Origin of the sequence: Mitsuaria chitosanitabida ATCC BAA-476 = NBRC 102408 (assembly GCF_001598255.1) — a bacterium.
GTDB classification, from domain to species: domain Bacteria; phylum Pseudomonadota; class Gammaproteobacteria; order Burkholderiales; family Burkholderiaceae_C; genus Roseateles; species Roseateles chitosanitabidus.
Window position 1 is genome coordinate 1 of sequence record NZ_BCYP01000007.1, and the last position, 112,825, is coordinate 112,825.

General features: G+C 69.3%; 96 protein-coding genes, 1 tRNA gene and 2 pseudogenes (1 of these 99 cut by a window edge). 57 read left to right on the plus strand and 42 right to left on the minus strand.

Annotated elements, in window-relative coordinates; translation table 11 throughout:
• Positions 1-455: 455 nt before the first annotated feature.
• The 6 genes from MCHT01_RS04790 (at position 456) to upp (ending at position 8,859) form a co-directional block, all read left to right on the plus strand.
• The gene (locus tag MCHT01_RS04790) at positions 456-1,781 is read left to right on the plus strand and encodes an efflux RND transporter periplasmic adaptor subunit (RefSeq protein WP_084451884.1); all 1,326 of its coding nucleotides are present in this window, start codon (positions 456-458) and stop codon (positions 1,779-1,781) included.
• The gene (locus MCHT01_RS04795; RefSeq protein WP_084451886.1) at positions 1,781-4,984 is read left to right on the plus strand and encodes an efflux RND transporter permease subunit; all 3,204 of its coding nucleotides are present in this window, start codon (positions 1,781-1,783) and stop codon (positions 4,982-4,984) included. The genes MCHT01_RS04790 and MCHT01_RS04795 overlap by 1 nt, the downstream gene beginning before the upstream one ends.
• Positions 4,981-6,477: an efflux transporter outer membrane subunit gene (locus MCHT01_RS04800; protein ID WP_067063119.1), complete on the plus strand. Its 1,497-nt coding sequence runs from the start codon at positions 4,981-4,983 to the stop codon at positions 6,475-6,477. Before MCHT01_RS04795 ends, MCHT01_RS04800 begins: the two co-directional genes overlap by 4 nt.
• Positions 6,478-6,573: 96 nt before the next feature.
• On the plus strand, positions 6,574-7,293 hold the full coding sequence (locus MCHT01_RS04805) for an acetyltransferase domain-containing protein (protein WP_067063121.1): 720 nt from the start codon (positions 6,574-6,576) through the stop codon (positions 7,291-7,293).
• A gap of 21 nt (positions 7,294-7,314) precedes the next feature.
• Entirely contained in the window at positions 7,315-8,073 is a 759-nt protein-coding gene (gene rlmB / locus MCHT01_RS04810; RefSeq protein WP_067063123.1) for a 23S rRNA (guanosine(2251)-2'-O)-methyltransferase RlmB, read from the plus strand.
• A 153-nt stretch (positions 8,074-8,226) separates the two neighbouring features.
• Positions 8,227-8,859: a uracil phosphoribosyltransferase gene (gene upp, locus MCHT01_RS04815; protein ID WP_067063125.1), complete on the plus strand. Its 633-nt coding sequence runs from the start codon at positions 8,227-8,229 to the stop codon at positions 8,857-8,859.
• A 67-nt stretch (positions 8,860-8,926) separates the two neighbouring features.
• On the opposite strand, the gene MCHT01_RS04820 is transcribed toward upp, so the two are convergent.
• On the minus strand, positions 8,927-10,126 hold the full coding sequence (locus tag MCHT01_RS04820; RefSeq protein ID WP_245643168.1) for a glycosyltransferase: 1,200 nt from the start codon (positions 10,124-10,126) through the stop codon (positions 8,927-8,929).
• Positions 10,127-10,494: 368 nt separating this feature from the next.
• Between MCHT01_RS04820 and MCHT01_RS04825 the strand changes: the two genes are divergently transcribed.
• The 6 genes from MCHT01_RS04825 to MCHT01_RS04850 all read left to right on the plus strand — a co-directional run bounded on the left by MCHT01_RS04825 (position 10,495) and on the right by MCHT01_RS04850 (position 16,339).
• Positions 10,495-11,754: a TIGR02270 family protein gene (locus MCHT01_RS04825; RefSeq protein WP_169806092.1), complete on the plus strand. Its 1,260-nt coding sequence runs from the start codon at positions 10,495-10,497 to the stop codon at positions 11,752-11,754.
• A complete protein-coding gene (locus MCHT01_RS04830; protein WP_067063133.1) occupies positions 11,742-12,827 on the plus strand; it encodes a DUF2169 family type VI secretion system accessory protein in 1,086 nt (361 codons plus the stop codon). The genes MCHT01_RS04825 and MCHT01_RS04830 overlap by 13 nt, the downstream gene beginning before the upstream one ends.
• Positions 12,824-13,909, plus strand: a complete 1,086-nt coding sequence (locus MCHT01_RS04835; RefSeq protein ID WP_067063135.1) for a hypothetical protein — start codon at positions 12,824-12,826, stop codon at positions 13,907-13,909. The genes MCHT01_RS04830 and MCHT01_RS04835 overlap by 4 nt, the downstream gene beginning before the upstream one ends.
• Positions 13,906-14,892: a DUF4150 domain-containing protein gene (locus MCHT01_RS04840; protein WP_067063138.1), complete on the plus strand. Its 987-nt coding sequence runs from the start codon at positions 13,906-13,908 to the stop codon at positions 14,890-14,892. The genes MCHT01_RS04835 and MCHT01_RS04840 overlap by 4 nt, the downstream gene beginning before the upstream one ends.
• A gap of 128 nt (positions 14,893-15,020) precedes the next feature.
• Complete coding sequence (locus tag MCHT01_RS04845) at positions 15,021-15,611, plus strand: hypothetical protein (RefSeq protein WP_218017859.1); 591 nt, start codon at positions 15,021-15,023, stop codon at positions 15,609-15,611.
• A complete protein-coding gene (locus tag MCHT01_RS04850; RefSeq protein ID WP_067063143.1) occupies positions 15,581-16,339 on the plus strand; it encodes a hypothetical protein in 759 nt (252 codons plus the stop codon). Before MCHT01_RS04845 ends, MCHT01_RS04850 begins: the two co-directional genes overlap by 31 nt.
• Positions 16,340-16,371: 32 nt before the next feature.
• Here the strand turns inward: MCHT01_RS04850 and MCHT01_RS04855 are convergent, their stop codons facing one another.
• Entirely contained in the window at positions 16,372-16,851 is a 480-nt protein-coding gene (locus MCHT01_RS04855; protein ID WP_067063146.1) for a DUF6484 domain-containing protein, read from the minus strand.
• 225 nt (positions 16,852-17,076) lie between these two features.
• Between MCHT01_RS04855 and MCHT01_RS04860 the strand changes: the two genes are divergently transcribed.
• The gene (locus MCHT01_RS04860) at positions 17,077-17,853 is read left to right on the plus strand and encodes a hypothetical protein (protein ID WP_148661386.1); all 777 of its coding nucleotides are present in this window, start codon (positions 17,077-17,079) and stop codon (positions 17,851-17,853) included.
• Positions 17,850-18,605, plus strand: coding sequence for a hypothetical protein (locus MCHT01_RS04865; protein WP_067063151.1), 756 nt, complete (start codon positions 17,850-17,852; stop codon positions 18,603-18,605). Before MCHT01_RS04860 ends, MCHT01_RS04865 begins: the two co-directional genes overlap by 4 nt.
• Before the next feature lie 73 nt (positions 18,606-18,678).
• On the opposite strand, the gene MCHT01_RS04870 is transcribed toward MCHT01_RS04865, so the two are convergent.
• The 3 genes from MCHT01_RS04870 to MCHT01_RS04880 all read right to left on the minus strand — a co-directional run bounded on the left by MCHT01_RS04870 (position 18,679) and on the right by MCHT01_RS04880 (position 20,929).
• Positions 18,679-19,239: a chromate transporter gene (locus MCHT01_RS04870; protein WP_218017860.1), complete on the minus strand. Its 561-nt coding sequence runs from the start codon at positions 19,237-19,239 to the stop codon at positions 18,679-18,681.
• Entirely contained in the window at positions 19,236-19,829 is a 594-nt protein-coding gene (locus MCHT01_RS04875; protein WP_067063154.1) for a chromate transporter, read from the minus strand. The genes MCHT01_RS04870 and MCHT01_RS04875 overlap by 4 nt, the downstream gene beginning before the upstream one ends.
• 92 nt (positions 19,830-19,921) lie before the next feature.
• The gene (locus MCHT01_RS04880; protein WP_067063157.1) at positions 19,922-20,929 is read right to left on the minus strand and encodes a D-2-hydroxyacid dehydrogenase family protein; all 1,008 of its coding nucleotides are present in this window, start codon (positions 20,927-20,929) and stop codon (positions 19,922-19,924) included.
• Between the two features lie 182 nt (positions 20,930-21,111).
• Between MCHT01_RS04880 and MCHT01_RS04885 the strand changes: the two genes are divergently transcribed.
• Positions 21,112-21,618, plus strand: coding sequence for a DUF1993 domain-containing protein (locus MCHT01_RS04885; protein WP_067063159.1), 507 nt, complete (start codon positions 21,112-21,114; stop codon positions 21,616-21,618).
• Between the two features lie 9 nt (positions 21,619-21,627).
• Here the strand turns inward: MCHT01_RS04885 and MCHT01_RS04890 are convergent, their stop codons facing one another.
• A complete protein-coding gene (locus MCHT01_RS04890; RefSeq protein ID WP_148661387.1) occupies positions 21,628-22,230 on the minus strand; it encodes a hypothetical protein in 603 nt (200 codons plus the stop codon).
• Positions 22,231-22,348: 118 nt separating this feature from the next.
• The gene (locus tag MCHT01_RS04895) at positions 22,349-22,882 is read right to left on the minus strand and encodes a hypothetical protein (protein ID WP_148661388.1); all 534 of its coding nucleotides are present in this window, start codon (positions 22,880-22,882) and stop codon (positions 22,349-22,351) included.
• Between the two features lie 417 nt (positions 22,883-23,299).
• Here MCHT01_RS04895 and MCHT01_RS04900 point away from each other — a divergent pair, with 417 nt between their 5' ends.
• The 5 genes from MCHT01_RS04900 to MCHT01_RS04920 all read left to right on the plus strand — a co-directional run bounded on the left by MCHT01_RS04900 (position 23,300) and on the right by MCHT01_RS04920 (position 31,443).
• On the plus strand, positions 23,300-25,156 hold the full coding sequence (locus MCHT01_RS04900; RefSeq protein ID WP_245643164.1) for an O-linked N-acetylglucosamine transferase, SPINDLY family protein: 1,857 nt from the start codon (positions 23,300-23,302) through the stop codon (positions 25,154-25,156).
• Between the two features lie 35 nt (positions 25,157-25,191).
• Entirely contained in the window at positions 25,192-27,588 is a 2,397-nt protein-coding gene (locus MCHT01_RS04905) for a type I secretion system permease/ATPase (RefSeq protein ID WP_067063167.1), read from the plus strand.
• A 33-nt stretch (positions 27,589-27,621) separates the two neighbouring features.
• The gene (locus MCHT01_RS04910; protein ID WP_067063169.1) at positions 27,622-28,830 is read left to right on the plus strand and encodes an HlyD family type I secretion periplasmic adaptor subunit; all 1,209 of its coding nucleotides are present in this window, start codon (positions 27,622-27,624) and stop codon (positions 28,828-28,830) included.
• 95 nt (positions 28,831-28,925) lie between these two features.
• A complete protein-coding gene (locus tag MCHT01_RS04915; protein WP_067063171.1) occupies positions 28,926-30,329 on the plus strand; it encodes a TolC family protein in 1,404 nt (467 codons plus the stop codon).
• Positions 30,330-30,585: 256 nt separating this feature from the next.
• The gene (locus MCHT01_RS04920) at positions 30,586-31,443 is read left to right on the plus strand and encodes a PEP-CTERM sorting domain-containing protein (RefSeq protein ID WP_067063174.1); all 858 of its coding nucleotides are present in this window, start codon (positions 30,586-30,588) and stop codon (positions 31,441-31,443) included.
• A 134-nt stretch (positions 31,444-31,577) separates the two neighbouring features.
• Here MCHT01_RS04920 and MCHT01_RS04925 read toward each other — a convergent pair whose 3' ends face one another.
• Entirely contained in the window at positions 31,578-32,534 is a 957-nt protein-coding gene (locus MCHT01_RS04925; protein WP_084451925.1) for a ThiF family adenylyltransferase, read from the minus strand.
• 262 nt (positions 32,535-32,796) lie between these two features.
• Here MCHT01_RS04925 and MCHT01_RS04930 point away from each other — a divergent pair, with 262 nt between their 5' ends.
• From MCHT01_RS04930 to MCHT01_RS26000, 19 genes are all read left to right on the plus strand, one after another.
• Positions 32,797-33,435: an XrtA/PEP-CTERM system exopolysaccharide export protein gene (locus MCHT01_RS04930; protein WP_169806093.1), complete on the plus strand. Its 639-nt coding sequence runs from the start codon at positions 32,797-32,799 to the stop codon at positions 33,433-33,435.
• Between the two features lie 178 nt (positions 33,436-33,613).
• Positions 33,614-35,206: an XrtA system polysaccharide chain length determinant gene (locus MCHT01_RS04935; RefSeq protein ID WP_067063177.1), complete on the plus strand. Its 1,593-nt coding sequence runs from the start codon at positions 33,614-33,616 to the stop codon at positions 35,204-35,206.
• A gap of 13 nt (positions 35,207-35,219) precedes the next feature.
• The gene (locus MCHT01_RS04940; protein WP_067063179.1) at positions 35,220-36,194 is read left to right on the plus strand and encodes an XrtA-associated tyrosine autokinase; all 975 of its coding nucleotides are present in this window, start codon (positions 35,220-35,222) and stop codon (positions 36,192-36,194) included.
• Between the two features lie 4 nt (positions 36,195-36,198).
• On the plus strand, positions 36,199-37,845 hold the full coding sequence (locus MCHT01_RS04945; protein WP_067063182.1) for a TIGR03016 family PEP-CTERM system-associated outer membrane protein: 1,647 nt from the start codon (positions 36,199-36,201) through the stop codon (positions 37,843-37,845).
• A 14-nt stretch (positions 37,846-37,859) separates the two neighbouring features.
• The gene (locus MCHT01_RS04950) at positions 37,860-38,966 is read left to right on the plus strand and encodes an XrtA/PEP-CTERM system-associated ATPase (protein WP_067063184.1); all 1,107 of its coding nucleotides are present in this window, start codon (positions 37,860-37,862) and stop codon (positions 38,964-38,966) included.
• Positions 38,967-39,007: 41 nt separating this feature from the next.
• The gene (locus tag MCHT01_RS04955) at positions 39,008-39,853 is read left to right on the plus strand and encodes an XrtA system polysaccharide deacetylase (protein WP_084451927.1); all 846 of its coding nucleotides are present in this window, start codon (positions 39,008-39,010) and stop codon (positions 39,851-39,853) included.
• Complete coding sequence (locus MCHT01_RS04960) at positions 39,850-40,968, plus strand: FemAB family XrtA/PEP-CTERM system-associated protein (protein WP_084451903.1); 1,119 nt, start codon at positions 39,850-39,852, stop codon at positions 40,966-40,968. Before MCHT01_RS04955 ends, MCHT01_RS04960 begins: the two co-directional genes overlap by 4 nt.
• Before the next feature lie 10 nt (positions 40,969-40,978).
• Entirely contained in the window at positions 40,979-42,202 is a 1,224-nt protein-coding gene (locus MCHT01_RS04965; protein WP_067063187.1) for a TIGR03087 family PEP-CTERM/XrtA system glycosyltransferase, read from the plus strand.
• Complete coding sequence (xrtA, locus tag MCHT01_RS04970; RefSeq protein ID WP_067063190.1) at positions 42,199-43,839, plus strand: exosortase A; 1,641 nt, start codon at positions 42,199-42,201, stop codon at positions 43,837-43,839. Before MCHT01_RS04965 ends, xrtA begins: the two co-directional genes overlap by 4 nt.
• Positions 43,836-45,047: a TIGR03088 family PEP-CTERM/XrtA system glycosyltransferase gene (locus MCHT01_RS04975; protein ID WP_084451905.1), complete on the plus strand. Its 1,212-nt coding sequence runs from the start codon at positions 43,836-43,838 to the stop codon at positions 45,045-45,047. Before xrtA ends, MCHT01_RS04975 begins: the two co-directional genes overlap by 4 nt.
• Positions 45,048-45,085: 38 nt before the next feature.
• Positions 45,086-47,005: an XrtA/PEP-CTERM system amidotransferase gene (locus MCHT01_RS04980; protein ID WP_067063192.1), complete on the plus strand. Its 1,920-nt coding sequence runs from the start codon at positions 45,086-45,088 to the stop codon at positions 47,003-47,005.
• Between the two features lie 38 nt (positions 47,006-47,043).
• Positions 47,044-48,342 (plus strand): glycosyltransferase family 4 protein, encoded by a 1,299-nt coding sequence (locus MCHT01_RS04985; RefSeq protein ID WP_084451907.1) that lies wholly within the window; start codon positions 47,044-47,046, stop codon positions 48,340-48,342.
• 47 nt (positions 48,343-48,389) lie between these two features.
• Positions 48,390-49,550 carry a glycosyltransferase family 4 protein gene (locus MCHT01_RS04990; protein WP_067063398.1) on the plus strand — a complete coding sequence of 387 codons (1,161 nt, stop codon included), beginning with the start codon at positions 48,390-48,392 and terminating at the stop codon, positions 49,548-49,550.
• Positions 49,543-50,859 (plus strand): putative O-glycosylation ligase, exosortase A system-associated, encoded by a 1,317-nt coding sequence (locus MCHT01_RS04995; protein WP_067063195.1) that lies wholly within the window; start codon positions 49,543-49,545, stop codon positions 50,857-50,859. Before MCHT01_RS04990 ends, MCHT01_RS04995 begins: the two co-directional genes overlap by 8 nt.
• Positions 50,859-51,821 carry a polysaccharide deacetylase family protein gene (locus MCHT01_RS05000; protein ID WP_245643165.1) on the plus strand — a complete coding sequence of 321 codons (963 nt, stop codon included), beginning with the start codon at positions 50,859-50,861 and terminating at the stop codon, positions 51,819-51,821. Before MCHT01_RS04995 ends, MCHT01_RS05000 begins: the two co-directional genes overlap by 1 nt.
• Before the next feature lie 67 nt (positions 51,822-51,888).
• A complete protein-coding gene (locus MCHT01_RS05005) occupies positions 51,889-52,290 on the plus strand; it encodes a hypothetical protein (protein ID WP_148661390.1) in 402 nt (133 codons plus the stop codon).
• Between the two features lie 85 nt (positions 52,291-52,375).
• Entirely contained in the window at positions 52,376-52,876 is a 501-nt protein-coding gene (locus MCHT01_RS05010; RefSeq protein ID WP_067063203.1) for an SMI1/KNR4 family protein, read from the plus strand.
• 100 nt (positions 52,877-52,976) lie between these two features.
• Positions 52,977-53,678, plus strand: coding sequence for a DUF2711 family protein (locus MCHT01_RS25435; protein WP_084451911.1), 702 nt, complete (start codon positions 52,977-52,979; stop codon positions 53,676-53,678).
• 153 nt (positions 53,679-53,831) lie between these two features.
• Positions 53,832-54,287, plus strand: coding sequence for a hypothetical protein (locus tag MCHT01_RS26000; RefSeq protein WP_148661391.1), 456 nt, complete (start codon positions 53,832-53,834; stop codon positions 54,285-54,287).
• 62 nt (positions 54,288-54,349) lie between these two features.
• On the opposite strand, the gene MCHT01_RS26005 is transcribed toward MCHT01_RS26000, so the two are convergent.
• The 8 genes from MCHT01_RS26005 to MCHT01_RS05050 all read right to left on the minus strand — a co-directional run bounded on the left by MCHT01_RS26005 (position 54,350) and on the right by MCHT01_RS05050 (position 62,175).
• Positions 54,350-54,574: a hypothetical protein gene (locus MCHT01_RS26005; RefSeq protein WP_148661392.1), complete on the minus strand. Its 225-nt coding sequence runs from the start codon at positions 54,572-54,574 to the stop codon at positions 54,350-54,352.
• 525 nt (positions 54,575-55,099) lie between these two features.
• Positions 55,100-55,810, minus strand: a complete 711-nt coding sequence (locus MCHT01_RS05020; RefSeq protein WP_067063209.1) for a hypothetical protein — start codon at positions 55,808-55,810, stop codon at positions 55,100-55,102.
• A gap of 411 nt (positions 55,811-56,221) precedes the next feature.
• On the minus strand, positions 56,222-57,661 hold the full coding sequence (locus MCHT01_RS05025; protein ID WP_067063211.1) for an amidase family protein: 1,440 nt from the start codon (positions 57,659-57,661) through the stop codon (positions 56,222-56,224).
• Between the two features lie 41 nt (positions 57,662-57,702).
• Complete coding sequence (gene poxB, locus MCHT01_RS05030; RefSeq protein ID WP_067063214.1) at positions 57,703-59,433, minus strand: ubiquinone-dependent pyruvate dehydrogenase; 1,731 nt, start codon at positions 59,431-59,433, stop codon at positions 57,703-57,705.
• Positions 59,434-59,464: 31 nt separating this feature from the next.
• Positions 59,465-59,845, minus strand: coding sequence for a Rid family detoxifying hydrolase (locus MCHT01_RS05035; protein ID WP_067063217.1), 381 nt, complete (start codon positions 59,843-59,845; stop codon positions 59,465-59,467).
• 100 nt (positions 59,846-59,945) lie between these two features.
• Positions 59,946-60,533: a DUF308 domain-containing protein gene (locus MCHT01_RS05040; RefSeq protein WP_148661393.1), complete on the minus strand. Its 588-nt coding sequence runs from the start codon at positions 60,531-60,533 to the stop codon at positions 59,946-59,948.
• 332 nt (positions 60,534-60,865) lie between these two features.
• Positions 60,866-61,753 carry a hypothetical protein gene (locus MCHT01_RS05045; protein ID WP_067063222.1) on the minus strand — a complete coding sequence of 296 codons (888 nt, stop codon included), beginning with the start codon at positions 61,751-61,753 and terminating at the stop codon, positions 60,866-60,868.
• Positions 61,754-61,950: 197 nt separating this feature from the next.
• Positions 61,951-62,175 (minus strand): hypothetical protein, encoded by a 225-nt coding sequence (locus tag MCHT01_RS05050; protein ID WP_067063225.1) that lies wholly within the window; start codon positions 62,173-62,175, stop codon positions 61,951-61,953.
• Positions 62,176-62,434: 259 nt separating this feature from the next.
• Between MCHT01_RS05050 and MCHT01_RS05055 the strand changes: the two genes are divergently transcribed.
• Positions 62,435-63,079: a hypothetical protein gene (locus MCHT01_RS05055; protein WP_067063227.1), complete on the plus strand. Its 645-nt coding sequence runs from the start codon at positions 62,435-62,437 to the stop codon at positions 63,077-63,079.
• 353 nt (positions 63,080-63,432) lie between these two features.
• On the opposite strand, the gene MCHT01_RS05060 is transcribed toward MCHT01_RS05055, so the two are convergent.
• The gene (locus MCHT01_RS05060; protein ID WP_067063230.1) at positions 63,433-64,365 is read right to left on the minus strand and encodes a LysR family transcriptional regulator; all 933 of its coding nucleotides are present in this window, start codon (positions 64,363-64,365) and stop codon (positions 63,433-63,435) included.
• Positions 64,366-64,447: 82 nt separating this feature from the next.
• On the opposite strand from MCHT01_RS05060, the gene MCHT01_RS05065 reads away from it, so the two are divergent.
• The 4 genes from MCHT01_RS05065 to MCHT01_RS05080 are packed head-to-tail and all read left to right on the plus strand — an operon-like array spanning position 64,448 to position 66,577.
• Positions 64,448-65,086, plus strand: a complete 639-nt coding sequence (locus tag MCHT01_RS05065) for a DsbA family protein (protein ID WP_067063233.1) — start codon at positions 64,448-64,450, stop codon at positions 65,084-65,086.
• Between the two features lie 48 nt (positions 65,087-65,134).
• Entirely contained in the window at positions 65,135-66,031 is an 897-nt protein-coding gene (locus MCHT01_RS05070) for an MBL fold metallo-hydrolase (protein ID WP_067063235.1), read from the plus strand.
• 16 nt (positions 66,032-66,047) lie between these two features.
• Positions 66,048-66,308, plus strand: a complete 261-nt coding sequence (locus MCHT01_RS05075; protein ID WP_067063238.1) for a nuclear transport factor 2 family protein — start codon at positions 66,048-66,050, stop codon at positions 66,306-66,308.
• Between the two features lie 17 nt (positions 66,309-66,325).
• Positions 66,326-66,577: a hypothetical protein gene (locus MCHT01_RS05080; protein ID WP_067063240.1), complete on the plus strand. Its 252-nt coding sequence runs from the start codon at positions 66,326-66,328 to the stop codon at positions 66,575-66,577.
• Positions 66,578-66,631: 54 nt separating this feature from the next.
• On the opposite strand, the gene MCHT01_RS05085 is transcribed toward MCHT01_RS05080, so the two are convergent.
• A complete protein-coding gene (locus MCHT01_RS05085; protein ID WP_067063243.1) occupies positions 66,632-66,928 on the minus strand; it encodes a hypothetical protein in 297 nt (98 codons plus the stop codon).
• Positions 66,929-67,162: 234 nt separating this feature from the next.
• Entirely contained in the window at positions 67,163-67,651 is a 489-nt protein-coding gene (locus tag MCHT01_RS26010; RefSeq protein ID WP_148661394.1) for a hypothetical protein, read from the minus strand.
• Positions 67,652-67,849: 198 nt separating this feature from the next.
• On the opposite strand from MCHT01_RS26010, the gene MCHT01_RS05090 reads away from it, so the two are divergent.
• Both MCHT01_RS05090 and MCHT01_RS25445 read left to right on the plus strand, forming a co-directional pair.
• Positions 67,850-68,098: a hypothetical protein gene (locus tag MCHT01_RS05090; protein WP_067063246.1), complete on the plus strand. Its 249-nt coding sequence runs from the start codon at positions 67,850-67,852 to the stop codon at positions 68,096-68,098.
• A gap of 458 nt (positions 68,099-68,556) precedes the next feature.
• Positions 68,557-69,387: pseudogene (locus MCHT01_RS25445) on the plus strand (IS30 family transposase); the annotation flags it as partial.
• 51 nt (positions 69,388-69,438) lie between these two features.
• On the opposite strand, the pseudogene MCHT01_RS27290 reads toward MCHT01_RS25445, so the two are convergent.
• The 13 genes and pseudogenes from MCHT01_RS27290 to MCHT01_RS05155 form a co-directional block, all read right to left on the minus strand.
• Positions 69,439-69,888, minus strand: a pseudogene (locus MCHT01_RS27290) (AAA family ATPase); the annotation flags it as partial.
• Positions 69,889-69,893: 5 nt separating this feature from the next.
• A complete protein-coding gene (locus tag MCHT01_RS05100; protein ID WP_067063252.1) occupies positions 69,894-70,229 on the minus strand; it encodes a DMT family transporter in 336 nt (111 codons plus the stop codon).
• A 250-nt stretch (positions 70,230-70,479) separates the two neighbouring features.
• The gene (locus tag MCHT01_RS05105; RefSeq protein WP_067063254.1) at positions 70,480-72,141 is read right to left on the minus strand and encodes an asparagine synthetase B family protein; all 1,662 of its coding nucleotides are present in this window, start codon (positions 72,139-72,141) and stop codon (positions 70,480-70,482) included.
• Positions 72,138-73,253, minus strand: a complete 1,116-nt coding sequence (locus MCHT01_RS05110; protein WP_067063256.1) for a glycosyltransferase family 2 protein — start codon at positions 73,251-73,253, stop codon at positions 72,138-72,140. The genes MCHT01_RS05105 and MCHT01_RS05110 overlap by 4 nt, the downstream gene beginning before the upstream one ends.
• Entirely contained in the window at positions 73,250-74,701 is a 1,452-nt protein-coding gene (locus tag MCHT01_RS05115; RefSeq protein WP_067063259.1) for a lipopolysaccharide biosynthesis protein, read from the minus strand. The genes MCHT01_RS05110 and MCHT01_RS05115 overlap by 4 nt, the downstream gene beginning before the upstream one ends.
• Positions 74,702-74,711: 10 nt before the next feature.
• Complete coding sequence (locus tag MCHT01_RS05120) at positions 74,712-75,749, minus strand: glycosyltransferase family 2 protein (RefSeq protein ID WP_067063262.1); 1,038 nt, start codon at positions 75,747-75,749, stop codon at positions 74,712-74,714.
• A complete protein-coding gene (locus tag MCHT01_RS05125; RefSeq protein WP_148661396.1) occupies positions 75,746-76,939 on the minus strand; it encodes a GNAT family N-acetyltransferase in 1,194 nt (397 codons plus the stop codon). Before MCHT01_RS05125 ends, MCHT01_RS05120 begins: the two co-directional genes overlap by 4 nt.
• Positions 76,936-78,225, minus strand: a complete 1,290-nt coding sequence (locus MCHT01_RS05130) for a glycosyltransferase (RefSeq protein WP_067063265.1) — start codon at positions 78,223-78,225, stop codon at positions 76,936-76,938. Before MCHT01_RS05130 ends, MCHT01_RS05125 begins: the two co-directional genes overlap by 4 nt.
• Before the next feature lie 16 nt (positions 78,226-78,241).
• On the minus strand, positions 78,242-79,492 hold the full coding sequence (locus tag MCHT01_RS05135) for a DegT/DnrJ/EryC1/StrS family aminotransferase (RefSeq protein ID WP_067063267.1): 1,251 nt from the start codon (positions 79,490-79,492) through the stop codon (positions 78,242-78,244).
• Entirely contained in the window at positions 79,489-80,286 is a 798-nt protein-coding gene (locus MCHT01_RS05140) for a hypothetical protein (protein WP_067063270.1), read from the minus strand. Before MCHT01_RS05140 ends, MCHT01_RS05135 begins: the two co-directional genes overlap by 4 nt.
• A gap of 14 nt (positions 80,287-80,300) precedes the next feature.
• The gene (locus MCHT01_RS05145) at positions 80,301-81,323 is read right to left on the minus strand and encodes a hydrolase 1, exosortase A system-associated (protein WP_218017861.1); all 1,023 of its coding nucleotides are present in this window, start codon (positions 81,321-81,323) and stop codon (positions 80,301-80,303) included.
• On the minus strand, positions 81,320-82,336 hold the full coding sequence (locus MCHT01_RS05150; RefSeq protein WP_067063273.1) for an alpha/beta hydrolase family protein: 1,017 nt from the start codon (positions 82,334-82,336) through the stop codon (positions 81,320-81,322). The genes MCHT01_RS05145 and MCHT01_RS05150 overlap by 4 nt, the downstream gene beginning before the upstream one ends.
• A 38-nt stretch (positions 82,337-82,374) precedes the next feature.
• Complete coding sequence (locus MCHT01_RS05155) at positions 82,375-82,626, minus strand: acyl carrier protein (protein WP_067063276.1); 252 nt, start codon at positions 82,624-82,626, stop codon at positions 82,375-82,377.
• Positions 82,627-82,770: 144 nt separating this feature from the next.
• On the opposite strand from MCHT01_RS05155, the gene MCHT01_RS05160 reads away from it, so the two are divergent.
• The 5 genes from MCHT01_RS05160 to MCHT01_RS05180 all read left to right on the plus strand — a co-directional run bounded on the left by MCHT01_RS05160 (position 82,771) and on the right by MCHT01_RS05180 (position 89,718).
• A complete protein-coding gene (locus MCHT01_RS05160; protein WP_067063278.1) occupies positions 82,771-84,399 on the plus strand; it encodes an acyl-CoA ligase (AMP-forming), exosortase A system-associated in 1,629 nt (542 codons plus the stop codon).
• A 29-nt stretch (positions 84,400-84,428) separates the two neighbouring features.
• On the plus strand, positions 84,429-85,682 hold the full coding sequence (locus MCHT01_RS05165) for a pyridoxal-dependent decarboxylase, exosortase A system-associated (RefSeq protein WP_067063280.1): 1,254 nt from the start codon (positions 84,429-84,431) through the stop codon (positions 85,680-85,682).
• Positions 85,679-86,719, plus strand: a complete 1,041-nt coding sequence (locus tag MCHT01_RS05170; protein WP_067063281.1) for an acyltransferase family protein — start codon at positions 85,679-85,681, stop codon at positions 86,717-86,719. The genes MCHT01_RS05165 and MCHT01_RS05170 overlap by 4 nt, the downstream gene beginning before the upstream one ends.
• A 111-nt stretch (positions 86,720-86,830) precedes the next feature.
• Positions 86,831-87,796 carry a sialate O-acetylesterase gene (locus MCHT01_RS05175; protein WP_148661397.1) on the plus strand — a complete coding sequence of 322 codons (966 nt, stop codon included), beginning with the start codon at positions 86,831-86,833 and terminating at the stop codon, positions 87,794-87,796.
• A gap of 128 nt (positions 87,797-87,924) precedes the next feature.
• Positions 87,925-89,718: an aspartyl protease family protein gene (locus MCHT01_RS05180; protein ID WP_067063284.1), complete on the plus strand. Its 1,794-nt coding sequence runs from the start codon at positions 87,925-87,927 to the stop codon at positions 89,716-89,718.
• Positions 89,719-89,768: 50 nt separating this feature from the next.
• Here MCHT01_RS05180 and MCHT01_RS05185 read toward each other — a convergent pair whose 3' ends face one another.
• From MCHT01_RS05185 to MCHT01_RS05225, 9 genes are all read right to left on the minus strand, one after another.
• Positions 89,769-90,257 (minus strand): DUF1203 domain-containing protein, encoded by a 489-nt coding sequence (locus tag MCHT01_RS05185; RefSeq protein WP_067063287.1) that lies wholly within the window; start codon positions 90,255-90,257, stop codon positions 89,769-89,771.
• 137 nt (positions 90,258-90,394) lie between these two features.
• Positions 90,395-90,952 (minus strand): nucleotidyltransferase family protein, encoded by a 558-nt coding sequence (locus MCHT01_RS05190; RefSeq protein WP_067063404.1) that lies wholly within the window; start codon positions 90,950-90,952, stop codon positions 90,395-90,397.
• A gap of 74 nt (positions 90,953-91,026) precedes the next feature.
• Positions 91,027-99,921 carry a GH36-type glycosyl hydrolase domain-containing protein gene (locus MCHT01_RS05195; RefSeq protein WP_067063291.1) on the minus strand — a complete coding sequence of 2,965 codons (8,895 nt, stop codon included), beginning with the start codon at positions 99,919-99,921 and terminating at the stop codon, positions 91,027-91,029.
• Positions 99,918-100,160 (minus strand): hypothetical protein, encoded by a 243-nt coding sequence (locus MCHT01_RS05200; protein WP_067063293.1) that lies wholly within the window; start codon positions 100,158-100,160, stop codon positions 99,918-99,920. Before MCHT01_RS05200 ends, MCHT01_RS05195 begins: the two co-directional genes overlap by 4 nt.
• Before the next feature lie 171 nt (positions 100,161-100,331).
• Positions 100,332-100,865, minus strand: a complete 534-nt coding sequence (gene sodC, locus MCHT01_RS05205; protein ID WP_067063296.1) for a superoxide dismutase family protein — start codon at positions 100,863-100,865, stop codon at positions 100,332-100,334.
• Positions 100,866-100,999: 134 nt separating this feature from the next.
• Positions 101,000-101,629, minus strand: a complete 630-nt coding sequence (locus MCHT01_RS05210; RefSeq protein ID WP_067063299.1) for a LysE family translocator — start codon at positions 101,627-101,629, stop codon at positions 101,000-101,002.
• Between the two features lie 68 nt (positions 101,630-101,697).
• Positions 101,698-101,788, minus strand: a tRNA-Ser gene (locus MCHT01_RS05215).
• A 72-nt stretch (positions 101,789-101,860) separates the two neighbouring features.
• A complete protein-coding gene (locus tag MCHT01_RS05220; protein WP_067063302.1) occupies positions 101,861-102,787 on the minus strand; it encodes an SPFH domain-containing protein in 927 nt (308 codons plus the stop codon).
• A gap of 77 nt (positions 102,788-102,864) precedes the next feature.
• Complete coding sequence (locus tag MCHT01_RS05225; RefSeq protein ID WP_067063406.1) at positions 102,865-103,296, minus strand: NfeD family protein; 432 nt, start codon at positions 103,294-103,296, stop codon at positions 102,865-102,867.
• A 323-nt stretch (positions 103,297-103,619) separates the two neighbouring features.
• Between MCHT01_RS05225 and MCHT01_RS05230 the strand changes: the two genes are divergently transcribed.
• Complete coding sequence (locus MCHT01_RS05230) at positions 103,620-105,926, plus strand: arginine/lysine/ornithine decarboxylase (protein ID WP_067063304.1); 2,307 nt, start codon at positions 103,620-103,622, stop codon at positions 105,924-105,926.
• A 99-nt stretch (positions 105,927-106,025) separates the two neighbouring features.
• On the opposite strand, the gene fabI is transcribed toward MCHT01_RS05230, so the two are convergent.
• On the minus strand, positions 106,026-106,808 hold the full coding sequence (gene fabI / locus MCHT01_RS05235; protein WP_067063307.1) for an enoyl-ACP reductase FabI: 783 nt from the start codon (positions 106,806-106,808) through the stop codon (positions 106,026-106,028).
• Between the two features lie 189 nt (positions 106,809-106,997).
• On the opposite strand from fabI, the gene rimP reads away from it, so the two are divergent.
• The 5 genes from rimP to truB all read left to right on the plus strand — a co-directional run.
• On the plus strand, positions 106,998-107,684 hold the full coding sequence (rimP, locus tag MCHT01_RS05240; RefSeq protein WP_337958190.1) for a ribosome maturation factor RimP: 687 nt from the start codon (positions 106,998-107,000) through the stop codon (positions 107,682-107,684).
• Entirely contained in the window at positions 107,681-109,159 is a 1,479-nt protein-coding gene (gene nusA, locus MCHT01_RS05245) for a transcription termination factor NusA (protein WP_067063309.1), read from the plus strand. The genes rimP and nusA overlap by 4 nt, the downstream gene beginning before the upstream one ends.
• Before the next feature lie 77 nt (positions 109,160-109,236).
• A complete protein-coding gene (gene infB / locus MCHT01_RS05250; RefSeq protein ID WP_067063312.1) occupies positions 109,237-112,200 on the plus strand; it encodes a translation initiation factor IF-2 in 2,964 nt (987 codons plus the stop codon).
• 78 nt (positions 112,201-112,278) lie between these two features.
• Entirely contained in the window at positions 112,279-112,659 is a 381-nt protein-coding gene (gene rbfA / locus MCHT01_RS05255) for a 30S ribosome-binding factor RbfA (protein WP_067063314.1), read from the plus strand.
• A 60-nt stretch (positions 112,660-112,719) separates the two neighbouring features.
• Positions 112,720-112,825, plus strand: partial view of a tRNA pseudouridine(55) synthase TruB gene (gene truB, locus MCHT01_RS05260; RefSeq protein ID WP_067063316.1) — the beginning only. 854 nt of this gene lie beyond the right edge of the window; only the first 106 of its 960 coding nucleotides appear in the window; it begins with the start codon at positions 112,720-112,722; its stop codon lies off the right edge, out of view.

Below are 112,825 nucleotides of genomic sequence, written 5' to 3' on the forward strand. Positions count from 1 at the left end.
CGCCGATGCCGATGCCGATGCCGATGCCGATGCCGATGCCGATGCCGAGGCCGAGGCCGAGGCCGAGGCCGAGGTCGAGGTCGAGGTCGAGGTCGAGGTCGACGAGGTCGGCGACGTGGCAGCGGTCGCGGCCGGCGAGCCGGGCAGGACGGGCGAGGGGGACGACGAGGACGGATGAACCATGCGCGGGCGGGACGAGGGGCCTCGAGGAAGCGGCACGCGGGACGCGGCGCGCGGAAACGAAAGTCATGGGGCGACGGCGTCCGGAGGGCGCTCGTCGCGCGCGAAGGGCGCATGATGGCCGCGCCGCGGGCCGCGCATCAAGCATCTCCGCGAGCGTGGACGGACCTTCAAGGTCTCTCCACATTCCGCGCGCAGCATGCGCCGCCATGCCCAGGATTCTCACACTCCGCGCGCGCGCGGCTGCCCGCCTCGCCGGCCTCGCGTCCGCGACGATGACTTCCGTCACCCCCGAGCGCGCGCTCGACGCCCGTCCCTCGCGACGCGCGATCGCCGCGTTGCCGGCTCTGCTGCCCGTGGTGCTCGCGCTCGGCCTGAGCGCCTGCAAGAGCGACAGCGACGCCGCCGGCAAGGGCGCGCCGACGCCGCCCGAGGTGGGCGTGGTCATCGTCGCCCAGCAGGACGCGCCGCTGGCGCTGGAGCTGCCCGGCCGGCTGTCCGCCAGCCAGGTCGCCGAGATCCGGCCGCAGGTCAGCGGCATCGTGCGCCAGCGCCTCTTCGTCGAGGGCTCGACCGTGCGCGCGGGCCAGCCGCTCTATCAGCTGGACGCCGCCACCTACGAGGCCGAGCGCGCCCGCACCGCCGCCGCGCTGCAGAAGGCCGAGGCCCAGGCCGGCGTCGCCCGCACCCGCGCCGAGCGCGATGCCGAACTGCTCAAGGCCGACGCGCTGAGCCGCCAGGCCGCCGACGACAGCGCCAGCACCGCGCGCCAGATGCAGGCCGAGGTCGCCGTGGCCCGCGCCGCGCTGGACGCCGCGCGCGTGCAGCTGGAGCGCACCCGGATCGCCGCCCCGATCGCCGGCCGCATCGAGGTCTCCACCGTGACGGCCGGCGCGTTGGTCACCGCCAACCAGACGCAGGCGTTGACCACCGTCCAGCAGCTCGACCCCATGCACGTCGACATCGTGCAGAGCAGCGCCGAGATCCTGCAGCTGCGCCGCCAGCTGGGCGGCGAGGGGCAGGGCGATCAGGGGCCGAGCCGCCAGATCCGTCTGCTGCTGGAAGACGGCAGCGAGCATCCGCAGGCCGGCACGCTGCAGGTCAGCGGCGTGACCGTGGACCGCGGCACTGGCGCCGTGACGCTGCGCGCGACCGTGCCCAATCCCAAGGGCACGCTGCTGCCCGGCATGGTGGTGCGCGCCAGGCTGGTCGCGGGCGTCGACAACGACGCCATCGTCGTGCCGCAGCAGGGCGTGAGCCGCTCGCCGACCGGCGAGGCCACCGCGCTCGTCGTCGGCGAGGGCAACAAGCTCGAGCTGCGCCGCCTCAAGCTCAAGCGCGCGGTCGGCAACCAGTGGGTGGTCGGCTCGGGCCTGAACGCCGGCGACAAGCTGGTCGTCGAGGGCCTGCAGCGCGTGCGCGCGAACCAGGTCGTCACGCCGGTCCCGGCGGGCTCCACCAGGAACGGCAAGAAGAAGGGCGGCGCGGAGAGCGCGGCCAAGCCCGCCTCGGCGCCGGCATCGGCCGGCTCGGGCGTGGCCTCGGCGACCGCGGCGATCACCACCGCGGCGGCGGCGACGACGGCGCGCGGGAACGTCTGATGGCCTCGTTCTTCATCGACCGGCCCATCTTCGCGTGGGTCATCGCGATCGTGATCATGCTGGCCGGCGGCGCGGCGGTGATGGTGCTGCCCTTGGAGCGCTATCCCGACATCGCCCCGACCCGCATCTCGATCAACACCAGCTACCCCGGCGCGGCCGCCAAGGCCATCGAGGACTCGGTCACCCAGGTGATCGAGCAGAACCTCAAGGGCATCGACGGGCTGTTCTCCATGGAGTCCTCGAGCAACGCCTCGGGCGGCGCCAGCACGGTGCTGAGCTTCGTCGCCGGCACCGATCCGGACCTGGCGCAGATGCAGGTCCAGAACAAGGTCTCGCAGTCGCTGTCGCGGCTGCCGCAGGCGGTGCAGGCGCAGGGCGTGCGGGTCACCAAGGCCGGCACCGAGCCGCTGATGGTGGCCATGCTCACCAGCGAGGACCCGGGCGTGAGTTCCGCCGACCTGGGCGACTACCTGTCCAGCACGCTGCAGGACATCATCAGCCGCGTCGAGGGCGTGGGCGACATCAACGTCTTCGGCTCCGGCTACGCGATGCGCATCTGGCTGGACCCGACCAAGCTGCAGCGCTACGCGCTCGTGCCCGGCGACATCCGCAACGCGCTGCTGGCGCAGAACACCGAGGTCTCGGCCGGCCAACTGGGCGCGCAGCCCGCGCCGGAGGGCCAGCGCCTGACGGCCATCATCACCGCGCGCGCCAAGCTGCAGACGCCGGAGCAGTTCCGCAAGATCGTGCTGCGCGTGCAGCCCGACGGCTCCGCGCTGCGCCTGGGCGACGTGGCCCGCGTCGAGCTGGGCCGCGACAGCTACACCACCAACGTGCGCAGCAGCGGCACGGTGGCGGCCGGCATGGCCATCCTGCCGGCCTCGGGCGCCAACGCGCTCAAGACGGCCGAGCTGGTCAAGGCCAAGTTCCATGAGCTCGAACCCTTCTTCCCGCACGGGATGAAGATCACCTTCACCTACGACACCACGCCGTTCATCAGCGTGTCCATCGAGGGCGTGATCCACACGCTGATCGAGGCCATGGTGCTGGTGGTCGCGATCATGTACCTGTTCATGCAGAACCTGCGCGCGACGCTGGTCCCGGCGATCGCCGTGCCGGTGGTGCTGCTCGGGACCTTCGGCGTGCTGGCGCTGGCGGGCTACTCGATCAACTCGCTGACCATGTTCGGCCTGGTGCTGGCGATCGGTCTGCTGGTCGACGACGCGATCGTCGTCGTCGAGAACGTCGAGCGCCTGATGCGCGAGGAGGGCCTGAGCCCCCGCGACGCGACCCGCGCCAGCATGAAGGAGATCAGCGGCGCCCTGGTGGGCATCGCGGTCGTGCTGTCGGCGGTGTTCATCCCGATGGCCTTCTTCGGCGGCTCCACCGGCATGATCTATCGCCAGTTCTCGATCACGGTCGTGAGCGCGATGGTGCTGTCGGTGTTCGTCGCGATGAGCCTCTCGCCCGCGCTGTGCGCGACCGTGCTCAAGCCGGTCCACAAGGGCGAGCATGCGGCCCACGGCGGCCCCTTCGGCCAGCAGCTGGACTGGTTCTTCGGCGGCTTCAACCGCCAGTTCGACCGCTTCACCGACCGCTACGTGACTCGCGTGCGCTGGCTGACGGCCCGCGGCGTGCGCAGCTTCCTGGTGTACCTGCTGCTGATCGCGGGCCTGGCGGCGCTGTACCGGACGCTGCCGACCTCCTTCCTGCCGGACGAGGACCAGGGCAGCCTGCAGATCCAGGTCCGGATGGCGCCGGGCGCGACCTCCGAGCGCATGGAGGCGGTGGCCCAGAGCATCGAGGCCTACCTGGGCCAGCAGCAGGAAGTGCAGTTCTACAACCTCGTGCGTGGCGCCAACGGCGACCAGGGCTCGGGACAGGGCTTCATCCGCCTGAAGGACTGGGGCGACCGACCCGCGGCGGCCCAGTCGGCCGGCGCGCTGGCCGAGCGCTTCAGCCGCGAGCTGGGCAAGAAGGTGCGCGACGCCAACATCTACGTCGTGCAGCCGCCGACGGTGCGCGGCCTGGGCGGCAGCGCGGGCATCCAGCTCTTCCTGCAGGACCTGGGCGGCGTGGGCTCGGAGGCGCTGATCGAGGCGCGCGACCGCCTGATCGACCTGGCCAACGCGCGGCCCGAGTTGACCCGCGCGCGCACCAACAGCCTGACCGAGACCCCGCAGCTGCAGATCGACATCGACGACCACAAGGCCGGCACGCTGGGCGTGACGACCACGACGATCAACGACACGCTGTCGATCGCGCTGGGCAGCAGCTACGTCAACGACTTCATCGACCGCGGCCGCGTCAAGCGGGTGCTGGTGCAGGGGGAGGGCGCCTACCGCGCCGATCCCGACGCGCTGCGCCATTGGTACGTGCGCAATGCCAGCGGGGAGATGGTGTCCTTCGCCGCCTTCGCCACCGCCGGCTGGACCAACGGGCCGCGCCAGCTGGTGCGCTACAACGGCAGCGCCGCCTACGAGATCCAGGCCGACGTGCAGCCGGGCGTGAGCTCGGGCGCGGCGATGCGCGCGATGGAGCAGATCCTGCGCGAGATGCCGCCCGGCGTGGGCTTCGAGTGGTCCGGCCGCAGCTACCAGGAGCGGCTCTCTGGCGACCAGGCGCCGCTGCTGTACGCGGTGTCGGTGCTGTTCATCTTCCTGTGCCTGGCCGCCTTGTACGAGAGCTGGTCCGTGCCCTTCAGCGTGATGCTGGTGGTGCCGCTGGGCATCATCGGCGCGCTCGCGGCCAGCCACCTCGGCGGGCAGATGAACGACGTCTTCTTCCAGGTGGGCCTGCTCACGACGGTGGGCTTGTCGGCGAAGAACGCGATCCTGATCGTGGAGTTCGCCGAGACCTTGCTGGGACAGGGCATGTCGCTGCTCGAGGCCACGCTCAAGGCCTGCAAGCAGCGTCTGCGACCGATCCTGATGACCTCGCTCGCCTTCATGATGGGCGTGCTCCCGCTGGCGCTGGCGCGCGGCGCGGGCTCCGGCTCGCAACGCGCGATCGGCGTGGGCGTGCTTGGCGGCATGGGTTCGGCGACGCTGCTGGGCATCTTCTTCGTGCCGCTGTTCTACCTGTGGGTGAAGCAACGGTTCAGCAGGGCGGGCAAGCCGTCGCCCGCGCATGGCGCGCAGGACGCCTCGGCCATCGCGGCCGACGGCAAGGACCATGGCATCGACGACGCGGAGGTGGCATGAAGCGCGCGATCGCCCTGATCCCCGTCGTCATCGGGCTTGGCGGCCTGACGGCCTGCGGCAGCCTGGCCCCCGCGGACGGCGGGGCCAAGCCGCCGATGCGGGAGGATTTCCGCGTCGTGACGCCGGCGGCGAGCGCCGCCTCGGCGCTCGCGCCGATCGCCGCGGCCACCGGCGCGAGCGCGCCGGCCTCATCGTCGTCCGCGTCGTCGCTGGCTGCGTCGACTTCCACGTCGGCGTCGACGGCGACCGCCGACGCCGCCAACGAGTGGTACGGCTTCTTCGCGGACGAGCGCATCGACCGCGTGGTCGCCATCGCGCTCGACCAGAGCCGCAGCCTGCGTGCCAGCACGGCGGCGGTGGCGCGCGTCCGCGCGCAGTACCGCATCGCGGAGTCCGATCGACTGCCGCAGCTGTCGGCGGGCGTGTCGGCGACGCGCCAGCGCACGGCGACCAGCGGCGCGGCCACGACCTACGCGGCCAACCTCGGCCTGGCGGCCTACGAGATCGATCTCTTCGATCGCCTCGGCAGCCTGGAGGGGGCGGCGCTGTCGCGCTTCCTGGCCGAGGAGGAGAACCAGCGCAGCGCGCGGCTGAGCCTGGTGGCCGAGGTCACCAACGCCTGGCTGACGCTGGCGGCGGAGCGGCAACGCCTGCTGCTGGCCGAGCAACTGCGCGACAGCCAGCGCCGCACGCTGGACCTGACCGAGCGCCAGTACCAGCTGGGCGCGACCTCGGGCCTGGACCGCGCGCGGGCGCGCACCGCCTTCGAGTCGGCACGCGGCGACGCGGCACGCAGCGCGGGCGCGGTGGAACAGGCGCGGTTGCGGCTGGAGCTGCTCGCCGGCCAGCCGCTCCCCGACGCGCTGCTGCCCACCGGCCAGGACACGCGCGCCGCGACGGCATTGCCGGAGCTCCCCGGCGGCCTGCCCGCCGACGTGCTGCTGCGGCGGCCTGACCTGCGCGCGGCCGAGCAGCGCCTGCGCGCCGCGTCCTTCGACGTCGGCGCCGCGCGCGCGGCGCGCTTCCCGCGCCTGACGCTGACCGCCAGCGCCGGCACCCGCAGCAGCGACCTGGACGAGCTGTTCAAGTCCGGCAGCGGCGTGTGGAGCCTGATGCCCTCGATCGACCTGCCGATCTTCGACGGCGGTGCCCGCAAGGCCCGGGTCGAGGTCAGCGAGGCCACGCGCCAGGAGGCGATCGCGGGGTACGAGCTGGCGCTGCAATCGGCCTTCCGCGAGGTGGCCGACGCGCTGGCGGTGCGGGATCGCCTGGCCGAGCGGCTCGATGCGCAGCAGGCGCAGGTCGCGGCCGCGGAGCAGACCCTGCGGCTGGCCGAGCAGAGCTATCGGCTGGGCAGCATCAGCCAGCTGGAGCTGCTGGACGCGCAGCGGCAGCTGGCCGCGGCGCGCCAGCAGCTCGTGACGCTGCGGCAGACCGAGCAGGCCAATCGCGTGGAACTGATGCGGGTGCTGGGCGGTCGCTGGCAGGGCTGAGTTTTGTAGACTGCCGCCTTGATGAACGCACCGGATCGCCTTTCCCCCGCCCGTCCCGACCCCATCCCGGGGGACGACGCCGTCAGGCCGGCGCCCATGCCACCCACGCCGCGCTTCGATCGACTCGACGCGCTGCGCGGGCTGGCGATGGTGTGGATGACCGCCTTCCACTTCTGCTTCGACCTGAGCTACTTCCGGGTCATCGCGCAGGACTTCTACCGCGATCCGTTCTGGACCTGGCAGCGCAGCGCCATCGTCAGCCTCTTCCTGCTGTGCGCGGGAGCGGGTCAGGCGGTCGCGGTGGGGCAGGGGCAGACCTCCTTCCGCTTCTGGCGGCGCTGGGGCCAGATCATGGGCTGCGCTCTGCTGGTGTCCATCGGCTCCTACGGGATGTTCCCGCGCTCGTTCATCAGCTTCGGCGTGCTGCACGGCATGGCGCTGATGCTCATCCTCACCCGCTTCGGCTTCTCGCGGCTGCCCGACATCGCGCTGTGGGCCCTGGGCGCGGTCGCGATCGCGCTGCCCTTCCTGGTCCAGCATCCCTTCTTCGACACCCGCACCACGAATTGGGTCGGGCTGGTCACGCACAAGCCGCTGACCGAGGACTACGTCCCGCTGCTGCCCTGGCTGGGCCCGATGCTGTGGGGCTTCGCGCTGGCGCGCACCGAGGCGGTCCGCGACTGGATGCGGCGTCCGCTGCCGGGCCTGACACGGCCGCTGGCGGGGCTCGGGCGCTGGTCGCTGTCCTACTACATGGTCCACCAGCCGGTGCTGATCGGTGCCCTGATGGGCGCGCGGCAGCTGGGGTGGATCTGAGAGCGGCGACAATCGCGCCCCATGAACGCTCCTTCCAAGACCCAGATCCTGTTCGGCTTCCACGCCGTCACCGTGCGGCTCAAGACCGCCCCCGAGTCGGTGCAGGAGATCCATTTCGACGGCACGCGCAAGGACCAGCGCATGCGCACGTTCCTGGACAAGGCCCAGGCGGCCGGGGCCAAGCTGGTCGAGAGCGACGACGACCGGCTGCAGAAGCTGGGCGGCTCGCACCGTCACCAGGGCGTGGTGGCGCGGGTCAAGGCCGTGGCGCAGTCGCACTCGCTGGACGAGGTGCTGGACGACGTCGAGGGCCCCCCGCTGGTGCTGGTGCTGGACGGCGTGACCGATCCGCACAACCTGGGCGCCTGCCTGCGGGTGGCCGACGGCGCCGGCGCGCACGCGGTGGTCGCCCCGAAGGACCATTCGGTCGGCCTGAACGCCACGGTGGCCAAGGTGGCCAGCGGCGCGGCCGAGACCGTCCCCTATCTCATGATCACCAACCTGGCGCGCACGCTCAACGAGCTCAAGGAGCGCGACATCTGGGTGATCGGCACCTCGGACCAGGCGGAGAAGACCCTGTACGACCTGGACCTGACCGGTCCGGTGGCGCTGGTGCTGGGCGCCGAGGGCGACGGCATGCGCCAGCTCACCGCCAAGACCTGCGACGAACTGGTGCGCATCCCCATGCAGGGCGCGGTGGAGAGCCTGAACGTCTCCGTCGCGGCCGGTGTCAGCCTGTACGAGGCGCTGCGCCAGCGTCAGGCCAAGGCCAAGGGCTGACCGCCGATCGCGCCGCGCCGGGCCCGTGAGGGCGCCGACCGGGCACGCGACTTGCGACGCGAGATAATCGCGCCACTGCGGCCCCTCGGGGCCGCTCCAACATCCGAAGGGCCCCGCGCGGGGCCGCTTCCCCTTACCGGATCGCACATCGCCATGGCCGTCATCGAAGTCACGCACCCCCTCGTCAAGCACAAGATCGGCCTGATGCGGGAGGGCGACATGTCCACCAAGAAGTTCCGCGAGCTGACCAACGAGGTCGCCCGCCTGCTGGCCTACGAGGCGACGGCGGACTTCCCGCTCGAGAAGACCACCATCGAGGGCTGGTGTGGCCAGGTCGAGATCGACCAGATCGCCGGCCGCAAGGTCACCGTGGTGCCCATCCTGCGCGCGGGCCTGGGCATGCTGGACGGCGTGCTGGACATGATGCCCAACGCCAAGGTCAGCGTCGTCGGCCTGGCCCGCGACCACGAGACCCTGCAACCGGTGAACTACTTCGAGAAGTTCGTCGGTCAGCTGGACCAGCGCACGGCGCTGATCATCGACCCGATGCTGGCCACGGCCGGCTCGATGATCGCCACGGTGGACCTGCTGAAGAAGCGCGGCTGCAAGGACATCCGCGCGCTGGTGCTGGTGGCGGCCCCCGAGGGCGTGGCCGCGCTGACGAAGGCCCATCCGGACGTCCGCTGCTGGACCGCCGCGATCGACTCCCACCTCAACGAGGACGGCTACATCATCCCGGGCCTGGGCGACGCCGGCGACAAGATCTTCGGCACCAAGGACGTCTGAGTCCTACCGAACTTCCATGCGAACGGGACGCCGAGGCGTCCCGTTTCTCATGGGCGGCGAGGCGGGCTCAGGGGCGCACGTCGCCGACGACGGCGCTGGCCGGCGGCGTGGTGACCCCGGCGGCTCGGCGCGCGTACAGCGCCTCGAGCTGACGTCCGCAGACGCGGATGTCGAAGCGCTCCATGGCGAGCGCGCGGGCCTCGCGGCCCATGTCGTCGCGCAGGGCGTTGTCGCCCAGGAGCCGGCACAGGTGCCCGGCCAGGGCCTCGTGGTCGCGCTCGGCGAAGCCGAAGCCGGTGCGGCCGTCGACGATGCCCTCGTCGCGTCCGCCCACCGCCGAGGTCACGACCGGCACCCCGGCCGCCTGCGCCTCGAGGATGGAGATCGGCAGGCCCTCCGCGTCCCCGGTCGCGCTGACGACGCTGGGCAGGCAGAAGAGGGCGCACGCGTCCATCAGGCGGCGGACCTGCTCGGAGGAGCGCGCGCCGAGGAAGTCGACCGGCGCGGCCAGCTCGGCGGCCAGCGCCTCGTTGCGCGCGCGCAGCGGGCCGTCGCCGACCACCTTCACGCGGGCCTCGGGGAAGCGCTCGCGCACGCGGGTCATGGCGCGGATCAGCACCTCCAGGCCCTTCTTCTCGACCTGGCGTCCGACGAAGAGGATGTGGGGCGGCCGCGCCCCCGGCGTGATCGGGCCGGGCCGGAAGGTGGTCACGTCCACGCCGATGAAGACCTTCTCGATCTTGTCGGCCGGCAGCTGGTAGCCGGTGATCGCGCGCTGGCGCACGGCCTCGGACACGGCGATGAAGCTGACGCGGGGATCGGCCGCCATCTCGCGCAGGCGGCGCGGGTAGTCGCGCAGGTGCTGCCCGCCCTGGCCGGACTCCCAGGACTCGGGATGGGTGTGGATGTCGTAGCCGTGCAGGGTCACGACGACGGGCAGGCCCAGACGGCGCAGCCAGGGCCAGGCGGTGACGGCGTCGACGCCGAAATGCGCGTGGATCAGCTCCGGTCGGATGCCGTCGGCGGGCGCCATCAGCGCGCGCAGCGAGGCCGGCATCGGCCAGCCGAGGCGGCGGAACAGCCGCCAGCGCCAGCGGTCGGCGAGGGTCTCGGGGGCGGTCAGATGGATCTGCAGGCCGTCCAGGGGGAGCCCCTTGGGCGTGAGCCGCTGGCCCACGAGCGTCGCCTGCCAGGTCTTGAGCTTCAAGGCCTGCTGTTTCACGAAGGTCTCGGACAACGGCAGCAAGGCGTTGCGGACCACAAGCACACGTCTCAACGCGCCCTCCGGATGAGCCCCCGTTCCAGAGGAGGCTTCTTGTCGATGGAAAGCATCATCATCGAGAGCGGTTACAGGGCTGTAAACACTCGACGCGGGGGAAGGCGCGGAGGAATGGGCAGAAGTGCCGGCCCGAGGGGAAAAGGTGCTCATCCGGATCGTGCCGATCCGCGGCGGCGGGCGGCGCGGGTTCGTGACTTTGTTCACTGGCTGCCACCCGCCGTGGTCACCTACCGTGCCTGTCAGACACAGCCAACACGCCTGGGCCGTCGACGGTCGACACGTCGAGCACCGGGTGATCAGGGGAATCACTGCGGATGGACAGGGCCATTGGATTCAGGCCATGGGAAGTCACGGCCATGACCAACGAGGCCGTGCTGGCGATGCACGCCGAGGAGGCTCCCTTCCTCTGGGCGTCGCGCGATCACGCCGTCCAGGCCGCCCACTACACGCTCGACGCGCTCGTGCGACTGGATGACCGCGTGCAGGCGCATCTGGAGGGGCTGCAGGTGGATGCCGACGCTGGCGCGCGACATGCCCGCAGGGCCCTGGCGACGCTGGACGTCGGGACTGTCTTCATGGGGGGCGCATTGGCGTTCCAAGGCGATGAACCGGATCGGGTTCGTGACGCGTTCGCGGCCGCCAGCGGTGTGCCGGACGGTCACCGGCCATTGGCGAGCGCTCTGGCATGGCAGGACGACGGCGCTTCGCGGCGCTGGCGAGAGCGCCTGCTGAAATCGTCCTCCCCTCAAGCCCGCCGCGTCGCCGTTGATGCGTCGCGCCTGTGCCGCAGCACGACCGTCGCCGAGGTGCTCGAGGCCCTCGACGACCGGGACCCGCAGGTCCGTGCCGCCGGCGCCCGGGCGGCGGGCGAGTGCCGTCTTGCAGGCGCGATCGGGCCGCTGCGCGCGCGCCTTCAGGACGGCGACGATCGCTGCCGTTTCTGGACTGCCTGGTCGCTGACCTTGCTCGACGATGCCGATGGTCTCGCCGCGCTGATTCCCTTTTGCGAGCACCCGCCGGTGGCCTGGCGGGCAATCGAGCTGAGCCTGCGCGTGCTGTCCCTCGAACGGGGTCGCGAGCTCACGCGCCGCCTGGCCGGCGCGCCGTTCGGACGAGCGCTGATGATCGGCGCCACCGGCGTCGTCGGCGACCCGCAGGCGCTGCCGTGGTTGCTGGGCCAGATGAACGATCCGGTCGTGGCGCGCATCGCCGGCGAGGCGTTCAGCGGGATCACCGGCGTCGACCTCGAGCGCGATGACCTGTCGAAGGACGCCCCGGACCTCGAGGACGCCGACGAGGCGCCGACATCGGACACGGTGGACGCCGACGGCGCGGGGATGCCTCCTCGTCATCAGGACAGCCTCTCCTGGCCCGACGTCGACAAGCTCAAGGCCTGGTGGGACCGGCACCGGGACGAGTTTCGTCCCGGCCAACGTCACCTGTGCGGGCAGCCGGTGTCGGTGGCCCAAGCCCTGCATGTACTGAAACACGGCCGGCAGCGTGAGCGGGCCGCCGCGGCACTTGAGCTGTCGCTGCTGGAGCCGTCCACGGTGCTGTTCGACGTCCGCGCCCGCGGACGCCTGCAAAGGAAGCGGATGGCGCCATGGAGTTCGTGAACGAGACCGGCGTGCAGGCCGGATGGACCCTGGGTTTCGATCGCGAGGGTCGCGAGCTGGTCGTGGTCGCGATCAAGGCGACCTTCGACATTCCGCGCGCCGGCGAGACGCCGATGCTCTCCGAGGTCCAGGTGCCGCTGATCGAAGCCGACGAGTTCAGTGGCGATCCCGGCTGGAGCGCGCCGGTGAGGGAAGTGGACTTCGCGCATCACAAGCCCCAGTGCGATGTGCTGATCCATGGCAGCGCCTACGCGGCGGGGCCGGGCCATTCGCGCGTCATCGTCGGTGTCGGCGTGTCGACGATGCGCAAGGCTTTCGTCGTGACCGGGCCGCGGCAATGGCGCCGGGGCGTGCTCGGCATCACGCCGGGCCAGCCGGAAGCGTTCACCCGCGCAGCGATCAGCTACGACAACGCCTATGGCGGAACCGATTCCGCCGATGACGCCAGACCGGTCAAGGCCTACCGGACCAACCCCGTGGGTCTGGGCTATCGGCCCTACCAGCACGGCATCGACGGCGCGCCGATGCCGATCACCGAGGAGCTCGACGCCCCCGTGACCGAGACCGATGGCGGCTACCGGCCGATGTCCTTCGGTCCGATCGGCCGGAGCTGGTCGCCCAGGGCCGCGCTGGCGGGCACCTATGACGATGCCTGGCGTGATCGTCGCGCCCCGTTCTGGCCCGCCGATTTCGACGATCGCTACTTCCAGTCGGCGCCGCAGGACCAGCAGATCGCTCATCCCGTTGGCGGCGAGGTGGTGACGCTACGCCACCTCACGCCGGACGGCCATGTCGCCTTTGCGTTGCCGAGGATGCCGATGCCGGTGCGATTCGTGCCGCACAAGGGGCGGGAGCAACTCACGGCCGCCACGATCGATACGATCGTCATCGAGCCGGACGAAGGCCGCTTCACGATGACCTATCGGGCCAGCCAGGCGATGCGCCGCAGCTGCTTCGACCTGCGCCAGGTCATCGCGGGCGAGCCCTCGGCCGCGTGGTTCCGCGCGCGCCGTCTCGGCAACAAGCCTTACTACAGGAGCCTGGCCGAACTGGTCAGGAACCGCCGGCCATGAGCGCGTCGACCCTGCCAACGCTCTCCGTCCTGGCCAGCGGCCTGGTGACCTGCCTCGGCTTCAACGGCCCGGCGAGCCTCGCGGCCATGCGGGCTGGCGTCCGTCACGTGCGGCTCACCAACCTCTGGGATCCCTTCGCTGGCGATTACGTGGCAGCCGGCAAGGTCGACCTGCCGCAGTGGTCGCCCGGCGCAGGCAAGCTGGCCGACCTGGTGGCGCCCGCCATCGGCGAATGCTTCAAGGCCGCGATGGCCGCCACGCAGACCGATGCTCGGCGCATTCCGTTGTTCCTGGTCTTGCCGCGCCCCGATCGTCCCCATCTTCAGGCGCGGCTGGACGAGCGGCTGCTGGGCGAGATCGGCTTCAAGCTGAACCTGCCTGTGCATGCCGCCAGCCGCCTCTTTCCGGCGGATCGGGCGGCCACCGTCTCCGCGTTGGCCGCCGCCCAGCAATGGCTGGTGGGCAACGCGGAGCCGTACTGCGTGGTCGCCGGGGTCGACAGCCTCATCGAGCCGAAGCTGGTCGACGAGCTGTTGCACCGCCGGCGCATCCTCAGCGGCGGCAACTCCAACGGGTTCTCGCCAGGCGAGGCCGCCTCGGCCGTGCTCATCGGCCGCGATGGCCACGGCTTCGACAGCGAGCTCCAGATCCTCGGTTGGGGCTCCGGCCACGAACCTGCGACGCCGGAATCGGACGTGCCCCTGCGCGGCGACGGGCTGATCGAGGCGATCGGACAGGCCCTCCGGGTCAGCGGCCTGTCGATGCAGGAGACGCACTTCCGCATCGCCGACCTGAATGGCGAGCACGACCGCTTCAAGGAGATGACCTTCGCGATGCTGCGCTACGAGCGTCAACCGCGGCCCTTGCTCAACGAACTGTGGCATCCGGTCGAGCATGTCGGCGAGGTCGGGGCCGCGATCGGCCCGCTGCTGCTGGCCGTGGCGCTTCATGCGGGGCAGCGGGACTATGGCGTCGGGTCGACCGCGTTGTGCACCCTGTCCAACGATGACGGCGCCAGGGCCTGCGTCGTCACGCGTTTTCGCCAACCAGCGGGCCAGCCGTCGACCGGAAGTGCGCGATGAGCAGGAAGGTCTACGCCAACGGCCGCGAGATCTCGGCGAAAAAGGACGACAACAAGGCGATCTGCTCGATGCCGGACGTCTGCCTGTCTCCACCCGGCCCGCCGGCCGGGCCGATTCCCATCCCGTATCCCAACACCGCGCAGGCGAGCGACACCGACGGGGGATCCCGCAGCGTGAAGATCGGCGGCGGCGAAGTCGGGTTGAAGAACGTTTCCACCTACAAGAAGAGCACGGGCGACGAGGCCGCGACCAAGTCGTTCGGCATGAGCGTGATCAGCCACAACATCCAGGGCCCGCTCAAGCATGCGGCCTGGTCCATGGACGTGCGCATCGAGGGTCAGAACGTGATCCGGCACATGGACATGACCACGCAGAACCACTCCAACCCGGGTTCGGTGCCTGGCATCGACATCGCGAGCATGGCCGCGCCCGGCGGCGATCCCGAGTGCGTCGAACTGGAAAAGATGGCACGGCAGGCGGTCACCGACGACTTCGTTGGCAAGGAGATCCCCGGCAACGTCGCGCTGGTGAACAGCAAGACCTCCGGAGGCGCGTTCTACAAGGCGGTGCAGCCGGACAATGCGCAGATCATCCATTCCGGCAAGGCCGCCGGTTACGCCAAGCCGCATGGGGAAGCCAGCCATCCCTGCGACGGCAAGGCGCACAACTCCAATTCGCAGGGAAATCGCGATCATTGCGAATGCAAGATCCTGCACAAGGCCAGCGCCGAGGGCATGAGCGGCGGCGGATCGATCACCATGCGCATCAACTGGAACACCGATGGCGCCTTGTCGGACAGCCCGTGCGGCGCCTGCATGGGATCGTTGTGCGATGCCGCCGCCAACTGCGACGTCGAGATCTACCTGTGCAACGGGCCGCCTGACAACATGAAGAAGCAGAAGGCTCCGTGCCATACCGTCAACCACAAGGACGGCTCCCAATCCCACAAGTGGCAGTCCAAGCGCTGGACCAAACACAAATGAATCGTCGACCCCCTCCCCATATCGCAGAAGCCGGCGTGCCGTCCACGCGGCCGGATTACCTCTGGACGCATCAGACCAGCGAGGAAGTCCTCTTCCATCAGCCGCGCATCGCGCACCGGATCGGCGAGATGTCGGCTCGCGCGGCGTTGGCGTTCTCCCTCGGCGCGCTGGAATGGACGCTGTGGCGCTTGCGCGAGGGGCTCCCCGACGACCGGACGTTCCAGTTCCTGGACGCTGCCTGGGCCGGTCTGGTCGACTGGCGCTATCTCGACGCCTTCATCGACTTTCCCTGGGAGGAGACCTTCGACCGCGAGATCGCCGGGCCGCTCGCCGCGTCGTTCTTCTGCCTCGAGGAGGCCTTCGCCGATGCCCGGGACGACAAGCCCTTCATCCACCACCCGGTCTCGATCTCGGAGGTGGCGCTTCGCGTCTGCGGCGTGCCGGACGCGTTCAAGGCCTGGCGCCGGGTCACCATCGACCGGCTGATCGAACGGGATCCCAAGGACTACTCGGCACGGCTTGGCCACGAACTGCCGCGCGACATCGTCGATCCGGCCTATGCCAGTTCCGGGCCGCGGGACGACGAACGGATTGCCGCCTACCTGGCGTCGCTGGACTGGCAAGCCAATCCGTACTTGGGCAAACCCGAGGAGATGAAGGCCGACGGCTTCGAGGGCGAGCCCTATCGGTGGCCCGCGACCGGCTCGCCGACACCATGACGCTCCCTATTCCTTCGTATGTCCGGATCGAAGGCATCCGCAATCCGGAGATTCGCTTCCGATGGGATGACTGGGACGTCGAGGCGGTGGACATGCCGGTCGACGAGGCGCTGCAGGCACGTCTGGCCGCGATGTCGCAGCGCGCGGTGGCCGCCTTCACGATCGGCGCGAGCGAGTGGCTGATCCACCGGTTCTCCGGCCTGACGAGCGAGCTCTTGCCGCGCCAGTATCTGGAAGCCGCCTGGGCTCAGCTCTGCGACTTCCATTACTCGACGCATTTCGACGTCGATACCGACCAGTGGCGCGGACCGGTCCGGGGGCCGATGGGAACGGCGATTCGTCGGGTCAAGTTCGCCTTGCGGCAGGCCGACGTCGAAGGCAACCCGGAGTGGAGCGCCTGCCGGCTGTCGAAGCTGATCGAGCACGTGCTGCCCGATGCCACGCCCTACCTGGACTGGCGAGACCGGATCATCGACCGGTTCGTTGCGCTTTATCCGTTCAAGAAGGACGACTCGCTGGGGGATCCCGTGCCCTGGCAGTTCGCCGATCCGGCGCATGTCGTGCGACCGGACGACGCCGAGGCGCTGCTCGACGAGTTCATCCGCGGTCTGGAGGGTAGCCAGAACCCGTTCATGAACCCGCCGGAGGTCATGGTGGCGCAGGGCTTCAAGCGGACGCCCTATCGATTCAGCCTGGCGGAGGATCGACAGGCCCGGTGGGAGTGGTAGGCGCGCCGGCGGCGGAGACGCCGGTCGACGGGTCAGTTCAACTGCACCGACCCACCGCGGATGCGGTTCACGCCGGTCGAGCGCGTCGAGACGTAGCTGCCTTCGATGAACACTTCACCGGTCCGGGTCAGCGTGATGCTGGCCTTGCCGCAGCGCAGGACCATCTCCTTCTGCGCGCTGACGACCAGACGTTGGCCATCGGCATCCACCTGCACCTGATCCGGCCGTTCCCTGAGCGGCCAGACCTCCTGGCCCCGCAGGACGCCGATCACGATGGGCTTGGCAGGGTCACCCCCTTCGAAGACCAGAAGCACCTGCGTGCCGATGTGGTCGGCGTGCAGGTCGACGATGCTCCGGGCTCGCAAGGCCGATCCCAGCGGCAGGCTGGGGTCGATCACCATGGGCGTGGCACCTTGATCCGCCAGGGCGACGAGTTGGCCCACCTGAACGGCCAGGCCGGAGACCGCTGCCGCCGGGGTCCAACCCGTTTCGAAAGGCTCTCTGCCGCTCATATGCTTGCCTTTGGTAGTAGCGGGTCACGGTACTGGCAGCGGCCCGAGGGCAATAGCGACCAAAGTCACGCGGCGGTGGCACACCGCTGGCTCGTCAACTGCCTCTCCGCCCGTCACGAATCGTGCCTCGGACTGCGCTGCCACGCCACCCCATGCATGGATGTCTTCATCTGCGCTCAGGACGGCTACGTCTGAGCGTCGAGGCGTGACCGACACCTGATGACGATGACACCGACTTTCATTCCCGCCGGTCTCGCCGCCTCACCCCCGACCTTCGTCTGGTGGGGGCGGGACGAGCACACCGGTTCGACGCGCTTCCCGACGCCGCTGCTGCAGCGCTTGGACCTCAAGACCAGCAACGGCTTCATCACCCTGTGCGCCGGCACGGTGATCTGGGGCGCGTACCGGCTCCAGGGCTATGACGGGCACGTGCGCACGGCGCTGCAGCTGGCCGAGGCGGCCTTCGCCTACCAGGTGGACTGGCGCTACGTCGACCGGGACGCGGTGGACCTGCGCATTCCGCCTGACGTGTCGCCGACCTCGGGCGCCTTGCTGGAGCTGTGCTTGTTCCTGTGGCGCTGCCTGGATCACGAGAAGTATTGGGAGAACTATTACTCGCCGATCCTGGAGACCTTCCACGCGGCGCATCTCGCGCGTCACATGCTGCCCCGGGATGTCCGGCCGGCGTTTGGCCGCTGGGTCGAGGAGATCATCACCCGGCTGGACCTCTTCGCGAGGAAGCCCGACCAGGCGGTGGCACGGGCCGAGGACTTCCCCACGGTCGAGGACTGGAAGCGCTTCGCCGCCGGCCATCGCGGCCGACCCTTGCCGCCGGAGTTCCTGGGCGGACCGCAGCCCCGTCAGCCCTTGGATCGCGCGGTGGACCGTCACTTGCGCCAGCTCGACTGGAGCGGCAACCCGTTCCTTCGCACGCCCGACGAGATGCGGGCACTGGGCTTCGTCGGCGAGCCTTACGTTCACGAGCAGGGGGACGCGCCATGAACCCGCTTCCGCGCCACTACATGCCGGCGTCCATCCGGGCGGAGCAGCGGGCGGACTACGACTGGGACGAGTGGAACGCCAATGCCTATTTCCGCTACACCACCGCCGCGCGGTTCGAGCGCCTGAACCGCCTGACCAACAAGGCTTCATTGGGCCTGACGATCGCGACGCTGGAGTGGGTCGTCGCCAGCCTGTCCTCGCTCACCGACGTATCGATCGAGTGCCGCTTCCTGACCGCGGCCTGGGCCGGCGCGGTGCACCACCGCTATCTCAACTACACAGAGTTCGATCCGGACGAGTGGTCCAGCCCCGAGCGCGGCCCGCTCTATCTCAGCCTGCTGATCCTCAACGACGCCGTGCACGAGCTGCGCAGCGATCCCCGGATCGCGACGCGCGCCTGCTGGGCCTACAACCTCGCCACGCACGTCCTGCCGGAGCAGGAGGCCTTCCTGGCCTGGTGGGAAGCCTGCGTCCAAGGTCTGGAGCAGTCCCACCTCGAGGCCGAGGAACTGGCCGGAGCGCCGCGTCCGGACATCTTCGACGACTTCCCGCTGCAGGGCCTGCCGCTGCCACCACCGGTCTTCGACCCGATCAACCCGACCGAGGTCCTTCCGGTCGCGCAGATCCCGGCGCGGTGGGACGACTTCCTGCGCAGGCTGGATCCAGGCACGAACGAGTTCCTCGCCGCGCCGAAGGACCTGGAGGACGTCGACTTCCTGCCGGGCCCCCCCTATCGCTTCGAGGCGCGCTGAACCCGTGGATGGCATGACCCGTGACGCCGACGAGCTGCCTCGCCAATGGGGCCAGCCCTCGCCGCGCGCCCGATCACACGATCCCCATCGCCCCCAGCACCCCGCCGCCGACCACCATCCAGACGATCCCCAGCCGGGTCCGCATCGTGAGGAACAGCGTGGCCAGGATCAGCGCCAGCGTCGCCCAGCGGTGATGTTCGTCGACGAGGTAGGGCGCGGCCAGCAGCCAGCCGGTCGCCAGCATCAGCCCCAGGGTCAGCGGCGCCATGCCGACGGTGAAGGCGCGCACGCCCAGGTGCTCGCGATTGCGGCGCGCCCAGCGCGTGGCCGCCAGCACCAGCGTGGTCGAGGGCAGCATGATGCCCAGCATCGCCGCCATCGCGCCGACCAGGCCCGACACGTTGAAGCCCAGCACCGCCACGAACAGGATGTTGGGTCCCGGCGCCGCCTGCGCCAGCGCGATCGAGCTGGTGAAGCTCTGGTCCGTCAGCCAGTGCCGCTCGTCGACCAGGAAGCGGTGCATGTCCGGCGCGGTCGTGATCGCGCCGCCGATGGACAGCAGCGACAGCACCAGGAAGTGCAGCAGCAGCGCGCCCAGCTCGGGCCAGCTCAGCGTGCCCATCAGCAGGCTCATGCGCGGCTCCGCTTCAGCGCCAGCAGCGCCAGCGTCATGCCCAGGCCGCCCACGCTCAGCACGATCCAGAACAGCGGCAGCTTCAGCCACACCGTCGCGCCGAAGACCAGGGCCGCCAGCGCCAGACCCGGCCACAGGCCGACCGGGTTCTTGTTCAGCGAGGGCAGCAGCTTGAGGCCGGTGGCCAGGATCAGTCCGGCCGACACCGCGCCCATGCCGCGCAGCGCGCCGCTCATGCGCGGGGAGGCCAGCCAGGTCGTCGACAGCGCCGCCAGGACCAGCACGATCACCGCGGGGAAGACCATCATCCCGGCCAGCGCCACCATCGCGCCGCGCAGGCCGAAGAAGCGGTCGCCGATCATGAGCGAGATGTTCACGATGTTGGGGCCCGGCAGGACCTGGGCCACGGCCAGGGTCTCGACGAACTCCTCGCGCGACATCCAGCCCAGGCGCTCGACCAGCTCGCGCTGCGCCACGGCCAGCACGCCGCCGAAGCCTTGCAGCGCGAGACGGCTGAAGGCCCAGAAGAGGTGGCTCAGGGAATCGGGCCGCGCGAGCGCTGGTTCCGCGCCGGACGCGTCGACCGTCAACGCGGCGTCAGCGCCGGGGCGCTTGGCGTCATCGGTGGAGGAGGGGGCGCCGCCCGCCGCGGGCTCGGGGTCCGGGCGGGGCGCCCCGGGGCTCAACGCAGCACCTTCAGCGCGTCGGGGTTGACGATGTGGCTGGGCTTGCCGGCCATGAAGTTCAGGACGTTGTCGAAGGCCGCGTCGAAATACATCTGGTAGCTGTCCAGCTCCACGTAGCCGATGTGCGGCGTGCACACGGCGTTCTCCAGACGCAGCAGGGGGTGGCCCTGCAGGATGGGCTCGGACTCGAACACGTCGATCGCGGCCATGCCGGGGCGGCCGCGGTTCAGGCCCGAGACCAGCGCGCCGTCGGCGACCAGCTCGGCGCGCGAGGTGTTCACGAACAGCGAGGTCGGCTTCATGCGGGCCAGGTCCTCGGCGGTGACGATGCCGGTGGTCTCGTCGGACAGGCGCAGGTGCAGGGACAGCACGTCGGCCTGCTCGAAGAAGGCCTCGCGGGTGTCGGCGGCCTGGTGGCCGTCGGCCTGGGCGCGCAGCCGCGACGCCTCGCTGCCCCAGACCAGCACCTGCATGCCGAAGGCCTTGCCGTAGCCGGCGATCAGCTGGCCGATCTTGCCGTAGCCCCAGATGCCCAGGGTCTTGCCGCGCAGCACCATGCCCAGGCCGAAGTTGGGCGGCATGGAGCCCGACTTCAGGCCCGACTGCTGCCACACGCCGTGCTTGAGCGTGGAGATGTACTGGGGGAGCCGCCGCATCGCGGCCATGATCAGCGCCCAGGTCAGCTCGGCCGGGGCGATCGGGGAGCCGCCGCCTTCCGCCACCGCGATCCCGAGCCGGGTGCAGGCGTCCAGGTCGATGTGCTTGCCGACCCGGCCGGTCTGGGAGATCAGCTTCAGCTTGGGCAGCTTTTCCAGCAGTTGCCGGGGGAAGTGGGTGCGTTCGCGGATCGTCACCAACACTTCGGCATCCCGCAGCCGTACCGACAGCTGCCCGATCCCCTTGACGGTGTTGGTGAAGACCTTGGCGTTCAGCGCGTCCAGCTTGGCGGCGCAAGGCAGCTTGCGCACGGCGTCCTGGTAATCGTCGAGGATGATGATGTTCATAGGCGTGCGGGTACCGATCCTAACCGTGTCGATCGGCCATCCCAAGGGCATCGGGCGAGGGCCGTGCAACAGAACCCAACAGGCACTAGCATCCGGCCCGCTTCGCATCGGGGGCGCCGCTCGGGGCGCGCCCGGCTCATTCATACGCCAGCCATTCGCCCAGCGCGACGAGGAGATCTCACATGGACATGTACGCCGCCACCGTTCCGGTGTTCGACCGCACGCTCGCGAGCATGCAGAACTGGATCCGCATCGCGCGCGATCACGCCAAGGCCAAGGGTTTCGACGAGTCGGTCTACCTGACGCTGCGCCTGGCGCCGGACATGCTGCCGCTGCCGCGCCAGATCCAGATCGCCAGCGACGCGGCCAAGAGCGGCGCCGCCCGCCTGGCCGGCCTGGAAGTGCCGAGCTGGCCCGACGACGAGGCCACGCTGGACGACCTGATCGCCCGCATCCAGAAGACGCGCGACTTCGTGAAGTCGGTGTCGGCCGAGCAGATCAATGGCAGCGAGACCCGCGCGATCTCGGTCCCGCGCCGCGACAAGGAGCCCTACAAGTTCGAGGGCCAGGACTTCGTCCGCTTCTTCAACCTGCCCAACTTCTACTTCCACGCGACCACGCTGTATGCGCTGCTGCGCCATGCGGGCGTGCCGATCGGGAAGATGGATTTCCTGGGCCAGCCGAAGTAATCGCGGGCCTCAGCCCAGGCAGCGCAGCGCCGCCGCGATGGCGGCGTCGCGCTGCCTGGCGTAGTCGTCGAAGGTCGCGAAGGCGCGCTTGGCCGGATCCTGGTTCAGCACGTAGATCGTCGAGACCAGGTGGCGCGCCGGAATGAAGATGCTGTAGAAGCTCAGCGGGCCGCCTCGGGAGAGGTCCTTCTGATGCAAGGCCAGCAGCTCCGCGTCGCCCAGGTGCTCGCGCTGGAGTTCGTTGCCGCCGGGCGCGGTCGAGCGCTGCGCGATGACCTGCATCTGGCCCAGGATGGCCGCGCGATCCGCCTCGGCGGAGGCAGGGTCCGACAGCTCCACCTTGAAGTTCACGAAGGGCAGGCCCTGCGGCGTCGCCAGCAGGACCCGGTAGCCGTCGGCCATCGACACGCGCTGCTCACCCTGGGCGGTGGCGACGGTGCGGGACTGGACCGATTCGGGGAGGCGGTTGTGCGCCAGCACCTTCAGCTCCCCCTTGCCCACGCAGTCCGCGATCGGGGCCAGCGGATCGCCGCTCCGTTCGGCGCGGGCCGGCACCGTGGCCAGCAGCAGCGCGGCGGCCATCGGCCACAGGCAGACATGAAGCCCTCTCATTCGCGATCCCCGGATGTCGTGGAAGGCTCGCAGTATCGCGGCGCGCGGCGCCGCCCTCGTTCCCCCGAAAGAGCGGAACGGATACGGGGAATCCCTGGGGGCGGGCAGGGCGCCCGACTCAGCCCAGCAGCCGCCGCAGCAGGCTCTTGCCCTGCTCGAGCTGGCGGTTCAGGAAGACCAGGCGGGCTTCCGCCTCGGCCTGGTCGAAGGTCCGGGCGACCTCCGTGTAGATCGCGGTGCGCAGATGCCACAGGTCCTGCGGATGCCGGCTGTGCACGATGTGGCGGAGCAGGGCCCGCACGCGTTCCCGCGCCGCGGCGTCGCCGGCGGCCTCGGCGCGCTCGCCCAGGTCGGTCAGCGCCGCCCGGAACGAGGTCCGCAGCCGGGCCATGGCCCGCGCGCTGGCCTGAGGCCGGCGACCGTCGCGCGGCCACAGCCGCATCAGGCTCTGGAAGATGGAGTCCCCGCCGCGCCGGCGCACCGGCGCGTCGTTCATCGCCGCGCCGCCGGTGCCGCCCAGGCGCGAGACCGGCTCCGCCCAGGTGAGCGAATCGGCACAGCGCGTTTCCAGTTCTTCCAGATCCGTGGGGTCGACCGCCTCGGCCGCATCGACCATCTCATCCCAACGAGACAGACTCGGACTCGCCTTCATGGTGTGTTCTTCGTGGCGTTGCGTGGCGCGCGTCCCTCGACGTCCGGGGAGTCCCCGAAACCCTCTCTCATCCGCGCGGCGCCCGGACATCTGGGGTCCGGATCGCGAGACGATTGTGGAAGTCGCCTTATCACGATGAACCGCAAATAAGGCGGTGACAGCCGCCTCACATCGTGCTCAAGTTCTCGCCTGGCCTGCCGATAAGGGCTTGAATGGGGAGGCTGGACGGGTCTCAAGAAGGGAAATGGGCGGTCGCCACCGCCCAATTGCCCGGATTCCCGTCGGAAGGGGCCGGACACAATCCGGACAGGCGGCCGTCGGGCCTGGCCGGGATGCGTCCCGCCATGCCCGCCGTGCCGGAACGACCCGCGTCGAAAGCCCGATCACATGGACATCGCCCGACCCAGCATGCAGAACTTGAGCGTTCCCGCCCCGCTGGCCCAGGAATGGGAGCAGCTGCTGACCCGCGCCCGCGAGGGCTCCCTGCCGCTGCCCGAGCTGATGGACCGGGGCAACTTCTTCCAGGGCCAGAACCTGGGCGAGGCCGCCGCCCACCTCTACGAAACCTGGCTGACCCGCGAGGAACACCCCGCCGCCGCCCGCCTGGTCGCCCTCTACAACTGGGGCACCGTGCTGGGCAACATCCAGCAGCATGCCCGCGCCGAGGCGGTCTACCTCCAGGCCCTGGCCATCAGCCCGACCTTCGCGCAGGCCCGGCTGAACCTGGGCCACCAGCTGGAACACCTGGGCCGCGTCGACGACGCGCTGGCCGCCTGGGCCCAGGTCTACGAGGCCGAAGGCCCGATCGAGGCCCTGGGCGCCGACACGCTGGGCCTGCGCACCCACGCCTTCAACAACGCCGCCCGGCTGCTCGAGCTGCAACGCCGCTACGACAGCTCCGAGGCGCTGATGGTCCGCAGCCTGACGCTGAACCCGGACCAGACCGACGTGATGCAGCATTACGTGCACATCCGTCAGAAGCAGTGCAAGTGGCCGGTGTACCAGCCCTTCGGCGAGGTCACCCACAACAAGCTGCTGATCGCGACCTCGCTGCTGGCCACGCTCAGCGCGACCGACGATCCCGCCCTGCAGATGGGCGCCGCCCAGCGCTTCGTCCACGAGAAGGTGACCAAGCAGAAGGAGGTGCTGTGGAAGCACCCCGTCTCGGTCGCCGCGCGACGCGAGGGCGGCAAGATCAAGATCGGCTACCTGTCCGGCGACCTGTGCATGCACGCGGTGGGCCTGCTGACCGCCGAGCTCTACGGCCTGCACGACCGCGAGAAGTTCGAGATCCACGCCTTCGACTGGAGCCGCGACGACGGCACCGCGCTGCGCAAGCGCATCCTGATGTCGATGGACAAGGTCTGGCGCCTGAACAGCCTGGACGACGACACCGCCGCCAAGCTGATCGCCCAGGCCGGCATCGACGTGCTGGTCGACCTGCAGGGCCTGACCAGCGGCGCCCGCCCCAACATCCTGGCGCACCGGCCCGCCCCGGTGCAGGTCAGCTACCTGGGCCTGCCGGCCACCTCGCTGCTGCCGGGCGTGGACTGGATCATCGCGGACCGCTTCGTGATGCCGCCCGAGTACCTCCCGTACTGCAGCGAGAAGCCGATCTACCTCCCGCACTGCTACCAGGTCAGCGACCGACAGCGGGAGATCGGCCCCGACCCGACCCGCGCCCAGTACCACCTGCCCGAGGACGCCTTCGTCTTCTGCTCGTTCAACAACAACCACAAGATGAACGCCGAGATGTTCGGCGCCTGGATGAGCATCCTGAAGGGCGTCCCGAACAGCGTGCTGTGGCTGCTGGCGGACAACGAATGGGCCCGCGCCAACCTGGAGCAGGGCGCCCGCGACGCCGGCATCGACCCGGCGCGGCTGATCTTCGCCCCCCGCGTGGCCCCGCCCGACTACCTGGCCCGCTTCCAGCTGGCCGACCTGGTGCTGGACACCTTCCCGTACAACGCCGGCACGACTGCCAGCGACTGCCTCTGGATGGGCACGCCCATCCTGACGCGCTCGGGCCGCAGCTACATCTCCCGCATGTGCGGCAGCCTGTTGACGGCCGTCGGCCTGCCGGACCTGATCACCTTCTCCCTGGACGAATACGTGCAGCGCGCCATCCAGATCGGCCTGAATCCGGGCCGGTCGCGCTCCTACAAGCGCTACCTGCGCGACGAGGGCCGCAAGAGCGCACTTTTCGACATGCCGGCCATCGTGCGCGACATCGAGCGCGAATTCGAGCAATTGGCACTCGCCCATCGCGGCTGAAGTTGACAAGATCCGCGAACCCACCTGCCTGACCCATGACCCGGCCCCACGATCCCTTCTTCGACGGCGACCAGCGCGCCCGCCGCCCCGGCCTGCGCCTGGCGGCCGAGGACGGCCATCGCGCGCCCGGCATGCCGGAGGAGCCGCATGATCCGCTGGCCGACCTGGCCCAGCAGCCGGCCATCGACCCGCTGCTGCAGTGCCTGGCCTGGCTGACCCAGCACCACGGCCGCGCCCGCTCGGTCGACTCGCTGCGCGCCGGCGCCCCGGTGGAGGGGGCCCTCAGTCCCGACCAGGCGATCCGCCTGATGCGCGAGGCCGGCTACAACGCCGGCCTGCTGCGCAAGGGCATCGAGGAGATCAACCCGCTGCTGCTGCCCGCGGTGCTGCTGCTCAACGGTGGCGACGCCTGCGTGCTGGTGCGCCGCCTGGAGGACGATCCGGCGGCGGGCGGCGTCCGCTACGAGGTGGTTTTCCCCGGCCCCGAGGCCGCCAGCTGCGTCGCCCCGGCGGCCGAGCTGGATCAGGAATACAGCGGCTTCATCCTGGCGGTCACGCCCCAGGAGGTGTCGCAGGCCCGGCCGATCTCCGGCAAGGGCGAGCAGCCGCTGCTGCAACCCGACTCGCACTGGCTGTTCGGCACGCTGCGCCGCTTCATCCCGTACTACCGCTCGGCCATGCTGGCGGCCCTGCTGAGCAACGTGCTCATGATGGTGTCCGGCCTGGTCACCTCGGTGATCTACGACAAGGTCATCCCGCACCAGGCCTTCGTCACGCTGTGGACCCTGGCCGTGGGCGCCGGGCTGGCGCTGGTCTTCGACCTGTTCTCGCGCCAGCTGCGCAGCCACCTGATCGACCTGGCCGGCCGCAAGACCGACCTGATCGTCGGCGCCAAGCTGTTCCGCCAGACCCTGGGCGTGCGGATGGAACACCGCCCCGCGTCCGCCGGCTCCTACGCCCACTACCTGGCCCAGGTCGAGGTGGTGCGCGACTTCTTCACCTCGGCCACGATGTCGGTGCTGACGGACCTCCCCTTCGTGCTGCTGTTCGTGGCGATGACCTTCATCATCGGCGGCCCGCTGGGCTGGGTGCTGGTGCTGGCCATCCCGCTGATGCTGGCGATGAGCTTCGGCATCCAGGGCTACCTGCGCCGCGCCATGCGCACCAACATGACCGAGGCCGCCGACCTGCACGGCACCCTGGTCGAGGCGCTCGAGGGCCTGGAGGACCTGAAGACCTCCGGCGCCGAGGGCCGCTTCCTGCGCCGCTACGAGCAGAGCACCGCCATCGTCGCCGAGTCCGCGCTGCGCGCCCGGACCATGGCCAGCTGGAGCATGAACATCTCCATGACCATGCAGCAGGCCATCAACCTGATCATGCTGGTCTGGGGCGTCTACTTGATCAGCGAGAGCACGATCAGCGCCGGCGCGCTGATCGGCGCGGTCATGTTCGCCGGCCGCGCCACGGTGCCGCTGAACAGCCTGGTCAGCCTGGCCACGCGCTACCAGGGCGCCCGCGCCGCGATGCTGTCGCTGAACGCGGTGATGAGCGCCCCGCTGGAGCGCGAGTCCAATCGCAACTACGTCCCGCTGAACCAGATCACCGGCCGCATCGGCCTGAACGACGTCGGCTTCAGCTACCCGCCGCAGGGCGACGCCCAATCCCCGAAAGTGCTGCGCAACGTCACGATGCGCGTGCAGCCGGGCGAGCGGATCGCGATCCTGGGCCGGATCGGCTCGGGCAAGTCCACCGTGCTGCGCATGCTGGCCGGTCTGTATCAGCCCACCGAGGGCATGGTCGACGTCGACGGCATCGACCTGCGCCAGGTCGACCCGGCGGAGTTCCGCGGCAAGGTCGGTTTCGTGTCGCAGGAGCCGCGGCTCTTCCACGGCACGCTGCGCGACAACGTGCTGATGGGCCGCCACGTGGATGCCCAGCGCCTGGTCGAGGTCGCCAAGCTGACGGGCCTGGACCGCGTCGTCGCCGGTCACCCGATGGGCTGGGACCTTCCCGTGGGCGAGATGGGCTCGCTGCTGTCGGGCGGCCAGCGTCAGCTGGTGGCGCTCGCGCGCAGCCTGGTCGCCAAGCCCCAGATCCTGCTGATGGACGAACCCACCAGCTCCATGGACGCCCAGTCCGAGATCGCCTTCCTGCGCCAGCTGCGCGACGCCGCCGGCAACTGCACGCTGATCATGGTCACGCACCGTCCGGCGGTCCTGGAACTGGTCTCGCGCATCGTCGTCGTCGACAGCGGCCGCCTGGTGATGGACGGTCCGCGCGACCAGGTGCTGGCGGCGCTGTCCGGCGCCCGCCCGCCCGGCCAGCAAGCCCAGCCGGGGCAGGCCGGTCAGCCCGGCCAGCCGGCGGAGCCGGGCGCGCCGGTGCACGTCCACCCGGCCGCCCAGGCCATGAACCGCGCGGCGTCGGTCTGATCCGGCTCCGCTGAACCTTTCGTCCCACCCGCCATGTCGCAGACCCGCAGTCTCAGCCGCGAAGAAGGCCTGTTCGTCGGCAGCGTCCAGTCGGCGCTGATCGACGAGCCGCTGCCGCGCGCCGTCTGGGCGCTGTACCTGATCGGCGCGGTGCTGCTGGTGGGGCTGGTGTGGTCCTCGATCGCCACGGTGGACGAGGTCACCCGCAGCGACGCCCGCATCGTGCCCGACGGCAAGGAGCAGGTCATCGCCAGCCTGGAATCCGGCACGCTGGGCAAGCTGCTGGTCCACGAGGGCGAGGAAGTGGAGGCCGGCCAGCCGCTGGCCGAGCTGGATCCCACCCGCGCCGAGGCCGCCGAGAACGAGAGCCAGGCCAAGCGCCTGGGCCTGATGGCGCAGGTGGCGCGGCTGCGCGCCGAGGCGTTGGGCGTCCCCCTGAAGTTCCCCGACGAGGTCCGCAAGGTGCAGCGTCTGGTCGACAGCGAGACCGAGGTCTTCGACACCCGCCGCCGCGTCCTGGACGAGGCCGTCTCCAGCACCAACCGCAGCATCGGCCTGCTGGCCAGCGAGCAGAAGCTGGCGCAGGACATGGCGTCCAAGGGCCTGATGTCCAACGTCGAGGTGATGCGGGTCACGCGCCAGGTGAACGAGCTGCAGCAGCAGCGCAACGAGCGCATCAGCCGTTTCCGGCAGGACGCCAGCACCGAGCTGTCCAAGGCCCAGACCGATCTGGCGCAGATGGACGAGCAGCTGGTGGTGCGCCGCGACGCGGTGACGCGCTCGGTGCTGAAGTCGCCGGTCAAGGGCCTGGTCAAGAACATCAAGATGAACACGGTGGGCGGGGTGATCGCGTCCGGCGCGCCCATCATGGAGATCGTCCCCATCGGCCCGCGCATCCTGATCGAGGCGCGCATCAAGCCCAAGGACATCGGCTACATCCAGGTCGGCCAGACCGCGGTGATCAAGCTCAACGGCTACGACTTCAACGTCAACGGCGGGCTGCACGCCAAGGTCGAGTACGTCAGCCCGGACGCCCTGGGCGAGACCGAGAAGAACAACGAAGGCACCTACTACCGGGTGCAGCTGACGGCGGAGCGCAACACGCTGCGCGCCAACGGCGACCCGCTGCCGGTCATCCCCGGCATGACGGCGATGGTGGACATCCGGACGGGGGAGCGCTCGGTGCTGAGCTATCTCCTTCGCCCGATGCTCAAGTCCCGCGAAGCCTTGCGCGAACGCTGAGAACAAGCCCGTCGCGCGCGGCCTTATCGGGCCTTCGAAAACCCGCCGGAATGGTCCAGTACAGGCATGGGAAATTGCTTGCAGTACGCGTGACCATGACCGAATCCACTCCGCGCCGGAGCTTGCGGCGCGCCCTGTCTTCCTCGCTCTCCCTCGCCGCGGCCGCCGTGCTGGCCGGCGTGGCCGCGCCCGCCTGGGCGCAGGACCCGCCGCCCAGCCGCTGCTCGGACGAGCGCAGCCTCCCGCCCGCGCAGCTGTCCGCCAAGGACACGGCGCTGCTGGAGATCGGCGATTCCGACCCGCGCGTCCAGCTCCAGGAACTGGTGCAGCGCGCGCTCGCCCGCAGCAAGGCGATCGGCGCGGTGCGCCTGCTGACGCAGTCGGCCGAGGCCGACCTGGCCGAGGCCAAGGCGCAGCGCCTGCCCACGGTGACGCTGGGCCTGACCGCCGGCCACACCGGCACCATCCTCCCGGGCGACGGCCCCGGCACCACCACCAGCGGCATGCAGGGCCGCGGCTCGCTCAACGTGAGCGCGCCGCTGTGGGACTCCGGCCGCATCACCAAGCTGACCGAGTGGCGCTCCCAGCTGGCCGACGCCGCCCGCTACGGCCAGTCCAGCGCCGAGGAGCAGCTCGCGCTGCAGACCGTGTCGCTGGCCCTGGACCGCGGCCGCTACCAGCTGCAGGCCCAGGTCTACAGCCAGTACGTGCGCAAGATGGCCTGCCTGGTCGACGCGCTGGAAATCATCACCAAGGCCGACCGCGGCCGCGCCAGCGAGCTGGTGCAGGCGCAGAAGAGCCTGCAGCAGGCCGACCTGCAGTACGAGCAGACCACCTCCGCGCTGCGCCAGACCGAGGTGCGCCTGAAGCGCTACGTCGGCGACGAGCTCCCGCGCGGCGCCGCGATGAGCACGGTGCTGGCCCGGCTGCCCGACCTGGACGAGATGATGGCCGACGTCATGGTCTCGCCCGACGTGGCCCAGGCCGCCGCCACCGCGCAGGCCCAGCGCAGCTATGCCGAGTCGGTCCGCGCCGGCCAGCAGCCCAGCGTCAGCCTGATGGTCAGCGGCAACACCACCGTCGGCCAGGCCCGCCAGACCGACTGGATCGGCGGCGTGACGGTCAACATCCCCATCGTCCAGCCGGGCGCCGATTCGGCGCTCACCTCGGCCCGCCGCCGGGCACAGGCCGCCTCGCTGCAGCGCGACGAGACCATCGAGGCCAAGCGCTACCGCGTCCAGGAGATGTACGAGGCGGCGTCCTCGTCGCTGGACCGCTCGCGCCGCCTGGTCGACATCCTGCGCAGCAGCGAGCGGGTGCGCGGCTTCACGCTGCAGCAGTGGCAGCAGCTGGGCAAGCGCTCGCTGTTCGACGTGATGGCCGCCGAGGGTGACTACTACTCGATGCGGATCTCCCATGTGAACGCGCTGTACGACGCCCAACAGGTGATCGCCATCATCTGGTCGCAAGGGCGGGGCGTCTCCACCCCGCTGCGCTGAACCCGGCCGCCGCCGCCCCCGAACACCCCGCCCGGACCCGCGCCGACTCCCCCTCGAACAGGTGGGAAGGTGCGGGTTTTCCCTTGGAAAGCGTGGTCTGGCGCACTGTCGAAAAAGCTTACAACGGCCCGTGCGGATGCCACGGATTCCGAAATTGAGCTTTATGAATCAATCACTTGCGGTGCTGGCACGCTTGCTGCTTATCAAGAGCAGGCGACCGGAGACGCTCGCTTCCCTCAAACAGGAGAGATTGATCATGACGAACAAGTTCAAGTTGGCCTGGGGTGGCGCGCTGCTGGCGGTTGCTGGTCTGGCACACGCCGATCCCTTCTACCTCGACGCCGGCGTCAACTACGACCCGACCGGCCTGGGCAAGGTGTGCAGCACCTGCACGTCCATGAAGGACCAGTTCACCATCACCTACGGTTCGCGCACCGTGGTGAGCGACACCGACAGCTCGGGCGGCCTGTCGGTCGGTGACACGACCAACACCGTGGGCGGCTACGGCTACACCGGCGGCATCGACGTCAACTCGATCACCAGCCTGAAGCCCAAGCAGGTCTTCAACACCAACAGCGACAACGGCTTCAACAGCGCGTACTACCTGACCTTCTCGTTCGCCAACCTGGCGGGCGTGGTCACCAGCATCACCCCGAGCGGCCTGCCCGTCGTGGTGTACAGCGGCGGCCTGATCCAGATGTACCTGTACAACGGTTCGTCGACGATCAACTTCATGAACATCAAGATCACGACCGGCTTCATCGACGGCGTGGGCACGACCCTGAACGGCGAAGCCGACTTCACCGGCATCTCCGATCTGACGTACGCGAACCTGTTCCACTCCGGCACCTATTCGTGCAACGGCAGCTCGGGCTTCTACGACATCTGGAAGAACTGCAACACGACCGGTGATCTGAAGATCAACTTCGCGTCGCACTTCGACAGCGACCTGAACCACACGACCGTGACGCCGAACCCCGATGGCTCGACCACCATCACGTCGCAGCACAACGGTCAAGCCAGCTTCGCCATCCCCGAGCCGGCTTCGCTGGCCCTGGTCGGCCTGAGCCTGGTCGGTCTGGCTGGCATCCGCCGCCGCAAGAACGCCGCCTGATCGGCACGCTCGCAGCCGGTGAACACCGGCTCGAACGACAAAGCCCGCCAATCGGCGGGCTTTTTCATGGGCGCGTCCTGCGCCGGTGGTCGGGCGGGCGAGGGCGGGGCGCCCGCCCGCCCGCGCGGGTCGCGTCAGCGCGGCTTCTTCGGCAGCAGCAGGTTGCGCACGTACTTGAACATCAGCCGCGACATCGGATGGCGGCCGCCGCCCGGGCGCCAGGTCTTGACCATCTGGTTGCGGAAGGCGTCGAAGTGCAGGCCGCGCGGCGCGACGCGGGTCTCGCCCCGCTTGAGCATCAGCTTGATGCCGTTGGCGCAAGCCACGCCGGCCGCCAGCTCGATGCCGATGCAGGTCGACGGGACCTTGCGCTCGAACAGGTTGACCGTGCCGCGGTTGAGCAGGTAATGCCGCTGGATCATCGCGGGCGACACACCGCAGATGAACTTGACGATCTGCTCGCGGAAGCGCTGGTCGGGGTCTCGCTCGGCCTCGGCGCTCAGACCGCCGTCGAAGTCGAAGTAGTCCTCGAAGCTCATGCCCTCGGGGTCGAAGGCCAGGAAGGCCGTGCCCATGCCCATGGGCGCGGCGGTCACCGCCGGAATCCCCAGCTCGCGGCAGCGCGCGAAGACCTTGCGCCGCAGTTTCAGCGCGAAGATATCCAGGCTGTCCATATAGAGATGGGACCCCTGGAGAAACTCGTCGATATTGTGGTCATGGATGCCGCCGGGCATCAGGTGCAGTTTCACCTCGGGATTGATGTCGGCCAGGGTCTCGGCGATCGTGTCGAGTTTGTCGCGGCCCACCGTCGAGGCGAAGGCGCCCGCCTGGCGATTCATGTTGGGCCAGTCGAAGATATCCAGGTCGGAAATCCGGAAGCCGCCCACGCCCAGCCGCGCCATGGTCAGCGCGTGGGAGCCGCCCACCCCGCCCAGCCCCCCGACGGAGATGATGCTGTTGCGCAGCTGCTCCTGCTCGGCCTCGGTCACCCAGCCGATATTCCGGGAAAAGGCGTCGTGGTAACGGAAGGGCCCCAGATCGGGGGGATTCGCCGGGGTCGCGGGATTCGCGGCGGTCGCGGGATTCGACATGGCCATCCTCCTGATCTCTTGTGGGAGGCCGAGTGTATGCGCCGCCCACCCGGGCCCGCCACGTCGGCGTGCGGCCGGTGACGCCCGAGGGGTTTCCCGCGATGCCGCGAAGCAACTGCGCGGAGCGCGCGGAACTGCTCCAATCGGTGTTTCGCGGATAGCACGGAATTCCGTCACGTCAGGAACGGACCGCCCTCGGTCCAGGGGGTTCCCCCGGGGGCGCCGCTGAGGTGCAATCCGCTCAGCTTCCAGAGGGGTGGACATGTTGAAGAAGACTGGATCGAAGAACGTCCTGGCCAAGTTCGGCGCCGCCGCGCTGGCCGTGGTGTCGCTGGCGCTGGCCGGCTGCTCCACCACCGGCAACCTGCCGCCCGCGCCCGTCGCGGCCTCGCAGGCGGACTACAGCTATGTCGTCGGTGCCGGCGACAGCCTCAACATCATCGTGTGGCGCAATCCGGAGCTGTCGCAGACCGTGCCGGTCCGCCCGGACGGCAAGATCGCGGCCCCGCTGATCGACGAGCTGCCCGTGCAGGGCAAGAACTCCGTCGAGATCGCCCGCGACATCGAGAAGCAGCTCGGCAAGTACGTGCGCGACCCGGTCGTCACCGTGATCGTCACCACCTTCGTCGGCCCGTACAGCGAGCAGATCCGCGTCGTCGGCGAAGCCGCCAAGCCGCAGTTCCTGCCCTACAAGCAGAAGATGACGCTGCTGGACGTGATGATCGCCGTCGGCGGCCTGACCGACTTCGCGGCCGGCAACTCCGCCACCATCCTGCGCACCGCCGAGGGCAACAAGCAGTACTCGGTGCGTCTGAAGGACCTGATCCGCCGCGGCGATGTCTCCGCCAACGTCGAGATGCGCCCGGGCGACATCCTGATCATTCCGCAGAGCTTCTTCTGATCGCCTGATCGCCTGACTCCCGAGCGCGCGCGGCCCCGGACCGACGTCCGTCCCGCGCGCGGCGACCCCGGTCCCGGGATGGCCGACACCGGCCGCCCGCGGGCCTGAACCCGCAGTACCGGCCCGCCTCGCGCGGGCCTTCCCGGCACCGATGCCGGCGCAACAGAGATCGCCCCGCATGGATTCCCTCATCGCGCAACTGATGGCCGTCTTCAAGCGGATGTGGCGCTACCGCTGGCCCGGCCTGATCGCCGCCTGGCTGGTGGGCATCGTCGCCGCCGTGGTCGTCTTCGTCGTTCCCGACCGCTACGAGGCCAGCGCGCGCGTCTACGTGGACACCCAGTCCATCCTCAAGCCGCTGATGTCGGGCGTGGCCGTGCTGTCCAACACGGAGCAGCAGGTCAACATGCTCAGCCGCACGTTGATCAGCCGGCCCAACGTCGAGAAGCTGGTCCGCATGGCCGACCTGGACCTCAAGGCCACCAGCAAGTCCGACCAGGAGGCGCTGATCGAGCGCGTCACGCACAACCTGTCGATCCAGACCGCCGGCAACACCGCCAACAACCTGTACATCCTGAGCTACCGCGACTCCTCGCCCGAGAGCTCCAAGAAGGTGGTGGCCTCGCTGCTGTCCATCTTCATGGAGTCCAGCCTGGGCAACAGCCGCCGCGACAGCACCACCGCCGCGACCTTCCTGAACGAGCAGATCAAGAACTACGAGACCAAGCTCGAGGAGGCCGAGGCGCGCCGCAAGGAATTCCGCCTGCGCAACCTGCAGATCACCGCCGCCGACGGCAAGGACTCCGCCGCGCGCCTGGCCGAGGCCAGCAACCTGCTCGAGGCCGCCCGGCTGCAGCTGCGCGAGGCCGTCAGCGCCCGCGACTCCGCCCGCGCGCTGCTCGACAGCGAGCAGAAGCGCAACTCGGCCGGCGGGACGCTGTCCAGCCTGATGCAGGAGAGCTCGCAGCGCTTCGCCACCCCCGAGCTGGACGCCCGCATCGGCGAGCTCAAGCGCACGCTGGACCAGCTGCAGCAGCGCTACACCGACCAGCATCCGGACGTGGTCAACACCAAGCGCCAGATCAAGGACCTGGAAGACCAGCGCCGCAAGGAAGTGGCCGACCTGCAGAAGGCCGCGCTGTCGCAGCCCGGTACCGCCGGCGGCCGCAACGACAGCCTGGCCAATCAGGAACTGGCCCGCACGCTGGCGACCAAGGAGGTCGAGGTGGCCCAGGCGCGCGCGCGCGTCGACGAGTTCTCCACCCGCTACGCCCAGGCGCAGGGCGCCATCAAGATGGCGCCGCAGCTGGAGGCCGAGTTCGCGCAGCTGAACCGCGACTACGACATCATCAAGAAGAACTACCAGGACCTGGTGGAGCGCCGCGAGTCCGCCTCGCTGTCGACCGACCTGGACAACACGTCCGGCGTGGCCGACTTCCGCATCATCGACCCGCCGCGGGCCTCGCCCAAGCCGGTCGCGCCCAACCGCCTGGTGCTGATGGCGGGCGGTCTGGTGGTCGCGCTGCTGGCCGGCCTGCTGACGGCCTTCGCCGCCAGCCAGATCCGTCCGGTCTTCCATGACCTGAACGAACTGCGCCATCGCCTGGAGCTGCCCATCCTGGGCGCGGTCTCCCGGCAGGAGACGCCGGAGGACCGGCGTCGCGCGAAGGTGGACCTGCTGCGCTTCGGCGTGGCGTCCGGCAGCCTGGTGAGCCTGTACGCGCTGGGGCTGATCGGCATGGCCATCTGGCTGAGCCGCCAGGTCGGCTGAGGGGAGTGACGCAATGACGAGCCTGATCGAACAAGCCGCCCAGCGGCTGGAACAACTGAAGCAGGCCGGCGTGGACGTCGGCCCGGCCACCCCGGCCGCGACCAGCGCCGCGCCCGCCCCGGCCGTGGCGCCGCCGGCCCAGCCCGCGGCCGCGGTCGCCGCGCCGGCCGTGGTCACCGCGCGGTCCGCCTCCGACGGCCATTCCAAGCGCATCGACCTGGACCTGGACGCGCTGACCGCGCAGGGCTTCCTGACGCCGCAGGCACCGCGCACGGTGATGGCGGACCAGTACCGCAACATCAAGCGCCCGCTGATCCGCAACGCGATGCAGAAGGGCGCCTCGTCGCTCAACCACGCGAACCTGATCATGGTGACCAGCGCGCTGCCCGGCGAGGGCAAGAGCTTCACCTCGCTGAACCTGGCCATGTCCATCGCGGCCGAGTTCGACAACACCGTGATGCTGGTGGACGCCGACGTCGCCCGCCCGTCGATGCTGCGCATGCTGGGCCTGCCGCCCGGCCCCGGCCTGCTCGACGTGCTGGAGAAGGAAGCGGACATGGCCAGCGTCCTGATCAAGACCAACGTCGACAAGCTGACCCTGCTGCCCAGCGGCCGCGCCCATTCGCGCGCCACGGAACTGCTGGCCAGCGACGCGATGAGCGCGCTGCTGGACGACATGGCCAAGCGCTATCCGGACCGGATCATCATCTTCGACTCGCCGCCGCTGCTGCTGACGACCGAGTCGCGGGTGCTGGCCTCGCACATGGGCCAGGTGGTGGTCGTGGTGCAGGCCGAGCGCACGCCGCAGAGCGCCGTGCAGCAGGCCGTCGCCGCGATCGAGAACTGCCCGCTCAAGATGGTCCTGCTGAACCAGGCCAGCAGCAAGCCGGGCAGCGGCTACGGCTATGGCTACGGCTACGGGTATGGCTACGGCTACGGCTACGGCGAGACCGACGGCGCCGGCCACGCCGGATCGGGCAAGGCCTGACCCGATGACGCGCGCGTTCGTCGCCCGCCGCCGGCCGCTGTCCCTGGCCTGCCTCGCCGCGCTGGGCGCGCTGGCGGTGCTGGCCCACGCGCCCGCGCGCGGCCAGGAAGCCGCGCAGACCGGCGGCCAGGCGGGCCCCCAGTCCGGCGCGCAGTCGGGCACGGACAACAATCCCGGCGCGACCACCAGCCGCAAGGGCTGGGTCATCACGCCGCGCGTCGCCGCCACCGAGACCTGGACCGACAACCTCTCGCTCGCGCCCGACGCCTTCCGCGACCGCGCCTTCATCACCGCGATCTCGCCCGGCATCAGCATCTCCAGCGACCGCGGGCCGGTGCGGGGCGTGTTCGACTACACCCTGGACGGCCTGGTCTACCTGAAGAGCGACCGCAGCGCGCGCCTGCAGAACCAGCTGAACACCAAGATCACCGCCGAGCTGGCGCCGCAGGCGCTCTACGTCGACGTGGCGGGCAACATCAGCCAGCAGTCGATCTCGGCCTTCGGCCAGCAGTCGACCAACAGCCAGCTGGACAACCCCAACCGCACCGAGGCGCGCACCCTGCAGGTCTCTCCCTACTGGCGCGGCACGCTGGGCCAGCTCGCCACCTTCGAGCTGCGCGCGATCGGCCAGATCCGCAACACCAGCGACGGCGGCTCCGGCCTGGGCGCGAGCAGCAGCGGCGACAACAAGGAAGGCACGGTCAGCCTGAACATCAAGGGGCCGCAGGGCCGCGCGATCAACTGGGGCCTGCAGGCCTCGACCCAGCGCGTGCACTACGACAACACCGGCATCGACAACCGCACCACCTCCGGGGTCGGCTCGCTGTACTGGATCCCCGACGTGGACTGGACCCTGGGCGTCAACGCCGGCGCCGAGCGCAGCGACTACTTCGGCAAGGAGACGACCAGCGTCTACGGCGCCAACTTCCGCTGGACGCCCACGCCCCGCACCCAGGTCGTCGGCGACTGGCAGCACCACAGCTACGGCAACAGCCACAACCTGTCGGTCGAGCACCGCATGTCGCGGATCTCGCTGCGCGCGTCCAACTCGCAGAGCGTGGTCACGACCAACGCGCCGACCGGGCAGGGCACCAACTACCAGTTGCTGGACCTGCAGTTCCAGGCCTCGGAGCCGGACCCGGTCAAGCGCGACCAGCTGGTGCGCGCTGTGCTCGCGCTGATGGGCCTGCAACCCGACGCGATCACCGGCAACGGCTTCATCAGCAACAGCGCGATGCTGCAGCGGCGCACCGACGTGGCCGTGTCCTGGACCGGCCCGCGCCTGGTGGCGACGCTGGCGGGCAACGACAGCACGACCTCGCGCCTGGGCGTGGCGCCCACGGGCAGCGGCGACCTGTCGCTGACGGACCGGCTGCGCCAGCGCGGGGTCACGCTCTCGCTGGGCTACCGCCTCACGCCGCTGGCCAGCTCCAGCCTCACCTATTCCCGCCAGCACAGCAGCGGCGCCGGTGTCGGTTCGACCGACATGAAGTCGCTGCAGGCCAACGTCGCGATCCGGCTGGGACCGCGCACCGACGCCAACCTGGGCCTGCGCCACACGACCTACTCCGACGGCGTGTTCCTGGCGACCCTGGGCGGCTCCGGCTATCGCGAGAACGCGCTCTTCGCGTCGCTGTCCCAGCGCTTCTAAGCTTCATCACCGTCATGTACGAGGCCTTCTACGGGCTGGCGAGCAAGCCTTTCCAGCTCAGTCCCGATCCCAGCTTCTACTTCGGCAGCAAGCAGCACCGCCGCGCCAAGGCCTACCTCGACTACGGCGTGCTGCGCAGCGACGGCTTCATCGTCATCACCGGCGAGATCGGCGCGGGCAAGACCACGCTGGTGCGCGGTCTGCTGGACAGCCTGAACCGCAGCAACGTCGTCATCGGCAACGTGGTCACCACGCAGCTGGACGCCGAGGACACGCTGCGCCTGGTGGGCGCGGCCTTCGGCGTGCGGGTCAAGGACCTGCCCAAGAGCGAGCTGCTGATGGCCCTGGAGGCCTTCTTCGTCAGCGAGGCCAGCCGCGGCAAGCGCTGCCTGCTGATCGTCGACGAGGCGCAGAACCTGACCGCCCGCGCGGTCGAGGAGCTGCGCATGCTGTCCAACTTCCAGTTCGGCAACCAGTCCCTGGTGCAGACCTTCCTGGTGGGCCAGCCCGAGTTCCGCGCCATCCTGCAGCGGCCGGAGATGGAGCAGTTCCGCCAGCGCATCGCGGCGAGCTGCCACATCGGCCCGCTGGACGAGGAGGACACCCAGCGCTACGTCGAGCACCGCCTCAAGTGCGCCGGCGCCGACGGCAAGCCCAGCTTCGACGCCGACGCCTTCGCCGCGCTGCACAAGGCCAGCCAGGGCATCCCGCGCCGCATCAACACGCTGTGCGACCGCCTGCTGCTGCTGGGCTTCATGCACGAGAACCCGCACCTGACCGCGGCCGACGTGGACGAGGTGGTCAAGGACCTGGCCAATGAGTCCGCCTCCGCGCCGCCGCCGGCCGTGCGCGGCGTCAACGGCAGCGCCGCCGCGGGCCTGAACGGCGCGCACGCGGTCGCCGCCGATGGCGACGTGGTGCTGGACGTGGACCTGTCGCGGCTGCGCGCGCGTCTGGGCGAGGACGCCGACCTGGGCGCGCTGGCGCAGGGTCTGGCCGGCCTGAGCCTGGACGGCCAGGACGCGCGGCTGCAGCGCATCGAGGACAGCCTGCTGCGCCTGGAACGCATCAACACGCAGACCCTGGCGCTGCTGCAGAAGCTGGTGGGGGTGGTGAAGTGACGAGCATCCTGAACGCCGGCGGCAAGCCGATCCGCAACGCGATGAGCATCGACGTGGAGGACTACTTCCAGGTCTCCGCCTTCGCGCCCTACATCGACCGTGGCGACTGGGACCGGCGCGAGTGCCGCGTCGAGCGCAACGTCGGCCGCATCCTGGACCTGCTGGACGCCAGCGGCCCCGGCGGCGTGAAGGCGACCTTCTTCACCCTGGGCTGGATCGCGCAGCGCTATCCGCGGCTGGTGCGCGAGATCGTCGCCCGCGGCCACGAGCTGGCCAGCCACGGCTTCGGCCACGAACGCGCCAGCGACCTGGACCGCGCCGCTTTCCACAAGGACATCGCCGACGCCAAGGCGCTGCTCGAGGACCTGGGCGGCGTCGAGGTCAAGGGCTACCGCGCGCCCAGCTTCTCGATCGGCAAGGACAACCTCTGGGCCTTCGACGTGCTGGCCGAATGCGGCTACCGCTACAGCTCCAGCGTCTATCCCATCGAGCACGACCACTACGGCATGCCCGACTCGCCGCGCTTTGCCTACGAGGTGCGGCCGGGCCTGATCGAGGTGCCGGTGACCACGCTGCGCTGGCGCGGCAAGAACTACCCGAGCAGCGGCGGCGGCTGGTTCCGCCTGCTGCCCTACGGCATGACGCGCTGGATGATCGAGCGCTTCAACCGCATCGAGGGACGCAGCGCGGTCTTCTACTTCCATCCGTGGGAGATCGACCCCGAGCAGCCGCGCATTCCCGGCATCGACGCCAAGACGCGCTTCCGCCATTACGTGAACATCGACCGCACCGAGGCCCGCATCGCGCGCCTGCTGGGCGACTTCCCGTGGGCGCGCATGGACGAGATCTTCCTCGCGCCCGAAGGCGCGGATCGGCTGGCCGCATGAGCGCGCTCCCGGTGAGCGCGACGTCCGGCACGTCCGCGGCGACCGCGGGCCCGGGCGCCTCGGCCGCATCGACGGCGGCGCGGCAGGTCAAGCGCCTGGCGCTGGACGACACGGCCGGCGCGGCCCGCTGGGACGCGTTCGTGCGCGAGTGCCCGACGGCGACCTTCTTCCACCTCTCGGCCTGGCAGCGGATCATCCGCCGGCAGTTCGGCCACGAGGGCTTCTTCCTCTACGTCGAGCGCGAGGGCCGCATCGAGGGCGTGCTGCCGCTGGCGCAGAACAAGAGCCGGCTCTTCGGCCATGCGCTGGTGGGGCTGCCCTTCGCGGTCTACGGCGGCGTCGCGGCGCTCGACGAGGACGCGGCCACCGCGCTCGAGACCGAGGCCCAGGCCATCGCGCGCCGTCTCGGCGCCGAGCACCTGGAGCTGCGCAACGTCCAGCGCCGTCACACGGACTGGCCGCATCAGGACCTGTACGTGACCTTCCGCAAGGAGATCCTGGCGGACGAGGAGGCCAACATGCTGGCCATCCCGCGCAAGCAGCGCGCGATGGTGCGCAAGGGCATCAAGAACAACCTGAGGGCGGAGATCGACCGCGACGCCGGCCGCTTCTTCGCGCTGTACGCCGACAACGTCCACCGCCACGGCACGCCCGCGATGCCCAAGCGCTACTTCCAGGCGCTGATGGACGAGTTCGGCGACGACGCCGAGGTGCTGATCGTCAGCAGCGAGCAGGGCGAGCCGCTGTCGGGCGTGCTCAGCTTCTACTTCCGCGACGAGGTGCTCCCGTACTACGCCGGCGACGCGGTCGCCGCGCGCGACCTGGCGGCCAACGACTTCAAGTACTGGGAGCTGATGCGGCGCGCCTGCGCGCGCGGGCTCAAGGTCTTCGACTACGGCCGCAGCAAGCAGGGCACGGGCAGCTATTCGTTCAAGAAGAACTGGGGCTTCGAGCCGACGCCGCTGCACTACGAGTACCAGCTCTACCAGCGCGACGCCGTGCCGCAGAACAACCCCAGCAACGCCAAGTACCAGCTCATGATCAAGGCCTGGCGCAAGCTGCCGATCTCCGTGGCCAACTGGCTCGGTCCCTTCATCGTCCGCAGCCTCGGTTGAGGATCGCCGCATGGCCAACATCCTCTACCTGGTCCACCGCCTGCCGTACCCGCCCAACAAGGGCGACAAGCTGCGCTCGTACCACCTGCTCAAGCACCTCGCGGCGCGGCACCAAGTCTGGCTGGGCAGCTTCGTCGACGACGCCGAGGACTGGGCGCACCTGCCCGCGCTGCGCGAGCTCTGCGCCGACCTCTTCGTCGCCGGGCTGAATCCGCTGACCTCGCGCGTGGCCAGCCTGCGCGGTCTCATGACCGGCGAAGCGCTGAGCCTCCCGTACTACCGCCATCGCGAGATGCGCGACTGGATCGCCCGCATCGCGCGCGAGCAGCGCTTCGACGCGGTGGTGGTGTTCTCCTCGACCATGGCGCAGTACGCGCAGCAGCTGCAGGACATCGCCGGCCCGGTGCCGATGCTGGTGGACTTCGTGGACGTGGACTCGGCCAAGTGGACCGACTACGCCAAGGCCAATCGCTGGCCCATGTCCTGGCTCTACCGCCGCGAGGGCCGCGAGCTGCTGGCCTACGAGCGCCGCGTGGCCGAGCAGGCGCGCTGCAGCTTCTTCGTCACCGAGGGCGAGAAGGCGCTGTTCCAGCGCCTGTCCGAGACGGCGGCGCCCGTGGAGGCGCTGGGCAACGGCGTGGACAGCGGCTATTTCGCTCCGCTCCCGCAGCAGGCCAATCCCTTCGATGCCGACGAGCTGCCGCTGGTGTTCACCGGCGCGATGGACTACTGGCCCAACGTCGACGCGGTGCAGTGGTTCGTGGCCGAGGCGCTGCCCGAGCTGCGCCGCCGCTGGCCCTCGCTGCGCTTCACCATCGTGGGCCGCGCGCCCACGCCGGCGGTGCTGGCCCTGGCCGGCGACGCGGTGCGCGTGACCGGCACCGTGCCCGACGTGCGCCCCTACCTGCAGCACGCGGCCGCGGTCGTGGCGCCGCTGCGCCTGGCGCGCGGCGTGCAGAACAAGATCCTGGAGGCGATGGCCGTGGGCCGTCCGGTGGTGGCCGCGCGCAGCTGCGTCGAGGCGCTGGGCGCCGACGGCGTGCAGGCCGGGCAGGACCTGTTGTCGGCCGACAGCGCGGCCGACTATGTCGACCTGGTCCATGCGCTGCTGAGCGCCCCGGCCCGCGCCCAGGCCATCGGCCGTCAGGCGCGCGAGCGCGTGCTGCGCCAGTTCAGCTGGCAGGCCCATCTTTCCAAACTCGACGGCTACCTGCCGCGGGAGCAGGCGGCATGAGCGCGACCACCCCCTCCGCGGTCCGGCCGCAGGGCATTCCCCAGGCCTGGCGCCGCCCGTTGGCGGTGCTGCTGCTGCTGGTCGTGGCGCTGCTGCTGCTCTACCGCCAGACGGCGGTGGGCATGGTGTCGATCTGGTGGCGCTCGGGCACCTTCACCCACGCCTTCCTGGTGCCGCCCATCGCGCTGTGGCTGGCCTGGCGCCGCCGCGCCACCGTCATCCCGCTGACGCCGCGGCCGGTGCCCTGGCTGGCGCTGCCGCTGGTGGCCCTGGGCGCGGTCTGGCTGTTCGCCGACTTCGCCGCGATCAACGCCGCCACGCAGCTGATCCTCGTGGCCATGCTGGTGCTGCTCGTGCCGGCCGTGCTGGGCTGGGCCGTCGCGCGCGAGATGGCCTTCCCGCTGGCCTTCCTGTTCTTCTGCGTCCCGGTGGGCGAGTTCCTGCTGCCGCAGCTGATGGACTGGACCGCGAAGTTCACCGTCATCGCGCTGCGGTTGAGCGGCATCCCGGTCTACCAGGAGGGCCTGCAGTTCATCATCCCCAGCGGCCAGTGGTCGGTGGTGGAGGCCTGCTCCGGCGTGCGCTACCTGATCGCCTCGGCCATGGTGGGCACGCTCTACGCCTACCTGAGCTACCACTCGCTGCGCCGTCGCCTGGGCTTCATCGCCTTCGCGCTGGCGCTGCCGCTGGCGGCCAACTGGGCGCGCGCCTACCTGATCGTGATGATCGGCCACCTGTCCGGCAACACGCTGGCGGTGGGCGTGGACCACTTGATCTACGGCTGGGTCTTCTTCGGCGCGGTGATGCTGGCGATGTTCCTGATCGGCTCGCGCTGGGCGCAGCCGGACCTGCCGCTGGTGGCGCGTCCGCAGCCGGTGCCCGCGCGTCCGGCCGCCTGGTGGCCGGCGGTCGTGGCTGTCGCGCTGGCCGTGGTGCTGCCGCAGGCCGCCGGCGCCTGGCTGCGCCAGGGCCACGCCACGCCGGTGGGCCGCCTGCCCGACCTCGTCGCGGCCCCGGGGTGGGAGGAGCGCGAGCTCACGACCGACGCCTGGTCGCCCGACTTCGAGGGCGCCAACGCCGCGCTGCACCAGATCTTCCGCCCGCGCGATCCGGCGCTGGGCCCGGGCCAGCCCCCGATCGGCCTGCACCTGCAGTTCTTCCGCGACCAGGACTACGAGCGCAAGCTGGTGGCGTCGAGCAACGCCGTCGTGGCGCCGGAGGACAAGCACTGGGCCGTCACCGGCCAGGGCGCGACGAGCTTCACGCCGGCCGGCGCCGCGCCGGTCGAGGTGCTGACCACGCAGGTGCGCGCCTCCTCGCTGGACGCGATCAACGCGCCGCGCATGGTGGTGTGGCATGTCTACTGGATCAACGGCCAGCCCATGGTCAGCAGCACCCGCGCCCGCCTGTGGGGCGCGCTGGAGCGCCTGCGCGGGCAGGGCGACGACGCGGCGCTGGTGCTGGTCTACACACCGATGGACGAGCAGGCGCCGCGCCGCCTGGACGCCTTCCTGCGCCAGCACTGGACCGCGATCGACGCCGAGCTGCGCCGCGTGCGCGACGACGGGTTGAAGGGCGCGACGGTGGCCTCGGCCACGCCGTCCGGGACGGCCGCCTCCGCGGGAGCGACGCGATGAGCGCCGTGCCCACCGTCGATCCGCTCGACGCCGCCGGACTGGCCGCGCGCGCCGCCGATCCGCGGCCGCTGGTGCTGCACGTGATGTACCGCTTCGACACGGGCGGTCTCGAGAACGGCGTGGTCAACCTGATCAACCACATGCCGGCGGAGCGCTATCGCCACGCGATCGTCGCGCTGACCGAGGTCACCGATTTCCGCCGCCGCCTGCAGCGCGACGACGTCGATTGCTACGCGCTGCACAAGCCGCCGGGGCAGGGCTTCTGGCTCTATCCGCGCTTGTACCGCCTGTTCCGCGCGCTCAAGCCGGCGGTGGTCCACAGCCGCAACCTGGCCGCGCTGGAAGTGCAGCTGCCGGCCTGGGCCGCGCGCGTGCCGGTGCGCGTGCACGGCGAGCACGGCCGCGACGTCGGCGACCTGGACGGCCGCAACCGCGCCTACCAGCGGGTGCGCCGCTTCTACAAGCCCTTCGTGTCGCATTACGTCGCGCTGTCGCGCGATCTGGGCGACTACCTCACCGATGCCATCGGCGTGCCGTCGACCCGCGTCAGCCAGTTCGTCAACGGCGTGGACACGCAGCGCTTCCAGCGCGCGGGTGTCGAGGCCATCCCGGGCTGCCCCTTCGATCCGGCCGCGCACTGGCTGATCGGCACCGTGGGCCGCATGGCGCCGGTGAAGGACCAGCTGATGCTGACGCGCGCCTTCATCGCGCTGATCGCGCGGGCGCCGGACTTGCGGGCGACCGCGCGGCTGGTGCTGATCGGCGACGGCCCGCTGCGGGCGCCGTGCCAGGCCCTGCTCGACGAGGCCGGCCTCGCCGATCTGGCCTGGCTGCCGGGCGAGCGCACCGACGTGCCGGCGGTCATGCGCGGCCTGCACGTCTTCGCGCTGCCCTCGCTGGCCGAGGGCATCTCCAACACCATCCTCGAGGCGATGGCCAGCGGGCTGCCGGTCGTCGCGACGGCGGTCGGCGGCAACGCGGACCTGGTCACGGCGGAACGCAGCGGCCTGCTGGTGCCGGCGGCGGCGCCGGACGCGATGGCCGCGGCGCTGCTGCGCCTGGCGCGCGATCCCGCCTTGGCGGCCGCCATGGGCGAGGCCGGCCGACGCCGCGTCGAGGACGACTTCAGCATGCGGGCCATGGTCGCCCGCTACCAAGGCCTGTATGACACGCTGCGCGGCCACAATGCCGGCAGCGGCAAGAACTGACGTCGGCGCCACGGCCGGCAAAGAGCGGGAACACGACCATGTGCGGAATCAGCGGACTCTTCGACACCCGGGGGAAGCGTGACTTCGACGGCGCCCTGATGCATCGCATCAACGACGCGCTGCACCACCGCGGCCCCGACGAGGGCTCCATCCACCTGCAGCCCGGACTGGCCTTCGGCCACCGGCGGCTGTCCATCATCGACATCGCCACCGGCCAGCAGCCGCTGTTCAACGCGGACCACTCGGTGGGCATCGTCTTCAACGGCGAGATCTACAACTACCAGGCGCTGACGGCCGAGCTGACCGCGCTGGGCTACCAGTTCCAGACCAAGAGCGACACCGAGGTCATCGTCCACGCCTGGTCGGCCTGGGGCGAGGACTGCGTGCAGAAGCTGCGCGGCATGTTCGCCTTCGTCATCTGGGACAAGGCGCGCGACCAGCTCTTCATGGCGCGCGACCGGCTGGGCGTGAAGCCCATGTTCTATGCGCTGCTGGACGACGGCACGCTGGTGTTCGGGTCCGAGCTCAAGGCGCTGCTCGCGCATCCCGGCCTGAAGCGCGACATCGTGCCGCAGGCGGTGGAGGAGTACTTCGCGCTGGGCTACGTGGCCGAGCCGCGCACCATCTTCCGCCAGGCGCTGAAGCTGCCGCCGGCGCATACGCTGGTGATCAAGCGCGGCGATCAGCGCCTGGGCCAGCCGCGCCGCTACTGGGACGTCAACTTCACGACCGACAACAAGATCGACGAGGTCCAGGCGCAGGAGGAGCTCACGCGCCGTCTGCGCGAGGCGGTCAAGCTGCGCCTGATCTCGGAAGTGCCGCTGGGCGCCTTCCTGTCGGGCGGCGTGGACTCCAGCGCCGTGGTCGCGATGATGGCCGGGGAGACCAACGGGCCGGTCAAGACCTGCTCGATGTCCTTCGACGACCCGCAGTACAACGAGTCCGAGTTCGCGCAGATGGTCGCGGACCGCTACCAGACGGACCACCACGTCGAGATGGTCCAGAGCGACGACTTCGACCTGATCGACACGCTGGCGCGGCTCTACGACGAGCCCTATGCCGACAGCTCCGCCATCCCGACCTATCGCGTCTGCCAGCTCGCGCGCAAGCATGTGACGGTCGCGCTGTCCGGCGACGGCGGCGACGAGAGCTTCGGCGGCTACCGCCGCTACAAGCTGCACATGATGGAGGAGCGCATGCGCGCCAGCCTGCCGCTGGGGCTGCGCAAGCCGCTGTTCGGCACGCTGGGCAAGCTCTATCCCAAGGCCGACTGGGCGCCGCGCGTGTTCCGCGCGAAGACGACCTTCCAGGCCCTGGCGCGCAACTCGGTGGAGGCCTACTTCCACACCATGTCCGTGATCCGCGACAACGAGCGCATGCCGCTGTACAGCGCGCGCTTCAAGTCGGAGCTCGGCGGCTACAACGCGCGTGACCTGTTCCTGCAGCACGCCGAGCGCGCGGGCACCGACGATCCGCTGGCGCTGATCCAGTACATCGACCTGCAGACCTACCTGGTCGGCGACATCAACACCAAGGTGGACCGCGCATCGATGGCGCATTCGCTGGAAGTGCGGGAGCCGCTGATGGACCATCCGCTGGTCGAGTGGCTGGCCACGCTGCCCTCCCACCTGAAGCTGCGCGGCGGCGAGGGCAAGTACCTGTTCAAGAAGACGCTGGAGCCGCACCTGCCCAACGACGTGCTGTACCGGCCCAAGATGGGCTTCGCCGTGCCGCTGTCGCGCTGGTTCCGCGGTCCGCTGCGCCAGCGCGTGCGCGGCGCCCTGCTGGGCGGCCCGCTGGCCGACTCCGGCATGTTCGACCTCAAGACCGTGGGCGCGATGGTCGAGCAGCACGAGAACGGCAGCCGCGATCACAGCACGCCGCTGTGGACGCTGCTGATGTACGACGCCTTCCTGCGCAACGTGATGGGCGCGTCGTCGATGCGCGAGGCCGCCTGATCGGGCGCCGCAGTGATCAGGTCCCGCTCAAGCACCGCATGAAGATCCTCTACCACCACCGCACCGCGTCCAAGGACGGCCAGGCGGTCCACATCGAAGAGATGATCGGGTCGCTGCGCGCGCTCGGTCACGAGGTGCGCGTCGTCGCGCCGGGCGGCGAGTCCGCGCCGGAAGAGAAGGCCAGGATGGGCGACGACGCCGGCTGGGTGCATCGCCTGCGCGCCAAGCTGCCCAAGTTCGTCTACGAGCTGCTGGAGCTGGCCTATTCGCTGGTGGCCTATCGCCGCCTGGCCGCCGCCGCGCGCGAGTTCCAGCCCGACCTGATCTACGAGCGCTACAACCTCTACCTGCTCAGCGGGCTGATGCTCAAGCGCCGCACCGGGCTGCCGCTGCTGCTGGAGGTCAACGCGCCGCTGGTCGACGAGCGCGCCAAGTTCGGCGGTCTGGCGCTGCCGCGCGTCGCGCGCTGGGCCGAGGACACGGTCTGGCGCGGCGCCGACGCGGTGCTGCCGGTGACGCGGGTGCTCGGGTCGATGATCGCCGCGCGCGGCGTGCCGCAGGAGCGCATGGTCGTCATTCCCAACGGCATCAACGAGGAACACTTCGACGCGGCGCCGTCGCCGGCCGAGGCCAAGCGCGCGCTGGGCTGGGACGATGCGCTGGTGCTGGGCTTCACCGGCTTCGTGCGCGACTGGCACGGCATGGACAAGGTCATCCGCTGGATGGCCACGGCTGCGGCGCCCGCGAACGCGCGGCTGCTGGTGGTCGGCGACGGCCCCGAGCGCGCCAACCTCGAGCGCCTGGCCGCGGAGCTCGCGCTGGGCGAGCGGGTGCGCTTCACCGGCGTGGTCTCGCGCGACGAGGTGCCGCGCCACGTCGCCGCCTTCGACATTGCGCTGCAACCGGCGGTGGTGGCCTATGCCTCCCCGTTGAAGCTCTTCGAGTACCTGGCGCTGGGCAAGGCCATCGTCGCGCCGAGCACGCCCAACATCGAGGAAGTGCTGGACGACGACGTCAACGCGCTGCTCTTCGATCCGACCGAGTCTGGCGCGCTGGAGACGCGCCTGGCGCGCCTGGCGTCGGACGCCGCGCTGCGCGAGCGGCTGGGGCAGGGCGCCCGCGCGACCATCGGCCGCCTGCAGCTGACCTGGCACGGCAACGCCGCGCGCGTCGTGGCGCTGGGCCAGTCGCTGCGCGCCGGGCGCGGCGTGGCGGGGGCCAGCCTGACGCATGCGCCACGCGATCCGCAGGGCCCGCACGGCGCGCACGACCCGGCGGGGCCGTCCGGCAGGGCCGGCCCGGCTGATCGGACCACGTCCACCGACGCGAGGGTCTGAGCGTGCTCAAGCTGCTGACCTTCTCGACGCTGTACCCGAGCTCGCAGATGCCCAGCCACGGCATCTTCGTGGAGACGCGCCTGCGTCACCTGATCGCCTCGGGCCAGGCGCAGTCGCGCGTGATCGCGCCGGTGCCCTGGTTCCCGCTCAAGGGCGAGCGCTTCGGTGAGTACGCCCGGTTCGCCGCCACGCCGGCGCGCGAGTCGCGCAACGGCCTGGAGGTCGAGCATCCGCGCTTCGTGCGCCTGCCCAAGGTCGGCATGAGCAGCGCGCCCTACACGCTGGCCTGGAGCTTCCTGCGCGCCGCCAGGCGGCTGCAGGCGCAGGGGTACGACTTCGACCTCATCGACGCGCACTACTTCTATCCGGATGGCGTGGCCGCGGCCTTCGTCGCCAAGGCGCTGAACAAGCCGCTGGTGATCACCGCGCGCGGCACCGACATCAACCTGATCCCCGAATATTCGTTCCCCCGCAAGCTGATCCTGCGCGCCGCCGAGCAGGCCGACGCGATGATCACCGTCTGCGAGGCGCTCAAGGACGAGCTGGTCGCGCTGGGCGCGGACGCGTCCAAGGTCACCGCGCTGCGCAACGGCGTGGACCTGAAGCTCTTCAATCCGGCCCGCCGCGACGAGGCGCGCTCCGCGCTGCAGCTCGCGCCGGGCCGCTTCACGCTGGCCTCGGTCGGCCACCTGATCGAGCGCAAGGGCCACGAGCTGGTCATCGGCGCGCTGGCCGAGCTGCCCGACGTCGATCTGCTGATCGCCGGCGCCGGCCCGGAGGAGGGCGCGCTGCGCCGCCTGGCGGAGTCGCTGGGCGTGACCGCGCGGGTGCGCTTCCTGGGCGCGGTGCCGCAGGCGCGGCTGCGCGAGGTCTATGCCGGCGTGGACGCGCTGGTGCTGGCCTCCAGCCGCGAGGGCTGGGCCAACGTACTGCTGGAGGCGATGGCCTGCGGCACGCCGGTGGCCGCCTCCAATGTGTGGGGCACGCCCGAGGTGGTGGCCAGCCCCGAGGCCGGCGAGCTGATGCCCGAGCGCACCGCGGCCGGCGTGGCCGAGGCGGTGCGCCGCCTGCGCGCGTCGCCGCGCGACCGCGCCGAGACGCGCCGCTATGCCGAGCGTTTCAGCTGGGACGCGACGACGCAGGGCCAGCTCGACCTGTTCCACCGCATCCTGGCCGCGCGTCGGTCGCCGGAGCTGCGCCATGCGTGACCTCATCATCCTGGGCCTGTTCCTGGCCCTGATCTACAAGACCTTCCGCGACCCGGTGTGGGGCGTGCTGGGCTGGGTGTGGATGGGCGTGATGAACCCGCACCGGCTGGCCTACGGCTTCGCGCACGACGCGCCGTGGTCGATGGTGATCGCGCTGGCGCTGTTCCTGAGCATGCTGATCCACCGCGACAAGCTGGAGAAGTTCCCCACCAGCGGGGTGACCATCCTGCTGTCCATCTGGATCCTGTGGATCGGCGTGTCGCCGATGCTGTTCTCCTTCTATCCGGAGAAGGAGTTCAACTACTGGTCGCGCGCCTTCAAGGTGCTGCTGATGGTGTTGGCGGCCCTGCTGGTCATCAAGCGGCGGCGCGACCTGGACTGGCTGGTGATGGTGCTGGTGGTGTCGATCGCCTACTACGGCATCAAGGGCGGCGTGTTCACCGTGCTGACCGGCGGCGCGGCGCGGGTGTGGGGCCCGGAGGGCTCCTTCATCGAGGACAACAACTCGCTGGCGCTGGCCACCATCATGACGGTGCCCCTGATCCGCTACCTGCAGCTGCAGACGACCAAGCGCTGGCAGCGGCACCTGGCCAGCGGGGCGATGCTGCTGTGCATGGCCTCGGCGGTGGGATCGCAGTCGCGCGGCGCCTTCCTGGCCATCATCGCGATGTCCTTCTTCATGTGGCTCAAGAGCCGCAACAAGCTGCCGCTGGCGCTGGTGGTGCTGGTGGCGCTGCCGCTGATCTTCGTGTTCATGCCGGACAGCTGGTCCGACCGCATGAGCACCATCAAGACCTACGACCAGGACGCATCGGCGCTGGGGCGCATCAACGCGTGGCACACGGCATGGCGCATGGCGCTGGACCTGTTCCCCTTCGGCGGCGGCTTCACCGTGGCGGGCCCGGCGGCCTTCGCGAAGTACGCGCCCGATCCCTCCGTCGTGCTGACGGCCCACAGCATCTATTTCCAGGCGCTGGGCGAGCACGGCTTCATGGGGCTGTTCCTCTTCGTGGGCATCTTCGTGCTGACCTGGAAGCGGGCCTCGGCCGCGATCGAGCGCAGCAAGGCGGTGCCGGAGCTGCAGTGGGCGCGGGACCTCGCGGCCATGTGCCAGGTGGGGCTGATCGGCTACGCGACCGGCGGCGCCTTCCTGAGCCTGGTGTATTTCGACCTACCGTACTACCTCGTGCTGATCGTGGTGGTGGTGGACCGCATCGTGGCGCGCGACATGACCGAGCGCGTCAAGGCCGCCAAGGCCGCGGGCACCCTGCCGCGGGACGTGCATTCGCCGTACTGGGGAGGCACGTGATGCTGGCGTCGCTGAGCCTGCTGGGCTGGCCGGGCGGCGCGCCCGCGCTGAGCATCCTGATCTACCACCGCGTGCTGCCCACGCCCGACCCGCTGCGGCCGGGCGAGATCGACGCGGCGCTGTTCGAGTCCCAGCTGACCTTCCTGGCCCGGCACTTCGAGCTGATGACCGTGAGCGACGCCGCGGCCGCGCTGCGCGAAGGGCGCCTGCCCCGGCGGGCGGCGTGCATCACTTTCGACGACGGCTACGCGGACAACTGGACCGTGGCGCATCCCATCCTGGCGCGTCACGACGCGAAGGCGACGGTGTTCGTGGCGACCGGCTACCTCAATGGTGGCCGCATGTTCAGCGACACGGTGATCGAGTTCGTGCGCCTCGCGCCGGGCCCGGTGCTGGACCTGAGCGCCGTCGGCATGGGACGTCATCCGGTGGCGACGGTGCAGGAGCGCCTGCAGGCGATCACCGCGCTGCAGGTGCAGCTCAAGTACCTGGCGCCGGACGAGCGCGACGCGCAGGTGCGGCGGATGCTGGCGGCGGTGCCGGTCGGCGCGCTGCCGGACGACCTGATGCTGACCGACGCGCAACTGCGCCAGCTGGCCGACGCGGGTCATGAGATCGGTGGCCACACGGTGGACCACACGGTGCTGACGACGCTGACGCCGGAAGGCGCGCGGGCGCAGGTGGCGCGGGGACGCGATCACCTGGCGGCGCTGCTCGATCGGCCGATCCGCAGCTTCGCCTATCCCAACGGACGGCCGGTGCGGGACTACGACGCCGGACACGCGGCGATGCTCAAGGAACTGGGCTTCGAGGCGGCGGTGAGCACCTCCGCGGGCGTGGCGCGCCGCGGCGCGGACCCGTTCCAGCTGCCGCGCTACACGCCGTGGGGCGCGTCGATCACGATGTTCGCGGCCCGCTTGATGCGCAATGCGCGGATGGGGGCGCCGGCGGCGGTGGTTTGAGGGTGGGTGCAGTGAGGTGGTCTGCGCGTGTCGCCCCCGGGGCTCCGCCCGCCAGTAACCTATGCCCATGAAACTGTTCAGCGCAATCCGTTCCCTCGCTTCATGGGGCTCAAGGCGCCGCGACGCAGAATCTCCTCCCGGCGCCGTGCGAGTTTGGGACTTGATCGTCGGATCAACCGTGCTGGGCCACCTGACGTTCCTCTCGTACGAAACGCCATGGATCACGGCATCCTTTACGCCGACCGCCCATTTTCAGAAGTGGGTGCCGCTGCTCGAATGGGAGCGGCAGCAAGAGGTCACCGATGACGGCGAGGACGAAGAGAAAGCCACTCCGCATGAAGTCGAGCTTCTCTTGATGGAGGCGAATACAGCAGGAGGACTGGTGGCCGTAGAACGCGAAGACCTGACTGCGCCGAACAGGAGACTGTTCCATTTCAACGAGGACTACACCCTGGTGAGTTTTCGCTGACGCATGGACAGTTGGCCATTCTCCAGCGACCAATCTCCGTCCACCTGCCAGCGTACGCACAATCCGAACACTGACCGGACTCGACATGAACTCGTTCTGGAGGAATTCTGATTACGCCAAGCGCGAATATGTCGGCCCGCCTTGCACACCTGGGCTGGTGGCAGAAGTTGAGGCGCGCCTCGGGTATCGACTGCCGGATGCCTACGTCTCGCTCGCGATGTCGCAAAACGGTGGGATGCCGGTTCGAACCTCGCATCGAACCAAGACTCGGACGTCATGGGCCGAGGACCACATCGCCATCACGGGAATATTCTCGATTGGTTACGACAAGCCGTATTCGCTTTGCGGGGAGCGAGGCAGTCGCTTCTGGGTCGAAGAATGGGGCTACCCGGACATTGGCATCTACTTTGCGGACTGCCCCTCAGCCGGGCATGACATGCTGTGCCTCGACTACCGCGCCTGCGGATCACAAGGTAAGCCGAGCGTTGTTCATGTCGACCAAGAGCTCGATTACGCCATCACACTTGTGGCGCCGGACTTCGAATCATTCCTCCGTGGTCTTGAGGACATCGGCGAGGCTTGGTAACACGCGCACGAGACATGAGAGTGCGGTTTCGCTGTAGCGTGGGGGCCTTTCAAGGCAGCCGTGCGCTAGGACAGCTGAGGTTGCCACCTAGACTTGGATCATGAACCAACGCGTGCTTCCAGCCCCTGACCCCTACGCGGTTTGTCCACTAGATGGGCGTATCTTGCCGTTCTACGGCGGGGCCTTCGAAGCCGCCTTCGTAGTCCTGAGCCCGTTCATGCGGCCCAAGTCGGCCGCGCATGTGCCGGCGGATGGCGGCTTGGATGAACTGAACGCGGATGAAATCTGCAAGAGCTATGAAGCAGTCCGATGGTCGGAGGTGCGTGACCTATGCGGATTCCCGTCGATTGCGTCAGTCGACGTTGCGCTGAGGACAATGATTGGCGGTCTAAAGACAGGCTACGCCAACAAGGAGCTTGCCGACACATTGAGCACTGCCCTGCAGCAGAATGACTTGCTCCCTCCGGTTGAGGGCGTGTTTCCAGAGTTGGTACAGGAGCCGGTTCTGTCATTCCTTCAGTCGCTTGCCGAGGACTGGGTTTGGGTTGGTGATGAATTCGGCACTGAGCGCAAGCTCCACCGGATCGACGACCTCAAGCCAGCAAGTGCAAAGTCCACCCTCATCCGTGGAAGTGTGTTCACGCCGGATAAGGCAAACCTCTGGACTGCCCACTGGGACAGTCACTTCACCATCTTTTGCTCCTCCGCGCTCACCGTAAGCCGTCTTGCCCAGAACCGCGCAGTGGAAGGCTTCATGTGCGACACGGAGACCGAAATCTATTGGAGCCTGCAGCGCTTCTAGCCGGAGCCGGCTTGCGTGTGGTCGCGCGCGTCTGAGGCAAAGCAGTTGCCGTCAACCTGAGTTGCCTGGCCGCTTACGTTCAAGCCAGATTGCGCATGCTCCAATGCTCGACGGGATCGCAAGGAATCGCGTATCACGCGATTGATTTCAGAGATGCAGAAAATTGAACTCGTCCGGTGGCTTCCCGGCATGCAGAAGGTATCTTGCACGCGAACGCTTCAAGACTATTGCGGCTTGCCCTTGTCGGTCGCCAAGGCCGCAACCGACGCGCTGCTTGAGCGCAAGTCTCCAACTGTCGACGTGGAGTCTGCGGCAGCCGCTCGACAACTCATTCGCTCTCTTGCATCACTGCGTGTCGTAGCAAGGTTCGCCGAAGCACCAGACTACTTCCCACAAGAGCGTTTCAACCTCGGGTTTGAGCAAGTCGTGCAGTTCCTTCCCGCCGCCACCGCCATCAACTGCCGTGCGCTAGCTACACACGGTGAGTGGGAGCTTGCGCTGTCTGCGTGCCTGGCCGGTATACCGGCTAGCGTGGAACTGCCGCCAGCCGTTGAAGGTCTACTTGGTGAGCTGGCGGCGGAGTTTGGCATGCTCCCACCGAAGACCTAGTCGGCAAGCGACGTCCGCTATCGCTGCAACGCGGCTGCGCCATCACGCTGAACGCGTGACTTCTACTTTTCAGGATGGGTCGTTTCGCGGCCATCCTTTGGATCATTGAATCCGCCCGGTGAACCATCCTCGATTTCGGCGATAAGCCCGTTTGCCAGCATGGCAACGCCGACGATCAGCGCTGCGGCCCAGAACGGCAGGCCAGAAATCCACGCGAGAAGACCTCCCACAGACGCGCAGACGGTCGCGGACACAGCAATCAGCCGCAGGTGGTCGATGAAGTGCATGGCCCGAGTATGTCCGCTCCCGCGGGAGGCCGCCGCGGCCTCAGGCTGGAAGCGGAAGTTCGGCTAAGCGCCCGCCCGCTCAAGGCAATGAATGACGAGCCTTTGCTTCGGAGTAGCAAGCAGTACAAACGACAGTCATGCGGTTGAAATCTCGGAACGCGTCCGTCATCTCGCCTTCGCGCAACCAGACTTCTTCACACGCGGAACACCAAGCCTGAAGGTCGCTAGGGTCGCTGGAGTTTTCGACGAATCCGGCTGGCGCCGGCTCGCCACGCAGCATGTGACCGCAAACCACGGCGGCTATTCGTTCCTCGTGTTCGCCGCAGCGGATCGTCATTGGCGCAGAAGCGGTCATAAAGGTTGGAGAGTCCATTCCAAATGGGAGATTGGAGGATAGCTTGAATGTCTGCTTCCGCTTCCGCTGCAGAGCCGCAGGCCAGATTGGGCGGCCGATCGATTGCCACCCGTAGCAGCCCTCGATGAAAGACGACCTGGGGTCAGATCGCTGCATCGCGCGAGCCTCTCTCAGCCCGGCGACTGGCGCGCAAAGCGCAGCGCAATCAATTGCGAACCCAGTCCGCTTCCGATGAAGACGGCGCGGCGATTGGAGGAGAGTTGGCCAAGCCAGTCGAAGACTCCACCATCGGCCAGCGGAAGCTCTCCTCCGTCGGACGCCTGCACCCATATCCGATAGCGAAGTCCGCCCGAGTAATAAGGATGCTCTAGAGGCTGCAAGTCGGCGCTCAGGATGTCAGCAATCCGGGACCCGAGTTGCCGCTTCTCCGCCGACACGAGCACCTCCACGCGAGGCCGGTGCAGTGAGTAGCCCAACTGTTCGAGCCGAAGCAAACCCGCAAGCATCGTGCGCACATGCAGCACGACTGCCTCGACCGTGAACGCGTGATCCTTGCGTTCAACGCCCCCGCTTGCGAGGGCAAACAGACGAAAGTGCTGGGCGTATCCTGGCTGCCTCGGAAAGGGTTGGGCTCGTAGGACGCGGTGGCTTGTGGCCAGGTGAACATCAGCCGCCGAGGATGCCCGCATTCGCAGCGAGCACTCCAACGCGAGAACATTCGTCGGGTCCGATACGACCTCGGTCGATCGCAACGCTGACAGGACGCGGTTCTGATGAGAGGGGCCAACAACCGAACAGGCCCCCATGGGAGCCACCGGTGACAGTTCGACCGCCTCGAAGCGCTCGGCGGCCTCCAGCAATTGAACGTCGATGGCAAGCATTGCACGGAGGTCAATCGCCGACGGTGCGCAAAAGGGGTCGCGGCCATACTGATCGACCAGTTCGCACGCGCTTCGCGCCTCGGCTCGTGCATGCATCACTTCAAGCAGCAGCGATTGAAGAGCAGAGCCAGTCAAACCGTTTGCCAGCCGACTAAACGCCGTTGCACCTATCGAATCGACTATCCACGCGCGATCTGCCATCCGCAAAATAATACAGCCGGCCCGGGTTCAAGCCCGCCCTGCAAGGCCTGTTGCTCCACCCCGTTGCACATCATCGACCGGGCGTCTTGCTGGTCCATGACCAGTGGGGTGGGGCAGACAAGTTCTGCGGACGTGGCCAATGCCAACAGGCAGGGTGGGCAAGATCCCCCAGCGCCAGCCGGCAGTGGCCCACGAATCGATGGCCCTCGCTCAGACGATCGGATCAATGGGAGAGACAGGCGTCCCGCGAGCCTCGATGGCCTTGCCGGCCAGGAGGCACAGATCTTCCCGGTAGTGACTGGCGAGAATCTGCACGCCGACGGGTACCGAGCCGACAAGGCCGGTGGAGACCGCAAGCCCAGGCAGGCCCAGTGCCGGCGGCGCTCTCATGGGAAGCTGAGCTCGCCATACGCGCTCGAATCCCGCCTGTCCCTGTAGATCGAGTCCGTCCTGGAAAGGCAATTCGCCAGAGACCGGCAGGAGCAGTACCGGATATTCGGTGAAGAACCGTCGCCAAGCCCGTTGCACGGTGGTGCGCAACACCAATGCGCGGCTGACGACGTCGCCAGGCAGTGCCTCGGCCATGCCCCTGACCGCATCGACCACGGCGAGTGCGGCTGCATCGCCGTCGCGCCGAGCGGCATCGACGAGGTTGGCGAAGCCGTCGCCAAGCCACAGTTGCATCTGCACGTCAGCCGCCTCTCGCATGAGCGGCACATCGTCGATCTCCGTCACGCTCCACCCGGCGTCAGAGAGGCGTCGTGCCGCGTCCAGCATGGCCGCCTCGACGTGCTCGTCAATCTCCATGCCCCCGGGGCGAAGGCACATCGCCGCAACCCGTGGCGTCTCGGGCCCCTCCAGGGGCGCCGGCACCCACCAGGGATCGCGCAGATCAGCCGCCGCCATGGCCGCGAGGCCGATCCGAAGGTCGTCGATGGTTCGGGCCATCAGTCCCGTGGACGACATCATCTGGGGGCCGATGGGGCGCTCGGGAGAGGAGGCGTTGTAGGCGGGCACCCGCCCGAGCGTGGGCCGCAAACCATGGATGCCGCAGGCGTAGGCCGGATAGCGCAGCGATCCGCCGATGTCCGTGCCGACGGCGAGATGTCCGATGCCGGCGGTGACGGCGGCGGCACCACCGCCCGACGAGCCGCCAGGGGTCAGCGCGGAACTGCGCGGATTGCGGGTGGCGCCGTCGAGCGAATTGCTCGTGAACCAGCGCAGCGCGAAGGTCGGCGCGTTGCTACGCCCCAGGAGCACCGCGCCAGCACGTACCAGGTTCTCGACCGCGGGACTGTTCTCCTTGGCGACGAAGTCCTTCTGAAGGTGGGTCCCGTTCGTCGTCGGGAAGCCCGCCATGTCGACATTGATCTTGACCGTCACCGGAACGCCGGCCAATGGCCCCACATCCTCGCCGCGTCCGATCCTGCGATCCACCTCATCGGCCTGTGCGAGCACCCGTTCGGGGCGATGCGCCACCACCGCGTTGATCCGCGGATTGACTTCGTCCAGTCGCTTCAGTGCATCCGCCGCAGCTTCCCGAGCGGAGACCTTGCGGAGCCGCACCAACTGCGCAAGCTCCGTCGCGGGAAGCCGCCAGAGTTCAGACGCTGCCTGCGTGATTCGCGCAGCGTCCCCGGTTGCCTCCATGGGCGTGCTTTCAACATCTCTTTTCATTTCACTTCCGCAGTTCAGCGCCACAGGTTCGAGCGTGCGAGCTCGATGACTTCGTCCGCGTGGCCATTCATCACGGCCCGGAGCATGTAGAGCGAAAAGCCCTTGGCCATCTCGAGCGTGATGGCGGGAGGCATCGCAAGCTCGCTTCGGTTCACGACCGCATCGACAAGGACAGGCCCATCGTGTGCCAACGCTTCCGCGATGCCTCGGTCCACCTCGTCGGGATGCTCGAGCCGGATTCCGCGCACGCCGGCCGCCTCCGCCATGGCTGCAAAGGACGGGTTTTTCAGTTCCGTACCGACGTTGAGCGTGCCGGTCGACTTCTGCTCCAGCTCGATGAATCCCAGGGCCGAGTTGTTGAAGACCACCACCTTCACAGGCAGGCCCAATTGGGCGAGGGTCAGGAAGTCCCCCATCAGCATCGTGAACCCGCCATCGCCGGACAGCGAGATCACCTGTCTGCCGGGAAATGCGACTTGCGCGCCGATCGCGTGTGGCATCGCGTTCGCCATCGACCCGTGCCAGAACGAGCCGATCAATCGGCGCTTGCCGTTCATGGCGAGATATCGAGCGGCCCACACGGTCGGCAGGCCGACGTCGCAGGTGAAGACCGCATCGTCGGCGGCCTGGTCGCTGAGCGCCTTGGCAATCTGCTGTGGGTGGATGCCCCGTCGACCAGGTGCCGCGAGATCGTCGAGACCCTGGCGAGCCTTCCGGTAATGCTCGCGCGCCCGCGTCAGGTGGTCGGCGTCGGAATGCTGCTGAAGTAGCGGCAGCAAGGCCTCCAGCGTCGCTCGGACGTCTCCCACGATGCCGAGGTCGACCGGTGCACGACGTCCAATGTGCGCCGCTCTGATGTCCACCTGGGCGATGCGCACCCCCGCCTCGCGGGGGTAGAACTGCCGGTAGGGGAAATCGGTCCCCAGCATCAGCAGGACATCGCAATCGAGCATGGCGTAGTAGCCCGACGAGAAGCCGATCAATCCCGTCATGCCGACGTCGTAGGGGTTGTCCCATTCGACGTGTTCCTTGCCCCGGAGCGCATGCACCACGGGCGCGTTCAATCGCTCGCAGACAGAGATGAGTTGGTCGTGGGCACCCTGGCATCCGGAGCCGCACAGCACCGTGATCCGCCGACCGCTGTTCAGCATCTCCGCGAGCTTGACCAACTCGTCCGCGGCGGGCGTCACCAAGGGCGCCGCCGGCAGCAGGCTCGACGTCTGCGCCGTGGGTGCGTCGGTGGCCGGAAGCAGCGCGACATTGCCCGGGATCGTCACGACGGAGACCCCCCGCTTGCTCACGGCCTCGCGTATCGCGATCTCCAGGGTCCGAGGCATCTGGTCGGGGTCGGAGACCAATTCGCAGTAGTGGCTGCACTCCTGGAAGAGCGTCTGTGGGTGAGTCTCCTGGAAATAGCCTGTGCCGATTTCCGCTGAAGGAATATGAGCGGCGATGGCAAGCACTGGCACGCCGGAGCGATGGCAATCGAACAGTCCATTGATCAGATGCAGGTTGCCCGGCCCGCAGCTGCCGGCACAAACGGCGAGCGATCCCGTCAGGTGTGCTTCCGCCCCGGCGGCGAAGGCGGCCACCTCCTCGTGCCTGACGGGCACCCATTCGATGTCGCCTCGACGGCGGACGGCATCGGTCAGCCCGTTCAGGCTGTCCCCGACAACGCCGAAGATGCGCTGGACGCCAGCAGCCCGAAGGGTGTCCACGAACTGATCAGCAACGGTTCTCGTCATGGTGTGTTCCTCTTGAACTGGATCCGGCGCCTCACAGCGCGACGACGCACTCGACCTCGACCAGCGCCCCGCCAGCGAGTGCCGCCACGCCGACCGTGCCGCGTGCGGGGTAAGGCTTCTGGAAGTACGCCGACATGACGCTGTTGAGCAGCGCGGAATGGGCAAGGTCGGTCAGGTAGACATTGACCTTCACGACGTCGTCGAACGTCGCGCCCGCTGCCGTGACGACCGCGCGGAGGTTCTCGAAGACCTGCCGGATCTGCGACTCGGCATCGCCGTCGACCATCCTGTTGGTCCGCGGATCCAATGGGAGTTGGCCCGATAGCCAGAGGGTGCTGCCAGCTCGAACTGCTTGAGAGTAGATACCGATGGCAGTCGGTGCATCGGATGTCGAGACGGGTTGCTTGTGCATGGGGAGTCCTTTGATTGCTCCGACGTGGAGACGAATGGGGTACTGAAAGGGTTCTGCAGACAAGTCGGCAGTTCGGCGATCAACGAGCGAGGGGTCGGGATCAGCGCTGACGGCGCGAGCGCCATGCCAGCAGTCCCGCCTGGATGACGAAGAATCCACCGCCTCCGGTCGCATAGACCGACAGCACGGCCAGGGACGGCATGGGCCCTGTGGCCTGGATGCAGTACGCGATGCCGACGAGACAGGACAGGCCACCGGAGATGAGCATCGGCCACTGTTGACCGAGTTCCTGGCCACGCCTGCGAATGCCCAGCGCGAACTGCGCCGCACCGGCGATGGCCGCCCAGGCGCCGAAGACGGCGAGCACGGCGGCGGGGCCGTAGGCTGACGCCGAGCCCGTGGCGATCGCAGCGAGAGTGCTCAGAGCCGCATTGAAGGCGGTGATGCGGCGCTCCGCATCGCGCTTCAGTGCGCGGTAGTCGAGCAGCGATGAGACGGCGTCGATCAGCGGATAGCTCACGAGCAATGCCGTCGCGGCGGGGCCCAAGGTCGCGTGTACCGGGGCGAAGGCGACCGCCCACAACAGCGCGAGCAGGCCGCGGCACAGGTAGAGCGTCGACAGAGATGCGCGATTCGCAGGCGAACTGGGCATCGAGGCCGCGTCAGCGGATGGGTTCTTGCGGATCATGGTTGCCCGTCAGAGGAGTTGACGTATGAAACCAAGTTCGACGCGACCTCACCATCGGAGGTAGGTTTGTCCAACCCCTACCAAGGTTTGAGCGGGAGCGGCGCTCGATTCAGCGGCCCGGTCGGAATCCGCCAGAGTTCTGTTGATCCAGCCTGCCAGTTCGACGATGGACCCGAGGCCTTTGAACTGCTGGATCAGGGAGGGATGACGTCCGACGCGTCGCTGGCATCCCCGTGCGACGGGCTGAGATGCGCTCGCCCCATGGAAGGGAGTAGGCCGCACGAAGGACGTAGGCTGGGGGAGCGCTCCGCAGCGCATCCTTCGGCGTGAAATCAGTGCGCCGGATAGCACTCCCAATTGGATGGGACATCGCCCTTACGCCCGGTTCCATAGGAGTCGTGCTCCAGGTCGAGAAGCAACGCACCACTACCATCGCTGCAAGAGATCTCCACTGCCATCAGCAGCGGACCTCGCTCCTCCTTGAACAAGCGCATCTCGCGATCCATTTGACCGCCAACATTCGACACGTTGACGAAGACGGGTCGGTTCGAACGTGTGTCAATGACGTACTCGACGCGCAGGTAAGGCTGCGTCGAATCAATGCCGCGATTGGCGAGTGCATCGGGGAGATCCTTCATGCGCCAGGTGATGTCGATGAAGGCCAGGTGGGGCGCTTCCGAGGTCCGTCCGTAGTCACGGACGAGGGCTGGCGCCTCCAGCTGAAGTCTTCGTCCCACCGGCGGATAGGCCCTGAAGTCCAAAGAAGGCTCGACCTCACGCCGAGATCTGGCGACCAGCTGGCGCGACTGATCGGCGCCGATGCCGGGCAGGTCGAACGCCACTTCTCGGAACAACGTCGCACCGGACCAGATCAGCGCTGGCGAACGCTTATCGGATGCTTCGGCGGACGCTTCAAGCGAAGTCTCAAACATCGTGACGCCGTACTCGGGCAGCCGCGGCGGAGAGAGTGTCGCGGGTTGGAGTCGGGGCGACTTCGTCAATGCGCTCAGACGAGACGCCCTTTTGAGAGCCGATACGGCCTCCAACTGCTGGATCTGATCGAGGTCCCAGACCGTCACGGATGGGAGTTGGATCACCTGGCCCGCGCTGTACTTGGCTGCGATCGGATTCCCGTCATACACGAAGTACGCCGGCTCGCTACCTGCGAGCACTTGAGCGCCCGCGCCGAGTAGCAGAAGCACAAGGAAGATTTGTTTCATGGAAGCTGGAGCAGGGATCGCTGCACCATGCTGCCCTCGACTCTAGACCGTTGCCAGTGGTACTTACCGCCTCTCTTATGGGCACGCCAGTGATCTCCTCAGAAGCATCTGGCATCGGATACATGACGCTTGACGTCCGCTGCCGCTGCGTTGCTGCCACGGCTTCAGGCTGGAAGCGGCCATCGAGCATCCATGCCCTATGTATTCTGACCCTCACGCTTCTCCTCGGCGAACAACTCTTTGCCCGTGCGGTAGCGTCGCCAGACGATGTAGACGGCAAAGATGATGCCGCCGATCTCCAAAGCTGTGTGACCAAACGTCCGATGGTCATCGCTCCATAGCAGGTAGCTGAACAGCAAGAAAAGCAGAGGCCCAAGCACGTATGCGGGGAGCTTCTCCCAAGGCAAGAAGGCGAGTCCCATTGTGCAGTCCTATCGAACCTTGACCGAGAAATCGTAGCTCAGTCGCCTCGACGCAGCCAGGTAGTCGCGCTGCTTCCAGCCGGCTACGGTCGTACGCCGGATGTTGGGCCGACGTCCGCTTCCGCTGCGATGCTGCCGCGGTTTCAAGCTGGGAGCGGACGTCGCCAACGCAAGGGAATTTCACCAGCCCGCTCCTAGGTGCACATGCTCCAATGCAGGTCAGAAGTCGTTAGCACCCCGCACACAACGCGCAAGACCCATGAAGCTCCATCGCATCGTAGTCATCACGCTGATGTCGGTTCTTGGCTTGTTTTCGAACCGTTCCAACGCAACGCCGGAAACAGATTTCTGGAGTTGGTTTCAGAAGAACCAACCCGCTCTCTTTGACTTCGAGCGCGATCAGGAACGGACCTTCGACCGATTGGCAGCGGAGATGCACAAGGTTGACCCCAACCTGACCTTCGAGTTTGGTCCGAAGGACGGCGGCAGGCGTGAGTTCGTCATCAGCGCAGACGGAATTCGCGACGCCTTTCCCAAAGTCGAGGCCTTGTTCGCTGCGGCTCCATCGCTACCGAAGTGGACGTTCATCAAATTTCGACCACGTCGCGACCCATTCGACTTGCAGTACGGCGGTGTCTCGGTCAAGGCAAGCTCTATTTCCGTAATGCTCGAACGCGACGGTCAGAAGGTAGGCCTGACGGTCGTGATTCCCGGCTACACCCTGGCCTCCCGCAAGACCTACGCGGGCATTGCAATCCTGCTCCTCGATCAAGCGCTTGGTGAGTACGACGTTGAAACACGCGTGGGGTCTATCGACGTGCGAGCGCCTTCAGCGGCTACAGCTTCAGCCGTTCCGCTTTCGCGACTGCCGACGGCCTTCGACTCATTCTTTGTCACACGATGAGCAGGACGAAGACCTGTTCCTGTTCACCGCAATTGAAGCGGAGTTGGACCACATTCCCGTCGAGTCTGCTCGCCCATATTGCGCCCCTGATTGGCTGCGGCAATGTGATTCCGAGGTCGCTCAAGCGGAGGCCCTTTACGAGAGCCGAGTAAGCGCCGCTTGTCGAGGCATCATTGCGCGCTTCCGTACGGCCGGTTGACGGACTGCATGTATTACGGGCCCGCTGGCAGAGTCGGGCTGGAAGCGGACGACAACCTCGCCGCGAGCGGTCACGGCGCAAACGTCGTCGCATGATCAACCGGCCGCGTGCGGCCGGTTGCCGCACGCATTGCTTCTTCAGTCCTGGTGGCTTCTCAACGGCCAACCCACCCCGCAATCAGCACATCGACGAACGCGCGGACTTTCGCGGGGCGGAATCTGGCCGTTGGAAAGACGGCGTGGATGCCTCCGACGGGCAAGGACCAGCGCGGCAGAACTGGGATCAGGGTGCCACTGGCCAGTTCATCGGCAACTGCGTAGTCTGGCAGGATCGACAGACCAGCCCCGCGCACAACGGCTTCCCGGACGGCCAGGGTGGCATCGAGCGATATGGCGGGATGGACGATCACGCTCTGCCGTTCCTCGTCGCCGCGGTTGAACGTCCAGCGAGTGGGATCCCGTAGCGCCGTGTTGGCGATGAAGGGCAGCGCGTCGATGTCCTTCGGGGTCTTGGCCCGCCGAAGCTCCGCGCGCCACGACGGTGCCGCCACCAGCAACTGCCGGAACGTGCCGATCTGCCTCGCTTGGAGATGGAGTTCGGTCAACCAGCCTACACGGATCGCCAGTTCAGCCTGTCCAGCCATGAGGTCGAGTGACTGATCGCTCAGCGATGCATCGACCTTGCACTTCGGGTAGCGCCGCGTGAACTCCGCGATGGCTGGAACGACCGCGCTGATGCCGAAGTCCAGTGGCGCAGTCAGTCGAAGCGTCCCGGACGGCTCGGCCGCCACCTCGGCCAGTTCGTCGAACGCCTCGCCGGCCTCCTTCAAGATGAGAACGCTGCGCTGATACAGCGCCAGGCCGGCTTCGGTCGGCGTGACTTTTCGCGTGGTGCGTGTCAGCAAGGTCGTGCTGAACTCACGCTCCAGCCGCGCAACCTGCTGGCTGACCACTGCCTTGGTGATGCCCAGACGTTCTCCGGCCGCGGTGAAGCTTCCTGCCTCCACCACGGCGGCGAAGTAGGCCAGTCGCTTGAGATTGGCGAAATTTCCCTGAGTCGACGGCGCTTTACTGTTTGCTGATGGCATACGGTCTATCAGTTCAGTGGCGATTTATCTATCAATTCTCGCTCCCTACGATGGCGGTATTGATTGGATACGAGACGCCTTCATGAACAAGATCCTGCACTACATCTTCGACCCCCTGTGTGGTTGGTGCTACGGCGCCAGTAGCGCGCTGGCCGCGTTGGTCGACGTGCCCGGAGTCAAGTTGCGACCACTGCCCAGCGGGCTGTTTGCCGGCGCGGGCGCGCGTCCGATGGACGGGGAATTCGCCGCCTATGCGTGGAGCAACGACCAACGCATCGAGCACCTGACGGGCCAGCGCTTCACCGAACGCTATCGCAGCGATGTCCTGGCTGATCGCCAGCAGAGGTTCGACAGCGGGCCCGCGACCATGGCGCTGACGGCCGTTGCATTGACAGCGCCGGCGCGCGAACTGGATGCCCTCAAGGCGATTCAGCAAGCCCGCTACATCGCGGGCCAAGACATCACGCAGCTGGACAGGCTGGCGACCGTCCTGGTCGACCTGGGGCTCCACCAGGCCGCGGAGCGCTTGGCTCAGCCCGATGACGAACTGCTCGCGGCCGACCGCGCCCGTGTCGCGGGCGCACAGGCTCTGCTGAGCGAGTTTGGCGCACGCGGCGTTCCCACCTTCATCCTGGAAGCCGACGGGCATCGGCAGTTGCTGCACTCCAGCGCTGCCTTCTCCAACCCCAGGGAGTTCGTCGAGCAGATCGCTGCTGCCTGACAGTCCCGCCTCCGCCCCGCCGTATCCACCTTCACTCTGAGGACGACCATGATGAATCGCCGCGACTTCGTTCAAACCGCCGCCGCCGTCGGCGCAGCTTCTGCTCTTGTCGGTTGTGCCGCCGTGCCGGGCTCGACCCCGTTGCAATGGAAGCACTTCCCCACCGGTGACAAAGGCTTCTTCCGCGCCCCGGTGTTGCTCTCCGGCGCCAAGGAGGCGATCCTCGTCGACGGTGGCTTCTCGCTGCCCGATGGCCGCGCGGTGGCCGACGCGATCAGGGCGTCGGGCAAGACGCTGACCACCATCTACGTCAGCCAGAGCGATCCCGACTACTACTTCAGCCTGGGCCCGATCAAGGCGGCGTTCCCCACCGCCAAGGTCATCGCCGCGCCGGAGACCATCGCCGCCATCCGTGCCAACGTGCAGAAGAAGATTGACACCTGGGCGCCGCAGCTCAAGGAGAACGGCCCGCAGAAGCTCGACGACATCGTCTTCCCCGAAGCGTTTGATGGCTCCTCGCTGATCCTCGAAGGCAACGTCATCGAGATCGTCAAGGCGCAAGGGCTGGAGAACCGACGCTACCTGTGGGTGCCATCGCTGAACGCAGTGTTTGGGGGCGTGCTGATCTTCTCCGGCCTGCACGTCTGGACGGCCGATACCCCGACGCCTGCCTCGCGTGCCGCGTGGATCAAGAACCTCGAGGCCATTGCCGCGCGCAAGCCCGCCGTCGTGGTGCCGGGGCACCTCGCCGCAAGCGGCGCGCTGGACGTCTCCGCGGTGAACTACACGCGCGAGTACCTACTGGCCTTCGACGAAGAACTGGCCAAGGCCGCCAACGGTGACGCGTTGATCGCCGCCATGAGCAAGCGTTACCCCAACGCCGGATTGGCTCCGGCCCTGCAGATCGGTGCCAAGGTGGCCAAGGGCGAAATGAAGTGGGGTTGAACCTCGGGGAACGAGCATGACCACGAACCTCGACATCATCCGCGCGACCTACGAAGGCCCGTCGGAAGAAAACGGCAAGAACCTGCTCTCGGTGCTGACGCCTGATGCCACGTGGACGGAGGCCGCCGGCTTCCCCTACGCGGGCACCTATCGCAAGACGGGCAAGGCGATGACTGCGACGTTCGCGCACCTGTACCAGCTCAAGGAAGGCAGGATCTTGAGCATGGAGCAGTATGTGGACAGCCACCGCGTGCAACAGGCGCTGCTGGCTGACTGAGCGGCCCTGTCTCGGTCATGCGCGACGTCCACTCCGAACTCTGCGACATCCTTGCCCTGATGCGCGAGGGAAAGTGGAACGTTGCGCACGATCGGGTGCAACGCCACGAAGGCCTGCTCGCCGCCTGGTTGCACGGAATCCTGCATCTGCAGGAAGGTGATCTGGAGGATGCCGAGAACTGGTACGAACGCGCCGGGCGCCGCTTTCGTCAGCGTGGCACGCTGGAAGAGGAATTTCTTGCTTTCGAGTCGGCGCTCGAGGGGCCGTAGGAACCGCTAGCGCTGCCGACGCTGCTCCAGGCTGAGAGCGGACTAACGGTCACGTCACTCGTAGAACTTGCCCATCGCCAAGATTTGCGCCATTCGCCGCCACGGATTGGCGGACTTGTCATAGAACCTGAGGCCATCTACGGAAGCCTCGGCCCACGCTGCTGACGCCTCGATGATGGCGCCGAAACTCCAGTTCTCCCAGCCGAGTGCCGAGGGGCCGTATGGACTGGAGGGCGTCTTGGCCTCAATCTCCTCCTCAGCCCTCCAGTCCGCAGCAAGCTCATGCAGGAATCGGAGGAAGGTCGATTCGTCAATGACGGTGTCAGCCAATTGGAGGAGGTCGACGCTCATGTGTTCTTGGCAGCCTATAGAAGGGCGAATCATAAGAAACGCATGTCTGCCTCCGCCGCAGTGCGACGGCTTCAGGCTGATTGCAGCCGTTCGCCGCGCACTCGGTGGCCGACAGCTACCGGCCGGAAGCAGCCCGTCGAGCCAGCGAGTCCAATGTCCGCTCCAGCTGCGTTTCCACACGGCCTCGGCTGGAAGCGGGCGCGCACCCCATGGTCGCTGTTTCGACCCTGCCTCTCAGCCGTGCCGAGGCTCCCACCTTACAGGCTGAATGTGCGGAACGACCCCGGTTCCGTCATTCACAGACGAGACCTTGTTTCCCAGACATTCAAGAAGGGCGACTAGGCAGCCGGTACCACCGAATGGGTAGCTCTCTGGCTCGAACGTTAGGTAGAAACTGTCTCGTTCTGTCCTTACGCCCGTAATTTCAAACTCGGCGTCCGCCAATGACTCCACCATAGAGCCGAAGTCCCAGCCCGGAGTTGGCATGTTTGGAGAATGACGCTGCGGCAGAGGCGTTGAGAACCAGAAAGCGTTCCACTCGTGCAACTCCTCGGGTGTTAGAGCTCGAAAAAATGCGCGCTCCGCGTCGCTCAGTTCCTTGACCATCGCCCCCTCGTCGAGCGCATCTTCTCTCTTAAGCGCAGCCACGTAGTTCACGCACTCGATGGTTCGCAGCGCGTGCGCTTCGTCCGGCGGATTGAACTCGACAAAACACCCTTCCATCTCGCGCCTTTGAAGTGTTGGGGACATCAACTTTAGCGGTCATGTCCGCTTCCGCTGCGACGCCGACCTAGACCGGGTGGACCCGTCGGACGGCACCATCAGGCTGGGAGCGGTCTTAGCCCGCCCAAGGGAATGTCACCAGCAATTTTTGGCCGGCGCGCGTGCTCAAATGCCCTGACAACGATTGCAGACAAGGCCATGAAGCTTCACGACGTCGAGTATGAGTTTCTGCGTGGCAGCGACCTTCAGCGCGATGGCATGTTCTTAGAAGTTGCCGTCAAAGGTACGAACCCGCTTCGGCAACTCGCCGAGGTCTTCTACTCAGACCTCACGGGTCAATTCTCACTGTCTTGCTTTGAGCGAGACGTTCCGATTGAGGTCATCGAACGGTTGCTGTTGCAGGCCCGGGAATCTCTGCCCCCGGCTGGCCAGCAACTCGTGGGCTAGGCTGCTCGAATGCAGCTAGTTCTTCGCCTGTACGCCGACTGCGACAGCAACGAAGTTGCTGGCCTCATTGCGGGCCGACTCCTGACACAGCTATCGCGCTTCTCACCGGAGTCAAGCGCCGAACCTCGGCGCTACTGGAAGATGCCGCAGATGTTCGAGTTCACATACAGACTGGCTCCCGCATGCGCCAAAACGGTCGCGGACCTCGTCTCCTGTTCGTCCGGCGGTTGGAGTCATTCAGGTGGGGTCGAAGAGTCCTCGTCTGTTTGGAATCGACAGGCTGACCATATGTGGCTCGTGCCGGAGGTTGCATGGGCGCACTTGGAGCTTTACGAGGTCACGAGCTAATGCCTGCGGGCGGGTTGGTTGATGCTCAACATGAACGTCCGCTACCGCTGGCGGATTCAACCGGTCGATGCAACACACTGATAGCCGCATATGCGGCAGGAGTGTTGCAAATGAAGCGACGGCCACGGCTCTACTACTCCGACAGTCAGAAGGCGCTGATGTGGGAGCGCTGGAAGCAAGGTTGGACCTTGCATGAGATCGGCAAGCTCTTTGACCGGCCGCACACCTCGGTCCAGCAGATACTGGCTCAGACTGGCGGCTTTCAGCCTCCGGAGCGCGCGCGCTCCTCTACCGCATTAACCTTGGCGGAGCGCGAAGAGATCTCAAGAGCCATGGTGGCCGGCGACTCCATCCGAGCGACGGCCGCTCGGCTTGGCCGAGCTCCCTCGACGATCAGCCGAGAGGTCAAGCGCAATGGAGGCCGGCGGGACTATCGTGCCAGCAAGGCCGATGGCGCAGCTTGGGATCGGGCGCTACGTCCGAAACGGCGCAAGCTATGGCTGAACTGTGGGCTGGCACGCATCGTGGCCGAGAAACTGCGCGCGCTTTGGTCACCCGAGCAGATTGCGGGATGGCTCAAACAAGCCTATCCGCACGACGAGAGCCTTCACGTGTCGCACGAGACCATCTACCGCAGTCTGTTTGTTCAAGCGCGCGGCGCATTGAAGAAGGAGCTGCTGGAGCACCTCAGGCGTACGCGGGGGATGCGACGCTCCCGTCACCATACCCAGAAGACGGCGAGCCACGGAAAGATCATCGATGCCATACCGATCAGCGAGCGCCCTGCTTGTGTCGAGGATCGCGCGGTTCCAGGGCACTGGGAAGGTGACCTCGTCTTCGGTGGACGCAACAGCCAGATCGCAACGCTGGTCGAGCGGCAAACGCGCTACGTGATGCTGGTGAAGGTCGATCACAAGGACACGGAGACGGTGATAGATGCAGGTCGAATAGCCAGCCGCGACATAGGCGTTGACGGTCGGCTCATACGAGCGAGTAGCTCGGTCGAAGCTCGCCTGACGCTCGGTATCCTGCACGTAGATCTCCGGCCACGGCTCCGCCACGAACACGGTCGAGGCGTAGCGGTACTGCGTCGGCGCTTCCAGGTGATGAGGCTCCAGCGCGACATCCGACAGCTGGAGCCAGGCCAAGCATTCAGGAATGCCTCGGTCGAAGAACACGGGCCCCTTCAGCAACTGCGCGGCTTGGTGGTTGTCGATGTTCCGCTTCAGGACCTCTTCCAGGAACGCCTGGCGATTCGACCCGGGAAGCACACTGCCGCCGCACGCTCACTGCTCGCGGAGGATGGCCAGAGCCGCCTCCGGAAAGACGGCGTATCCGAGCTGATTCAGCGCGGCCAGCAGCGTGGATTTCCCGGCGCCCGAGGCACCGGTGATGACGTGGCAGTCCGTGGTGATGCGAGTGGACATCGACATGCCGGGCATCCGGCTCAATGCGCCGAGCTCTTCGAGAACACGTTGATGACCACCACGCCAAGAAGGATCAGCGCGATCCCGACAATCGCGGCGACATCCAGGCGCTGGTTGAACAGGATCAGCCCCAGCACCGAGATGAGCACGATGCCCACGCCAGACCAGATGGCATAGGCGATCCCCGTCGGGATCGTGTCGAGCGTCTGGGACAGGCAGTAGAAGCAGGCGCCATAGCCGAGCACGGTCAGCGCACCCGGCAGCAGCTTGGTGAATCCGTCCGAGTACTTCAGGCAGGTGGTCGCGAAGACCTCGAAGAGGATGGCCGCGGCCAGGAAAAGATAGGACTTGCTCATGCCGGCATTCTTGCAAAGGGCGATGCCGGGTTTCTGCCGAAGAAGGGTTCAGGCTGGGAGCGGACGTCGTCCTTCTGCAGGCCAGTTCTTCCCAGGCGAGTCAAATGAGTCCCGGGTGTTGAGATCCGACCCACGGGCATGCAGCCACGCCACGGCCGCTCCATCGTTCTCCACGGCGAGGAAATGGAGCACCGTTTCTCCGATGCCGTTCATGAGATGGATGAGCTCGGGCCGCGCCGCCTGACCTCTCTCACACCCGATAGTTCGGCCGCTTCGCCCGCAGCCACTGCTCCATCATCATGAGGATCCACACCATCTCGCCGTAGTAGCCAGGGTGTTCCTGCAGGCGGTGCTTGAGCAGTTCGTCGATGAAGCCGGGTCGCACGATGCCGCGCGTGGACAGGCTGCCCAGCGAGTCCGCCGCCAGCGCCTTCAGGCCTTCGTCGCGCGTGGCCCAGACGCCGAAGGGCAGGCCGAAGCCCTGCTTCTTCTTGACGATGATCTCGTCCGGCAGGAAGCCCTTCAGCGCTTCCTTGAAGAACCACCGCAGCTTCAGACCTCGCAGCTTGTAGTCCGCCGGCAGCCGCTCCGAGAAGGCCAGCAGCTCGTCGTCCAGCATCGGGAAGCCGACCGACATCTCCGCCAGGCCCGTCGTCCCCACCACCTTGGGCAGGTCGGTGTCCGCCAGCGTGTAGCGCCAGTCGAAGGCCAGCATCTTGTCGACCAGCTGCCCGGTCTTGATCGCGTTCCACACCTGGCGCTGCTGCTTCTGCGGGCCCAGCGGATCGACGCGGCGCAGGAAGTCGCTCTCCAGCACGTCCGTCATCCCGAGACGGGTCAGCAGGTTGTAGCTCTGCAGCCGGTCCGGCATCGGCACGCGGGCCTGGTCGATGTAGCTCGCCCCCTTCTTCAGCAGCGGCAGCTTGCCCAGCGGCGACGCGAAGGCCGGCTGCAGCAGCAGCTCCCGCACCGGGCCGGGCACGCGGCCGTACCAGGAGAACACCGTCTGCTTCGCGTAGCGCGTGTTGCCGCCGAAGAGCTCGTCCCCGCCGTCGCCCGCCAGCAGGTGGCGCACGCCGTCGTCATGCGCCTTGCGAGCGCAGTAGTAGGCCGGCAGCGCCGAGCTGTTGCCGAAGGGCTGGTCGTAATGCGCCGCCACCTTGGCGATGCCGGCCACCAGGTCCTTGGGCGTCACGTAGTACTCGTGATGCCGGCAACCGAAGTGCTTGGCCGCGATGCGCGCGAAGGCCATCTCGTCGTAGCCCTCCGCCTCGAAGCCGATCGAGTAGGTGTCCGCCGGCCGGCCCGCGACGCGGCTCAGCATGCCGGCCACCGTGGAGCTGTCCGTGCCGCCGCTCAGGAAGCAGGCCGCGTCCCCACCGCGCAGCTGGCGCTGCACCGAGCGCGCCAGGATCTGCTTGAACTCGTCCTTCAGGTCCTCCAGCCTCGGCGACGGATCGGCCTTGAAGCTCGGCGTCCAGTAGGGCGTGACGCGCAGCTCGCCGCGCTCGTAGATCGCCACATGTCCCGGCGGCAGCCGGAAGATGTTGCGGAACACCGTCCGCGGCGACGGGATCACGTGGAAGTAGAGGTAGTCGAACAGCGCCTGCGGATCGAGGTCGGCGTCGTCGCCCGCCAGGTCGTCGGCCCGCGTCGCGAAGCGCAGCTCGTGGCCGACGATGCGGTAGCACAGCGGCTCGATGCCGAAGCGGTCCGTCGCCAGCACCGTGCGGCCCGAGGGCTGGCGCCAGGCCACCGAGAAGCGGCCCGTGACCTGGCCCAGCGCCGGGCCGGGATCGGTCTGCGACAGCAGCTGCTGCCAGGCGGCGTCGCGCTGCGCCTCGCTCGCGTCGGCGGGAAGGCCGGGCAGCCCGGCTTGGCCGGTGGACAGGAAGGTGGCGGTGCTTGTCATTGTTGTGGGGGCCGTGTCGGGAAGGACGCCTCCCTGGCGTCCATGGGCGCGCCCAGGGGCGCGGGTGCAGTGTGCGGCGTCGGTGTGACGGTGGCATCGGGATCGCCCCCGACGACGCCCGTCGCGCTCAGCGCGATCCAGTGCGGGCCGCGCCGCAGGCAGACGGCGCGGTGGCGGCGGATGCGCGGCAGCTGCGGCAGCACGCGCAGCAGCGCGGCCAGCTCGGCGGCCGCCTCGCGCCAGTTGAAGTGGACCAGCAGCTGCTGCGCGCCACCGAAGAGGTGGGCGCCCAGCACGTACCAGAGGTGGCGCAGCGGGCCGGCGCTCGGCCGCTTGATGTCGCACACGATCTGCGAGCGCAGCCGCGATCCGCGCCGGCGCAGCTGCTTGAGCCAGGGCTGCGCCGTCTTGACGTGGAAGCCGCGCAGGTGCCGGAAGGTCGCCGCCGGCACCAGCGCGATGTCGAAGCCGTGGTGATGCGCCCGCGCGCAGAGATCGTCGTCCTCGCAGTAGAGGAAGAACAGCGGATCGAAGCCGCCCACGGTCTCGAGGAATTCGCGCGTCACCAGCCAGGCGGCGGCCGGCAGCGCCTCGGCCAGGTAGTGGCCCGCGACCGGATGGCGGGTCAGCGCGTCGCTCAGGTAGCCCGGCACGTGGGGCGCGACGTAGTAGCGCAGGAAGGTCGGATCCAGCGACTCGCCCTCGCCATCGAGCTGCAGGGGGCACAGGATGCCGAGCTTGGGGTTGAGCGCGGCCTCGCGCTCCAGGTGCTCGACCGCGTCCGGCGCCAGCACCGTGTCCTGGTTGAGCAGGAAGACGTGGTCCGCGCCGTCCGCCAGCGCCCGCGCGATGCCGGCGTTGTTGGCGCGGCCGAAGCCCAGGTTCTTGGGCTCGCGGATCATCGTGACCTCGGCGAAGCCGTCGACGATCTCGCAGGTCGCGTCCGAGGACGCGTTGTCGACCACGATCACCCGCAGCGGCACCGTGCTGGCGCGCAGCGCGTTCAGGCAGTCGGCGATCCAGGGCGCGCCGTTGAAGCTCACCACGACGCAGGCGACCCGGGGCGCGCGCGCGGACGTCGGGGCGGTGGTCGTGGCGGGGGTCTCGCTCATGGCAGGGCTCGCTTGCGCAGATGGCCCAGCGCGCGCGTCACTTCGTGCGCGAGGGGATGGCGCAGCGCCTGCGCCGCGACCACCAGGCCCGCCAGTCCGGCGCCGCCGGTCAGCAGCAGGGCCACCAGCGCCGGCAGCGCGTAGAAGTGCACCAACTGCGCCATCAAGGCCTGCGCCGCGATCGATCCCAGTGCCACTCCCACGCTCTTGAGACAGGGACCCAGCAGCGCCTGCATCGTCGTGCCCAGCAGCTCGCGCATCGCCTTCAGGTAGAGCCCCAGGGCGACCAGGTTGCTCACGACCCAGCAGGCCGCCACGGCCTCGACGCTGAAGCGGGAGGCCGCCAGGATCACCACCAGGTGGATCGGGCTGTAGATCAGGTTGATGCGCAGCCGCTTGGCCACGTTGCCGGTGGCGTTGAGCAGGTTGGGGCCCAGCGTGTAGAGGTAGGTCGGCATGATGGCCAGCGCCAGCAGCGTGCAGATGGGCGCGGCCGCGTCCCATTGCGGACCGAAGAGCAGCCGCATCATGTCGCGCGACATCAGCGCGACGAAGCCGAAGAAGGGCCACGCGATGGCCGTGATCATGCCGGTGCTCTGCGCGTAGAGCGCGGTCAGGTTCTCGCCCTGGCGGTGCTGGTCGGCGAAGGCCGGCGTGGCCACGCGCTGCACCGCCGAGGTCACGTTCGTGTAGAACATCTCCAGCAGCCCCATCGCGCGGCTGAACAGCCCCACCGCGGTCAGGCCGAAGGTGCGGGCGATGATGAACTCGTGCGCGTTGCGGGTGAAGACCTCCAGCAGCCGGCTCATCACGAAGAAGGAGCCGTAGCCGAAGACGTAGCGCAGGCCCGTCAGCCCCGGCATCAGCAGCGTGCCCGGCGGACGCATCACCAGCAGCAGCAGCGCCTGGAAGGCGGTGTTGGCCACGCTGGCCCAGGCCATGCTGCGGAAGCCGTGGCCGTTGAGCGCCAGCAGCACGCCGGTGCTGGCGTGCACGATCGTCGACGAGAGCTGGATCACGAAGATGCGCCGGAACTGCATCTCGCGCGTGAGCAGCGCGAAGGCCGGCGAGGCGAAGGGCAGGATCGCGAAGTTCAGCGCCAGGATGCCGATCACGTCGACGACGGCCGGCTCCTTCAGGTAGATCGCCAGCGGATGGCGCAGCAGCATGGCCACCAGCCCCACCGACCAGCCGATCACGATCGCGCCCGAGTAGGCGGCGCGCAGCTTGGTCTCGGAGAGTTCCTTCTCCTGGATCAGGTACTCGCTGATGCCGAAGTCCCGCATCACCGTGGCGATGGTCACGAAGGCGGCGCAGACCGAGTACACGCCGATGTCCTGCGGCGTGAGCAGCCGCGCCAGCACCATCGTCGACGCGATGTTGACGACCAGGCTGGCGTAGCGTTCCGCGAAGGACCAGATCAGCGCTCCGCGCACCTTCGCGTTCATGCGCGCATCCTCATGCGGGCGCGCCGCCCGAGCGGCGCAACAGCTTCTCGCCCAGCACCCGGAAGGGCACGGCCGCGGCGAAGAGCAGGAAGGTCGGGTCGAAGCGCAGGATGTCCCGCACCAGCTTGAAGTTGATCGCCTTGCCGTGCCGCACGCGGTGCAGCAGGTCCCGCACCACGTCCTGCTGCAGGTTGCGGATGGTGCGCAGGTTGTTGCGGCGCTGGGTGTCCGTCATCGTGTAGAAGCGCGGCAGCGAGGTCCACACGAACAGCTCGTTGCGCAGCCGGTTCAGCGAGCGCTCCGTGCCCCAGCCCGCGCCCTGGTAGATGTTGATGCCCTCGCCGTTGTTGCAGTCCACCGCGGTGGAGAAGCAGAAGGTGGCGCCGCCGTTGCCCAGGTCCATCCAGAAGAAGAAGTCCTGGCCGTTGAAGAACTCCTCGCGGAAGCGCAGCGCGGGGAAGCGGTCGAAGCGGTAGACCACGGTGGAGGTCTGGATCACGCCGCCGCCGTCGCTGGTGATGTGCTCCAGCGGCGAGACGCCCAGGTCGTAGCCGGCCGGCGCCGCGCAGACCTGCGTGTGCGGCTTGTCCAGCGTGCCGATGCGCTCGAAGTTGGTCTGGTCCGGGTAGTTGAAGGACCACCAGTCGGCGAAGTAGCCGTCGAAGCGCTCGCCCATCACCGCCAGCGCGTTGGCCAGGTGGTCGGGCCGCCAGTCGTCGTCCGAGTCCAGGAAGGCGACGAACGTCGTGCCCGGCGGCACCAGGTCCAGCGCCTTGTTGCGCGCCGAGCCGGCGCCGCCGTTGGGCTTGCGCTGCACGGTCAGCTGCTCGCGCGGGAACTCGGGGTGGGCGTCGACCTCGGACTGCGCGCTGATGGGCGACTCGTCGTCGACGACGATCACGTGGATGCGGTCGGCGATGGTCTGCGCGAAGGCCGAGGCCAGCGCCTTGGCCAGCAGGCCGCTCTGGCGCTGGAAATGCGGGATGACGACGGCGATCAGCGGCGCGGTGCCGGTGGCCGCGCGGGGGGCCGGGGCGGTGGGATTCATCGGGAAGCTCCTTGGACTTCGGCCCGGGCGCCAGGCGTGGCGGTGACGGGCGTGGCACCGGCGGCCGCGTCGGCGGCGCCCGGTGTCGGACCCGCCGGGGCGGCGGGCAGGGCGGAGGCATCGGCGGCGGCGGGCGCCTCGGCCGGGGTCTCGTCGGCCGGCGCGCCGCGCAGCAGGCGCTTGAGCGCCGGCAGCCAGCCCCAGCGGTACAGGGTCGCGTGGTAGATGGGCCGGCGCGTGTCGGTCCAGCGGGTGTGCCACTCCATGACCTTCCCGTAGAACTCGATGCGGCGCAGCGGGCCGCCCGCGGCGGCCGCGTCGAACAGCTGCTGGAACTGCAGCTGGCGCATGAGCGTCGACGGCGAGACGGCCTTGTGGGCCTCGTCGTAGGCGGTCTTGAGGATGACCAGCGTCGCGCCGGACTCGATGCACAGGTCCATGGACACGACGACGTCGTCGAAGCGATAGGTGTAGATCCGGGCCCGGCCCTTGCTCGCGAAGTGCTCCAGCATCGCCAGGTAGAACTCGTACTGCGGATGGCCGGGCGCGATGGCCGTGCCTTCCTGGCCTTTCCAGCCGCTGGCCTCCAGCCGGCCGTAGTCGGCCAGTGCCGGGGCCACGTCCTCGGGCCGCGTCAGGCAGTCCATGCGGGTGACGGTGCCGGCGGTGTCCAGCTTCTTCTGCTGCTTGCGCAGGTTCTGGCGCAGGTTCTTGCCGCGCGCCTCCCAGTAGAGGTCGAACTCGCCCTCGAGGTCCACCCAGGCCGTGTCGATGTAGTCCTGACCGCGCCAGCGCGGGCTGTCCGCGTCGCGCGGATGGAAGCGGCTGTCGATCTGCGTCAGGCCCAGGCCCAGCGTCGGGAAGGGCAGCGCGCGCAGCAGGCTGGCCGCCAGCGGCGCCAGCGCCGCGCCCGGCGCGCTGAGCCAGGCGCCCAGCGGCAGCTGCGAAGGCTGGAAGGTGGTCCATTGGCCGTTGCCGCCCTTGACGACGATGGCGGCGGCGTCCGGCGCGCGCGGGTCGCCGTGCAGCGCCAGCCGCTCCGCGCCGGTGCCGAACACGCGCAGCAGCGGCAGGAGGAAGCCGCTCTCCAGGAAGGGCAGGCCGGCGACGCGCGCCTGCAGGGCATCCCACGCGGCGGCATGGGGCGCGAAGGCGTCGGCATCGGGCAGGGGGTGGAGCGTCCAGGTCATGGGCGGGCTTCGGCGGTGGGCAGGGGGGACGCGCAGGCCTCGTCGAGCAGGCGCGCCAGCTCGGCAGCGCGCGACTCGCGCGCGGCGGCGGTGACGGCGGCCGGCGCGGGCAGCGGTGCGCGGGCGTTCAGGAGGTCGTCCAGGAAGCGGCGCAGCACGGCGTCGACGCCGGCGCCGTCCTCCAGCGCGGCCTGGTGCGGCAGGCCGGCGCGGCGCATCAGCTGCGCGGTGTCGCCGGCCGGATCGGCCAGGGTCAGCACCGGGCGGCGGGCGCGCAGGTACTCGTAGGCCTTGGCGGGAATCTGGTCGTTGCAGTCGGCGGACTGCAGCAGCAGCAGTCCGTCGGCGCGCAGCATCTCGGTCAGCGCCTGGGCATAGGGCAGCGGCGGGGCGATCTCGACCAGGTCCTCGATCCCGTGCGTGACCGCCAGCGCGCGCACGAAGTCGTCGTGCGCGGTCGCGCGCAGCCGCAGCCTCAGTCGGGCGGCGTCGACGCAGCCCTCGGCCTTCGCGGCGGCCAGCGCCTCGAACAGCCGCGCCGGGCTGCGCCAGTCGGGATAGACGACGCCGCTGTGCAGCAGCACCAGGGGTCGGGTCTTGCCCGCGGTCACCGCGTCGACGGGACCGGCGGCGCGCGAGGCGTGCTCGGCCTGCTGGAAGGCGGCCTCGGCGTAGCCGTTCTCGATCACGCGGATGCGGTCGGCGGCGGCCGGGAAGCGGGCCGCGTAGAGCCGCGCCGCGCCCGGCGTGGTGAAGCTGAAGCGCGCGGCCTGCGCGAAGACCTTGCGCTCGACGGCGGCGAAGCTGCGCCACAGCACCGGGTCGGAGGGGTAGCCGTCGTGCGCCATCGGGTCGCGGAAATCGGCCACCCAGGGCAGGCCGCTCAGGCGCGACAGCCAGTAGCCGATCAGGTGCGCCGTCGGGATGGGATAGGTGCTCCAGATCGCGTCGGGACGGGTCTCGCGGATCAGCTTCAGGCCGGCGGGCACGGCGCCCAGCAGCCAGCTGTGCCAGCGGTCCGGCCGAGCGAGGAAGCCCGGATAGCGGCCGGCGATGGCCAGGTGGCGCGCCGCGTCCAGCGCGAAGGCGCGCCGCACCGGCAGGTCCGCGGGGATCTCGGCCATCAGGTCCTCGCCCGTCTGCGGGTGCACGCGCGGATGCGCGGTCAGCACGCTCGGCGACCAGCCCAGCGACGGCAGCTGCTGCGCGAAGCGCAGGGCGCGCTGCACGCCGCTGGTCCCCGCCATCGGCGGGAACTGGAAGGAGACCATGAGGACGCGCTTCATGTCCGGGCTCGGGCGCTCAGCCGGGGGTGACCGCCGCGGCGGCGATGTCGGTCGGGACCGACGGGGCGGCGGGGCCGACGAACAGGCGCTTGACCTCGGCCACGATGCGGCGCAGGTCCTCGTCGGTCAGGTCCTGGTGGCAGGCCAGCTGCAGCACGTGGTGCGACCAGGCCTTGCCCACGTCGCCCGGCAGCGCGGGCACGCCGGGCCACAGGCGGTCCCAGCGCGAGACCGGGACGCCCAGGCGGCGCATCTCGGCGTAGCCCGGATCCGGCGTGCGCACCCACAGCGGAAAGACGTAGGGCGCGCAGTCCGCCGGCAGCGCGGGCAGCAGGGCATGCACGCCGTCGCAGCCGGCGAAGGCCTCGGTGAAGAAGGTGTAGTTGCGGCGGCGCGCCTCGACGATGCGCCGGCGCGGCACGCGGGTGGAGATCCAGCCGCTGGCGCGGGTGAGCGCGCGGTGCGACAGCGGCAGGTCGATCAGCGCCATGTTGGCGTCGATCTCCTGGTCCTCGTCCAGATCCCCATGGCGGCTGGGCACCGGCGGGGCGGCGGGGCGCTCGCCGCGCAGCAGCGCGCGCAGGCCGCTCTTGAGCGCGAAGGCGCCGCGGATCAGCCCGTTCAGGCCGGGCAGGCGGTCGTGGGCCGCGCCCATGTGCAGGATGTCGGAGGCGGCCTTGACCTGGTCGATGCGCGAGACCGGGCTCAGGTCCGGCAGCCGCAGGTCGGCGCGGTTGAGCGCCAGCACGCCGCCCTCGGGCGTGGGGAAGAACTTGGTCAGGCTGGCGATGGAGACGTCGCCCCAGGAGCCGATGGCGCGCGCGCCGGCGCGGCCGAACATCGCGTGGGCGCAGTCCTCGATCAGCGCGATGCCGCGCGCGTCGCACCAGGCGCGCACCGTGTCCATCGGCTGGGGCAGGCCGAAGTAGTGCGGCACCAGCAGCGCGCGGGTGCGCGCCGGCACGTGCGCGGTCAGCCAGTCCAGGCGCGGCGCGCCGTGCTCGTCGATGGGATAGAAGACCGCCTCGGCGCCCAGCGTCATGACGGGCGAGACCATGGTCGGGCAGTGGTAGCTGGGCAGCAGCACCACGTCCTCGGGGCCGACGGCTAGGCACTCCAGCGCCAGCAGGATGGCCGCGCGGCCGCTGGTGGTCAGGACCTGGCGCGGATGGGCGAGCAGCGTCGGCACCGGCGCCTCGAGCGGGCCGGAAAAGGTGTTCCAGCCGACGACCGGGAGTCGCGGCGCGGGCAGGGGCGAGGCGCTCATGGCTTGACGGGCGCCGAGGCCGGCGCGGCGGGGGCCGATGCCGCGGGGGCGGCGGACGCGGCGCCCGACGGGGCCGACGCGGCCTCGCCGGCCTGCAGCGCCTGCACGGCCTGCTCGTCGGCGTCGCCCCAGCGCTTGAGCGCGACCAGGCGCTGCTTGAGCTCGGAATGGACCATGCCGGCGCCGTAGCTGCGGCGGGCGGCCTCGACGGCGAAGTCGACGTCGCCCAGGTCCAGCGCCACCATGCCCAGGTTGTAGACGGTGTAGGGGTTGGTCGGCGCGAGCTGGCGGATGGCGTCGAACTGCTTGCGCGCGGCCTCGGGCGCGTTGTGATCCTTCAGGTAGATCACGTACAGCATGCGCGCCACGATGTCGTCGGGGCGCCAGCGGATCGCGCGCTCGAAGTAGCAGGCCGGCGTGTAGCGGGCGTTGGGCGCGACGGCGGCCTTGTAGCGGTCGGCCAGGCGCGCCATCGCCAGCAAGGCGCGATGGTGGTTGGGGAAGACGCGCAGCGTGTAGTCGAACTCGCCGCCGGGGACGCCGGCGGCGCAGCGGATCATCGCCTCGCAGGCCTCCAGGAAGTGGGTGTCCTCGACCAGCGAGATCGGGGTGCCGGCGCGCTCGCGGCCGCGCAGGTCCTTGTAGTCGCGGTAGTCGAAGGGGCCGTAGGGGTTCTCGAGCGGGCCGCAATGGTCCTGCGCGTGCGCGATCACGGCGCCCAGCGCGCAGGAGGCGATCAGCGCCACGCGCGCGGCGCGTGCCGCGCGGTCGGTGAGGCGTCGGAGAAGGGTCATCGTGCGGGGCTCCATCAGGCCGGCAGGGCGTCACGGACGAAGTCGGCGGTGAGCCGCTCCACCCGGGCGCGCCATGCGGCGGTCGAGAAGGTGTGATCCGCCTCGGCGAGGTCGGCACGGCGCAGTCCGGGGCGCGACAGCAGCGCTTGCCAGGCCGGGCCGCCGTCGCGGCAGCGGTCCAGGAACTCCTGGGCGACGACGTCGTCGCCCGACAGGATCAGCAGCACCGGGCCGGCGAAGCCGCGCAGGCCGTCGGCCATCTGCTCGCTGTAGTGGCGGGTGTCGCGGGCGCCGCGCGCGGCGCCGTCGCCCGTGGCGCCGGAGGCCGCGGCCGGGGCGCGCGCCAGCGCCAGCTTGCCCAGCAGCTCGCGCACCGCGGACAGGCCGACGCGGCCGCTCAGCAGCTTGCGCCAGAAGGCCGGCTGACGCAGCCGGTCCAGGTAGTAGTGCTTGACCTGGGCGCGCGCCAGGCTGGTCTCGGTGCGGACCCAGGGATTGGCCAGGCACAGGCCGGCGACGCGCGGATCGCGGCGGCGATGCGCGTACAGCAGCGCCGCGGAGGCGGCATCGCACAGCCCCCAGATCACGACGCGGCGCAGCCGGGGCCGCGCGCCTTGCCAGGCGTCGATCGCGGCGCCGATGTCGGCGTCGACATCGGCGAAGTCGCGCATCGCGCCTTCGGCGTCGCCCATGCCGCGGTAGTCCAGGCGCAGGCACGGGGTCCCGGAGGCGGCCAGCGCGCGTGCCAGCAGCGTGAACTGGCGGTGGGCGCCGACGCGGTACTGCGGTCCGCCGACGATCAGCAGCACCCCGGTCTCGGCGGTGGCCTCGTCGCCCGCGGCCGCGGCGGGCTCGCTCAGCAGCGCGACCAGCGCATCACCCTCGCAGTCGAAGCCGAGCACGCTGTCGCGGTGCGACAGCGGCGCGGCGACCGTCGCCGGCGGCTGGCCGGGCTTGGCCATGGCCAGGTCGGTCGCGGTGTCGGCCGCGGCATCGCCGGCGATGCCGCTCGTGCTCATGCGGGCGCCGGTGCTCATGCCGCGTGGCCCTCCGTGCGAGGCGCCGAGGCGACGGCGTCGCCGCCATCGTCGGCAGCGGCCGGGGCGATCTCGAAGTCATCCCCGGCGGTCAGCGCGGCGAGGCTGGCCTCGATCAGGCGCGGGGCTTCCTCGATCTCGGTGGCGGCCCAGAAGGACGGACCCTGGCTGACGGCCGCGCGCACCCGCGCGCCCTGAGCCCGCCATGCCGACACCGCCATCTCGGCGGCCGGTGTCAGGCGGGCGTCCTCGCGCGGGGACAGCTCCATCCAGGCGAGGCGCGCGACGCGCGGCGACGGCTTGAGCTGGGCGGCCTCCAGGCCTTCGGCCAGCGCGGGCGACAGCGCGTAGCCGGCGATCTCGACGGACTCGCCGCGGGCGAGCTGGTCGCGCATCGCCTGCATCGCGCCCTTGGCCTGGCCGCCGATCAGGTCGGCGGCCACGCGCAGCCGCATGAACTGCTGCAGCTGGACCTTGCCGGCGGTGACGGGCTGCCAGAGCAGCAGATTCAGGGGACGGGCGAGGGCGGGGGCGTCGCCGAAGGCGGCCGGCGCCAGCAGCGCGCCGGCGCGCAGGCCCCAGAGCCACAGCGGCGGCGGGAGGCGGTCCCCCCGGTCGCCGCCCGGGTCGCCCGTGGCCCCGCCGATGGCTTGAGCGCGCTGATCCAGCCAGGCCACGCCCAGGCGGACGTCTTCCTGCCAGGCGGCCCAGCTCGCGTCGCCGAAGTCGCCACTGCTGTCGCCGCAGCCCAGCAGATCCATCGTCAGGACCTCGAAGCCGGCGGCGGCGAAGGCGCGGGCGCCCAGCGCGATCATCCGGCGCGACTTGTTCATCTCCTCGCCGAAGGGCGGGAGCAGCAGGATCTGGCCGCGCGCGACCGCGCCGCCGGCCTCGCCGGACGGGGTGTCGGGTGAACCCGGACGGACCGCCGGCGCCGATCGCGCCGGATAGTGGGCGCACAGGCGTTGGCCGCGCGCGCCGGCATCGAGGAAGAAGACGGTGCTCGCGGCCATGGGGGGATGCGGCGCGGCGGACGCGGACGGCGTGCCGCTCAGGCGGCCAGCTTGCCGTTGAGGAAGTCCAGCAGCGATCCGACGGTGGCGAAGGTGGCGCCGTCGATCTCGTCGTCCTCGACGACGATGCCGAACTGTTCCTCCAGGGCGGTGATCAGGCTGACCACGGCCATGGAGTCCAGCTCCGGGATCGCGCCCAGCAGCGCGGTGTCGGCGTCGAAATCCTTGGCGCGGCCCTCGAGGCTGAGGACGTCGTCGAGGATGGCGAGCAGGTGTTGTTGGGTGTTCATGATCGGGGCGGATCTTAACTGTGGCCCCCTCGGGGAACCCCGGGTGGCGCCCCCCATTCCAAGGGGATCCCGCGCCCTTCGTGAGGTACTGCCGCCGGGGCCCGTGAGATACTTTTTTTCCTCACCGCCACGAGCGACCGCACAGTGACCCGCACCGCGACCGAATCCACCGCCCGCCCGGCCGTCGACGCCCATCTGCTCCCGCACCTGATCTGGCACGCCGCCGACCGCGATCCGGCCGCGCCCGCGCTGCGGGACGGCGCCCGCGCGATGGACTACGAGGCCCTGGCGGACCAGGTCCGGGCCCTGGCCAACGGCCTGCTGGCGCTGGGCCTGGGCCGCGCCGAGCGCGTGGGCATCTACCTGGACAAGCGGCTGGAGACGGTGGTCGCCAGCTTCGCCGCCCCGGCCGCGGGCGGGGTCTTCGTCCCGGTGAACCCCATCCTCAAGCCGGAGCAGGTCGGCTTCATCGTGCGCGACTGCGACGTGCGGGTGCTGATCACCTCGCGCGACCGGCTCGCCACGCTGCGGCCGGTGCTGGCCGAATGCCCCTCGGTGCGGCACGTGGTGATCGTCGATCCGGCCGCCGACGCGACGCCCGACGGCTGGCACCGCTACAGCGACCTGCTGGACGCCCCGGCCCGGGCCGCCCACCGCGTGATCGACACCGACATGGTGTCCATCCTGTACACCTCCGGCTCGACCGGCCGGCCCAAGGGCGTGGTGCTGTCGCACCGCAACATGGTGGCGGGGGCCAGGAGCGTCGCCAGCTACCTGGGCAACCGGCCCGACGACCGGCTGCTGGCGGCGCTGCCGCTGTCCTTCGACGCCGGCTTCAGCCAGCTGACGACGGCCTTCCACGCCGGCGCCTCGGTGACGCTGCTCAACTACCTGATGCCGCGCGACGTGCTCAAGGCGCTGGAACGCGACCGCATCACCGGCCTGACCGCGGTCCCGCCGCTCTACATCCAGTTGGCCCAGCTGGAATGGCCCGCGGCGATCGACGCGAATCTGCGCTACTTCGCCAACACGGGCGGACGCATGCCGCGCGAGACCCTGAACCTGCTGCGCCAGCGCGCGCCCTCGGCGGCCCCCTTCCTGATGTACGGCCTGACCGAGGCCTTCCGCTCGACCTATCTGCCCCCCGAGGAGGTCGACCGCCGGCCGGACTCGATCGGCAAGGCGATTCCCAACGCCGAGATCCTGGTGCTGCGCGAGGACGGCACGCCCTGCGCGCCGGACGAGCCCGGCGAGCTGGTGCACCGCGGCGCCCTGGTCGGCATGGGGTACTGGAACGACGCCGAGAAGACGGCCGAGCGCTACAAGCTGCTCCCCGTGGGCGCCGCCGGTCGCGAGGCCGGCCTGCAGCTGCCGGAGTACGCGGTGTTCTCGGGCGACAACGTGCGCCAGGACGCGGAAGGCTTCCTGTACTTCATCGGGCGGCGCGACGAGATGATCAAGACCTCGGGCTACCGGGTCAGCCCGACCGAGGTCGAGGAGATCCTGTATGCGACGCAGCTGGTGGGCGAGTGCGTCGCCTTCGGCGTCGACCACGAGACGCTGGGCCAGTCCATCCAGGTGATCGCCACGCCGCCGGCGGGCGCGGCCGCGCTGGACACGGCCGCGCTGCTTGCCGCCTGCCGCGCGCGCATGCCCGCCTACATGGTGCCGGCCGGCTTCGCCGAGAAGGCCGGCCCGCTGCCGCGCAACCCGAACGGCAAGATCGACCGCAAGCTGCTCAGCACCGAGTGGATCGCGCAGTCGGGCGCCTGAGCCCGCTTCAACCGGAACACCACGACACGATGAACGCTCCCGTCAAGGCCCCGCCGCGGCACGCGCCCATGGACCAGTTCGAGGTCCGCGACGGCGTGCTGCAGATCGGCGGCCAGCCGCTGACCCGCCTGGCGGATCGCGTCGGCCGCACGCCGTTCTACGCCTGCGACCGCGCGCTGCTGACGCGCCGTGTCGAGGAACTGCGCGCCGCGCTGCCCGCGAAGCTGGAACTGCACTTCGCCATGAAGGCCAACCCGATGCCGGCGCTGGTGGCGCACATGGCGCGACTGGTCGACGGCATCGACGTGGCTTCGGGCGGCGAGCTGCAGGTGGCGCTGGACGGCGGCGCCGATCCGCGCGAGATCAGCTTCGCCGGGCCCGGCAAGAGCGCGCTGGAATTGCGCCAGGCGCTGGCCGCCGGCATCCTGATCAACGTCGAGTCCTTCCGCGAGATCGCGCTGCTGCGCGAGCTCTGCCGCGAGACCGGCTACGCCGCCCGCGTCGCGGTGCGCGTGAACCCGGACTTCGAGCTGAAGTCCTCGGGCATGAAGATGGGCGGCGGCCCCAAGCAGTTCGGCGTCGACGCCGAGCAGGTGCCCGAGCTGCTGGCCCGCATCGGCGAGGCCGCGGCCGACGGCGTCGGCTTCGAGGGCTTCCACCTCTTCGCCGGCTCGCAGAACCTCAAGCCCGAGGCCATCGTCGAGGCGCAGCTCAAGAGCTTCGAGCTGGCGCTGCGGCTGGCGCAGGACGCGCCGGCCCCCGTGAAGGTGCTGAACCTGGGCGGCGGCTTCGGCATCCCGTACTTCCCGGGCGAGCAGCGCCTGGACCTGGGCCCGATCGCGGCGAACCTGGCCGCGCTGGTCGAACGCGCCGCGGTCGAGCTGCCGCAGGCCAGGCTGGTGGTCGAGCTGGGCCGCTACCTGGTCGGCGAGGCCGGCGTCTACGTCTGCCGCGTGGTGGACCGCAAGGTCTCGCGCGGCCAGGTCTACCTGGTCACGGACGGGGGACTGCATCACCACCTGGCGGCCTCGGGCAACTTCGGCCAAGTCATCCGCAAGAACTACCCGGTGGCCGTCGGCAACCGGATGGACGGCGCGGTCGAGGACGGCGTGTCCGTCGTGGGGCCGCTGTGCACGCCGCTGGACCTGCTGGGCGAGCGCATGCCGCTGTCGCGCGCCGAGCCCGGCGATCTGGTGGTCGTGTTCCAGTCGGGCGCCTACGGCGTGACCGCCAGCCCGCAGAACTTCCTGAGCCACCCCGCGGCGGCCGAGGTCCTGGTGTGAGTTCCACGCCGCGGCTCGCGCAACTCGATGCGCTCCGCGGCATCGCGGCGCTGGCCGTGGTGCTCTTCCACTACACGACGCGCTTCGACGAGGTCTTCGGCCACGCGCGCGATCCGCTGGTCGCGGTGCCGTACGGTTACCTCGGGGTCAACCTGTTCTTCATGATCAGCGGCTTCGTGATCTTCATGACGCTGGAGCGCACCTCGCGCCCCCTGGACTTCGTGGTGTCGCGCTTCAGCCGGCTCTATCCCGCCTACTGGGGCGCGCTGCTGCTGACCTTCGGCCTGACCCACCTGATCGGGCTGCCCGGCAAGACCGTCGGGCTGGACGTGCTGGCGGTCAACGTGACCATGATCCAGGGCTTCTTCGGCGTGCCGCACGTCGACAACGTCTACTGGACGCTGGAGGTGGAGCTGCTCTTCTACTTCTGGGCGCTGCTGAGCCATCGCCTGGGCGGCGCCTCGGGACTCCGCAGCTTCCTGTTCGGCTGCCTGGCGCTGCGGCTGGTCTACGCCGGGGCGCTGGCGCTGTTCCAGGTCGACCTGCCCTGGGTGGGCCAGCGCTGGCTGTTGCTGCCCTACATCTGCTGGTTCGCGCTGGGCGTGGCCATCTACCGGCTGAGCCGCGGCGAGCGTGGGCAGGCCGCCGATCGCGCCGACCTGACCCTGGCCGCCGGCGCGCTGCTCGTGATGGCGCTGGCCGACGGCCCGGGCTGGGCGGTGCTGGGCGCGGTCTTCTTCGCGGTGCTGTTCGGCGCCGCGCGCGGCCGCTGGACCTGGTTGGAGCATCCCGCGCTGATCTGGCTGGGCGGGGTGTCGTACACGCTCTACCTGGTCCACGAGAACATCGGCTGGGCGATGCTGCGCCGTTTCGAGCAGTGGGGCGTGGAGGTGCACGTCGCGATCCTGCTCACGCTGATCGGCGCGAGCCTGCTGGCCCAGCTGCTGACGGCCTTCGTCGAGCGTCCGGCGATGCGCTGGATCCGCGACCGCTATCGCGCGGGGCGACCGGCGAAGCCCGTCCCCGCCAACGGCTGAGCGTCGAACCCGCGACGGGTCGACAATGCGCGCCGGCGTCCGCGAGGCCGGGCGCCGGAACCTGGCCGGCCGGTCTGCGCGCCGGCCCCAGCATGGACGCGATCGAGAGCGATGACTGAAGAACGGAAGATGCCGCCGCTGCTGGCGGTGGCCATCGGCGCGGTGGCGCTGCTGTCCTGCGTGGGCATGATCACCGCGGGCGTGGCGATGCTGCGCCAGCCCGAGAAGACCACCCCGGCGGACGCGCTGGCGCGGCGCGTCGAGTCCATCCATGGCATGCCGGTGACGGCGCAGGACTGCGGCACCGTGTTCAAGGGCGAGCAGCCCGTGATCGTGGTGGTGCTGGGCCAGTCCAACGCGGGCAATCACGCGGACCGCGCCGATCCGGCGCAGGCGCCGCTGCCGCCGATCCCGGTGCTGCACGAGGGCGGCTGCGGCCTGTCCGGCGCACCACTGCCGGGCGGCACCGGCGACGGGGGCAGCCTGTGGCCGGCGGTGAACCAGGCGCTGGGCGGACGCTGGCAGGGCCATCCCATCGTCTGGTCGGTGATCGCGGTGGAGGGCACCAGCATCGACGACTGGACCCGGCCGGATGGCGCGCTGCGCCGCTACTGGACGACGCAGGTCGACCGCCTCAAGGGCACCCACTGGCCGGTGGCCGCGGTGCTGTGGCAGCAAGGCGAGGCCGATGCGCGCGATCGCACGGCGATGGCGGAGTACCGCGACGCGCTGGCCGCGCTGCGGACCGACATGGGCATGCGCGGGCTGCGCGCGCCGTGGTGGCTGGCGCGCTCGACTTACTGCCCGCCGCACGACGGCGGCCAGGTGCGCGAGGCGGTGCGGGAGCTGCTGGCGATCCCCGACAGCGGGTTCCTGGCCGGACCGGACACCGACGCGCTGAGCCTGCCGCTGCGCAATGGCTGCCACTTCACGGCGGACGGCGTGACGCGCGCCGCGGCGCTGTGGGCGGACGCGCTGCGGCCCGAGGCCGGCAAACCCACCGCGGCGGGCCCCGCCGGGACCGCGTCGGGGCCCGCGCCGGAGGGCGCCTCGGCGTCCGACGTCAAGGTGCCGTGACCCCCTCGTCAAGGGCGCGCAAGCCCGGGTGAAATTCCCCCATCGAGGGGGATTTTTCGCTCTCGCGAGCGCGTATCGTCGCGGTCTCGACGGGCGGCCGACCGCCCGCGCTACCCAGGGAGGGACGATTGAACGCACGCCACCTCGCGCCGCTGCTGGCGCTGATCCTGACCGGCACGGCCGGCACCGCCTTCGCCGCCGACGCCGCGCCCAAGCGCTGCGGGATCGAGACCATGGTCATCCCGGTGCGGCTGGTGGAGTCGCGACCGGTCGCGACGCTCAAGCTCAACGGCGTGCCCGTGCCCCTGCTGGTGGACAGCGGCGCGTTCTACAGCTTCCTCAGCGAGGCCAGCGCCAGGCAACTGGAGCTCAAGCTGCGCCCGCAGACCAACCTGCGCGTCTACGGCGTCACCGGCCAGGTGCAGAACCTGAAGGTGACGACGGTCAAGAGCGTGGAGCTGGAGGGCGCGGTGCTCCCGAACGTGGAGTTCCTGGTCGGGGGCAACGAGATCAACGCCGGGATCATGGGCGTGCTGGGCCGCAACTTCCTGTCGCTGGCCGACACGGAGTACGACCTGGCCCATGGCGAGGTCCGGCTGGTCTTCCCCAAGGGCGATTGCGAGAAGACCGTGATGGCCTACTGGGCCGGGGAGGCGCCGGTGATCGAGGCGCCGCTGATCAGCTACGCGCAGAACGACCGCGCGGTGCGGGTGCCGGTGCTGGTGAACGGGGAGAAGGTGACGGCGCTGATGGACACGGGCGCGCCGACGACCTCGCTGGCGATCAGCGCGGCGCGCAAGGCCGGCATCACCGAGTCGCAGATGACGCTGGTGGGCCGCACCGGGGGCGCGGGCGCGTCCTTCGCGCGGCGCTGGACCACCACGGTGGAGCGTTTCGAGATCGGCGGCGAGAAGGTCAGCAACAACCGCATGGACGTGACCGACACCGACGGCGGCGACTACGGCATGCTGCTGGGCCTGGACTACTTCCTGTCGCACCGGGTCTACGTGTCGCGGCTGCAGGGCAAGGTCTACGCGACCTGGAATGGCGGCGCGGTCTTCGCCAAGGGCCGCCAGCCCACCGGCGGCGCGGACCCGCGCTACGCGGCCAAGCCCGAGGAGATCGCGGCGGACGACGCCGACGGTCTGGCGCGGCGCGGCAACGCGGCGCTGGTGAACGGAGAGCCGGCGCGGGCCCTGGAGGATCTGGACCGCGCGGTGCAGCTCAAGCCGACGGCGGAGAACTACGAGGCGCGCTCGCGGGTGAAGCTGGCGCTGAAGAAACCCAAGGAGGCGCTGGCCGATCTGGACGAGGCGCTACGCCTGGATCCGGCGCTGTCGGAAGCGCGGCTGCGCCGCGTGCCGCTGCGCATGGCCTCGGGCGATCGCGACGGTGCCGGCGCGGACCTGGCGGAGCTCGACGCGACGCTGCCACCGGGCTCCAACCTGCGCTCACAGCTCGGGCAGCTGCATGCGCGGCGCAACGAAGGGCCGCAGGCGATCAAGCAGTTCGATCTCTGGATCCAGACGCACCAGCGCGACGCGCGGCTGGGCCAGGTGCTGGGCGAGCGCTGCTGGTTGCGCGCGCGGATGAACCTGGAGCTGGCCAAGGCGGTCGACGACTGCAAGGACGCGGTGGACGAGGACGGCGACGACCCGCTGCTGCGCTACTTCCTGGGCTGGGCGCGGTTGCGGCAAGGGGACGCCTCGGCGGCGCGCAAGGCCTTCGACAAGTCCATCGAGCTCAAGCCCCAGCTGGCCTGGGCCCTCTACGGCCGGGGTCTGGCGCAGACGAAGCTGGGCGAGGCGGAGAAGGGCCGGCAGGATCTGGAAGCCGCGCGCAAGCTGCTGCCGGCGATCGACGAGCAGGTCAAGCGCGCGGGCTTCGCGGCGCTGGTGGAGGGGGGCGCGGCGGCGCCGTGAGGATGAGGCCGCCGAGGACGGCGCCGGGATGAGGGCGCCGTCGCCGCGGCTCAGTCGATCCGGTCGTCTCCGGCGGCGCGTTCCACGCGCGCCGCATAGCAGCCGCGCTTGGCGTAGTGCACCTGGAGGTAGTCGACTTCGGGTCGCGAGAACAACCGTTCGATGAGGGACTCGGCCTGGTCACCGTCGACGAGGTCGGCGTCAACCATCATGCCCGTCGCGTCGAAGGCGCGGATCGAGAGGATCCGGCCACGCAGCGCCTTCGGGATCTCGTTGGTGCGATCGAAGCGGTCGCCGCCGTTCTCTCGCAGGTAGATCGCGTGGGTGCCGCGATAGGGCGAGTCGACGTCCAGGTAGGTGTGGTTGAGCAGCAGCACCGTCTCGCCCGGCTCGGCGTCGTCGAGCGTGATGCGGTCGGGCGCGGAGCGCGGACGGTCGATCCGCACGCGCAGGATGCCGCGCTCGCGCAAGGCCTCGTCGGACAGCGTGAAGAGCGGGCGGAACGGGGCCGGATCGAGGCCGAGGATACGGAAGTCCATGTGAGCGCGGCACGCGGGCCGTCGTGGTGGTGAATGGCGCTCACGATAGAGAGGCCGACGCCACCGGTCGCGCCGGAATCGGACATGGAATTCAAGAGGTGCTCAGCGCCGCGCGATCCCGTCAGGTCGCGCACCGATCATTCCGGACTCACGATCGTCAGCCACGGCCAGCGGCGCTGGTACGAGGCGGCCTTGGCCTCGAAGAGGTCGCGGTGCGGCGTCAGCGGGTTCATCGCCAGGGTGCCCGCGTAGAGCGACTCCAGGCCGTAGGGCGCGTAGATCTCGCCAGGTCGGACGCCGACGCAGGTCGACGGCACCAGGAAGCGCTCGATGCCGTCGCGCGAGCAGGTCAGCGCCTCGTACGGATGACCGAAGTCCTCCTCGTACCAGAGATGCACCCGCGCCTGGTTGATCGCCTCGATCTGGATGCCCAGGTCCCCCAGCACCTCGTCCACCCGCGCCTGCACGCGTTGCTCGGTCTCGCGGGTCAGGTCTTGCCCGTCGAAATAGAAGAGGTCGTAATCCTTGATGTCCGACTCCGGCGCGCGACCCATGCGCAGGTTCCAGACGCTCTGGAACAGGCAGCCGGCCACCAGCCAGCCGTCGGGCAGGGCGAGCCGGTCCCAGCGATCGAGGATGGTCCGGTTGTGGCGGTTGGTCAGCAGGTCGGCGAGGAAGCGCTCGCGCAGCGGCATCGGGGTCAGGGTGTCGGACATGCGGATCATTCTGACCGGGCCCGCATCGCCGCTCCGGTCAGTGGAATCCCTCTCTAGCCGAGCGGCGAGTTCGCGCCCCCCGGGGGCGGCGCCTCGCCCGATGGGGCCGGACGGGCCGTGCCGACCGGATGTCCCGCGCCATCGGGCGGCGGGGCCTCCGGCAGTTTCACCATCTCCGGCACGCTGACCACCACCAGCGCCTGCTCCGGCGACAGCGAGGCCAGCTCCACCGACTCGCCCGCCGACTCGCGCCGGGCGCCTGGCTCGCGGGCCAGCGCGGCGCGGCAGGCGCTCTCGTTGGCGCAGACGATCACGCGCAGCCAGCGCCCCTCGTGCCGCAGTCGGACCTCCGCCTGATCCCAGTGCACCGGCAGGCAGGCGTCCACCCGCACGCGGCCCTGCGCGACGACCACGCCGCAGATCGATTCCAGCGAGGCCCGCAGCAGCCAGCCCGCCGAGCCGCTGTACCAGCTCCATCCCCCGCGTCCCACCCACGGCGGCTGCGAGTAGATGTCGCCGGCCATCACATAGGGCTCGATCGCGTAGGTCGGACCCAGGCGCGGATCGGCCCAGCGGTGCGCGGGGCTCAGGCCGGTGTAGACCTGCCACATCGTGTCGCGCTGGCCCAGCCGCGCCAGCGCCATCAGCGCCCACACCGCGCCGTGGTTGTACTGGCCCCCGTTCTCCCGCACCCCCGGCGCGTAGGACTGGATGTAGCCCGCGCTCGGCTGCGCGACCGCCAGCGGCGGATGCAGCAGCCGCGCCAGCCTCGCCACCGGATCGAGCAGCTGCGCGCAGGCGCTGGCCATCGCCTGCCGCGCATGCGCCGGATCGGCCGCGCCGGTCAGCACCGCCCAGCTCTGCGCGATCAGGTCGATGCGGCACTCGCTGTTGCGCGCCGAGCCCAGCGGCGAACCGTCGTCGAAGAAGCCGCGCCGGTACCAGGCGCCATCCCAGCCCGCGTCGTCCAGCGCCTTCACCCAGCCGTCACGCGCCACCTTCCAGCGCTGCGCGCGCTCGTGCTCGCCGCGGGCCGTCGCCACCGGGGCGAAGTCCTCGATCACCTGGCACAGGAACCAGGCCATCCACACCGACTCGCCCCGGCCCTCGTGGCCGACGCGATTCATGCCGTCGTTCCAGTCGCCGGTGCCGAACAGCGGCAGGCCGTGCGCGCCGCTGTCCAGGCTGCGGTCGATGGCGCGCGCCGCGTGCTCGTAGACGGACGCCATCGGGCCGTCGGTGCGCGGGCTCTCGTAGATGTCCTCGGCGCCCTCGGGCACGGTCTGGCCGATCAGGAAGGGTTCGGTCTGGTCGAGCAGCGAGACGTCGCCGGTGCGCGCCAGGTAGTGCGCCACCGCGTAGGGCAGCCACAGCCGGTCGTCGGAGAAATGGGTGCGCACGCCGGCGCCGCCCGGCTCGTGCCACCAGTGCTGCACATCGCCCTCGGGGAACTGCCGCGCGGCGTTGCGGCGGATCTGCTGCGCCAGGAGCTGCGGAGCGACGTCGGTCAGCGCCATCGCGTCCTGCAGCTGGTCGCGGTAGCCGAAGGCGCCGCCGGCCTGGTAGAAGCCGGCTCGCGCCCACATGCGGCAGACCAGCGTCTGATACGGCAGCCAGTGATTCGTGAGCGCGTCGAAGCGCGGATCCGGCGTCGAGACCTGGATGCCGCCGAGCAACGCCGGCCACTGCTGCCGCTGGGCCGCGAGGCGCTCGGCGGGATCGACCTGCCAGGCCGCTTCCATCAGCGCGTGCGCCTCGTCGGGTGAGCGCGCGTGGCCCAGCAGCACCGCCAGCTGGGCGGGCTGCGTCCCGTCCAGGTCGAGGCGGGCGCCCAGCCCCGCGCACGCGTCGAGGCCGCCGCCGCAGCGCCGGCTCAGGCCGGTCGGCAGCACCATGCGACCGGCGCCGTCGAAGAACTCGCGCCGGTCGCAGGTCCAGTCCTGCGTGTCCAGCCGCACCTGCGGTGAGCCCGGCCGGATGCACAGCGCCGCGGTCGCCTCGCCGAAGCCGCCCAGGTGATCGCGCTGCGTCGCCTGCAAGCTCAGCGCGCGCTCGGGTTGCGGCAGCCCGGCGCCGATCGGTCCGACCGTGAGCCAGTCGCTGTGCGTGGTCACCGACAGGCGCTCGCTGCGCGCGCTGCCCAGTTGCCACTCGGCCAGCGCCACCAGTCGCAGCCGGCGGCGCCCGCGGCCGTCGACCCGGCCGTCGCCGCGCGCATCGGCCCGGATCGAGACCTGCACCTGCTTGATCGACGCGTCCTTGTCCACGCACCAGCACAGCTCCACCGTGAGGTCGTCCAGGTGCTGGCGGCTGCGCGTGTAGCCGATGCCGTGCTCGATCATCAGCGGCGCGGCGCGATGCAGTTGCCGGCCCAGCGGCCAGACCCGCTCGTGGTCCAGGTCGTGCAGCAGCAGCCATTCGCCGGGCGGGTCCAGCAGCGGATCGTTGGACCAGGGCGTGACCTGGTGCATGCGGCTGTTGCCCGCCCAGGTGTAGCCGGCGCCGATCTCGGTGACCTGGCAGCCGAAGTCCGGATTCGCCAGCACGTTGACCCAGGGCCGCGAGGGATGGCGGTCCGGCGAGACCTCGAAGGAGAAGCCGCCATGCGTGCCGTCGAAGCGACCCTCCGGCGCGCGAGGGGCGGCATCGGGGGAAGGGCGCCCGACCAGCGCATGCGCGACCGGCAGGCGCGGCACGTCCTCGGCGGGGCGCAGGTCGTCGAGCCAGCGCGCCAGCTGCTGCGCGAGCGCCCGGCCGTCCGCCTGCAGCCGGACCCGCGTCAGCATCTGCAGCGTGAGCCGCTCGTCGGGCTGCAGGTCCGCGTCGCGCAGCACGTGCAGCGCGGCGCACAGATGCGCCGGCCGACCCTGGTTCTGTCCCTGCAGGCGCGATTGCAGGGCTTGAAGCGCCTGCTGCACCGGGGCCAGGTAGGAGGGCGGTTCCTCGTTGAGCACGACCAGGTCCACGCCGACGGCGTGCGCGGTCCACAGGCGCAGCGCCTTCTTGAGCGCGCGCACGAGGTCGATGCCTTCCTCGCCGCTGATGGTGACGGCCAGGATGGGCCGGTCGCCCGAGATGCCGAAGCGCCACAGCGCGCGCCGGTCCACGCGGCCGCCCGGCGTGCGCGGATGGGCCGCCTCGCGCGCGGCCTGGCCCGTGATCAGCGTGTTGAGCTGCAGCAGCGCGCCCCAGGTGGCGGTGTCGAAGCTGAGCTCGCGCAGCCGGATGCCGCCCATGGTGTGCGACATCGAGGCCGCGCGCTCGACGTGCGCGGGCTGGCGGTACTTGTCGACCAGCGCGGCCAGCAGGTCGCCGTCGCGCGCGGCCGCGGTGCAGAAGGTCAGGCGGACCGTGGCGCCGGGCGCGAGCGTCAGCGGCACGCGGATGCCCGCGACGGGATCGAGGCCGGTGTCCAGCAGACGACCGGGTTCGCCCTCGGCGCCGGGATCGGCCGTCTCGGCCACGTCGTCGACGAAGACGGCGCCCGCGTCGCCCACCGGCCGCGTCGAGCTGCCGTAGCGGCCCAGCCAGCGCGCGCGGTCCGCGACCGGCGTCACCTCGCCGACGCTGAAGTGGCCGGCCGCCAGCGCCGAGGCCTCCGGGCGCGGCCCCCCGTGGTCATGGGACATCGCGGGCGTCACCCCATCGGCCAGGTCCTGCCTCGCGGTGCCGTCGCGGTGCGGTCGCTGGCCCGCCGGGCCGCCGTCGTCGATGCCGGCGAGGAAGTGGACGGCGCGCATCGCCGCCTCGTCGAAGAGCCGGGGGCGGCGTCGCAGATGCAGCGCGTGCTCGGCCGCGTCCCAGCGCGCCTGGATGAAGAGGTTGGAGAAGGCCGGGTGCGCCTCGTCGCCGCGTTGCGGCGCCAGCGTCGCCTCGAAGCAGGAGACCAGCTCCAGCGTCAGCGGCCGGTCGCCGCGATGGGTGATCTCCACCTGGCGCAGCTCGCAGTCGTCCTCGGGGCTGACCCAGACCGTGGTGCAGGCGTGCAGGTCGCGCCAGCGCGCCTCCAGCAGCACGCGCTCGGCCTGCATGCGCGTCTCGTAGCGGGCGCGCGGATCGGGCGCGGGCCGGGCCGTGGTGCTGAACCAGTCCTCCTCGCCCGCGCGGCGCAGGAACAGGAAGCTGCCGTGCTGGTCGCGCAGCAGGTCGTCGCGCCAGCGGGTCACGCTGACGCCGTCCCAGTTGCTGTAGCCGCCGCCGTGGCTGCGCAGCACCACCGCATAGCGGCCGTTGGTCAGCATGTGCGTCAGCGGCAGGGTCTCGGTCAGCGGCTCGGTCTCGCGCACCATGCGCGTCTTGCGCTGCGGGCGCTTGCGCGGCAGCACGTCGGACGCGGGCAGCGCGAGCGGGGCGACCTCGCGGGGCGCGCGCTCGTGCAGCAGCGTGGCCACGGCCTTCAGGTGCGGGTCCGTCATCAGCCAGCGGCGCGGCGCGTCGTCGCACAGCAGGTTGGACAGCGCGGCGAAGCCCATCGCCTGGTGGTGCGCCATGTAGGTCCGCACCAGGGTGTGGCCGGCGCCCGCGGTCTGGCGCTGCGGCGTGTAGTCGACGGCCTCGATGAAGCCGAAGTCGCCGCGCGCGCCCAGGCGCTCGTAGGCCTGCAGGTTGGCCACCACCGGCACCGGCGCCACCAGCGCGGCCATCACCGCCGCATAGGGGGCGATGACGCGCTCGTCCGTCGCCAGGCGTGCCAGCGCCAGCGTCTGCACGCCCTGCGGTCCGTACTGGTAGGCGAGGGTGTGGTCCTGACCCGCGATGGCCGATTCCGAGATGCCCCAGGGCGTGCCCTTGCCGACGGCCTCCAGGCGCTGCTCGGCGACGGCGGTGCGGATCGCGCGGCCCAGCGCGCTGGCCGCCGGCTCGCGCAGCACCAGCGAGGGCATGAGGTACTCGAACATCGAGCCCGACCAGGACTTCAGTCCCAGCGAGTCGCCCGCGCCGTCGCGCGAGAAGAAGGGCCGGCCCAGCGCGCGCCAGTGCTCTGGCGGCAGGTCGCCCTTGGCGATCGCGACCAGGCTGGTGAGGCGGGCCTCGCTGGCGAGCAGGTCGTAATGGTTGTCGTCGAGCTGCTGCGCATCGCCGCGCCAGCCGATGCGCAACAGGCCGCGCTCGGGGTCGAAGAGCGGGCGGTAGTCCGCGGCGAGTCCCAGCGCGCGGAACCGCGCGGCCAGATCGCGCAGGCGCAGACGCGCGTCGGCGAAGGCCGCGCCCTGATCGCGCCAGGACGACGCCAGCTGCGCGAGCAGGTCGCGCAGCAGCCAGTGCGTCGGCGTGGGCTCGTGGCCTTCGACCTGGGCGAGCGCCTCGAGCTCGGCGCGCGCCGCGTCCGCATGGGCGCCGAGCACGGCCTGCTGCTCCTCGGCCTGGAGATCCGCGTTGCCCGGATCGCTCAGTGCCGCCACCAGCGCGGCGCCGGCGGCGAGCACCCCTTCGGCGGACAGCGGCGGCTGGATCACGCGCAGGCGACGCAGGGTCCGGGCGAGCGCGTCGCGCGGCGCGGCGGCGGCCTGCTCGGCGTCGAGTTCCGCCGCCAGCTCGCAGGCGCGCGCGACCGCCAGCAGATGCGCCGAGCAGTTGCCGCTGTCCACCGCCGAGACATAGCCCGGCGCGAGCACCACCAGCGACTCGGTGTCGTACCAGTTGTAGAAGTGGCCGTTCCAGCGCGGCAGACGCTCCAGCGTGTCCAGCGTCGCGGCCAGGCGCTCGGTCATCGAGACCAGGCCGATGAAGCCGAACTCGCGCGCGCAGGCGACGGTCAGCAGGTACAGGCCGATATTGGTCGGCGAGGTGCGATGCGCCACCAGCAGATGCGGCGTGAGCTGGACGTTGTCCGGCGGCAGGTGGTGGTCGGCGGCGCCGACGTGCTGGTCGTAGAAGCGCCAGGTGTCGCGGGCGAGGCGCCAGAGGTATTCGCGCCCCTGGGGATCGAGCGTCGCCTCCCGGCGCCACAGCGGGGCGCGCGCGGCGCTGGCCCACCAGATCCACAGGGGGGAGAGGGCCCAGACGATCAGCACGGCGAAGGCCGCGCCGACCCGCACCGGCGCGCCCAGCAGCGAGGCCAGCAACAGCACGCCGCCGAGCACCGCGGCGGTGACGGGCACGCGCAGGTGCTGCTCGACCAGGGCCGGGAGCTCGCGCTTGGCGGCGGCCTGCGCGGCGGCGGCGGTGGTCCATTCGAGCAGGTGGCGGCGCGTCACCCACTGGCGCCACAGCGCGCGCGTGATCGCGTCGAGGTAGAGCAGCGACAGGTGCAGCAGCAGCGCCAGGTGCCAGGCCGCCAGGCCCAGCGCGCGCAGCAGGTCGTGGCCGGTCTCGCGATAGAAATGGCGCCGGGCCAGGCCGTCCCGGCTCGGTACCAGGCCCGCGAGCGCGCCCACCAGCGGCCCGATGGCGAAGGCCGCGGCGACGACCAGCAGGGTCAGCCCCAGCGGCAGCACCTCGCCGCCCAGCGCCAGCAGCACCAGGCCCAGCGACATCGGCGCCACCAGCGAGCGCCGCAGGTTGTCGATCAGTTTCCAGCGATTGATCGGCGCCAGGCCGTAGCGGCCGGCGCGCGCGATGAAGGGCAGCAGCTGCCAGTCGCCGCGCGTCCAGCGATGCAGCCGCGCATGCGCGACGTCGGCATGCATGGGCGAGTCCTCGACCAGCGTGATGTCGGACACGCCGGCGCAGCGCGCCAGGCTGCCCTCGAGCAGGTCGTGGCTGAGCACCTGGCCTTCCGGCAGGCGCTCGCCCAGCGCGGCATGGCAGGCGCGCACGTCCAGCAGCCCCTTGCCGGTGAAGCTCCCTTCGCCGAACAGGTCCTGGAAGATCTCCGAGCTCACCGCGCTGTAGGGATCGATGCCGAACTGGCCGACGAAGAGGCGGTGATAGGGCGTGCTCGCCTTGTCCTCCGGCATGGGCGCGAGCACCCTCGGCTGCAGGATGGCGTAGCCCTCGACGACGCGATGGCCCGGGTCCGCCAGACGCGGCCGGTTCATCGGATGGGCGGCCGTGCCGACCAGCGCGCGCAGCCGGCCCGGCGGCATGTCGGTGTCGGCGTCCAGCGTGATCAGGTGGCGCACCCCCTCGGCCGGCGTCGACAGCGGCCCCAGGTCCACGAAGGGCGAGGCCAGGCCGCGCGTGGCCAGCAGGCGCAGCAGCAGCTCGAGCTTGCCGCGCTTGCGCTCCCAGCCGATCCAGCGGCGCTCCGTCGGCGACCACTCGCGCTGCCGGTGCAGCAGCAGGAAGCGCGGACGGCCGTCGGCCAGGGCGCCGTGGCGCTCGTTCAGCGCGGCGATCGCATCGGCCGCGGTGACCACGATCATGGTGTCGCCGGGCTGGTGTTCCTCGTAGGCATCGGCGTGATCGCTGAGCAGGGCGAACTGGACCAGGCGTTCCGGATTCGCCAGGTGGTGCTGCTCCAGCTGCGCCACCAGGGGCGCCACCGAGGCTTCGCTGGGCAGCAGCACCGGCATGACGACCAGGGTGCGCTCGCTGTCGGGCAGGCCGGCGCTGAAGTCCAGGCGAGGCAATCGCGTGGGTCGCGTCAGCTCGCTGATCCAGCGGTTGGTCAGCGCGACCACCGCTTCGCCGATCGGTCCGGCGGCCAGCAGCGCGGCGGCGCACCACATCCACAGCGGCGCGTCGGCGCGGGCCTGGCTCATCAGCCAGGACAGCCCCAGCAGCCCGAGCACGGCCAGCCCGCCCAGGTAGGCCGCGGCCGACCAGCGCTGGCGCTGCTCCGTGTCGTGCGGCCGCCAGCGGCGCTCGGGCAGGCCCAGCGCCGCATGCAGCGTCGGTCGTCCGGCGCCGCGCCACCAGTAGATCGGCGCGCTGCGGCGGTCGGGCTCGCCGTCCACCGGCGGACCGGCGCGGCGGGTCAGCTCGATCAGTCGTTGGGCGATCTCGAGCTCGGTGCGCGCGCAGCGGCGCGCCAGGCGCTCGATCTCATGCAGGGTCAGGTCTTGTGTGTCGGTGGCCTCGGCGGCGTGGACCGGCGATTCGGCCAGGGTCTGCATCACCGGGCTGACGGACTGGATCAGCTTGCGCCAGTCGGTCTGGTCGATGCGGCGCAGCGCGGTGATGGCGTTGCGGATGCTCTGCAGGTCCTTGATGGACTCGTCCTGCTGGCGCGCCAGCGACTGCGCGGGCGCGGGCAGCCGCGTGCTCAGCCAGGCGCCGAGCTCGCCCATCAGCGGCTGCGGCAGTTCCTCCATGCGGTGGTCCAGCTGCAGCCAGAAGGCCTCGGCGACGCCGCGCTCCTTCATGCGCGGCTCGAGCTCCTGGATCCGGGCCATGCCGTGGTCGGCGGGGTGGCCGTCGTACCAGTGGTGGACCACGTCGCGCGCGGCCTGCAGGGTGGCGAAGCGCTCGGCCAGGCGGCGCAGGTTCTCGACCAGCACGACGCGCAGCGTGGTCGGCAGGGCCCAGAGCTCGGCGAGCGACAAGGCGCTCTCGCGTTGATAGGCGCGCAGGTAGGCGGCCAGCAGATCGATGTCGAAGCCGCCGTCCGTGTGCGCGACCCAGGCCCAGGCGATGCCGTAGATGCGGGGCAGTCCGGCCAGCGGTTCGTCGCGCAGGCGCGGCAGCAGGCGGAAGAAGCCGCGCGGCAGGCCGCGGCGGACCTGGTGGGTCTGTTCGTCGATCAGCGCGGCGTTGTCCAGCAGCCATTTGCCGGCGGCGCCCAGGTGGCGGAAGTCGCGATGGCGCTTCTCGATCAGCCGCCGCGCCTGCTGGAGCATCGCGACGTTCTCGTCCAGGCGCGGGAAGAACTGTCCCGCGCCGGCGGTGCCTTGCACGGCCTGGGCCTGCGCGAGGCTGCGGCCGTGCTGCTCGAAGCGCGCCAGGCCGAACAGCACCGCGCGCACGGGCGGCTCGATCGGCCCGAGCGCGGGATTCAGCAGCGCAAGTTCTTCCGCAACTTCGGGGTGAGGGGCGGGGTCCTGCGCGCGCTGGGTGTCGTTCATAGCCAGTGGGCGAACAGTCCCAGGGTGATGGCGCCGAGCGCGGCGGTGGTGGCCAGGCGGGGCAGGACCAGGCCCTGGACGCGTTCGGCCATCAGCGCGATGCCGAACCATCGACCGCGCGCCTTGGCGCACTGGATCAGGTGGCGTTGCAACGCGGCCTGGTCATGCGAGGGCAGGTTCGACGGCAGGCTCGTCGACAGCAGAGACACCGATGCGACGGGGCCGATCGGACGGGTCATGGTTGGATTCCTCTCTACAAGTTTTGAAACCGGGCGTTTCAACTTGGCAAGCCCCATGCCCGCCGGACGGCGGGAGGCGATGCGGGAGAGGAAAGGCCCGCGCCCAGGGGCGGCGCGGGGGGCGCGGGCGTGAAGGCCGCGGTCAGGCCGCGGCACGAAGTTGTTACGGGATCACTGGATCACGCCGCAGGCGATGCGGGCGCCGCCACCGCCGAGCGGGGCGGGGTGGTCGGCGTGGTTGTCGCCGCCGGCGTGGACCATGAGCGCATGGCCCTTGACGTCGTTCAGCGTCAGGCGCGGCGCGAGCACGGGCTGCACGGCCTCGCCCTCGGCGTTGACGTACATGGGCGGCAGGTCGCCGAGGTGGCCGTCGCCCCAGGGCTCGCCGTGCTTGCCGGACTTCTTGGGATCGAAGTGGCCGCCGGCGCCGTCGGCGGGCACGGGCTTGCCGTCCTTCTCGCCCGCGGCGCAGGAGGGGTTGGCGTGGACGTGGAAGCCGTGCAGGCCCGGCGGCAGGCCGCTCAGCTTGGGCGTGAAGACCAGGCCGTACTGGGTCTCCGTCATCGTCACCGTGCCGACGGGGCCGCCTTCGCCCTGCGGCGTGGCGACCTTGAGAGTCACGGTGGCCGAGGCTTCCGCGGCGAGCGCGGCGGACAGCGGCGCGCAGGCGATCAGCGCGGCGGCGAGCAGGGGACGCAGGGTCATGGGGGCTCCTTGTGGTTCCTGGAAGGACGATCGTCGCGGTCGACAAACGGCATGCCGCCGCTCGGGGCGATCGTCGCGGAAATCAGGACGGGGAGGGGATCCCCCTGCGGGGAACAGGGGTGAGGGGGCTGAGGTCAGCGCGACACGATCAGCCGCAGGCCCAGCGCCACGAACACCGCGCCGGCGACGCGGTCCAGCCAGAGGCCGGCGCGCGGCTTGCGCTGCAGCCACTGGCCGATGGCGCCGGCGAAGTAGCCCAGCAGCCCGAACAGCACCGCCGCCTGCAGCGTGAAGACCACGCCGAGCGCCGCCGTCTGCGCGGCCACGTGGCCGTTGGCGGGGATGACGAACTGCGGGAGGAAGGACAGGAAGAAGAGCACGACCTTGGGGTTGATCGCGTTGGCGAAGACGCCCTTGAAGAACAGGCGCATGAGCGAGTCCTCCACCTGGGACGCGTCGCCGACCCGCGCGCCGCCGCTGCTGCGCAGCGCCTTGAACCCCAGCCAGATCAGGTAGAGCCCGCCCGCGACCTTGAGCACGGTGAAGGCCACCGGGGAGGCCGCGATCAGCGCGCTCACGCCGATGGCGGCGAGCACGGTGTGGCTCAGGCAGCCCAGCGCGCATCCCAGGCCGAAGGCCATGCCGTGGCGGCGGCCCTTGGAGACGCCCATGCCCAGCACCATCAGGTTGTCCGGACCGGGCGACGCCGTGATCAGCAGGGCGGCCAGGAGGAAGCCGAGGAATTGGGTGGAGGTCAGCAGCATGGGGCCGGATGATAGCGAGCAAAGAAAAACGCCCCGCGACTTGCATCGCGGGGCGTTTCCTGTGGTCTTGGCGGAGAGAGAGGGATTCGAACCCTCGGTAGGCTATTAACCTACACACGCTTTCCAGGCGTGCGACTTAAACCACTCATCCATCTCTCCGAAGCCCGCCATCATAGCGCAGTTTTTGGCCTCCGAAGGAAAGTCGTCGGCCTCGGGTCATGAATGCATCGCTCAGCGCCCAGGCTGCACCAGCTTCTCGTTCTTGATCAGCGACATCGCCGTGCCGATCAGGCCCGACACCTCGCTCATGTTGGCCGGCACGATCATCGTGTTGTTCTTCTGCGCCAGCTGAGAGAAGGCCTCGACCGCCTTCTCCGCGACCTTCAGCTGCACGGCGTCGCCGCCGCCCGGCTGCTGGATCGCCGAGGCGATCTGCCGGATCGCGTCCGCGCTGGCTTCCGCCACCGCCAGGATCGCCGCGGCCTCGCCCTGCGCCTTGTTGATCTCGGCCTGCTTCTCGCCCTCGGACCGCGCGATCGCGGCCTCGCGCTCGCCGGTCGCGATGTTGATCTGCTCCTGGCGGCGACCTTCCGACGCCGCGATCAGCGCGCGCTTCTCGCGCTCCGCCGTGATCTGGGCCTGCATCGAGCGCAGGATCTCCGCGGGCGGCGTCAGGTCCTTGATCTCGTAGCGCAGCACCTTCACGCCCCAGTTCAGCGCGGCTTCGTCCAGCGCCTGCACCACCGAGCTGTTGATGACGTCACGCTCCTCGAAGGTCCGGTCCAGTTCCATGCGGCCGATCACCGAGCGCAGCGTGGTCTGCGCCAGCTGCGTGATCGCCACGATGTAGTTGCTCGAGCCGTAGCTGGCGCGCATCGCGTCCGTCACCTGGAAGTACAGGATGCCGTCCACCGTCAGCTGGGTGTTGTCCTTGGTGATGCAGACCTGGCTGGGGACGTCCAGCGGGATCTCCTTGAGCGAGTGCTTGTAGGCCAGCCGGTCCACGAAGGGGACCAGGATGTTCAGGCCGGGCGTGAGCGTGGCGTGGTACTTGCCCAGCCGCTCCACCACCCAGGCGTTCTGCTGCGGGACGACCTTGACCGATTGCACGATGAACACGATGGCCACGAACAGCAGCACCAGTGCGACGATTTCCATGAACAGGACTCCTCCTCAAGAGACGTTGCCGGGGCAACGGGAAACAGGTTGGGACAGGGGCAGGGGTGGCCGCGCGCTCAGGCCGGCTCGAGCAGCAGGCAGGTGCCCTCGACCGCGCGGATCACGTGCCGGCCTTCGTGCGGCTGACCCGTGCCGATGAAGCGCGCCTGCCAGGCGGCGCCGCGGTAGCGGACCTCGGCCGTGCCGTCGGCGCGCCATTGCGCGACCTCCAGGCTCTGGCCGATGTCGAGGTTCACGTTGGGGTTCTGGTTCGCGGGCGTGCGCGGATGGCGCAGCTGCCGCCGGTGCCACCAGGTCACCGCGCCGCCGCCGACGAGGGCCGCGATCACGAGCTGGGACCAGAACGGTCCGCCCAGGTGCGCCGTGAGCGCCGCCGCGGCCGCGCCCAGCGCCAGCATCAGCAGATAGAAGGTGGTCCCGCTGGCGAGCTCCGCCATCACCAGGCCACCGCAGATCACCCACCACCAGGTGGCGAGACTCCAGTCCATCGCGTCCTCCTGCATTTGCCGGGCGCTCCCCGCGTCGCCCGGTCGTTCTTGGATGCGGGGCAGTTTACGCCCCGGGGCGCTCTGCAAACACTTCAACGGACCCCTCCTGAAGAGTGAGCGTCCCTCCGGAATTCGCCCATCCGGTCCCCCTTCGGGGGAGGGGTGTCGGCGCTCGGCGCAGCGGTCGGACGAGGCCAGGGCGGGGCGCCTGGCGTCCTGTTTCCACGACAAACCCTGATGGACACTTGCGTGACGCGGCTGTAGCCCTACACTTCGCGCCTTTCGTGTTCGACCCCCTGTTTTTCCTGTTCCCGGAGAGGCCCATGACGCCGCGTTTCCGCTTTCCCATCGTCATCATCGACGAGGACTACCGCTCCGAGAACACCTCGGGTTTGGGCATCCGCGCCCTGGCCGACGCCATCCAGAAGGAAGGCTTCGAGGTGCTGGGCGCGACGAGCTACGGCGACCTGAGCCAGTTCGCGCAGCAGCAGTCGCGCGCGAGCGCCTTCATCCTGTCGATCGACGACGAGGAGTTCTCGGGCAACGGGGATGGCACTGAACTGGATCCCGCGGTCCTGAACCTGCGCAAGTTCATCCAGGAGATCCGCTTCAAGAATGCGGACATCCCCATCTATGTGTATGGGGAGACGCGCACCTCGCAGCACCTGCCCAACGACATCCTGCGCGAGCTGCACGGCTTCATCCACATGTTCGAGGACACGCCCGAGTTCGTGGCGCGTCACATCATCCGCGAGGCCAAGAGCTACCTCGACGGTCTGGCGCCCCCGTTCTTCAAGGCGCTGATGGATTACGCGCAGGACGGGTCCTACTCGTGGCACTGCCCGGGGCACTCGGGCGGCGTGGCCTTCCTGAAGAGCCCGGTCGGCCAGATGTTCCACCAGTTCTTCGGCGAGAACATGCTGCGCGCCGACGTGTGCAACGCGGTCGAGGAGCTGGGCCAACTGCTGGACCACACCGGCCCGGTCGCCGAGAGCGAGAAGAACGCCGCCCGCATCTTCAATGCGGACCATTGCTTCTTCGTCACCAACGGCACCTCGACGTCCAACAAGATGGTCTGGCACCACACGGTGGCGCCGGGCGACATCGTGGTGGTCGACCGCAACTGCCACAAGTCCATCCTGCACAGCATCATCATGACCGGGGCGGTCCCGGTCTTCATGACGCCCACGCGCAATCACTACGGCATCATCGGTCCGATCCCGGAGAGCGAGTTCTCCCCGGAAGTCATCCGCAAGAAGATCGCCAAGAATCCGTTGCTCAAGGGCGTGGACGCCAAGAAGGCCAAGCCGCGCATCATGACGCTGACGCAGAGCACCTATGACGGCGTGCTCTACAACACCGAGACCATCAAGGCCAAGCTGGACGGCTGGATCGACACGCTGCACTTCGACGAGGCGTGGCTGCCGCACGCGGCCTTCCACAACTTCTACGGCTCGTACCACGCGATGGGCAAGCACCGCCCGCGCCCCAAGACCGCCATGGTCTACGCGACGCAGTCGACCCACAAGCTGCTGGCGGGCATCTCGCAGGCCTCGCAGGTGCTGGTGCAGGACTCTCAGAACGTGAAGCTGGACAAGCATCTGTTCAACGAGGCCTACCTGATGCACACCTCGACCAGCCCGCAGTACTCGATCATCGCCAGCTGCGACGTCGCGGCCGCGATGATGGAGCCTCCGGGCGGCACGGCGCTGGTGGAGGAGTCCATCTCCGAGGCGCTGGACTTCCGTCGCGCGATGCGCAAGGTCGAGAAGGACTACGGCAAGGACTGGTGGTTCAAGGTCTGGGGGCCGGACAAGCTCGCGACCGAGGGCATCGGCAAGGCCGCCGACTGGATGCTCAAGGCCAACGAGAAGTGGCACGGCTTCGGCCCGATCGAGGCCGGCTTCAACATGCTGGACCCGATCAAGTCCACCGTGATCACTCCGGGCCTGGACATGAGCGGCAAGTTCGCCAAGACCGGCATCCCGGCGAGCATCGTCACCAAGTTCCTGGCCGAGCACGGCGTGGTGGTGGAGAAGACGGGTCTGTACTCGTTCTTCATCATGTTCACCATCGGCATCACCAAGGGCCGCTGGAACACGCTGCTGACCGCGCTGCAGCAGTTCAAGGACGACTACGACAAGAACGCCGCGATCTGGCGTATCCTGCCGGACTTCGTGGCCGCCTTCCCGCGCTATGAGCGCATGGGCCTGCGCGACCTGTGCCAGAGCATCCACGAGGCCTATGCGTCCGGCGACATCGCGCGCCTGACCACCGAGGTCTATCTGTCGGACCTGGAGCCGGCGATGAAGCCGTCCGACGCGTACGCGCACATCGCGCATCGCAAGACGGAGCGCGTCGAGATCGACAAGCTGGAAGGTCGCGTGACCACGGCGCTGCTGACGCCGTACCCCCCGGGCATCCCGCTGGTGATCCCGGGCGAGCGTTTCAACAAGCGCATCGTGGACTACCTGATCTTCACGCGCGAGTTCAACGCGAAATTCCCGGGCTTCGCCACCGACGTGCATGGCCTGGTCGCGGAGAAGGGCGCCGACGGCGTGACCCGCTACTACGTGGATTGCGTGGTCGACGCGACGGACGCGAAGGCGGTGAAGGGCGCGAGGAAGTAAAGGCTTCATGGGCGCCGTCATGGCGCCGCGCTCAAATGAAATCAGGCCCCGCGGGGCCTGATTTCGTTGGTGCCGACGAGGGTCGTCGGGCTGGGCTGTTTACTCGCCGCCAGCCATCGCCTGGTGGCTGAAGCCGCCGTCGACGTAGATGATCTCGGAGCTCACGCCCGCGGCGAGGTCCGACAGCAGGAAGGCGGCGGTGTTGCCGACGTCCTCGATCGTGACGTTGCGCTTGATGGCGGCGCTGTCGGCGAACTGCTTCAGCAGCTTGCCGAAGTCCTTGATGCCCGAGGCGGCCAGCGTCTTGATCGGACCGGCGGAAATGCCGTTCACCCGGATGCCCTTGCCGCCCAGGCCGTAGGCCAGGTAGCGCACGCTGGCTTCCAGCGAGGCCTTGGCCAGGCCCATGGTGTTGTAGTTCGGCACGAAGCGGTCGGCGCCCAGGTAGGACAGCGTCAGCAGCGCCGCGCCCGGACGCAGGCGGCTCTGCGCGGCCTTGGCCATCGCCGGGAAGCTGTAGGCGGAAATGTCGTGGGCGATGCGGAAGTTCTCCCGCGTCATGCCGTCCAGGAACTCCCCGGCGATCGCCTCACGGGGCGCGAAACCGATCGAGTGCACGAAGCCGTCGAATTCCGGCCAGTGTTGACCCAGTTCCTCGAACAGGCGCTCGATCTGGGCGTCGTCGCCCACGTCGCAATCGAACACCAGCTTGGAGTCGAATTCCGCCGCGAACTCGGTGATCCGGTCCTTGAAGCGCTCGCCCACGTAGCTGAAGGCCAGTTCAGCGCCCTCGCGATGGCAGGCCTTGGCGATGCCGTAGGCAATCGAACGGTTGGACAGCACGCCCGTGATCAGCAGCCGCTTGCCGGCGAGAAATCCCATGTCTGCTCCTGGTATTCATTGGTTCGGGGGAGGGCGGGATTCTCGCACGCCCCATGCGCGACAAATGTCTCAGCCTTGCCGGCATGCTGTTTGCATAGTACACTTCGAGCTTCGCTGAGAAAGTGAACGGTGGGCGGATTCATCCAGCCCATTTTTTTTGGCCGTCCCACAGGATAGAACCCTTCGTCGATGAATTTGAGCTGGCAAGCCGTTGTAGAGAAAACCGTGACCGGTCTCGGTTACGAGGTGGTGGGCTGCGAACGCAGCGCCGGGGGCTTGCTGCGCGTCTTCATCGACAAACCTCTGGTGAACGGCCAGGAACCTGAGCAGCCGGTCAACGTCGAGGACTGCGAGCGCGTGACGCGCCAGCTCCGCTACGTGATGGAAGTCGAGGAAATCGACTATCAGCGCCTGGAAGTCTCCACCCCCGGACTCGACCGTCCGCTGAACCATGCTGGCGACTACGCCCGGTTCACCGGTCACGATGCGGAAATCACGCTGCGCGAGGCTTTCCAGGGTCGCAAGAAATACAAGGGCGTCCTCGCGGCGGCCGAGGGCGTCTCGGACGACGCCCTGGCCGCGAGCACGAACTGGCGCCTGATCTTCTCCGACGGCAAGACCGAACAGGTGCTGGACTTCGCGCTGGACGAAGTGCGTTCGGCCAAGCTGGTGCCGGAGATCGTTTTCAGGAACCGGGCGTCGGGAACGGCGACCGGTGCGGCGGCTGGCAAGGCCGCGGCGAAAAAGAACACGGGCTTGGCGCCCGGATCGGAATCTGCTGACGGAGCGGCTGCGAAGCCGAAGGCGTCGAAGAAGAAGAGCAATGCCAAGTCCCGGCAGACGGATGACAAGGTTGACGGAGGTCTCGATCAATGAACCGCGAACTGTTGATGCTGGTGGACGCCATCTCGCGCGAGAAGAGCGTGGAGCGCGATGTGGTGTTCGGCGCCGTTGAGGCGGCGCTGGCTTCGGCCACCAAGAAGTTGTATGGCGGCGAGGTCGACATCCGTGTGGCCATCGACCGCGACACCGGCGAGTACGAGACCTTCCGCCGCTGGCACGTCGTCCCGAACGAAGCCGGTCTGCAGAATCCGGATTCGGAAATCCTGCTGTTCGAGGCCCAGGAGCAGATCGCCGACATCGAGGTGGACGACCACATCGAGGAAGGCGTGGAGTCCGTGCCCATCGGCCGCATCGGCGCGCAAGCCGCCAAGCAGGTCATCCTGCAGAAGATCCGCGACGCCGAGCGCGAACAGCTGCTGAACGACTTCATGTCGCGCGGCGAGAAGATCTTCGTCGGCACCGTCAAGCGCCTGGACAAGGGCGACATCATTGCCGAGTCGGGCCGCGTCGAAGGCCGCCTCAAGCGCAATGAAATGATCCCGAAGGAAAACCTGCGCACCGGCGACCGCGTCCGCGCGGTGATCCTGGGCGTGGACCCAACCCAGCGCGGCCCGCAGATCATGCTGTCGCGCTCGTCGGGCGAGTTCATGAAGGAACTCTTCGCCCAGGAAGTGCCCGAGATCGAGCAAGGCCTGCTGGAGATCAAGAACGCGGCCCGCGACGCCGGCAGCCGCGCCAAGATCGCCGTGGTCTCGCACGACAAGCGCGTCGACCCGATCGGCACCTGCGTCGGCGTGCGCGGCTCCCGCGTGAACGGCGTGACCAACGAGCTGGCCGGCGAGCGCGTCGATATCGTGCTCTGGTCCGAGGATCCCGCGCAGTTCGTGATCGGCGCGCTCGCGCCGGCGAACGTGCAGTCCATCGTGGTGGATGAAGAGCGTCACGCCATGGACGTCGTGGTCGACGAGGAAAACCTCGCGATCGCCATCGGCCGTGGTGGTCAGAACGTGCGTCTGGCCTCGGAGCTGACCGGCTGGAAGATCAACATCATGACCGCCGAGGAATCCGCCGCCAAGCAGGCCGAGGAATCCGATTCGGTGCGCAAGCTGTTCGTCGAGAAGCTGGACGTGGACGAGGAAGTCGCCGACATCCTGATCGCCGAGGGCTTCGCGACGCTGGAAGAGGTCGCCTACGTCCCGATGCAGGAGATGCTGGAGATCGAATCCTTCGACGAGGAAACCGTCAACGAGCTGCGCACCCGAGCCAAGGACGCGCTGCTGACGATGGAGATCGCCCGCGAGGAGAAGGTCGAAGAGGTGTCGCAGGACCTGCGCGATCTGGAGGGCATGACGCCCGAGCTGATCGCCAAGCTGGCGGCTGGTGACATTCATACCCGTGACGACCTGGCCGACCTGGCCGTCGACGAGTTGGTCGAGATTTCGTCCCTGGACGAGGCAGCGGCACGCGCTTTGATCATGAAGGCGCGCGAGCACTGGTTCAACGCATAACGCCCCGGGCACACGCTCGCTAGCGACACAAGCGAAACCAGACCGCTCCGCCTACACAAGATTTAAGGATTTCAATAATGGCCGTGACCACCGTCGCCCAGCTGGCCGCAGAGCTGAACAGGCCTGCGAGCACTTTGCTGGAGCAGCTCCAAGCTGCGGGCGTCAACAAGGCGTCCGCCGAGGACAGCCTGAACGAAAGCGACAAGGAACGTCTGCTGGACCATCTGCGCACCGCGCATGGCACCGGCGGCGCCGAGCGCAAGAAGATCACCCTGACCCGCAAGTCGACCAGCGAGATCAAGCAGGCCGACGCTTCCGGCAAGGCCCGCACGATTCAGGTCGAGGTGCGCAAGAAGCGCGTCTTCGTCAAGCGTGAGGACGGTGTCGACGACGCCGCCGCCGCTGCCGCGGAGGAAGCCGAACTGAAGCGCCGCGAGGAAGAAGTGCAAGCCCAGGCCGAGGCGCTGCGTCAGCAGGAAGAAGAACTCGCCCGCAAGATGCGCGAGCGCGAGGACGCCGAGCGCGCCGCCCGCGAAGCCGAGGAGAAGCGTCGCGAGGAAGAGCGCGCCGCCCGCGAGGCCGCTGAAGCCGCCGCCGCCGAAGCCGCCGCCAAGGCCGCCGCCGAGGCGGAAGCGCGCAAGGTCGCCGAGGCCGCCAAGTCCAAGGCCGAGAAGGCCGCCGACAAGGCTGCCGAGAAGGCTGCCGCCGACAAGGCCGCGGCCGAGAAGGCCGCCGCGCCCGCCCCCGTGGCTGCTCCGGCGCCCGCGCCGGCTCCGGTCGAGCCCGCCAAGCCCGTGCTGCGCGTGGTCAAGGCCGCCGACGTGGCCGCCGACGAGAAGGCCCGCCAGGCCGAGCTGGAGCGCCGCCGCAAGGCCGCCGAGGCCGAGGCCGCCGCCATCCGCGCGATGATGAACGCACCCAAGAAGGTGCTGGTCGCGAAGAAGGAAGAGCCGAAGCCGGAAGCCGCCGCTGCCGGCATCAAGGGCACCATTCACAAGAAGCCGGGCGCCGCTCCGGGTGCCGCTGGCGCGACCGCGTCGGCGGGCGCCGGCGCGAAGCCGGGCGACAAGAAGTCCGTCAAGTCCGAGAAGCTGTCCTCCAGCTGGGCCGACGACAAGAAGCGTGGCACGCCCGGCAAGCCGGGTGGCCGTGACGCGGGCGCCGGCGCCCGTCCGGGTGCCGCCGGCTGGCGCGCGCCTGGCCGTGGCGGTCCTGGCGGCCGCCGTGGCGGTCGCGACGATCGCGGCGCCTCGCAGTCCAACTTCCAGGCCCCCACCGAGCCGGTGATCCAGGAAGTCCACATCCCCGAGACCATCTCCGTCGCCGATCTGGCGCACAAGATGTCGGTGAAGGCTTCCGAGGTGATCAAGCAGCTGATGAAGCTGGGCCAGATGGTCACGATCAACCAGCAGCTGGACCAAGAGACGGCCATGATCCTGGTCGAGGAAATGGGCCACAAGGCGTTCGCCGCCAAGCTGGACGATCCGGACGCCTTCCTCGAGGAAGAGGGCACCGAGACCGAACACGAGCTGCTGCCGCGCGCGCCGGTCGTGACCGTCATGGGTCACGTCGACCACGGCAAGACCTCGCTGCTGGACAGCATCCGCCGCGCCCGCGTGGCGGCTGGCGAAGCCGGCGGCATCACGCAGCACATCGGCGCCTATCACGTCGACACGCCGCGCGGCATGGTGACGTTCCTGGACACCCCGGGTCACGAGGCCTTCACGGCCATGCGTGCCCGCGGCGCCCAGGCGACGGACATCGTCATCCTGGTCGTGGCCGCCGATGACGGCGTCATGCCGCAGACCAAGGAAGCGATCCACCACGCGAAGGCCGCCGGCGTCCCCATCGTGGTCGCGATGAACAAGATCGACAAGCCCGATGCCAACCCCGAGCGCGTGAAGAGCGAGCTGGTGGCCGAGGAAGTCGTCCCGGAAGAATTCGGCGGCGAGTCCCCGTTCGTCCCGGTGTCGGCCAAGACCGGCCAGGGCATCGACGATCTGCTGGAGCAGGTGCTGCTGCAGGCCGAAGTGCTGGAACTCAAGGCCCCGAAGGATTCGATGGCCAAGGGTCTGGTCATCGAAGCCAAGCTGGACAAGGGCCGCGGCCCGGTCGCGACGGTGCTGGTGCAGTCCGGCACGCTCAAGCGTGGCGACGTGGTGCTGGCAGGCTCGACCTACGGCCGCGTGCGCGCCATGCTGGACGAGGACGGCAAGGCCGCGACCGAAGCCGGTCCGTCCATCCCGGTCGAGATCCAGGGTCTGACGGAAGTGCCGCGCGCCGGTGATGAATTCATGGTGCTGGGCGACGAACGTCGTGCCCGTGAAATCGCCACCTTCCGGGCCGGCAAGTACCGCGACGTGAAGCTGGCCAAGCAGCAGGCCGCCAAGCTGGAGAACATGTTCGCCGACATGACCGCCGGCGACGTGCAGACGCTCCCGTTGATCATCAAGGCCGACGTGCAGGGTTCGCAGGAGGCGCTGGCCTCGTCGCTGCTCAAGCTGTCGACCGAAGAGGTCAAGGTGCAGATCGTGCACGCGGCGGTGGGCGGCATCAGCGAGTCCGACATCAACCTGGCGATCGCCTCCAAGGCCGTCGTCATCGGCTTCAACGTGCGTGCCGATGCCGGCGCGCGCAAGGTGGCCGAGCACAACGACGTCGACCTGCGCTACTACAACATCATCTACGACGCCGTGGACGATGTGAAGGCGGCGATGGCCGGCATGCTGGCTCCGGAGCAGCGCGAGGAGATCATCGGTACCGCCGAGATCCGCACCGTGTTCGTGGCGACCAAGATCGGCACCATTGCCGGTTCGATGATCACCAGCGGCCACGTGACCCGCAACGCCCGCTTCCGCCTGCTGCGCGACAACGTGGTGGTGTACACCGGCGAGATCGAGTCGCTCAAGCGCATGAAGGACGACGTCAAGGAAGTCCGCGAAGGCTTCGAGTGCGGTATCAAGCTGAAGAACTACAGCGACATCAAGGAAGGCGACCAACTGGAAGTCTTCGAAATCAAGGAGGTCGCGCGCACGCTGTAAACCAGCGCGCCGCAGCCCCCACGCCCGGCGGGTTTCCCCCCGCCGGGCTTTGTTGTTTGAGAGAGTGAGGAAAGAGCCATGCGTCACAAGCGATCTATCCCCAACCGCGGTCTGCGCGTGGCGGACCAGATCCAGCGCGACCTGGCCGAGCTGATCCGCGAGTTGAAGGACCCGCGCATCGGCATGGTGACGATCAGCGGAGTCGAGGTCACGCCCGATTACGCGCACGCCAAGGTCTTCTATTCGCTGCTGGTCGGCGACGCGAAGGCCACCGGCGAGGCGCTGAACGAGGCGGCCGGCTTCCTGCGCAACGGCCTGTTCAAGCGCCTGCAGATCCACACCGTGCCGTCGCTGCACTTCCATTTCGACCGCACCACCGAGCGCGCGGCCGAGATGAGCGCGCTGATCGCCAAGGCGAATTCGGCCCGCGTGCAGGACGACGAGACCACCGAGGACTGACGGTCCTCCCGACGTAGACGAGAGTGAAGGACGGCGCCCTGAGAAGGGTGCCGCACCGTGATGAGCGCAGTAGCCCCCCGCCCGAAAATCGTGAAGCGCGCCGTGCATGGCGTGCTGATGCTGGACAAGCCGCTTGGCCTGACCAGCAATGACGCATTGCAGAAGG

What these genes read in the sequence shown, in the direction of transcription:
- MCHT01_RS04825 (WP_169806092.1), top strand. Translation starts at nt 10,495, where the DNA reads ATGACCAACGAGGCCGTGCTGGCGATGCACGCCGAGGAGGCTCCCTTC.
- MCHT01_RS05110 (WP_067063256.1), bottom strand. Translation starts at nt 73,253, where the DNA reads ATGAGCGAGACCCCCGCCACGACCACCGCCCCGACGTCCGCGCGCGCG.
- MCHT01_RS05005 (WP_148661390.1), top strand. Translation starts at nt 51,889, where the DNA reads ATGAAACTGTTCAGCGCAATCCGTTCCCTCGCTTCATGGGGCTCAAGG.
- MCHT01_RS05040 (WP_148661393.1), bottom strand. Translation starts at nt 60,533, where the DNA reads ATGATCCGCAAGAACCCATCCGCTGACGCGGCCTCGATGCCCAGTTCG.
- MCHT01_RS04840 (WP_067063138.1), top strand. Translation starts at nt 13,906, where the DNA reads ATGAGCAGGAAGGTCTACGCCAACGGCCGCGAGATCTCGGCGAAAAAG.
- MCHT01_RS05075 (WP_067063238.1), top strand. Translation starts at nt 66,048, where the DNA reads ATGACCACGAACCTCGACATCATCCGCGCGACCTACGAAGGCCCGTCG.
- MCHT01_RS04960 (WP_084451903.1), top strand. Translation starts at nt 39,850, where the DNA reads ATGAGCGCGCTCCCGGTGAGCGCGACGTCCGGCACGTCCGCGGCGACC.
- MCHT01_RS04855 (WP_067063146.1), bottom strand. Translation starts at nt 16,851, where the DNA reads ATGAGCGGCAGAGAGCCTTTCGAAACGGGTTGGACCCCGGCGGCAGCG.
- MCHT01_RS05100 (WP_067063252.1), bottom strand. Translation starts at nt 70,229, where the DNA reads ATGAGCAAGTCCTATCTTTTCCTGGCCGCGGCCATCCTCTTCGAGGTC.
- MCHT01_RS04985 (WP_084451907.1), top strand. Translation starts at nt 47,044, where the DNA reads ATGAAGATCCTCTACCACCACCGCACCGCGTCCAAGGACGGCCAGGCG.
- xrtA (WP_067063190.1), top strand. Translation starts at nt 42,199, where the DNA reads ATGAGCGCGACCACCCCCTCCGCGGTCCGGCCGCAGGGCATTCCCCAG.
- MCHT01_RS26005 (WP_148661392.1), bottom strand. Translation starts at nt 54,574, where the DNA reads ATGCACTTCATCGACCACCTGCGGCTGATTGCTGTGTCCGCGACCGTC.
- MCHT01_RS05050 (WP_067063225.1), bottom strand. Translation starts at nt 62,175, where the DNA reads ATGGGACTCGCCTTCTTGCCTTGGGAGAAGCTCCCCGCATACGTGCTT.
- MCHT01_RS04890 (WP_148661387.1), bottom strand. Translation starts at nt 22,230, where the DNA reads ATGAGAGGGCTTCATGTCTGCCTGTGGCCGATGGCCGCCGCGCTGCTG.
- MCHT01_RS04905 (WP_067063167.1), top strand. Translation starts at nt 25,192, where the DNA reads ATGACCCGGCCCCACGATCCCTTCTTCGACGGCGACCAGCGCGCCCGC.
- MCHT01_RS05070 (WP_067063235.1), top strand. Translation starts at nt 65,135, where the DNA reads ATGATGAATCGCCGCGACTTCGTTCAAACCGCCGCCGCCGTCGGCGCA.
- MCHT01_RS05055 (WP_067063227.1), top strand. Translation starts at nt 62,435, where the DNA reads ATGAAGCTCCATCGCATCGTAGTCATCACGCTGATGTCGGTTCTTGGC.
- MCHT01_RS04965 (WP_067063187.1), top strand. Translation starts at nt 40,979, where the DNA reads ATGGCCAACATCCTCTACCTGGTCCACCGCCTGCCGTACCCGCCCAAC.
- MCHT01_RS04835 (WP_067063135.1), top strand. Translation starts at nt 12,824, where the DNA reads ATGAGCGCGTCGACCCTGCCAACGCTCTCCGTCCTGGCCAGCGGCCTG.
- MCHT01_RS04945 (WP_067063182.1), top strand. Translation starts at nt 36,199, where the DNA reads ATGACGCGCGCGTTCGTCGCCCGCCGCCGGCCGCTGTCCCTGGCCTGC.
- MCHT01_RS26000 (WP_148661391.1), top strand. Translation starts at nt 53,832, where the DNA reads ATGCAGAAAATTGAACTCGTCCGGTGGCTTCCCGGCATGCAGAAGGTA.
- MCHT01_RS04980 (WP_067063192.1), top strand. Translation starts at nt 45,086, where the DNA reads ATGTGCGGAATCAGCGGACTCTTCGACACCCGGGGGAAGCGTGACTTC.
- rimP (WP_337958190.1), top strand. Translation starts at nt 106,998, where the DNA reads ATGAATTTGAGCTGGCAAGCCGTTGTAGAGAAAACCGTGACCGGTCTC.
- MCHT01_RS04920 (WP_067063174.1), top strand. Translation starts at nt 30,586, where the DNA reads ATGACGAACAAGTTCAAGTTGGCCTGGGGTGGCGCGCTGCTGGCGGTT.
- MCHT01_RS04975 (WP_084451905.1), top strand. Translation starts at nt 43,836, where the DNA reads ATGAGCGCCGTGCCCACCGTCGATCCGCTCGACGCCGCCGGACTGGCC.
- nusA (WP_067063309.1), top strand. Translation starts at nt 107,681, where the DNA reads ATGAACCGCGAACTGTTGATGCTGGTGGACGCCATCTCGCGCGAGAAG.
- MCHT01_RS04860 (WP_148661386.1), top strand. Translation starts at nt 17,077, where the DNA reads ATGACACCGACTTTCATTCCCGCCGGTCTCGCCGCCTCACCCCCGACC.
- MCHT01_RS05230 (WP_067063304.1), top strand. Translation starts at nt 103,620, where the DNA reads ATGACGCCGCGTTTCCGCTTTCCCATCGTCATCATCGACGAGGACTAC.
- MCHT01_RS05120 (WP_067063262.1), bottom strand. Translation starts at nt 75,749, where the DNA reads ATGAATCCCACCGCCCCGGCCCCCCGCGCGGCCACCGGCACCGCGCCG.
- MCHT01_RS05200 (WP_067063293.1), bottom strand. Translation starts at nt 100,160, where the DNA reads ATGACCCGTCCGATCGGCCCCGTCGCATCGGTGTCTCTGCTGTCGACG.
- MCHT01_RS05130 (WP_067063265.1), bottom strand. Translation starts at nt 78,225, where the DNA reads ATGAAGCGCGTCCTCATGGTCTCCTTCCAGTTCCCGCCGATGGCGGGG.
- MCHT01_RS05025 (WP_067063211.1), bottom strand. Translation starts at nt 57,661, where the DNA reads ATGGAGGCAACCGGGGACGCTGCGCGAATCACGCAGGCAGCGTCTGAA.
- MCHT01_RS04865 (WP_067063151.1), top strand. Translation starts at nt 17,850, where the DNA reads ATGAACCCGCTTCCGCGCCACTACATGCCGGCGTCCATCCGGGCGGAG.
- MCHT01_RS05165 (WP_067063280.1), top strand. Translation starts at nt 84,429, where the DNA reads ATGAACGCTCCCGTCAAGGCCCCGCCGCGGCACGCGCCCATGGACCAG.
- MCHT01_RS05140 (WP_067063270.1), bottom strand. Translation starts at nt 80,286, where the DNA reads ATGACCCTTCTCCGACGCCTCACCGACCGCGCGGCACGCGCCGCGCGC.
- MCHT01_RS26010 (WP_148661394.1), bottom strand. Translation starts at nt 67,651, where the DNA reads ATGGAAGGGTGTTTTGTCGAGTTCAATCCGCCGGACGAAGCGCACGCG.
- MCHT01_RS04950 (WP_067063184.1), top strand. Translation starts at nt 37,860, where the DNA reads ATGTACGAGGCCTTCTACGGGCTGGCGAGCAAGCCTTTCCAGCTCAGT.
- MCHT01_RS04800 (WP_067063119.1), top strand. Translation starts at nt 4,981, where the DNA reads ATGAAGCGCGCGATCGCCCTGATCCCCGTCGTCATCGGGCTTGGCGGC.
- MCHT01_RS04915 (WP_067063171.1), top strand. Translation starts at nt 28,926, where the DNA reads ATGACCGAATCCACTCCGCGCCGGAGCTTGCGGCGCGCCCTGTCTTCC.
- MCHT01_RS05195 (WP_067063291.1), bottom strand. Translation starts at nt 99,921, where the DNA reads ATGAACGACACCCAGCGCGCGCAGGACCCCGCCCCTCACCCCGAAGTT.
- MCHT01_RS05210 (WP_067063299.1), bottom strand. Translation starts at nt 101,629, where the DNA reads ATGCTGCTGACCTCCACCCAATTCCTCGGCTTCCTCCTGGCCGCCCTG.
- MCHT01_RS04880 (WP_067063157.1), bottom strand. Translation starts at nt 20,929, where the DNA reads ATGAACATCATCATCCTCGACGATTACCAGGACGCCGTGCGCAAGCTG.
- MCHT01_RS05175 (WP_148661397.1), top strand. Translation starts at nt 86,831, where the DNA reads ATGACTGAAGAACGGAAGATGCCGCCGCTGCTGGCGGTGGCCATCGGC.
- MCHT01_RS05145 (WP_218017861.1), bottom strand. Translation starts at nt 81,323, where the DNA reads ATGAGCACCGGCGCCCGCATGAGCACGAGCGGCATCGCCGGCGATGCC.
- MCHT01_RS05065 (WP_067063233.1), top strand. Translation starts at nt 64,448, where the DNA reads ATGAACAAGATCCTGCACTACATCTTCGACCCCCTGTGTGGTTGGTGC.
- MCHT01_RS25435 (WP_084451911.1), top strand. Translation starts at nt 52,977, where the DNA reads ATGAACCAACGCGTGCTTCCAGCCCCTGACCCCTACGCGGTTTGTCCA.
- MCHT01_RS04830 (WP_067063133.1), top strand. Translation starts at nt 11,742, where the DNA reads ATGGAGTTCGTGAACGAGACCGGCGTGCAGGCCGGATGGACCCTGGGT.
- MCHT01_RS04995 (WP_067063195.1), top strand. Translation starts at nt 49,543, where the DNA reads ATGCGTGACCTCATCATCCTGGGCCTGTTCCTGGCCCTGATCTACAAG.
- MCHT01_RS05010 (WP_067063203.1), top strand. Translation starts at nt 52,376, where the DNA reads ATGAACTCGTTCTGGAGGAATTCTGATTACGCCAAGCGCGAATATGTC.
- MCHT01_RS05090 (WP_067063246.1), top strand. Translation starts at nt 67,850, where the DNA reads ATGAAGCTTCACGACGTCGAGTATGAGTTTCTGCGTGGCAGCGACCTT.
- MCHT01_RS05105 (WP_067063254.1), bottom strand. Translation starts at nt 72,141, where the DNA reads ATGACAAGCACCGCCACCTTCCTGTCCACCGGCCAAGCCGGGCTGCCC.
- MCHT01_RS05155 (WP_067063276.1), bottom strand. Translation starts at nt 82,626, where the DNA reads ATGAACACCCAACAACACCTGCTCGCCATCCTCGACGACGTCCTCAGC.
- rlmB (WP_067063123.1), top strand. Translation starts at nt 7,315, where the DNA reads ATGAACGCTCCTTCCAAGACCCAGATCCTGTTCGGCTTCCACGCCGTC.
- infB (WP_067063312.1), top strand. Translation starts at nt 109,237, where the DNA reads ATGGCCGTGACCACCGTCGCCCAGCTGGCCGCAGAGCTGAACAGGCCT.
- MCHT01_RS04955 (WP_084451927.1), top strand. Translation starts at nt 39,008, where the DNA reads ATGAGCATCGACGTGGAGGACTACTTCCAGGTCTCCGCCTTCGCGCCC.
- rbfA (WP_067063314.1), top strand. Translation starts at nt 112,279, where the DNA reads ATGCGTCACAAGCGATCTATCCCCAACCGCGGTCTGCGCGTGGCGGAC.
- MCHT01_RS04870 (WP_218017860.1), bottom strand. Translation starts at nt 19,239, where the DNA reads ATGAGCCTGCTGATGGGCACGCTGAGCTGGCCCGAGCTGGGCGCGCTG.
- MCHT01_RS05115 (WP_067063259.1), bottom strand. Translation starts at nt 74,701, where the DNA reads ATGAACGCGAAGGTGCGCGGAGCGCTGATCTGGTCCTTCGCGGAACGC.
- MCHT01_RS05225 (WP_067063406.1), bottom strand. Translation starts at nt 103,296, where the DNA reads ATGGACTGGAGTCTCGCCACCTGGTGGTGGGTGATCTGCGGTGGCCTG.
- sodC (WP_067063296.1), bottom strand. Translation starts at nt 100,865, where the DNA reads ATGACCCTGCGTCCCCTGCTCGCCGCCGCGCTGATCGCCTGCGCGCCG.
- MCHT01_RS04910 (WP_067063169.1), top strand. Translation starts at nt 27,622, where the DNA reads ATGTCGCAGACCCGCAGTCTCAGCCGCGAAGAAGGCCTGTTCGTCGGC.
- MCHT01_RS04990 (WP_067063398.1), top strand. Translation starts at nt 48,390, where the DNA reads ATGCCCAGCCACGGCATCTTCGTGGAGACGCGCCTGCGTCACCTGATC.
- MCHT01_RS05060 (WP_067063230.1), bottom strand. Translation starts at nt 64,365, where the DNA reads ATGCCATCAGCAAACAGTAAAGCGCCGTCGACTCAGGGAAATTTCGCC.
- MCHT01_RS05045 (WP_067063222.1), bottom strand. Translation starts at nt 61,753, where the DNA reads ATGAAACAAATCTTCCTTGTGCTTCTGCTACTCGGCGCGGGCGCTCAA.
- MCHT01_RS04930 (WP_169806093.1), top strand. Translation starts at nt 32,797, where the DNA reads ATGTTGAAGAAGACTGGATCGAAGAACGTCCTGGCCAAGTTCGGCGCC.
- MCHT01_RS05085 (WP_067063243.1), bottom strand. Translation starts at nt 66,928, where the DNA reads ATGAGCGTCGACCTCCTCCAATTGGCTGACACCGTCATTGACGAATCG.
- MCHT01_RS05020 (WP_067063209.1), bottom strand. Translation starts at nt 55,810, where the DNA reads ATGCTTGCCATCGACGTTCAATTGCTGGAGGCCGCCGAGCGCTTCGAG.
- MCHT01_RS04790 (WP_084451884.1), top strand. Translation starts at nt 456, where the DNA reads ATGACTTCCGTCACCCCCGAGCGCGCGCTCGACGCCCGTCCCTCGCGA.
- MCHT01_RS04885 (WP_067063159.1), top strand. Translation starts at nt 21,112, where the DNA reads ATGGACATGTACGCCGCCACCGTTCCGGTGTTCGACCGCACGCTCGCG.
- MCHT01_RS04795 (WP_084451886.1), top strand. Translation starts at nt 1,781, where the DNA reads ATGGCCTCGTTCTTCATCGACCGGCCCATCTTCGCGTGGGTCATCGCG.
- MCHT01_RS05185 (WP_067063287.1), bottom strand. Translation starts at nt 90,257, where the DNA reads ATGGACTTCCGTATCCTCGGCCTCGATCCGGCCCCGTTCCGCCCGCTC.
- MCHT01_RS05000 (WP_245643165.1), top strand. Translation starts at nt 50,859, where the DNA reads ATGCTGGCGTCGCTGAGCCTGCTGGGCTGGCCGGGCGGCGCGCCCGCG.
- MCHT01_RS04925 (WP_084451925.1), bottom strand. Translation starts at nt 32,534, where the DNA reads ATGTCGAATCCCGCGACCGCCGCGAATCCCGCGACCCCGGCGAATCCC.
- MCHT01_RS04845 (WP_218017859.1), top strand. Translation starts at nt 15,021, where the DNA reads ATGTCGGCTCGCGCGGCGTTGGCGTTCTCCCTCGGCGCGCTGGAATGG.
- MCHT01_RS05135 (WP_067063267.1), bottom strand. Translation starts at nt 79,492, where the DNA reads ATGAGCGCCTCGCCCCTGCCCGCGCCGCGACTCCCGGTCGTCGGCTGG.
- poxB (WP_067063214.1), bottom strand. Translation starts at nt 59,433, where the DNA reads ATGACGAGAACCGTTGCTGATCAGTTCGTGGACACCCTTCGGGCTGCT.
- MCHT01_RS04940 (WP_067063179.1), top strand. Translation starts at nt 35,220, where the DNA reads ATGACGAGCCTGATCGAACAAGCCGCCCAGCGGCTGGAACAACTGAAG.
- MCHT01_RS05080 (WP_067063240.1), top strand. Translation starts at nt 66,326, where the DNA reads ATGCGCGACGTCCACTCCGAACTCTGCGACATCCTTGCCCTGATGCGC.
- MCHT01_RS04935 (WP_067063177.1), top strand. Translation starts at nt 33,614, where the DNA reads ATGGATTCCCTCATCGCGCAACTGATGGCCGTCTTCAAGCGGATGTGG.
- MCHT01_RS04805 (WP_067063121.1), top strand. Translation starts at nt 6,574, where the DNA reads ATGCCACCCACGCCGCGCTTCGATCGACTCGACGCGCTGCGCGGGCTG.
- MCHT01_RS05125 (WP_148661396.1), bottom strand. Translation starts at nt 76,939, where the DNA reads ATGACCTGGACGCTCCACCCCCTGCCCGATGCCGACGCCTTCGCGCCC.
- upp (WP_067063125.1), top strand. Translation starts at nt 8,227, where the DNA reads ATGGCCGTCATCGAAGTCACGCACCCCCTCGTCAAGCACAAGATCGGC.
- MCHT01_RS05220 (WP_067063302.1), bottom strand. Translation starts at nt 102,787, where the DNA reads ATGGAAATCGTCGCACTGGTGCTGCTGTTCGTGGCCATCGTGTTCATC.
- MCHT01_RS04895 (WP_148661388.1), bottom strand. Translation starts at nt 22,882, where the DNA reads ATGAAGGCGAGTCCGAGTCTGTCTCGTTGGGATGAGATGGTCGATGCG.
- fabI (WP_067063307.1), bottom strand. Translation starts at nt 106,808, where the DNA reads ATGGGATTTCTCGCCGGCAAGCGGCTGCTGATCACGGGCGTGCTGTCC.
- MCHT01_RS05035 (WP_067063217.1), bottom strand. Translation starts at nt 59,845, where the DNA reads ATGCACAAGCAACCCGTCTCGACATCCGATGCACCGACTGCCATCGGT.
- MCHT01_RS05190 (WP_067063404.1), bottom strand. Translation starts at nt 90,952, where the DNA reads ATGCCGCTGCGCGAGCGCTTCCTCGCCGACCTGCTGACCAACCGCCAC.
- MCHT01_RS05150 (WP_067063273.1), bottom strand. Translation starts at nt 82,336, where the DNA reads ATGGCCGCGAGCACCGTCTTCTTCCTCGATGCCGGCGCGCGCGGCCAA.